This window comes from Mesorhizobium sp. USDA 4775 (assembly GCF_054062655.1).
Genome location: NZ_JBSSFM010000001.1, coordinates 1,930,758 through 2,046,100, shown reverse-complemented (window position 1 = coordinate 2,046,100; position 115,343 = coordinate 1,930,758). Strand labels below are relative to the sequence as shown.

General features: G+C 62.6%; 94 protein-coding genes, 2 tRNA genes and 1 pseudogene (1 of these 97 only partly in view). 55 read left to right on the top strand and 42 right to left on the bottom strand.

The window, feature by feature from the left end:
• Positions 1–425: 425 nt before the first annotated feature.
• The 3 genes from ACVILI_RS09900 to ACVILI_RS09890 all read right to left on the bottom strand — a co-directional run bounded on the left by ACVILI_RS09900 (position 426) and on the right by ACVILI_RS09890 (position 2,621).
• Positions 426–1,673 (bottom strand): integrase, encoded by a 1,248-nt coding sequence (locus ACVILI_RS09900; protein ID WP_457102424.1) that lies wholly within the window; start codon positions 1,671–1,673, stop codon positions 426–428.
• A 57-nt stretch (positions 1,674–1,730) separates the two neighbouring features.
• A tRNA-His gene (locus ACVILI_RS09895) sits at positions 1,731–1,807 on the bottom strand.
• 355 nt (positions 1,808–2,162) lie between these two features.
• Positions 2,163–2,621 (bottom strand): phasin, encoded by a 459-nt coding sequence (locus tag ACVILI_RS09890; protein WP_019860319.1) that lies wholly within the window; start codon positions 2,619–2,621, stop codon positions 2,163–2,165.
• Between the two features lie 250 nt (positions 2,622–2,871).
• Here ACVILI_RS09890 and ACVILI_RS09885 point away from each other — a divergent pair, with 250 nt between their 5' ends.
• On the top strand, positions 2,872–6,870 hold the full coding sequence (locus ACVILI_RS09885) for a PAS domain S-box protein (protein WP_240565063.1): 3,999 nt from the start codon (positions 2,872–2,874) through the stop codon (positions 6,868–6,870).
• 373 nt (positions 6,871–7,243) lie between these two features.
• On the opposite strand, the gene ACVILI_RS09880 is transcribed toward ACVILI_RS09885, so the two are convergent.
• A complete protein-coding gene (locus ACVILI_RS09880; protein WP_457102423.1) occupies positions 7,244–9,208 on the bottom strand; it encodes an acetoacetate--CoA ligase in 1,965 nt (654 codons plus the stop codon).
• Between the two features lie 197 nt (positions 9,209–9,405).
• Between ACVILI_RS09880 and ACVILI_RS09875 the strand changes: the two genes are divergently transcribed.
• A complete protein-coding gene (locus ACVILI_RS09875) occupies positions 9,406–11,259 on the top strand; it encodes an AsmA family protein (protein ID WP_038644644.1) in 1,854 nt (617 codons plus the stop codon).
• Between the two features lie 139 nt (positions 11,260–11,398).
• Here ACVILI_RS09875 and ACVILI_RS09870 read toward each other — a convergent pair whose 3' ends face one another.
• The 6 genes from ACVILI_RS09870 to ACVILI_RS09845 all read right to left on the bottom strand — a co-directional run bounded on the left by ACVILI_RS09870 (position 11,399) and on the right by ACVILI_RS09845 (position 18,375).
• Complete coding sequence (locus ACVILI_RS09870; RefSeq protein ID WP_019860323.1) at positions 11,399–12,217, bottom strand: ABC transporter permease; 819 nt, start codon at positions 12,215–12,217, stop codon at positions 11,399–11,401.
• On the bottom strand, positions 12,214–13,179 hold the full coding sequence (locus ACVILI_RS09865) for an ABC transporter permease subunit (RefSeq protein WP_019860324.1): 966 nt from the start codon (positions 13,177–13,179) through the stop codon (positions 12,214–12,216). Before ACVILI_RS09865 ends, ACVILI_RS09870 begins: the two co-directional genes overlap by 4 nt.
• A 9-nt stretch (positions 13,180–13,188) precedes the next feature.
• Positions 13,189–14,331 carry an ABC transporter ATP-binding protein gene (locus ACVILI_RS09860; protein ID WP_019860325.1) on the bottom strand — a complete coding sequence of 381 codons (1,143 nt, stop codon included), beginning with the start codon at positions 14,329–14,331 and terminating at the stop codon, positions 13,189–13,191.
• An 81-nt stretch (positions 14,332–14,412) separates the two neighbouring features.
• Positions 14,413–15,510 (bottom strand): polyamine ABC transporter substrate-binding protein, encoded by a 1,098-nt coding sequence (locus tag ACVILI_RS09855; protein ID WP_019860326.1) that lies wholly within the window; start codon positions 15,508–15,510, stop codon positions 14,413–14,415.
• A gap of 326 nt (positions 15,511–15,836) precedes the next feature.
• Positions 15,837–16,790: a DMT family transporter gene (locus ACVILI_RS09850; RefSeq protein ID WP_038644642.1), complete on the bottom strand. Its 954-nt coding sequence runs from the start codon at positions 16,788–16,790 to the stop codon at positions 15,837–15,839.
• Positions 16,791–16,926: 136 nt separating this feature from the next.
• Positions 16,927–18,375, bottom strand: a complete 1,449-nt coding sequence (locus ACVILI_RS09845; RefSeq protein ID WP_027047235.1) for a helix-turn-helix domain-containing protein — start codon at positions 18,373–18,375, stop codon at positions 16,927–16,929.
• 237 nt (positions 18,376–18,612) lie between these two features.
• Here ACVILI_RS09845 and aceA point away from each other — a divergent pair, with 237 nt between their 5' ends.
• From aceA to ACVILI_RS09830, 3 genes are all read left to right on the top strand, one after another.
• Positions 18,613–19,902 carry an isocitrate lyase gene (gene aceA / locus ACVILI_RS09840; protein WP_038644640.1) on the top strand — a complete coding sequence of 430 codons (1,290 nt, stop codon included), beginning with the start codon at positions 18,613–18,615 and terminating at the stop codon, positions 19,900–19,902.
• Positions 19,903–19,958: 56 nt separating this feature from the next.
• Positions 19,959–20,201, top strand: a complete 243-nt coding sequence (locus tag ACVILI_RS09835) for an SMc00767 family acetate metabolism repressor (RefSeq protein ID WP_006202762.1) — start codon at positions 19,959–19,961, stop codon at positions 20,199–20,201.
• 240 nt (positions 20,202–20,441) lie between these two features.
• On the top strand, positions 20,442–20,885 hold the full coding sequence (locus tag ACVILI_RS09830) for an ANTAR domain-containing protein (protein ID WP_038644637.1): 444 nt from the start codon (positions 20,442–20,444) through the stop codon (positions 20,883–20,885).
• An 88-nt stretch (positions 20,886–20,973) separates the two neighbouring features.
• Here ACVILI_RS09830 and ACVILI_RS09825 read toward each other — a convergent pair whose 3' ends face one another.
• The gene (locus ACVILI_RS09825; RefSeq protein ID WP_038644635.1) at positions 20,974–21,690 is read right to left on the bottom strand and encodes an HAD family hydrolase; all 717 of its coding nucleotides are present in this window, start codon (positions 21,688–21,690) and stop codon (positions 20,974–20,976) included.
• A gap of 143 nt (positions 21,691–21,833) precedes the next feature.
• Here ACVILI_RS09825 and ACVILI_RS09820 point away from each other — a divergent pair, with 143 nt between their 5' ends.
• The 4 genes from ACVILI_RS09820 to ACVILI_RS09805 all read left to right on the top strand — a co-directional run bounded on the left by ACVILI_RS09820 (position 21,834) and on the right by ACVILI_RS09805 (position 26,321).
• The gene (locus ACVILI_RS09820; protein ID WP_019860333.1) at positions 21,834–23,270 is read left to right on the top strand and encodes a glutamine synthetase family protein; all 1,437 of its coding nucleotides are present in this window, start codon (positions 21,834–21,836) and stop codon (positions 23,268–23,270) included.
• Between the two features lie 47 nt (positions 23,271–23,317).
• Complete coding sequence (locus ACVILI_RS09815; protein WP_038644632.1) at positions 23,318–23,686, top strand: four helix bundle protein; 369 nt, start codon at positions 23,318–23,320, stop codon at positions 23,684–23,686.
• A 113-nt stretch (positions 23,687–23,799) separates the two neighbouring features.
• On the top strand, positions 23,800–25,086 hold the full coding sequence (locus ACVILI_RS09810) for an NAD(P)/FAD-dependent oxidoreductase (RefSeq protein WP_038644631.1): 1,287 nt from the start codon (positions 23,800–23,802) through the stop codon (positions 25,084–25,086).
• A gap of 359 nt (positions 25,087–25,445) precedes the next feature.
• Positions 25,446–26,321: an SH3 domain-containing protein gene (locus ACVILI_RS09805; protein WP_038652114.1), complete on the top strand. Its 876-nt coding sequence runs from the start codon at positions 25,446–25,448 to the stop codon at positions 26,319–26,321.
• A gap of 123 nt (positions 26,322–26,444) precedes the next feature.
• On the opposite strand, the gene ACVILI_RS09800 is transcribed toward ACVILI_RS09805, so the two are convergent.
• Positions 26,445–27,191, bottom strand: coding sequence for an SDR family oxidoreductase (locus tag ACVILI_RS09800; RefSeq protein WP_038644630.1), 747 nt, complete (start codon positions 27,189–27,191; stop codon positions 26,445–26,447).
• 309 nt (positions 27,192–27,500) lie between these two features.
• On the opposite strand from ACVILI_RS09800, the gene zwf reads away from it, so the two are divergent.
• The 3 genes from zwf to edd all read left to right on the top strand — a co-directional run bounded on the left by zwf (position 27,501) and on the right by edd (position 31,564).
• Positions 27,501–28,970 (top strand): glucose-6-phosphate dehydrogenase, encoded by a 1,470-nt coding sequence (zwf, locus tag ACVILI_RS09795; RefSeq protein WP_019860336.1) that lies wholly within the window; start codon positions 27,501–27,503, stop codon positions 28,968–28,970.
• Positions 28,952–29,668 (top strand): 6-phosphogluconolactonase, encoded by a 717-nt coding sequence (gene pgl / locus ACVILI_RS09790; protein ID WP_019860337.1) that lies wholly within the window; start codon positions 28,952–28,954, stop codon positions 29,666–29,668. The genes zwf and pgl overlap by 19 nt, the downstream gene beginning before the upstream one ends.
• A gap of 72 nt (positions 29,669–29,740) precedes the next feature.
• Complete coding sequence (gene edd, locus ACVILI_RS09785) at positions 29,741–31,564, top strand: phosphogluconate dehydratase (protein WP_038652111.1); 1,824 nt, start codon at positions 29,741–29,743, stop codon at positions 31,562–31,564.
• Positions 31,565–31,645: 81 nt separating this feature from the next.
• Here the strand turns inward: edd and ACVILI_RS09780 are convergent, their stop codons facing one another.
• The 4 genes from ACVILI_RS09780 to ACVILI_RS09765 form a co-directional block, all read right to left on the bottom strand.
• Positions 31,646–33,292 (bottom strand): vWA domain-containing protein, encoded by a 1,647-nt coding sequence (locus tag ACVILI_RS09780; RefSeq protein ID WP_457102422.1) that lies wholly within the window; start codon positions 33,290–33,292, stop codon positions 31,646–31,648.
• 171 nt (positions 33,293–33,463) lie between these two features.
• Complete coding sequence (locus ACVILI_RS09775; protein WP_032920700.1) at positions 33,464–34,462, bottom strand: GlxA family transcriptional regulator; 999 nt, start codon at positions 34,460–34,462, stop codon at positions 33,464–33,466.
• A gap of 28 nt (positions 34,463–34,490) precedes the next feature.
• Positions 34,491–35,390 (bottom strand): bifunctional methylenetetrahydrofolate dehydrogenase/methenyltetrahydrofolate cyclohydrolase FolD, encoded by a 900-nt coding sequence (gene folD, locus ACVILI_RS09770; RefSeq protein WP_038644621.1) that lies wholly within the window; start codon positions 35,388–35,390, stop codon positions 34,491–34,493.
• A 182-nt stretch (positions 35,391–35,572) separates the two neighbouring features.
• Entirely contained in the window at positions 35,573–38,116 is a 2,544-nt protein-coding gene (locus tag ACVILI_RS09765) for a GumC family protein (protein ID WP_457102421.1), read from the bottom strand.
• Positions 38,117–38,315: 199 nt separating this feature from the next.
• Between ACVILI_RS09765 and ACVILI_RS09760 the strand changes: the two genes are divergently transcribed.
• Positions 38,316–39,611: a lipopolysaccharide biosynthesis protein gene (locus ACVILI_RS09760; protein ID WP_038644617.1), complete on the top strand. Its 1,296-nt coding sequence runs from the start codon at positions 38,316–38,318 to the stop codon at positions 39,609–39,611.
• A 128-nt stretch (positions 39,612–39,739) separates the two neighbouring features.
• On the opposite strand, the gene ACVILI_RS09755 is transcribed toward ACVILI_RS09760, so the two are convergent.
• The 3 genes from ACVILI_RS09755 to ACVILI_RS09745 are packed head-to-tail and all read right to left on the bottom strand — an operon-like array spanning position 39,740 to position 42,623.
• Positions 39,740–40,663: a DUF6492 family protein gene (locus ACVILI_RS09755; protein WP_038644615.1), complete on the bottom strand. Its 924-nt coding sequence runs from the start codon at positions 40,661–40,663 to the stop codon at positions 39,740–39,742.
• The gene (locus tag ACVILI_RS09750) at positions 40,660–41,454 is read right to left on the bottom strand and encodes a WecB/TagA/CpsF family glycosyltransferase (protein ID WP_019860344.1); all 795 of its coding nucleotides are present in this window, start codon (positions 41,452–41,454) and stop codon (positions 40,660–40,662) included. Before ACVILI_RS09750 ends, ACVILI_RS09755 begins: the two co-directional genes overlap by 4 nt.
• Entirely contained in the window at positions 41,451–42,623 is a 1,173-nt protein-coding gene (locus ACVILI_RS09745) for a glycosyltransferase family 4 protein (protein ID WP_038644613.1), read from the bottom strand. Before ACVILI_RS09745 ends, ACVILI_RS09750 begins: the two co-directional genes overlap by 4 nt.
• A gap of 171 nt (positions 42,624–42,794) precedes the next feature.
• On the opposite strand from ACVILI_RS09745, the gene ACVILI_RS09740 reads away from it, so the two are divergent.
• The 3 genes and pseudogenes from ACVILI_RS09740 (at position 42,795) to proC (ending at position 45,986) form a co-directional block, all read left to right on the top strand.
• Positions 42,795–43,793 (top strand): glycosyltransferase family 2 protein, encoded by a 999-nt coding sequence (locus ACVILI_RS09740; RefSeq protein ID WP_038644611.1) that lies wholly within the window; start codon positions 42,795–42,797, stop codon positions 43,791–43,793.
• Positions 43,762–45,108 (top strand): O-antigen ligase family protein, encoded by a 1,347-nt coding sequence (locus tag ACVILI_RS09735; RefSeq protein ID WP_038644609.1) that lies wholly within the window; start codon positions 43,762–43,764, stop codon positions 45,106–45,108. The genes ACVILI_RS09740 and ACVILI_RS09735 overlap by 32 nt, the downstream gene beginning before the upstream one ends.
• 60 nt (positions 45,109–45,168) lie before the next feature.
• Positions 45,169–45,986, top strand: a pseudogene (gene proC, locus ACVILI_RS09730) (pyrroline-5-carboxylate reductase).
• Positions 45,987–45,990: 4 nt separating this feature from the next.
• Here proC and ACVILI_RS09725 read toward each other — a convergent pair.
• From ACVILI_RS09725 to ACVILI_RS09705, 5 genes are all read right to left on the bottom strand, one after another.
• Positions 45,991–47,307 carry an NAD(P)H-dependent oxidoreductase gene (locus ACVILI_RS09725; protein WP_038644607.1) on the bottom strand — a complete coding sequence of 439 codons (1,317 nt, stop codon included), beginning with the start codon at positions 47,305–47,307 and terminating at the stop codon, positions 45,991–45,993.
• A gap of 88 nt (positions 47,308–47,395) precedes the next feature.
• Positions 47,396–48,790, bottom strand: a complete 1,395-nt coding sequence (locus ACVILI_RS09720) for a multicopper oxidase family protein (RefSeq protein WP_038644605.1) — start codon at positions 48,788–48,790, stop codon at positions 47,396–47,398.
• Between the two features lie 139 nt (positions 48,791–48,929).
• The gene (locus tag ACVILI_RS09715; protein ID WP_038644603.1) at positions 48,930–50,558 is read right to left on the bottom strand and encodes a DUF882 domain-containing protein; all 1,629 of its coding nucleotides are present in this window, start codon (positions 50,556–50,558) and stop codon (positions 48,930–48,932) included.
• Between the two features lie 208 nt (positions 50,559–50,766).
• Positions 50,767–51,909, bottom strand: a complete 1,143-nt coding sequence (locus ACVILI_RS09710) for a hypothetical protein (RefSeq protein ID WP_038644601.1) — start codon at positions 51,907–51,909, stop codon at positions 50,767–50,769.
• A gap of 171 nt (positions 51,910–52,080) precedes the next feature.
• Positions 52,081–52,800 (bottom strand): methyltransferase family protein, encoded by a 720-nt coding sequence (locus ACVILI_RS09705; protein ID WP_240565064.1) that lies wholly within the window; start codon positions 52,798–52,800, stop codon positions 52,081–52,083.
• A gap of 171 nt (positions 52,801–52,971) precedes the next feature.
• Between ACVILI_RS09705 and ACVILI_RS09700 the strand changes: the two genes are divergently transcribed.
• The gene (locus ACVILI_RS09700; protein ID WP_038644599.1) at positions 52,972–53,808 is read left to right on the top strand and encodes a sterol desaturase family protein; all 837 of its coding nucleotides are present in this window, start codon (positions 52,972–52,974) and stop codon (positions 53,806–53,808) included.
• Between the two features lie 19 nt (positions 53,809–53,827).
• On the opposite strand, the gene ACVILI_RS09695 is transcribed toward ACVILI_RS09700, so the two are convergent.
• From ACVILI_RS09695 to ACVILI_RS09675, 5 genes are read right to left on the bottom strand one after another with little or no spacing between them, the layout of a single operon-like run.
• Positions 53,828–54,352 (bottom strand): prepilin peptidase, encoded by a 525-nt coding sequence (locus ACVILI_RS09695; RefSeq protein WP_038644597.1) that lies wholly within the window; start codon positions 54,350–54,352, stop codon positions 53,828–53,830.
• 1 nt (position 54,353) lies between these two features.
• Positions 54,354–54,911 carry a tetratricopeptide repeat protein gene (locus tag ACVILI_RS09690; RefSeq protein WP_051726717.1) on the bottom strand — a complete coding sequence of 186 codons (558 nt, stop codon included), beginning with the start codon at positions 54,909–54,911 and terminating at the stop codon, positions 54,354–54,356.
• Positions 54,912–54,963: 52 nt separating this feature from the next.
• Positions 54,964–55,920 carry a type II secretion system F family protein gene (locus tag ACVILI_RS09685; RefSeq protein WP_051726716.1) on the bottom strand — a complete coding sequence of 319 codons (957 nt, stop codon included), beginning with the start codon at positions 55,918–55,920 and terminating at the stop codon, positions 54,964–54,966.
• A gap of 8 nt (positions 55,921–55,928) precedes the next feature.
• The gene (locus ACVILI_RS09680) at positions 55,929–56,900 is read right to left on the bottom strand and encodes a type II secretion system F family protein (RefSeq protein ID WP_038644592.1); all 972 of its coding nucleotides are present in this window, start codon (positions 56,898–56,900) and stop codon (positions 55,929–55,931) included.
• Positions 56,900–58,285 carry a CpaF family protein gene (locus ACVILI_RS09675; protein ID WP_038644591.1) on the bottom strand — a complete coding sequence of 462 codons (1,386 nt, stop codon included), beginning with the start codon at positions 58,283–58,285 and terminating at the stop codon, positions 56,900–56,902. Before ACVILI_RS09675 ends, ACVILI_RS09680 begins: the two co-directional genes overlap by 1 nt.
• A gap of 540 nt (positions 58,286–58,825) precedes the next feature.
• Between ACVILI_RS09675 and ACVILI_RS09670 the strand changes: the two genes are divergently transcribed.
• The 12 genes from ACVILI_RS09670 (at position 58,826) to ACVILI_RS09615 (ending at position 67,463) form a co-directional block, all read left to right on the top strand.
• Complete coding sequence (locus ACVILI_RS09670) at positions 58,826–59,005, top strand: Flp family type IVb pilin (protein ID WP_038644589.1); 180 nt, start codon at positions 58,826–58,828, stop codon at positions 59,003–59,005.
• A 240-nt stretch (positions 59,006–59,245) separates the two neighbouring features.
• Complete coding sequence (locus ACVILI_RS09665; protein WP_051726902.1) at positions 59,246–59,428, top strand: Flp family type IVb pilin; 183 nt, start codon at positions 59,246–59,248, stop codon at positions 59,426–59,428.
• Between the two features lie 103 nt (positions 59,429–59,531).
• Positions 59,532–60,596, top strand: a complete 1,065-nt coding sequence (gene cpaB / locus ACVILI_RS09660; protein WP_457102420.1) for a Flp pilus assembly protein CpaB — start codon at positions 59,532–59,534, stop codon at positions 60,594–60,596.
• Between the two features lie 54 nt (positions 60,597–60,650).
• Positions 60,651–62,096, top strand: coding sequence for a type II and III secretion system protein family protein (locus ACVILI_RS09655; protein ID WP_038644587.1), 1,446 nt, complete (start codon positions 60,651–60,653; stop codon positions 62,094–62,096).
• On the top strand, positions 62,083–62,388 hold the full coding sequence (locus ACVILI_RS09650; protein ID WP_038644585.1) for a hypothetical protein: 306 nt from the start codon (positions 62,083–62,085) through the stop codon (positions 62,386–62,388). The genes ACVILI_RS09655 and ACVILI_RS09650 overlap by 14 nt, the downstream gene beginning before the upstream one ends.
• Before the next feature lie 79 nt (positions 62,389–62,467).
• Positions 62,468–63,970, top strand: a complete 1,503-nt coding sequence (locus ACVILI_RS09645; RefSeq protein WP_038644583.1) for a TadE/TadG family type IV pilus assembly protein — start codon at positions 62,468–62,470, stop codon at positions 63,968–63,970.
• 5 nt (positions 63,971–63,975) lie between these two features.
• Positions 63,976–64,518 carry a TadE/TadG family type IV pilus assembly protein gene (locus tag ACVILI_RS09640; RefSeq protein WP_223217872.1) on the top strand — a complete coding sequence of 181 codons (543 nt, stop codon included), beginning with the start codon at positions 63,976–63,978 and terminating at the stop codon, positions 64,516–64,518.
• Positions 64,519–64,520: 2 nt separating this feature from the next.
• The gene (locus tag ACVILI_RS09635; RefSeq protein ID WP_240565066.1) at positions 64,521–65,156 is read left to right on the top strand and encodes a TadE/TadG family type IV pilus assembly protein; all 636 of its coding nucleotides are present in this window, start codon (positions 64,521–64,523) and stop codon (positions 65,154–65,156) included.
• Entirely contained in the window at positions 65,153–65,437 is a 285-nt protein-coding gene (locus tag ACVILI_RS09630) for a hypothetical protein (protein WP_457102419.1), read from the top strand. Before ACVILI_RS09635 ends, ACVILI_RS09630 begins: the two co-directional genes overlap by 4 nt.
• A 22-nt stretch (positions 65,438–65,459) precedes the next feature.
• A complete protein-coding gene (locus ACVILI_RS09625) occupies positions 65,460–66,317 on the top strand; it encodes an AAA family ATPase (RefSeq protein WP_457102418.1) in 858 nt (285 codons plus the stop codon).
• Positions 66,301–66,891: a L,D-transpeptidase gene (locus tag ACVILI_RS09620; protein WP_038644578.1), complete on the top strand. Its 591-nt coding sequence runs from the start codon at positions 66,301–66,303 to the stop codon at positions 66,889–66,891. Before ACVILI_RS09625 ends, ACVILI_RS09620 begins: the two co-directional genes overlap by 17 nt.
• Complete coding sequence (locus ACVILI_RS09615; protein WP_038644576.1) at positions 66,888–67,463, top strand: hypothetical protein; 576 nt, start codon at positions 66,888–66,890, stop codon at positions 67,461–67,463. Before ACVILI_RS09620 ends, ACVILI_RS09615 begins: the two co-directional genes overlap by 4 nt.
• 88 nt (positions 67,464–67,551) lie before the next feature.
• Here the strand turns inward: ACVILI_RS09615 and ACVILI_RS09610 are convergent, their stop codons facing one another.
• Positions 67,552–68,088: a hypothetical protein gene (locus tag ACVILI_RS09610; RefSeq protein ID WP_038644574.1), complete on the bottom strand. Its 537-nt coding sequence runs from the start codon at positions 68,086–68,088 to the stop codon at positions 67,552–67,554.
• Between the two features lie 455 nt (positions 68,089–68,543).
• On the opposite strand from ACVILI_RS09610, the gene ACVILI_RS09605 reads away from it, so the two are divergent.
• Genes ACVILI_RS09605 through ACVILI_RS09590 form a run of 4 tightly spaced genes read left to right on the top strand, consistent with a single transcriptional unit; the run spans position 68,544 to position 74,131 of the window.
• The gene (locus ACVILI_RS09605) at positions 68,544–69,992 is read left to right on the top strand and encodes a TolC family protein (protein ID WP_081295854.1); all 1,449 of its coding nucleotides are present in this window, start codon (positions 68,544–68,546) and stop codon (positions 69,990–69,992) included.
• Between the two features lie 40 nt (positions 69,993–70,032).
• On the top strand, positions 70,033–72,165 hold the full coding sequence (locus tag ACVILI_RS09600) for a type I secretion system permease/ATPase (RefSeq protein WP_019860379.1): 2,133 nt from the start codon (positions 70,033–70,035) through the stop codon (positions 72,163–72,165).
• Positions 72,166–72,210: 45 nt separating this feature from the next.
• Complete coding sequence (locus tag ACVILI_RS09595) at positions 72,211–73,500, top strand: HlyD family type I secretion periplasmic adaptor subunit (RefSeq protein WP_038644570.1); 1,290 nt, start codon at positions 72,211–72,213, stop codon at positions 73,498–73,500.
• Positions 73,490–74,131 (top strand): ribbon-helix-helix domain-containing protein, encoded by a 642-nt coding sequence (locus tag ACVILI_RS09590; RefSeq protein WP_019860381.1) that lies wholly within the window; start codon positions 73,490–73,492, stop codon positions 74,129–74,131. The genes ACVILI_RS09595 and ACVILI_RS09590 overlap by 11 nt, the downstream gene beginning before the upstream one ends.
• A gap of 85 nt (positions 74,132–74,216) precedes the next feature.
• Here ACVILI_RS09590 and ACVILI_RS09585 read toward each other — a convergent pair whose 3' ends face one another.
• On the bottom strand, positions 74,217–75,161 hold the full coding sequence (locus ACVILI_RS09585; RefSeq protein ID WP_038644568.1) for a transglutaminase-like cysteine peptidase: 945 nt from the start codon (positions 75,159–75,161) through the stop codon (positions 74,217–74,219).
• Between the two features lie 322 nt (positions 75,162–75,483).
• Between ACVILI_RS09585 and ACVILI_RS09580 the strand changes: the two genes are divergently transcribed.
• From ACVILI_RS09580 to ACVILI_RS09540, 9 genes are all read left to right on the top strand, one after another.
• Positions 75,484–84,897 (top strand): VCBS domain-containing protein, encoded by a 9,414-nt coding sequence (locus ACVILI_RS09580; protein ID WP_457102417.1) that lies wholly within the window; start codon positions 75,484–75,486, stop codon positions 84,895–84,897.
• A gap of 72 nt (positions 84,898–84,969) precedes the next feature.
• Positions 84,970–85,338, top strand: coding sequence for a hypothetical protein (locus ACVILI_RS09575; RefSeq protein ID WP_027047245.1), 369 nt, complete (start codon positions 84,970–84,972; stop codon positions 85,336–85,338).
• 329 nt (positions 85,339–85,667) lie between these two features.
• The gene (locus tag ACVILI_RS09570) at positions 85,668–86,867 is read left to right on the top strand and encodes a type 1 periplasmic-binding domain-containing protein (RefSeq protein WP_038644559.1); all 1,200 of its coding nucleotides are present in this window, start codon (positions 85,668–85,670) and stop codon (positions 86,865–86,867) included.
• Positions 86,868–86,909: 42 nt separating this feature from the next.
• Entirely contained in the window at positions 86,910–87,608 is a 699-nt protein-coding gene (locus ACVILI_RS09565; RefSeq protein WP_038644557.1) for a thermonuclease family protein, read from the top strand.
• A 334-nt stretch (positions 87,609–87,942) separates the two neighbouring features.
• Positions 87,943–88,521, top strand: a complete 579-nt coding sequence (locus ACVILI_RS09560; protein ID WP_457102416.1) for a GGDEF domain-containing protein — start codon at positions 87,943–87,945, stop codon at positions 88,519–88,521.
• Positions 88,522–88,906: 385 nt separating this feature from the next.
• The gene (hsdR, locus tag ACVILI_RS09555; RefSeq protein WP_457102415.1) at positions 88,907–92,257 is read left to right on the top strand and encodes a type I restriction-modification system endonuclease; all 3,351 of its coding nucleotides are present in this window, start codon (positions 88,907–88,909) and stop codon (positions 92,255–92,257) included.
• On the top strand, positions 92,257–93,723 hold the full coding sequence (locus tag ACVILI_RS09550; protein ID WP_457102414.1) for an N-6 DNA methylase: 1,467 nt from the start codon (positions 92,257–92,259) through the stop codon (positions 93,721–93,723). Before hsdR ends, ACVILI_RS09550 begins: the two co-directional genes overlap by 1 nt.
• Positions 93,720–95,081: a restriction endonuclease subunit S gene (locus ACVILI_RS09545; RefSeq protein WP_457102413.1), complete on the top strand. Its 1,362-nt coding sequence runs from the start codon at positions 93,720–93,722 to the stop codon at positions 95,079–95,081. Before ACVILI_RS09550 ends, ACVILI_RS09545 begins: the two co-directional genes overlap by 4 nt.
• Before the next feature lie 39 nt (positions 95,082–95,120).
• Positions 95,121–95,486, top strand: coding sequence for a hypothetical protein (locus ACVILI_RS09540; protein ID WP_457102412.1), 366 nt, complete (start codon positions 95,121–95,123; stop codon positions 95,484–95,486).
• A gap of 122 nt (positions 95,487–95,608) precedes the next feature.
• On the opposite strand, the gene ACVILI_RS09535 is transcribed toward ACVILI_RS09540, so the two are convergent.
• From ACVILI_RS09535 to ACVILI_RS09505, 7 genes are all read right to left on the bottom strand, one after another.
• Entirely contained in the window at positions 95,609–96,145 is a 537-nt protein-coding gene (locus tag ACVILI_RS09535) for a helix-turn-helix domain-containing protein (protein WP_457102411.1), read from the bottom strand.
• Between the two features lie 264 nt (positions 96,146–96,409).
• The gene (istB, locus tag ACVILI_RS09530; RefSeq protein ID WP_284278837.1) at positions 96,410–97,225 is read right to left on the bottom strand and encodes an IS21-like element helper ATPase IstB; all 816 of its coding nucleotides are present in this window, start codon (positions 97,223–97,225) and stop codon (positions 96,410–96,412) included.
• Positions 97,222–98,736, bottom strand: a complete 1,515-nt coding sequence (gene istA / locus ACVILI_RS09525) for an IS21 family transposase (protein WP_457102398.1) — start codon at positions 98,734–98,736, stop codon at positions 97,222–97,224. Before istA ends, istB begins: the two co-directional genes overlap by 4 nt.
• Before the next feature lie 175 nt (positions 98,737–98,911).
• Entirely contained in the window at positions 98,912–100,180 is a 1,269-nt protein-coding gene (locus ACVILI_RS09520; RefSeq protein WP_457102410.1) for an IS256 family transposase, read from the bottom strand.
• A 39-nt stretch (positions 100,181–100,219) separates the two neighbouring features.
• The gene (locus tag ACVILI_RS09515) at positions 100,220–100,609 is read right to left on the bottom strand and encodes a hypothetical protein (RefSeq protein ID WP_457102409.1); all 390 of its coding nucleotides are present in this window, start codon (positions 100,607–100,609) and stop codon (positions 100,220–100,222) included.
• Positions 100,609–101,313: a hypothetical protein gene (locus tag ACVILI_RS09510; protein ID WP_457102408.1), complete on the bottom strand. Its 705-nt coding sequence runs from the start codon at positions 101,311–101,313 to the stop codon at positions 100,609–100,611. The genes ACVILI_RS09515 and ACVILI_RS09510 overlap by 1 nt, the downstream gene beginning before the upstream one ends.
• A gap of 105 nt (positions 101,314–101,418) precedes the next feature.
• A complete protein-coding gene (locus tag ACVILI_RS09505) occupies positions 101,419–102,057 on the bottom strand; it encodes a recombinase family protein (protein WP_457102407.1) in 639 nt (212 codons plus the stop codon).
• A 705-nt stretch (positions 102,058–102,762) separates the two neighbouring features.
• On the opposite strand from ACVILI_RS09505, the gene ACVILI_RS09500 reads away from it, so the two are divergent.
• From ACVILI_RS09500 to ACVILI_RS09485, 4 genes are all read left to right on the top strand, one after another.
• The gene (locus tag ACVILI_RS09500; RefSeq protein WP_457102406.1) at positions 102,763–103,353 is read left to right on the top strand and encodes a hypothetical protein; all 591 of its coding nucleotides are present in this window, start codon (positions 102,763–102,765) and stop codon (positions 103,351–103,353) included.
• Between the two features lie 34 nt (positions 103,354–103,387).
• On the top strand, positions 103,388–103,531 hold the full coding sequence (locus ACVILI_RS09495; protein ID WP_457102405.1) for a hypothetical protein: 144 nt from the start codon (positions 103,388–103,390) through the stop codon (positions 103,529–103,531).
• Positions 103,532–103,731: 200 nt separating this feature from the next.
• The gene (locus tag ACVILI_RS09490; RefSeq protein WP_457102404.1) at positions 103,732–104,364 is read left to right on the top strand and encodes a hypothetical protein; all 633 of its coding nucleotides are present in this window, start codon (positions 103,732–103,734) and stop codon (positions 104,362–104,364) included.
• Positions 104,364–105,035 (top strand): hypothetical protein, encoded by a 672-nt coding sequence (locus tag ACVILI_RS09485; RefSeq protein ID WP_457102403.1) that lies wholly within the window; start codon positions 104,364–104,366, stop codon positions 105,033–105,035. Before ACVILI_RS09490 ends, ACVILI_RS09485 begins: the two co-directional genes overlap by 1 nt.
• Positions 105,036–105,118: 83 nt before the next feature.
• On the opposite strand, the gene ACVILI_RS09480 is transcribed toward ACVILI_RS09485, so the two are convergent.
• Positions 105,119–106,771, bottom strand: coding sequence for a DUF6538 domain-containing protein (locus ACVILI_RS09480; RefSeq protein WP_457102402.1), 1,653 nt, complete (start codon positions 106,769–106,771; stop codon positions 105,119–105,121).
• Positions 106,772–106,850: 79 nt separating this feature from the next.
• Positions 106,851–106,925 (bottom strand) — tRNA-Thr (locus ACVILI_RS09475).
• Between the two features lie 163 nt (positions 106,926–107,088).
• Here ACVILI_RS09475 and ACVILI_RS09470 point away from each other — a divergent pair.
• From ACVILI_RS09470 to yacG, 9 genes are all read left to right on the top strand, one after another.
• Positions 107,089–107,265: a hypothetical protein gene (locus ACVILI_RS09470; RefSeq protein ID WP_084791397.1), complete on the top strand. Its 177-nt coding sequence runs from the start codon at positions 107,089–107,091 to the stop codon at positions 107,263–107,265.
• Between the two features lie 128 nt (positions 107,266–107,393).
• Positions 107,394–108,686, top strand: a complete 1,293-nt coding sequence (gene murA / locus ACVILI_RS09465; protein WP_010914066.1) for a UDP-N-acetylglucosamine 1-carboxyvinyltransferase — start codon at positions 107,394–107,396, stop codon at positions 108,684–108,686.
• 168 nt (positions 108,687–108,854) lie between these two features.
• On the top strand, positions 108,855–109,286 hold the full coding sequence (locus ACVILI_RS09460; RefSeq protein ID WP_019860404.1) for a DUF2948 family protein: 432 nt from the start codon (positions 108,855–108,857) through the stop codon (positions 109,284–109,286).
• A gap of 6 nt (positions 109,287–109,292) precedes the next feature.
• Positions 109,293–110,585, top strand: coding sequence for a histidinol dehydrogenase (gene hisD, locus ACVILI_RS09455; protein ID WP_038644550.1), 1,293 nt, complete (start codon positions 109,293–109,295; stop codon positions 110,583–110,585).
• Between the two features lie 6 nt (positions 110,586–110,591).
• Positions 110,592–111,077 carry a UPF0262 family protein gene (locus ACVILI_RS09450; protein ID WP_457102401.1) on the top strand — a complete coding sequence of 162 codons (486 nt, stop codon included), beginning with the start codon at positions 110,592–110,594 and terminating at the stop codon, positions 111,075–111,077.
• Complete coding sequence (locus ACVILI_RS09445) at positions 111,065–111,535, top strand: arsenate-mycothiol transferase ArsC (RefSeq protein WP_080643811.1); 471 nt, start codon at positions 111,065–111,067, stop codon at positions 111,533–111,535. The genes ACVILI_RS09450 and ACVILI_RS09445 overlap by 13 nt, the downstream gene beginning before the upstream one ends.
• Positions 111,536–111,622: 87 nt before the next feature.
• Complete coding sequence (infA, locus tag ACVILI_RS09440) at positions 111,623–111,841, top strand: translation initiation factor IF-1 (protein WP_006200926.1); 219 nt, start codon at positions 111,623–111,625, stop codon at positions 111,839–111,841.
• A gap of 22 nt (positions 111,842–111,863) precedes the next feature.
• A complete protein-coding gene (locus ACVILI_RS09435) occupies positions 111,864–112,490 on the top strand; it encodes a Maf-like protein (RefSeq protein ID WP_038644546.1) in 627 nt (208 codons plus the stop codon).
• Positions 112,487–112,684, top strand: coding sequence for a DNA gyrase inhibitor YacG (gene yacG, locus ACVILI_RS09430; RefSeq protein ID WP_019860409.1), 198 nt, complete (start codon positions 112,487–112,489; stop codon positions 112,682–112,684). The genes ACVILI_RS09435 and yacG overlap by 4 nt, the downstream gene beginning before the upstream one ends.
• A gap of 15 nt (positions 112,685–112,699) precedes the next feature.
• On the opposite strand, the gene melA is transcribed toward yacG, so the two are convergent.
• On the bottom strand, positions 112,700–114,070 hold the full coding sequence (melA, locus tag ACVILI_RS09425) for an alpha-glucosidase/alpha-galactosidase (protein ID WP_038644544.1): 1,371 nt from the start codon (positions 114,068–114,070) through the stop codon (positions 112,700–112,702).
• A gap of 19 nt (positions 114,071–114,089) precedes the next feature.
• Positions 114,090–115,343, bottom strand: partial view of an ABC transporter ATP-binding protein gene (locus ACVILI_RS09420; protein ID WP_038644542.1) — the 3' portion only. 414 nt of this gene lie beyond the right edge of the window; only the last 1,254 of its 1,668 coding nucleotides appear in the window; the start codon falls outside the window, past its right edge — the gene reads right to left on this strand; the stop codon is at positions 114,090–114,092.

Genomic DNA, 115,343 nt, shown 5'->3' with positions numbered 1-115,343 from the left:
CAACTTGCTGTCAGGTCGCACCCCGGCGATAGCAAAAGAGCGCCTCCTCAATAGTGGGTTTTGCGATGTAGCGGTCTCCCGCTACCAATCCCCGACGGGCAAAGAGTGTGTCCCATTTTCAGGTCGCAGCCGCAGATTACAGCCGGAGCCGAACGCGGGCCTTCACTGCACCAGGAAAGTTCGCCTACGCATAAGGCATGTTGCATTCAGGGCCTTGCAGAAAGGCGAAGCCGTGAGGCGATACTCGCCCACGCCTCGACCAGTCACAGCACAGCGGATAGAGCGAGCGCTCGACCGCGTCGCCGAGATCATCGTGGCGAGAGGCGACCATGGTGAGGCGTGGCTCCCGCTATTCGACCACTTGGAACGCGCCCTGCAGGATCATCGAGCGAAGGAGGAACGCCTCGCCGCAGTGCGCCAACGTGTCATACAATCCCAGGATCGAACGGCAAAACGATCTTCATAAGTTCCTCTTGCCACATCTTCATGTCGCCGCCCTCGCCGTATTTCGGACGGTCGATCGTGTGGCCCATGAGCATGCGCCGAAGCTCCTCGTCCAGCCTACCGTTCTTCATGCGGTCCTCGAATGAATGGCGAAGTGAATAGACGGTGTGATTGTTGGTTGGGAACAAATTGTAGCTCTTGAAGTGCTTGTTGAGCAGGGCTGACAGCGACGCCTCGCGATCCTTGTACCGTGGGAAGCCCTTAGGATGCTTCTTGAACACCTCAAGCGCCACGCCGACCAACGGCACCTTGCGCACCGACGAGGCGGTCTTGATCTCTCGTGGATCATCGGGATCGTCGCGCGGCTCGAGTGAAATGTGCGGCACCTCATGATCAACATGGATGACACCGGCATGCAGGTTCGCGAGTTCACTCGGTCGGGCTCCCGTCTCAGCGAAGGCAAGCACGATTCCCCGCGCCTCCTCATTGAGTGCTGCAAGCGCGCCAGGCGCAAATATCTTGTCGCGAATCCAGACGGTCGGGAACGGCGGCCGACTGCGCTTCGACCTATCCGTGAATGACAGATCGGCGAATGGGTTTTTCTGTTCGGGGAAACCGAGATGGCGAAAGTAGTCGGCGTAGAGGGTTCGAAGGTTGCCCATGTTTCGGTTGCCTGTCGATGCCGAACGGTCCGCTCGCCCTTTTTCGGGTGCAACTCGGTCCAGCCAATATTTGTGCACCGCTCGCGCGTCGTCGCGCGAGATCTCGCTCATCGGCTTATCGGCGATCAGACCAATGAAGACATCGACGCTCATTTCGCGCTTTGCCTTCCAGCGCTTCTTTTGGTCAGGGCTTTTGGTGCGGATATCGTCGCGAGCAATCTCGTTGAAATACAGCTTCAGCGCTTCCGATATCTTATCGTCAGGGCGGGCGACCGCGCCGCCGACGGCGTCGACAAATGGTGATTTGGCAGGCTCCACTATTGTGCTCTCGACCCGCTGCAGGATCGTATCGAGCGGCTCGGCGACCAGGATCTCGGCGAGTGGCCGATAGACGAATCCCAGCGACTCGGCTCGCTTGATGACTTGGCGGTATCGGACACGCGCCGCCTGTGGATTTTCACCCAGCATCAGCGAAGCCCACAAAGCATTGTCAGCAGCCTCGTGGAGATCTCGGGCGGTGCGGGCCTTTATGCGGTCAGTAGTGTCGAGGGCGCGACGCACGAACACGCCACGCTCGTCCAGATCCCTGACCTCTCTGGGCACCCGCCGGTAGTAGAGTGACGATGGTACCGTTGGCTGGGATCGAACCAGCGACCTCCGGATCCACAATCCGGCGCTCTAACCAGCTGAGCTACAACGGCACATTTGCCTGAGCAGAATCTCTTCGGGAACTCGTCCTAAGCGATCCGCTCTGTCGTTCGGCGATGCGTCCATACGGGCTTATGGATTTTAATTCAAGGCTTTTGCGAAGCAAAGACCACTTCCCCACATGTGCCGCAACGGCGGCGGTTTCGCAGGGCAAAGAAAAAGGCCGGCGGGAGGAGGTGCCGGCCTTTTCCTGTTACGAGCCAGCGGGAGGAGGTGCTGGCTGGTCACCCCGGGGAGCAGAGGGAGGAGGTTCCACTCGCCGGGTATTTCTTAATGGCTACCATCATACGCCTGATCGTTTTTAAGAAAATGCGACCTTTTGTTGCATCCTCAGATCATGCGCAAATATTAGGCAGCCTTGATGTCCTTGATCGCCTTCTCGAAGGCGGTCTTGATCGGCTTGGAGACGTCTTCCGCCGCCTTGGAGGCAACAGCCTGGAAGTCCTTGGCCTGCTCGACCGTCAACTCGACGCGCTTGCGCAGGAAGGCGGTCTGCAGCTCGACGACTTCCGACAGCGACTTGGCGCCGATCAGGGCTTCGAGATGCGAGAAGCCGGCTTCGGCGTTGGCGCGCAGCGCCGCGATGGTCTTGAGCGACAGGTCGCTGGAAACAGTCTTGGCGGTCTCGTAGGTCGACTCCAGAGCCTTCTGGGTCTCCTCGGCGCCGGTCTTGAGCTTGGCATAGGCCTCTTTCGACTGCTCAACGCCCTTTTCGGCGAAGGCGCGGATCTGGTCGGTGGCCTTGGAAGCGTCGAAGCTCGGGAATTCAACGTTTTCGATCGTCTCGGCAGTTTTGGTCCTGGACATTTTCCATCCTTTTCAGCGGCAGCGGCTTTGACGGAAAGCCGTCTCGTTCAGTTATGATGGCAATATAAAGGCAAATTTTGTGCATTGCAATATCTTTGTTGCAGTGCACCATAAATTTCTTTCCGGCCGTTAACCAAAAGCCCAGAAACCAGCCTTTGCACGTTCTGGCTTGTGGACCTTCGCGGCTGCGGCTTTTATTAACAAAGCGTTAACTGCAAATTTCGCCGCTCCGTGAGGGTTCGCCAAGCGCATGCCGTCCGAATATTCCTTCCTCGACGTGGCCGTGCTCGACGCGGTGCGCCAGCGTTTTGCCGCCGGCGACGCGATCGCGATCCTGTCGGTGGATCTGGAGCAGGTAATCTGGGCCAATGGGCCGGGCGCCGCCGTGTTCGGCTATCCCGACATCGAGGCGATCATCGGGGCCTCGGCACAGCTGCCGCTGATCGCCCGCCGCCAGATCATGGCGACCAGCGGCTTTCCCGAGATCGGCAGCGATCGCGGCATCACCGTCAGGTTGGCGACCGGCATGACCAGCAGGACCGTCGGCTTCCAGGCAAGTGCCGTGACGCTGCCCGACGGCGAGAAGGCGATCATGCTGGCGGTGCCGGCGGCGCAGACAGGCTCGCGCGGAGCCGCCGAAATCGCCAGCCGGGCGATCAGCGGCTTCACCGAAGACGGCCATTTCATCGCCTTCATCGACGCCGGGGGCAATGTCGAGGCCGCGTCGGACGGCTTTTCGAAGCTCGGCATTCAGCCCGCGACGCTGGCCGCCCTGGTCGCCGATGTGGCCGCCGAGGGCGAACGCATCGTCAAGCGCCTCGTTCCGGGCGGCAACACCTCCTACCCCGCCGGGCTCGCGCGGCTGACGCCGGAGCGGCATCTCCTGGTTGTGATCGATGAGGATCAGCTCGAGGACAATGCGTCTATCTCAGAGGCTTCGGCAGAAGCCGCCCATAAGGTAACGGAAAGCACCGCCGCACAACCCGATCCTCATAAGGACAATCAACCGACGGCGGATGTTTCGCAGGCGGAGGCCGTCGAACGGTCAACTGGCACTGCCGAGATCGAGCCCGCCCCTTCCAAGCCGGCCGCTGAAGATCGGCCGGAACGGGCAACGCAAGAGATTTCGGAGCCGACCGGGCCAACACCGGTTGCCGCCGACAACGATCAGCCGACAGCGGGCGGCACGCCGCCACAGCACGATCACTGGTACTTCAATGTCGGCGAGGATGACGCGCGACCCGCACCTGGCGCGCCAGAAGCGAATAATGCGGTCCAAGCGACCGGCGCCGAGGCTCCCGTGGACAGCGCGAAGGAGAGCAAGCCCGCCTCCCCGGCAGCCCAGACCATGCCCCCAGTTCGGACAATAGACCGCTCGGCAGCGCCGCTGCGCTTCGTCTGGCGCACCGACGCCGAAGGCAAGTTCAGCGCACTGTCGCCGGAATTCGCCGACATTGTCGGCAAGCCGGCGGCCGACGTGATTGGCCGGCGCTTCAGGGATGTCGCAGCGGCCTTCGGCCTTGACGCATCCGGCGAGATCGCCGGCCTGCTGGAGCGGCGCGATACATGGTCCGGCCGCTCCGTGCTGTGGCCTGTCGTCGGCACCGACCTGAAGATCCCCGTCGACCTGGCGGCTTTGCCTGTCTATGGCCGCAGCCGCGCCTTCGAAGGTTTTCGCGGCTTCGGCGTTGCCCGGACCGGCGATGCGATCGTCGATCCGGAAGCCATCGGCATGGCCCTGGTGCCCAATGGCGAGCAGCCGGCTACGCCGGAACCGGAAGCCGTCGAACCTCCCGCTGAAGAGCCGAAGGCGGACGAGTCGAAGGCCGAGGAACCAGATGCAGCGGACCCGTTCAAGGGCGAGGTGCCCGCGCTGACCATCGTGCCGAAACAGGAACGGCGCTTTGCCGACAAGGTCATCCGCCTGGCCGAACACCGGCAGCCGGCCAACGACAAGGGGCTGTCGACGCTGGAACGCAGCGCCTTCCGTGAGATCGGCGAGCGGCTGAAGAAGGACAGTGCGCCGGCCGAGCCGCCGGAAGCCGACAAGCCCGGCATCGAAAGCCCGCCGAAACCGGAGCCCGGCACACCGGCTGAGCCAGCGGCTGAAACAGCCGTGGAGGCCCCGGCCGCCAAGACGGAAACTCCGATCGAGGCGGTCTCCGATGTTGCGTCGACGCCAGACGCCGCCCCGGATCAGGCGCCGGCCGAGACCGGCGAAATCCCGGTGGCGGAACCGGAGAGCGACGCGGTACGGGCCGAGCCGTCCGAGACCGACGCCGAGGACGAGGCGGATCTCGCACGGCTCGACGGCGCTCATCCCGACGACGTGGTTCGCCAGGAGGATAGTGACACGCCGGCCGGCGCGACAGGCTCGCTGCTCAGCTATGCCGAGGCGAGCCCCGTCGCGGACAATGACGCGCCCACGGCCTCTGAACCGGTCCCCACAGAATCGGAAAGTGCCGAGCCCGCCGCAATCGACGATGAACCGGCAGTTGCAGAGGCCGGACATGTCGGGACCGACGACGATGACAGCATGACGTCAGCCGATTTTCGCGATGCCGAGGACAGTGAGGACTGGGTCGACGGCGCGAAAACCGCTGCCGCCGATGAGCAGGCCGCAACATTCGGCGGCGAAACCGCCAAAGCGGCCAACGCCGTCGGGAGCCCGGCCGAACGGCCGCGCCTGAAAGTGCCGCCGCTCAAGACCGAAGGGATCGTGCCGTCGGCCTTTTCCGTCGGTGACGAAGGCAAGACTCCAGACACTTCGCTGCTCGGCAAGCTGCCGGTGCCGCTGCTCATCCATTCGGGCGATCAGTTGCATTATGCCAACGAGGAGTTCCTCGACCTGACCGGTTACGACACGCTCGATGACCTCGAGGATGCCGGTGGCCTCGGTGCGCTGTTTGCCGATCCCTATGCCGATGACGGCACCTCCGACGGCAGCGACCGGGCACTGCGGCTGAAAACGCGCGATGGCCAGGAATTCCCGATCGACGCCATCCTGCGCTCCGTTCCCTGGCGCGACGGCAAGGCGCTGATGCTGGTCGTGCGCCGTACCGGTGATGATGACGCGCCCGCAGCCCTGCACTTGGTCGGCGAAGAGCCGACGCAACCCGACATTTCCGAGCTCAAGGCCCGCATCGCCGAGATGCGCACCATCATCGACACCGCCACCGACGGCGTCGTGCTGATCGGCAGCGACGGCACCATCCGCTCGATCAGCCGCCCGGCCGAAGCGCTGTTCGGTTTCGACAGCGACGAGGTGACCGGCAAGCCCTTCGCCTCGCTGTTTGCCATCGAAAGCCAGCGCGCGGCGCGCGACTATCTCACCGGGCTTTCCGAACCCGGCGTGGCGAGCGTCATGAATGACGGCCGCGAGGTGATCGGGCGCGAGGCGCAGGGGCGCTTCATCCCGCTGTTCATGACCATCGGCCGGCTGCCCAATGACAGCGGCTTTTGTGCCGTCGTGCGCGACATCACGCAGTGGAAGCGAGCCGAGGAAGACCTCACCCAGGCGCGCGCGGTGGCCGAACGGGCGTCCTCGCAGAAGACCGATTTCCTTGCACGCATCAGCCACGAGATCCGCACGCCGCTCAATGCCATCATCGGCTTTTCCGAATTGATGGTCGACGAGAAGTTCGGGCCGGTCGCCAATGACCGCTACCGCGACTATCTGCGCGACATCAATCGCTCGGGCAACCATGTGCTCGACCTGGTCAATGACCTGCTCGACATCTCGAAGATCGAGGCCGGCCAGCAGGAAATGGCCTATGAGGCGGTCTCGCTCAACGACACGCTGGCCGAGACCGTGGCGATGATGCAGCCGCAGGCCAACCGCGAACGCGTCATCATCCGCTCCAGCTTCGCCTCGCGGCTGCCGGAGGTGGTGGCCGACCTGCGCAGCGTGCGCCAGATCGCGCTCAACATCCTGTCCAACGCCATCCGCTACACCCAGGCCGGCGGCCAAGTGATCGTCTCGACCGCCTATGAGACTTCAGGCGACGTCGTCATGCGGGTGCGCGACACCGGCATCGGCATGAGCCAGGCCGAGATCGAACAGGCGCTCAAGCCGTTCAAGCAGATCAACGCGCTGAAGCGCGGCCGCGGCGACGGCACCGGCCTTGGCCTGCCGTTGACCAAGGCGATGGTGGAAGCAAACCGCGCCCGCTTCACCATCAATTCGACGCCCGGCGAAGGCACGCTGGTGGAAGTGGCTTTCCCCTCGACCCGGGTGCTGGCGGAGTAGAGCAATTCCAAGAAAAGTGTGAGCGGTTTTCCCGGGAGAAGCGCGTAGCGCTTTTCGCTTGGGAATTGCGTCAAAAAAATGAGTTAGAGCGGTTCGCCGTTTCCGTGAAATGGCGAACCGCTCTAACAAGCCCAAAAGAAAAGGCGCCCTGGAGGACGCCTTAAGAGATGGGATTGCTGTCACAACGGGGGCTTGAGCGAATTCAGATCCTCCGGGGGCTGAGGAACGGGATTTCTCCCTCAAGTTACATGCGACTATCGGGGCCGGGCCTTAACAAGTCCTTACCGGCTCGCCGAAAAATTTACGAATGTGTACCACTCGTGAAATCTAGGTAAATTCCCGCGACATGTTTCGTTAACCATGCCGGTCGGGATCATTCGGCAAGCTGCGGCAGGTTCCTGAACAGCTCCAGCGCTTCCGGGTTGGCGAGCGCTTCCTTGTTCTTGATGGCGCGGCCATGCACGACGTCGCGCACGGCGAGTTCGGTGATCTTGCCCGACTTGGTGCGCGGGATGTCGGTGACGGCGACGATCCTGGCCGGTACGTGACGCGGGCTCGCCCCGCTGCGGATCTTGGCGCGGATGCGTTTCTCCAGATCCTCGTCCAGTTCGGCGCCCGCGGCCAGCCGCACGAACAGCACGACACGCACGTCATTGTCGAAATCCTGGCCGATGCACAGCGCTTCGAGGATTTCCGGCATCTGTTCGACCTGGTTGTAGATCTCCGCCGTGCCGATGCGCACCCCGCCCGGATTGAGCGTGGCATCCGAGCGGCCATGGATGATCATGCCGCCATGCGCCGTCCATTCAGCGAAATCGCCATGGCACCAGACATTGTCGAAACGCTCGAAATAGGCAGCCTGGTATTTCTTGCCGTCGGGGTCGTTCCAGAAGCCGATCGGCATCGACGGAAACGCCTTGGTGCAGACCAGTTCGCCCTTCTCCTGCCGGATCGGCTTGCCGTCGTCGTCCCAGACATCGACGGCCAGGCCAAGGCCAGGTCCCTGGATCTCGCCGGTCCAGACAGCTTGCGTCGGCACGCCGAGCACGAAGCAGGAGACGATGTCGGTGCCCCCGGAAACCGAGGCGAGATGCACGTCCTTCTTGATGCCGTCATAGACGAAGCGGAAATCCTCGGGCGACAGCGGCGAACCGGTGGAGGAGATCGCCCGCACTGTCGACAGGTCATGGCTGCCGATCGGCTTGAGGCCGGCCTTGCGCACGGAATCGATGAACTTGGCCGAGGTTCCGAAGAAGGTCATCTTCTCGGCATCGGCGAAGTCGAACAGCACATTGCCGTCGGGGTAGAAGGGCGAGCCGTCATAGAGCAGCAGCGTCGCCCCGGAAGCCAGGCCCGACACCAGCCAGTTCCACATCATCCAGCCGCAAGTGGTGAAGTAGAAGAAGCGGTCGCCGTCGACGAGGCCGGCATGCAGCCGATGTTCCTTGACATGCTGGATCAGCGTCCCGCCGGCCGAATGGACGATGCATTTGGGGATGCCGGTGGTTCCTGATGAAAACAGGATGTAGAGCGGATGCGAGGGGGAAAACGGCAGAGGCTCGAAGCTGACTGGCTTGGCGGCGAAGGGCGACAGCGCCTCTTCCATCGCCACCGCCTTGTCGATGGTTGCTGCCACATCGGCCGAGGTGCCGAGATAATCGACAAGCAGCACCTTGCGGACACTGCCGAGCTTGGCCGCGACCGCGGCGACCTTGTCGGCGACCTCGATCGCCTTGCCATTGTACCAATAGCCGTCGGGCGCGATGAAGATGACGGGCTCGATCTGGCCGAACCGGTCGAGCACGCCCTGTTCGCCGAAATCGGGGGAGCAGGACGACCACACCGCGCCGATCGAGGCGGCGGCCAGCATGGCGGCGACGGTCTCGGGCATGTTGGGCATCATCGCCGCGATGCGGTCGCCCTTCTTGACCTTGAGCGACAGGAAAAGCTGCTGCAGGCGCGAGACCAGGCCATGCAGCTGGTTCCAGGACAGCCGCCGCTCCACCTTGTCCTCGCCGCGAAAGACGATCGCCTCGCCCGCGCCGGTTTTCTTCAACAGGTTCTCGGCGAAATTCAACGTCGCGTCGGGAAAGAAGGAGGCACCGGGCATCCTGTCGCCATCGGCCAGCAGGCGCTCGCCCTTTTCACCGACAATGCCGGAAAAGTCCCAGACCAGGCTCCAGAACCCTTCGCGATCCTCGACCGACCAGCGGTGAAGGTCGCCGTAGGACGCGAATGTGGCGCCGGCTTCCGCCTCCGCCGCCTTCAGGAAAGCAGTTAATGGCGAAGCGTCGATCCGGTCTTGCGTCGGGGTCCAGAGCGGTACTTCGGCAGCCATGATCGATCCTCCCACGGTCGTCATCGCTTATGCATATTGCAGCGCAGCAGAGCAAGATTTTGTTGGGCCGAAGCGCTCAGGTGTGCGCAAATGCCATCGCCGGGCCATAAAGACTTGAAATGCCTCAGTCCTAAGTCGTAGTGACGACTGGGGTTTTACGTCAGGCGATTAATCGGAACGGAAGCATATAGGGCGAGATGCCATCATCCTTGATCCGCCGCGGAGTATGGGCGATCGGCGCTGCCGTGATCGTCATCGCTCTGGTGGTCGCAGCCCTGCCGCTGATCGCCTCGACGCGCATCGTGCGCGATCGCATCGCCTGGGAAATGAGCGCCTGGAGCGGCTTCCGGGTCGCCATCGAAGGCTCGCCGCGCATCGAGGTCTGGCCGAAATTCCGGGCGATCCTGACCGATGTCACGCTTTCGAAATGGACGGACGCCGACGCGCCGCCGGTCGTCGAAGCCGAACGCGTCGAAATCGACCTATCGGCGATGGCGGCGTTGCAGGGCGATGTGGTGTTTTCCACGGCGCGGCTGGTGCGGCCGACGATCCGGGTCCAGCGGACCGCGGACGGCCTGTTCCTGCCCACCGCGCCGACCGGTGGGCGCATCGCGCGCTCCATCGACACGGCACGTGGCGTGGTCAGTGCCGACCCCGCCAAACCCAACCTGGACAAACTGCCGACAGATGCCTTCGGCACGGTTGAATTCAGGGACGGCCGCATGGTGGCTTCCGTCAACGGCAAGGACGTGGAGATCCTGAGCAGCCTTAGCGGCCAGGCGACCTGGGCGGCGATGAACAGCAATGCGACGCTGTCGGCAACCGGAATCTGGCGCGGCGAAAGCGTCGCCCTCGACGCTGCCTCACAGAAGCCGCTTGTGCTGTTTGCCGGCGGTGTGGCGCCGCTCACCCTGTCTTTCAAGGCAGCTCCCGCCACCTTCTCATTCGACGGCACGGCCAGCATGTCGGAGAACGCCTATTTCGACGGCCAGGTGAAGTTCGCGGCACCCTCATTGCGCCGTGTGCTGGAATGGTCGCAGGCCGGTATCGCGCCAAGTGCCGCGATCGGCTCGGTCAGCATTTCGAGCAAGGTCACGGCGTCGGCCGGACGCGTCAAGTTCGAGAACACCGCGCTGACGCTGGACAACAATCCGGGCATGGGCGCGCTCGACCTGTCGCTTGGCGACGCCCAACCCGTGATCTCGGGCACGCTCGCCTTCGACACGCTCGACCTCAGATCGTTTCTGTCCGCCTTTACCCCGCTCGGACCAGCGAGCGGGACCGGCCCAGGTGACGTGGAGGCAAGTTTCGCCGACCGGGTCAATCTGGATCTGAGGCTGTCGGCGGCGCACGCCACGGCCGGCACGATCCAGCTTGCCGATGTCGCCGCCACCGCCCAGGTCAAGGACGGTCTTTCCGTCTTCGATATCTCCGACGCCTCGGCCTTTGGCGGCAACATCCAGACCAGTCTTCGTTTCGACCGCAAGCCCGAGGGCACACAGGTAGAGATCCGGCTGCTTGCGTCCGATGTCGATGGCGGCGCGTTCGGCACGGCGGCCGGCATGACCGGGCTGGTGCCGGTCGGCACAGGCACCGTTTCTGTCATCCTCAAGGGACCGGGCAGGACCTGGGATTCGATCTTTGAAAACGCCGACGGCTCGGTCTCGGCGACCTTCGGTCCCGGCGCACTCAGCAAGTTCAACCTGCCGGCCTTTCTCAAGCATACCGAACAGGGCGGCTTCTTCGCGCTCGACGACGTCTCGGACGGCACGCTGCCGATCGACGGCGCCGAAGTGAAAGCGACCATTTCGCGCGGCGTGGCGAGGCTGGACAAGGCCGAGGCCAATTCGGCGAAATACAAGATCTGGCTTTCCGGCATCGCCTCCTATGCGGGGCGCGGGCTGGCGCTGTCCGGCGGCGTTATCCAGCCGGACCAGGCGGCGGCGCAGAAGACCGGCCAGCAAGGCCCCAACCAGTCGTCCTTCTTCGTCGGCGGAACCTGGAGCACGCCGTTCATTTCGCCGATAAGCCGTGGCGTTTCGGGCGAATAGAAGCGCGCTTACGTTTCGCTGGGCATCAAACAGGCTTCACCCTCGGGTCAGGCCCGAGGGCATGCTTTTCGGGATCATGCTTCCGTTCAGTTGAGCATGATCTTGTCCGAAAACCGGCTTCCACTTTTCGGGATCATGCTCAGCCGCGTTGCGCCGCCTGTTCGTCGAGCTGGCGCTGCACCTCACGACGCTTGTTGGCGATCGAAGCGATGATGACGCCGACCGCGACGACGGCGATCAGGATGGTGCAGGCGGCATTGATCTCCGGCGTCACGCCGAGACGGACCTGGCTGTAGATCTTCATCGGCAGCGTCGTGGCGCCCGGTCCCGAGGTGAAGGAGGCGATGACCAGATCGTCGAGCGACAGCGTGAAGGCCAGCATCCAGCCGGATACGATCGCCGGCAGGATGACCGGCAGCGTGATCTGGAAGAAGGTCTTGGCCGGCGTTGCGCCGAGATCCATCGCCGCCTCCTCCAGCGACCGGTCGAAGGAGACCAGGCGCGACTGCACGACGACCGCCACGAAGCACATCGTCAGCGTGATGTGGGCGAGCGTCACCGTGAAGAAGCCGCGGTCGAGGCCGACGGCAACGAAAAGCAGCAGCAGCGACAGGCCGGTGATGACTTCCGGCATGACGAGCGGTGCGAAGACCATGCCGGAAAACAGCACCCTGCCGCGGAACCGCGTGTAGCGCGTCAGGGTGAGCGCCGCCAGCGTGCCCAGCACGGTCGCCACGGTGGCCGAAATGACGCCGACACGCGCCGTCACCCAGGTGGCGTCCATCAAGCCCTGATTGTGGAACAGCGACACGTACCATTTGGTCGAGAAGCCGCCCCAGACGGTGACGAGCTTGGATTCGTTGAAGGAGAAGACGATGAGCAGCACGATCGGCAGGTACAGGAAGGCAAAGCCAAGCACGATCGAGGTGACGTTGAAGCGGCTCCAGGTCGCGTTCATTTGCCCTGCTCCTGGGCACGCGCCTGTGCCTGCTGGAAAAGCATGATCGGCACGGTGAGCAGCAGAAGCAGGATGACGGCGACGGCCGACGAGACCGGCCAGTCACGGTTGGCGAAGAACTCGTTCCACAGCGTCTTGCCGATCATCAGCGTCTGCGATCCGCCGAGCAGGTCGGGAATGACGAACTCGCCGACGGCAGGGATGAACACCAACAGGCAGCCGGCTATGACGCCCGGCAGCGACAGCGGGAAGGTGATCTTCCAGAAAGCCGCGGTCGGCGGGCAGCCCAGATCCTTGGCCGCCTCGATCAGCGAGTAATCCATCTTTTCCAGTGACGAATAGAGCGGCAGCACCATGAAGGGCAGGTAGGAATAGACGATGCCGATGAATATCGCCGTATAGGTGTTGAGGATGACCAGCGGCTGGTTGATGATGTGCAGCGACAAGAGCAGCTGATTGAGCAGGCCCTCAGGCTTCAGAATGCCGATCCAGGCATAGACCCGGATCAGGAACGACGTCCAGAACGGCAGGATGACCAGCATCAGCAAGGTCGGGCGGATGGTCGCCGGCGCGCGTGACATGCCATAGGCGATGGGGTAGCCGACGATCAGCGTCAGCACGGTCGAGATCGCGGCAATGATGACGCTCGTCACATAGGCCTTGAAATAGAGCGCGTCCTGCGTCAGCCAGACATAGTTGTCGAAGTTGAGGTCGCGAAACCCGGCAAAGAAGCCGGAGACGCCGTCGCTGAAGTCGAGCACCGGCGTGTAGGGCGGCATGGCGATCGCCGTCTGCGACAATGAAATCTTGAAGACGATGACGAAGGGGATAAGGAAGAAGAACAGCAGCCACAGGTAGGGGACGATGATGACGAGCCGATTGACGAAACCGGCACCCAGCCGCGTCAGGAAAGGCTTGGCAGTCGATGGCGCGGCGGCATCGGCGACAGCGATGTTGGACATATCAGCCCCCTACCGCGCCAGCACGACGCCGGCATCGGGCCGGAATGACACCCAGGCGCGATCGTTCCAGGTCAGCGGATCCTCGGTCACGCGCGCCGCGTTCAAGGCGCTTGCCCGCACGATCTGCCCATCGTCGAGCCTGATGTGGTAGACGGTCATGTCGCCGAGATAGGCAACGTCATAGACCTCGCCTTCCATCGCGTTGACGGCATCGGCCGGCTTCTTCGACGAGACCTTGATCTTCTCCGGCCTGATGGCGAAGACGATATCGGCATTGGGCGCGGCCACGGCACCGCCATTCTCGACGACGATCTGGGCTCCGCTCGCTCCGGTTATGCGGGTGGTATTGGCCGACCGCTCGGCGACCTTGCCCTCGAACATGTTCACATTGCCGACGAAATGGGCGACGAAGCGCGAGGCCGGGGCTTCGTAGACTTCCGCAGGCGTCGCCACCTGCATGACCTCGCCCTTGTCCATGATGGCGATGCGATCTGCCATGGTCATCGCTTCTTCCTGGTCGTGGGTGACGACGACGAAGGTGAGACCAAGCTCCTGCTGCAGGTCCATCAGTTCGAACTGGGTCTCCTCGCGCAGCTTCTTGTCGAGCGCGCCGAGCGGCTCGTCGAGCAGCAGCACCTTCGGCCGCTTGGCGACCGAGCGGGCGAGAGCGACGCGCTGGCGCTGGCCGCCGGAGAGTTGGTGCGGCTTGCGCTTGGCGAACTGCTCGAGCTTGACCAGCTTCAGCATCTCGGCGACGCGCTTTTCGATATCGGGCTTGGGCATGCCTTCCTGCTTGAGGCCGAAGGCGATGTTGTTCTCCACCGTCATATGCGGGAACAGCGCATAGGACTGGAACATCATGTTGACCGGCCGGCGATAGGGCGGGATGCCGCGCAGATCCTGGCCATCGAGCAGGATGCGGCCGGCCGTCGGTTCCTCGAAACCGGCGAGCATCCGCAGCAGCGTCGACTTTCCGCAACCCGAGGCGCCGAGCAGGGCGAAGAACTCGCGCTCGAAGATGGTCAGCGACAGATTGTTGACGGCGGTGAAGTCACCGAACTTCTTGGTGACGTTGTCGAACTGGATGTATGGCTTGGCGTTCGGGTCGTTCCATGGCGCGAAATCCCTGCGGATGCTGCCAAGCGATTTCATATCCCCACTCCGTTCTGTTTCTTGCTTCGTGCCCCAAAAAACGCGACCCCGGCAGCTGTCCGCCGAGGTCGCTTCAGATGCTTATTGGCCGGTGACGATCTTGGTCCAGGTACGCGTGATGACGCGCTGGGCCTTGGGATCGTACGGCTGGACCGTATAGAGCTTCTGCACCGTCGCTTCGTCCGGATAGATTGACGGATCGTCCAGGATCGCCTTGTCGACGAACTGCTGCGAAGCCTTGTTGCCGTTGGCGTAGAGCACGAAGTTTGAAGACTTGGCGATGACTTCGGGCTTCATCATGTAGTTGATGAATTCATGCGCCTCGGCGACATGCGGCGCATCAGCGGGGATCGCCATCTGGTCGAACCATATCTGGGCGCCTTCCTTCGGCACGGAATAGCCGATCTCGACACCCTGCTTGGCCTCCTGGGCGCGGTTGCGGGCCTGGAAGACGTCCCCAGAGAAGCCGATAGCCAGGCAGATGTCGCCGTTGGCCAAGGCGTTGATATATTCGGACGAGTGGAATTTCCTGATAAAGGGGCGGACCTTCATCAGGGCTTCCTCGGCCTTGGCGATATCGTCGGGCGAGGTGCTGTTCGGGTCGAGGCCGACATATTTCAGCGCCGCCGGAATGATGTCGGCCGGCGAATCCAGCACATAGACGCCGCAATCCTTCAGCTTGGCGAGACTTTCGGGATTGAAGAACACATCCCAGCTGTCGATCTTGTCGGTGCCGAGCGCGGCCTGCACTTTCTTGACGTTATAGCCGATGCCGACGGTGCCCCACATGTAGTTGACCGAGTATTCGTTGCCGGGATCGTACTTGGCGGTGCGTTCCGAAATGACGTCCCACATGTTGGAGATGTTCGGCAGCTTCGACTTGTCGAGCTTCTGGAAGACGCCGGCCTGGATCTGGCGGGCAAGGAAATTGCCGCTGGGTACGACGACGTCGTAGCCGCTACCGCCGGCAAGCAGCTTCGTTTCCAGGATCTCGTTGGAATCGAAGGTGTCGTAGACGACCTTGATGCCGGTCTGCTTGGTGAAGTCCTCGATGACGGAGCTGTCGATGTAATCCGACCAGTTAAAGACGTTGACGACACGGTCCTCGGCATGGCCGGCAGGTGTGAACAATGTCAGAAATACCGAGGTCGCCGAAAGCCAGAGCGCTTTGCGGATCATGCTATTCTCCTTTGGTGAGTGTTCCATCGCCGGCTCGTCGCGACATGTGCGCGACCGGGCATTTGTTTCAGACTTTTGAGCTTTCCAGGGGACAACAAGCGCCGATTGGCGCGACGGCCGCGGCCGCGCAATCGTCCGAGGCTGGAAGGAATCGCGGTGCCGTCAGAAGCTTTCGCCGCCGCGCGGACAGAAATATAGAAATATGGAGCGGTCTCGATCGGGCCGCCGGGGAGACTTGGCAAGATACGCCTGTCTTGTTGTTGCTGTGGACCCAGCCTGCCCGGGCGGCAGCAACATTGTCAATGGCAAAGCTTCAGCGGCCCGCATCAATTCGGCGACGGCACTCCGGTGACCCCTGCCCGCCGCGGCCGTGCCTGGCGCTTGAATTCGAGCCCGATATGGACGAGCAGCGCCGTGACCACCACGGCGCCGCCGATGATGGTGCGGCCGGACGGCACCTCGGAATGGATGAGCCAGACCCATATCGGCCCAAGGATCGGCTCGAAGGTGCCGAGCAGTGCCGCGACGGCGGCCGGGATCAGCCGCGCGCCAGTTGCGAAGAAGGCGAGACCGATGCCGAGATTGACCACGCCGAAAGCGAAGAGAAAACCCATGTTGCCCGCTGAAACCGCGAAGGTCGACGCCTGCGAGGCGGCAAAGCCCGCGGCCAGGAACGTGCCGAGACAGGTCGCCGGCGTCATCCGCACACTGGCGAACCGCCTTGTGATGACGGTCGCGATCGAGAACATGAACGCGATCAGCAGCGCCAGCCCGTCGCCTATGGGCGAGACGGCGCCATTGAGTGATTCCGACACCATGATGGCAACGCCGGCAATGACGGCGGCAATCGCCACCCAAGTCACGGCACTGACCCGTTCGCGAAACAAGGCCCAGGCCAACAGCGCCGCCAGAAGCGGCACACCGGCTTGCATCAAAAGGATATTGGCGACGGTGGTGTAGGCGAGCGCCACGACGAAGGCGGTCGATGCGATGGCGAAACAGAAGCCGACGGCAAGGCCAGGCAGGCCCATGTCACGAAACGATTTCAGCATGCCGCGCCAGCCGTCACGCCAGGTCATGAACAGGAGCAGGAAGGCGGCGGCCCAGACGGAGCGCCAGAAAATAACCGTCCAGCTGTCGCCAACGGTGATGAAGCGGGCGATGGTGCCGCCGAAACTCCACATCAGCGCCGACAGGAAGACCAGAAGCATGCCGACACGTTCCTCGCGCGGCGAGGAGGTCGATGCAACAAGGCCCGGCGATGATGCTGCGTCTGTCATGGGCGCGAGTGTCGAGCTTTTGTGGACGGGACGATGCGCAAGGGACGACAAAAAACTGCTCTGTTCGCGTAACGCAAAGACTAAAGCCGCGGGTGATCCAGACACCGGCGACGATTGTGGCACGTTTGTTCTCGCATTACTGGAAGTCGAAAGCGCTCAGGCCCGTCACCATCTCGTCGAGGCCAAGCGGACGCGTCACCGGCGGTTCGGCCCGCGCCAGGCAGCCGACGCGCTCGCAAAGCCGGCAGGCGGGTCCGACCGGCGTCGCCGCGACGGCGCCTTGTCCAGCCCTAGCACCGACCACGGCGCCGGGCAGCGCCGCGCCATAGACGATGTCGTCGCGAAAGCCGATGTCGCAACCAAGCAGCAGCGCCGTGCGGCGTGGGCGCTCCGCGAACGCGCCCTGCGGCCCTTCCAGCGTGCGGGCGATGCACAGGAACTCGGCGCCGTCAGGCATTTCCACCGCTTCGACGAAAACCTGACCCGGCTGGGTGAAGGCGGCATGCACGGGCAGCTTGGGGCAACCGCCACCAAAGCGGCTGTGCGGAAAGCCCTGGCTGCCGGCCCTGCGAAAACGGTTCCCCGCATTGTCGACCTCCAGCATGAAGAACGGCACGCCCGGTGCGCCCTGCCGCTGCAGCATGGTCAGCCGGTTCGCGGCCTGCTCGAAAGAGACGCCGAAGCGCGAGCGCAGGACATCGATGTCGTAGCGGGCGCGGATGGCGGCGGCATGAAAGGCCTGGTAGGGCATCATCAGCGCATGCGCGGCATAGCGGCCGAGCTCGAAACGTGCGAGGCGGCGGGCTTCGTCGGTGGTCAGCTTGAGCGCCTGGATCTCGCCGGCGACCGCGACCGTCATGCGGATCAGGCAGGCCTCCATCGCCACTTCGCGTAGCTGGTCGAACGGCGACAGCCTCTCGGACAGGAACAGGCGCTGCGAATGGCGGTCGTAGCGACGGCGCCAGTTCGGCATGGTGGCGACCGGCAGCACTTTGACCACGATGCCGTATTCGCGCTTCAGCCATGCCTTCAACGCACCGAACAGATCGTCGCCGGGATCGAGCACCGCGGTGAACGCCTCGGCCTCTTCCTCAAGTGCCGTAAAATGGTTCGGCCGCCGCTCGAAGGTCTCATGCACCTCGTCGATTGGCAGGCGAGCGCCGGATAGCGCGGTCGCCCGCCCTTCGCGCGCCAGGAGTTCATTGAGGTCTGACAGTCGCTCGGCCTGCTCGCGATAGGCGCGAAACAGTTTTATCACCGCCGCGGACGCATTGGGCGCTGCCTCGGCAAGTTCGATCAACTCCTGGTCTCCCGGCAATTCGCCAACCAGCAGCGGATCGGTGAACACTTCCTTCAAGGCCGCGACCGACCCCCTCGCCTCGCCCTGCAGCTCATGCGGGTCGACCTTGTAGACTGAGGCCAGTTTCAGGATCAGCTGCACCGTCAGCGGCCGCTGGTTGCGCTCGATCAGGTTGAGGTAGGACGGCGAGATGCCGAGCCCTTCCGCCATCGCCGTCTGGGTTAGGCCCTTGGCGTTGCGAATGCGGCGGATGCGCGGCCCGGCGAAAATCTTCTGCTCAGCCATCAACTGCTCTTGACAGGAATTTACACGACATTCGCGGCATCCCATTGCCAGTGAGTTTTACAACTATGACAAATTTACAGCAAGCCTCTGTCAAACACAACACAGGTTTTCCCTAATCTTCGGCCGTATCGGCTGATTTTTCTGGCTAATTTTGCGCCGCAATGTAAATTCAGTCACATCCCGATGCGCCAAAAGATTGGCGCGCGGACAAAATCCAGCAATCCTTCGGAGTGACTCATGACCGATTTTTACAATCTCGTTCCCTCGGCACCGGAAGGCCGCTTCGACGGCATCGAACGTCCCTATTCGCCAGAGGATGTGAAGCGGCTGCGCGGCTCGGTGCAGATCCGTCAGAGTCTCGCCGAAATGGGTGCCAACCGGCTGTGGAAGCTCATCCACGAGGAGGATTTCGTCAACGCGCTCGGCGCCATGTCCGGCAATCAGGCTATGCAGCAGGTGCGCGCCGGACTGAAGGCGATCTATTTGTCGGGCTGGCAGGTCGCCGCCGACGCCAACACCGCCTCGGCGATGTACCCCGACCAGTCGCTTTATCCGGCCAATGCCGCGCCGGAGCTGGTCAAGCGCATCAACCGGACGCTGCAGCGCGCCGACCAGATCGAGACCTCCGAGGGCAACGGGCTTTCGGTCGAGACCTGGTTCGCGCCGATTGTCGCCGACGCCGAAGCCGGCTTCGGCGGGCCGCTCAACGCCTTCGAGATCATGAAGGCGTTCATCGAAGCGGGCGCCGCCGGCGTTCACTACGAGGACCAGTTGGCGTCGGAAAAGAAGTGCGGCCATCTCGGCGGCAAGGTGCTGATCCCGACCGCCGCGCATATCCGCAACCTCAACGCCGCGCGCCTGGCAGCGGATGTGATGGGCACGCCGACCCTGGTCGTGGCACGCACCGACGCCGAAGCCGCGAAGCTTCTGACATCCGACATCGACGAGCGCGACCAGCCCTTCGTCGACTACGATGCCGGACGCACGGTGGAAGGCTTCTACCAGGTCAGGAACGGCATCGAGCCCTGCATCGCGCGGGCCATCGCCTACGCCCCCCACGCGGACCTGATCTGGTGCGAGACCTCGAAGCCGGACCTCGCACAGGCCAAAAAATTCGCCGAGGGCGTGCGCAAGCACCATCCGGGCAAGCTGCTCGCCTACAATTGCTCGCCCTCCTTCAACTGGAAGAAGAATCTTGACGACGCGACGATCGCCAAGTTCCAGAGGGAACTCGGCGCCATGGGCTACAAGTTCCAGTTCATCACGCTCGCCGGCTTCCACCAGCTCAACTACGGCATGTTCGAACTGGCGCGTGGTTACAAGGAACGGCAGATGGCGGCCTATTCCGAATTGCAGGAGGCCGAATTCGCGGCGGAAGCCAATGGCTACACCGCGACCAAGCACCAGCGCGAGGTCGGCACCGGCTATTTCGATGCCGTGTCGATGGCAATCACCGGCGGCAAGTCGTCGACCACCGCCATGCATGAATCGACCGAGCACGCACAGTTCAGGCCGGCCGCCGAATAGCGGATCAGAAACACCGAGGAAACGCCCAACAGGGCTTCACACACAGGAGAAGACCAATGGCATCGATAAGCCGCGTCAAGGAACGGGCAGAAGAACAATCGACCACGATGAGCGTCGACCAGCAGGCGACGATCCGCATGCTGGCCAACGATCTGCACAGGCTCAACCAGTCGGTGATGAAGGCGGTCGAGGCCGGCGTCTCGGTGGAGCTGGTGCGCTCGGCGAGGCACCATGGCGGCGACGGCAATTGGGGCGACCTTCTGATCCCGGTGATCGTCACACAACAGAGCCATGGCTGACCGGAAATCGTTGCAACCTGCCCTTCACCTGCGCAGCGTATGCGCAGGTGAATTTTATTTTTACGCAACCAATCCGTGGACAGGGCAGTACAGTACTGTTGCTTGACTCCACTATCGCAGGAGCGTTTTCGGAAGGCTTTTATTTCAACTTGACATGGGCTGCTATCTCACGCCAATTGTCGCCCAGATTCAACTCTGCATTGAAATAGGGGCGAGCTTCTTGGCCGACTTGGGTGCCCAGTGAGAAACGAGGGCGAGACCGCAAAACATCCGAATCTGGTGACCCAGGATTCAAGCACCGAGACGATACGCAGTCCCTCGCAAGTGCTTGTTGTCGGGAAATCGCCGATCAATCGCGTGGTGGTGTCGAAGATCGTCGAGCGATCCGGGCTCAAGCCAATCTCGGAATCGCCCGACATGGCGGCGAAGACCTTGCGGACACTCGTGCCAGGCGTGATCGTGCTGGATGGCGGCGCGGACAACAAGGACTGCGACATCCTGATGTCCGGCATCGAAACATTGCGACGGGCTTCGGGAAAATCGTTTCCTCCCGTGATCCTGCTTTCGACCAAGACCGGTACGCCGGAGAGCCTGGGCCTGTCGAACGTGATTGACGTCGTCGTCGCCAAGCCGATCACGCCCGAGCGGCTGCAACCGGTGATCGATCGCCTGATAAGCCGCTAAGCGCGTCACCTAGCGCGCTTCAGTCGTTGTTCCATGCATATCGTTCTCCCCAAACCGAGGTTACTTTTGGGCGACGTGCAGAGCGCGATCAACTCCCTCTGGCGATCGTTTGGACCAGTTCGGGCAATTGCCCGAGGTTGGATATCTGGCGAAACCGCGGCTCGGCGAGCGGCGCCTCGACATGCTCGAGCACCCAGGTGAGTTCGTGCGGCACATGAACGCCCCAACCGCCGGCCTCGATGGCCGGCACCACGTCAGACTTCAGCGAATTGCCGACCATCATGCTCTTTGCGGGGCCGTCACCGTGGCGACTGAAAAGGCGGGAATAGGTCGCGGCATTCTTGTCGCTGACGATCTCGACCGCGTCGAACAGGTCGCCGAGGCCGGACCCGGCCAGCTTGCGCTCCTGGTCGAAGAGGTCGCCCTTGGTGATCAGCACGAGGCGGTAGGCGCCGGCAAGTTTCTCCACTGTGTCGCGCACATGCGGCAAGACCTCGATCGGGTGGCTCAGCATCTCGCGGCCAGCCTCGAGGATCTCCGCTATGACCGAAGCCGGTACACGCCCGTCGGTGACCTCGATCGCCGTTTCGATCATCGACAGGGTGAACCCCTTGATGCCGAAGCCATAGACGGCAAGGTTGCGCCGCTCGGCCTCGAGCAATCGCGCCGAAATCTGTTTCTCCTCGCCATGATCGGCAAGCATGGTGGCGAAACGCTTCTCCGTCATGCGGAAGAACTGTTCGTTCTGCCAAAGCGTGTCGTCGGCGTCGAAGCCAATGGTCGTCAGTTCGTTGTTGTTTCGCATCGATGCCTTCCGGGCTGGGAGCCGTACGAACCTAGGCCGACCGACGTGATTTTCAACCGGAACGAGGAATGCCGGCGGCACCTCCCCTTCCCTTACACAGTGGGGCACGGCTATACTCGCAAATCCGCAACCCAATCTGGTGAATGATGCCGCCTGCAAAAAAGGAAGTCCGTCCGTCGAGCCGCGGAGGACGAGCGCGTACGCCTGCCTTCGTGAAAAACCTGCGCGGTGTGAAGAACTGGAAGGAAGTCAGCGACTGGCTGGAATGGCGCGGCATCGAGGACATCGAATGCATCACCCCTGATCAGGCGGGCGTGGCGCGCGGCAAGATGATGCCGTCGAAGAAATTCACCTCCAACACCTCGCTGGCGCTGCCTTCGGCCGTCTTCATGACGACGATTTCCGGAGGCTATCCCGAAGACGGCAACGGCTTCCACTATCCGGAAGACGACGGCGACCTCAAGCTGATGCCGGACCTGTCGACGCTGACAGTCGTGCCCTGGGAAGAAGACCCAACGGCCGCCGTCATCTGCGACCTCGTTCACCAGGACGGCCGCTCGGTCGAATTCACGCCGCGCAATGTGTTGAAGCGCGTGCTTGCCGCCTATGACAAGCTCGGGCTGAGGCCGGTGGTGGCGCCCGAGATCGAGTTCTACCTGGTGCGCAAGAACCCGGACCCGGACTATCCGCTCACCCCGCCCGTCGGTCGCTCGGGCCGTGCAATCGGCGGCGGCGCCGGCTATTCGATCGCCGGCGTCAACGAGTTCGACGAACTGATCGACGACATCTACCACTTCTCCGAAAGCCAGGGCCTCGAGATCGACACGCTCATCCATGAAGAGGGCGCCGGCCAGCTTGAGATCAATCTGCGCCACGGCGACCCGATCGAGCTCGCCGACCAGGTGTTCATGTTCAAGCGCACCATCCGCGAAGCCGCGCTCAAGCACGAGATCTACGCCACCTTCATGGCCAAGCCGATCCAGGGCCAGCCGGGTTCTGCCATGCATATCCACCAGTCGATCATCGACAAGAAGACTGGCAAGAACATCTTCTCGGCCGAGGACGGCTCGGAGACCGAGGCGTTCTTCCATTTCATCGGCGGCATGCAGAAACACGTGCCGAACGCGCTGGTGATGTTCGCGCCCTATGTCAATTCCTACCGGCGGCTGACGCAGGCGGCCTCGGCTCCGGTCAACAACAAATGGGGCTATGACAACCGCACCACGGCGTTCCGCGTGCCGCGTTCGGATCCGGCGGCGCGGCGTGTCGAAAACCGCATCCCGTCCTCCGATGCCAATCCCTACCTGGCGCTGGCGGCTTCGCTTGCCTGCGGGCTGATCGGCATCACCAGGAAGATCAAGGCCGAGCCGCCGGTGCTGACGACCGCCAATGCGGACGAGATCGACCTGCCGCGCAGTCTGCTCGAAGCCGTCGACCTGTTCGAGGGCGACGAGGAACTCTGCGCGCTGCTGGGCAAATCCTTCGCCGCCACCTATGCGGCGATCAAGCGGGCGGAATTCGAGACCTTCATGGAAGTGATCAGCCCGTGGGAGCGGGAGTATCTTCTGCTGAATGTTTAGGGGAATAGGGGAGTAAGGCAGTAGGGCAGTAGGGCAGTAGGGCAAGGATGGCGGCCAAGATTGAATCGTACAGAGATTTGATTGTCTGGCAGCAAGCTATGGATCTGGCGGTTTCGATCTACGAAACAGCCAGAGCCTGGCCAAAGGATGAGCGCTACGGGCTGACGGCTCAGGTACGTCGTGCAGCTACCTCCGTTCCCGCCAACATTGCCGAGGGTTGTGGGCGAGAAAGCCGAGCTTCATATCAGCAGTTTCTCAGAATTGCACAGGGATCTCTCAAAGAGTTGGAGACCCATCTGCTGATCGCGCAGCGCGTCGGAATCACCTCCCATCAGGCAACCGAACCATTGATGAACCGAAGTGAGAGCGTGGGAACGCTCTTGCGGCCTCTCATCCGCAAATTGTCCCCTGAATAGTTCTACCTACTGCCCTACTGCCCTACTGCCCTACTGCCCTACTGCCCTACTGCCCTACTGCCCTACTGCCCTACTGCCCTACTGCCCTACTGCCCTACTGCCCAGTGAGCACCATGCCTTACCAATCCCCCATTTCTCCCGGCCGCTCGTGGTATGAGGACACGGCCGGACCTAGACCAGAATATCCGGCACTCGATGGCGACCGGAGTTGCGATGTCGTCATCATCGGCGGCGGCTTTACCGGGCTGTCGGCGGCGGTCCATCTAGCCGAGGCGGGGACCAATGTCGTCTTGATCGAAGCCTATCGCTTCGGTGACGGCGCATCGGGTCGCAATGGCGGCCAGCTCGGCACCGGCCAGCGCGCCTGGGCAGAAGATCTGGAGGCCGAATACGGTCTGTCCCGCGCCAAGGCGCTGTTCGATCTCGCCGAAGAGGCGAAGGCGCATCTCATCGAATTCGCCGCCGCCAACCAGATCGATATCGACTACATGCCGGGTCAGCTCTCGGTGGCGCACAAGCCGCGCTATGTCGACGACTATAAGGCGCATGCCGAGATCATGGCCAGCCGTTTCTCCTATCCGCATATTTCCTTCATGGATAAGACCGAGACGGCGGAGCGGCTGGGTTCGACCGCCTATTTCGGCGGCACCCGCGACACCGGCACGGGCCATATCCATCCGATGAAGCTGGTGATCGGCACGGCGCGGGTGGCGGCGCATGCCGGCGCGCAGTTGTTCGAAGGGACGCCATCGACCGGCATCGTTTCCGCCGGCGGCAAGGTCAGGGTTTCCACGCCGAGAGGTACTGTGACGGCGCAGAAATGCCTGATCGCGGTCAACGCCTATGGCGGCACGCTCGAGCCGGTGAGTGCCGCGCACATCATGCCGATCGGCTCCTTCATCGGTGCGACCGTGCCTTTGGGGGCAGATTCGAAAGTGCTGCCCGGCGGCGAGTCCGTCGACGATTCCCGCTTTGTGGTGCGCTATTTCCGCAAATCGCGGGACGGCCGGTTGCTGTTCGGCGGACGCGAGGTCTACGGCGTCAACGACCCGAAGGACATCCACATCCATATCCGCCGCCAGATCGTGGAGCTCTATCCGGCGCTGAAAGACATCGAGATCACCCATGGCTGGGGCGGCTATGTCGGCATCACCGTGCCGAGGAAACCATTCGTGCGCGAAGTGATGCCCAATGTGATCTCGGCCGGGGGCTATTCCGGCCACGGTGTCATGCTGTCGAACTTCTTCGGCAAGCTCTATGCCGAAACCGTTGCCGGCAATCGCGACCGGCTGAAACTGATCGAGGATTTGAAAATTCCGCCATTTCCCGGCGGCCGCCGTTTCCGCACACCGTTGCTTTTCCTGGCGCTCAACTGGTTCGCGCTACGCGACCGGATCTAGGGGCATATTGGCCAGAAATGCCCCCCGGTTAGGGGAAACTATATAGGCCTGAAGTGAGTCGCATGAACCCGTTTCGACGCGACGCGCCTCGTGCTGGATCCAATCGCCATCACGATCTGATGTAATATTGTAATATTCATTGCCCTTGCGACACATTGCGGAAATGGCGGCAAAGGCGCAGAATCGCTTATAATGGCGTACTGATGCCACAATCGGGGGCGAAAGGTTCGCGCTTCTGGGCGACTATTCGGGGATTGCTGCGGGCTTGCCCGTGTTGATTTTTGGGACCGATGCCGATTAGACGCCGGACTTCCGGCAACGATCGAAAGAACATCGGCCCGCGTATGGAGGTGGCGAGAGTGAGAGAGCCCTTCAGTTTCGGTGTTCCGGAACGTCGGCGCTTTGCCATGCAGTTTGGATACGACATGCGGCCGTCCTTCTGGCAGGGAGTCCGTTCGAACTCGCATCTGGTGATTGCCGCGGTCGGCACCGCCGCACTGCTCGGCGTGGCCGCGGTGGCGCTCTGGCTGGCATTGCCGACGAGCGAGCGGCAAGCAGCCGCCAGCCAGGAACAGAGCATTCCGACCATTCCGGTGAAAACGACGAAGATCGTCCCAGCCGGAACCACGGTGGCCGCGGCGACCGTGCCACAGCCCGCCCGCAAGTCCGACCAGGTCTCACCGACGATGGCGGCGGCGAAAGCAACCATACAAACGCTAGCGGCCAATGATCCCCGCTGGACTGGAGCGCAGCCGAAGGCCGCTTCGGCGGCACCCGATCAGGCGGCTGCCCCCAGCCAGGCGGCCAATCAGGCTAAGCCGACGCCAGACAAGCCGGCCGCCGCGGCGGCATTCGCGCCATCGGCGACCGATACCGATGCCGCCAGCGAACTTGCCAAGGTTGCCGCGCCGGCACCAGCGGCAAGCAGCAATCCGGATGGAGCCAAGACCGCCGCGATCCCTGAAGTGCAGCCACAAGCGCCCGAACAGCAGCCGACGGCGAGTGATGATGGCAGCAAGGCCAAGGCCAAGCCACGCAAGGTGGCGGCGGCCGGCAACGGGCGCATCCTGAGACCGGTGACCATGCGCAGCGGCCCGAAGAAGAACGCAACCGCCATCGGCACTGTGCCGGCAAGAACCTCGGTGCAGGTGATGAACTGCAAGCAATGGTGCCAGATCGTCTACAACGGCAAGACCGGCTGGGTCTACAAGAGTTACATCAAGACCGGCGGCTGATGTACCGGCGCATTTGCGGCTGAGGCCGGACTCGCCACCGCACGATTTGCGCCCTGCCGCTACAAGTCAAACTTGAAGTCACAGGCTCGGTCGAACCGACCTGCGCCACAATGACGATGCGCTTCAGATGCAGCGGCCGCCATCGACCTCCAGCGCCACGCCGGTGATGAAGGCAGCTTCGTCCGACGCCAGCCAGAGTGCGGCATTGGCGATGTCGAGCGGCGTCGAAAGCCGGCCGAGCGGGATCGAGGCGCGGAAAGTCTCGCGAATCTGCGGCGTGTCGGCGCCCATGAATTTCTCCAGCATGCCGGTTTCGCCGGCGACCGGGCAGAGGCAATTGACGCGAATGTTCTTCGGCGCGAGTTCCACCGCCATCGACTTGGTGGCGGTGATCGCCCAACCTTTCGAGGCATTGTACCAGGTGAGGCCGGGCCGAGGCCTGAGGCCAGCGGTGGAGGCCGTGGTCAGGATGACGCCGCCACCTTGCCGCTCCATGATCGGCACCACGGCAAGGGCCGCGTGATAGATCGCCTTCATATTGACAGCGGTGATCAGGTCGAAGGTTTCCTCGTCGACCTTCAGCATGTCGCCGTTGCGGTGCGTGTAACCGGCATTGTTGACCATGATGTCGATGCGGCCGAAGGCGCTTTTGGCGGTATAGACCATCTCGTCGAATTCGGAGCGCAGCGAGACATCGGTCTGCGTCCAGATCGCCGCCTCGCCGATCTCGCCGGCGACGCGCTCCGCACCCTTGGCGTTAAGGTCGGCCACAACGACCCTGGCGCCTTCCTGCGCGAAGCGCTTGGCCATGCCTTCGCCGAAGCCTGATGCCGCGCCGGTGATGATGGCGACCTTGTTTTCCAGACGCATGCTTTTCCCGCTCATCGATGTCTTCCTGGAACCAATAGAGCGGCTGACCGGCGCGGCCGATGCCGCGACAGACAAGGCGCTATTTCTCCCTTAGCTTTCGTCACATTCACGTTCTATGCTGCAACTGCGAAAGCTTCCGGAGTCTTCGTTCACCGACAAGCCTCCGGTAAGCGCCAGTGTCAAGCGCACATGTGGATCCAATCAATATCCAGCGATTGGTCCTCGATGTGACACCATGGCACTGGAAAATTTAAATCGATTAGAATATATCAGCCGCGTACTCGCGACCGGCGTCAAAGCGGACAGACCATGACCAGCCAGATCATTCCCGTCGACCCTTTCGACTTCATCATTTTCGGCGGCACCGGCGACCTGTCGGAACGCAAGCTTCTGCCGTCGCTCTATTATCGCCAGCGCGACCACCAATTCTCCGAGCCGACACGCATCATCGGCACATCGCGCTCGAAAATGAGCGACGAGGAATTCCGGGCCTTCGCCAGCCAGGCGATCTCCGACCACGTCAAGCCGGCCGATATCGACGCCAAGGAGTTGAAGACCTTTCTGGCGCGGCTTTCCTATGTCTCGGCCGATGCGACGAGCGGCGCCGGCTTCGACAAGCTTAAGAAAGCGATCGGCGAGAGCGAGAGCATCCGCGCCTTCTATCTGGCGGTAGCGCCGGCGCTGTTCGGCGATATCTCGCACAAGCTCAAAGAGCACAAGCTGATCACGCCGAACTCGCGCATCGTGCTGGAGAAGCCGATCGGCCGCGACCTTGCCTCGGCGCAGGCGCTCAACGATCTGGTCGGCGACGACTTCCACGAAAGCCAGATCTTCCGCATCGACCACTATCTCGGCAAGGAGACGGTGCAGAACCTGATGGCGCTGCGCTTTGCCAACGCGCTTTACGAGCCGCTGTGGAATTCCGCGCATATCGACCACGTACAGATCACCGTCGCCGAGACCGTCGGCCTGGAAGACCGCGTCACCTACTACGACAAGGCCGGCGCGCTGCGCGACATGGTGCAGAACCACATGCTGCAGCTGCTCTGCCTCGTCGCCATGGAGGCGCCGTCGTCGATGGACGCCGACGCCGTGCGCGACGAGAAGCTCAAGGTGCTGCGGGCGCTGAAGCGCATCAACGGCAACGAGGCGCCGAAGCACACGGTGCGCGGCCAGTATCGCGCCGGTGCATCGGCCGGCGGGCCGGTAAAGGGCTATGTCGAGGAGCTCGGCAAGGACAGCAACACCGAAACCTTCGTGGCCATCAAGGCCGAGATCGGCACCTGGCGCTGGGCTGGCGTTCCGTTCTACCTCAGGACCGGCAAGCGGCTGGCGACCCGGGTTTCGGAAATCGTTATCGAGTTCAAGCCGATCCCGCATTCGATCTTCGGCGACAGCGCCGGGCCGATCTTCGCCAACCAACTGGTCATCCGGCTGCAGCCCGACGAGGGCGTCAAGCAGTTCATCATGATCAAGGATCCAGGCCCAGGCGGCATGCGGCTGCGCCAGATCTCGCTCGACATGAGCTTCGCGCAGTCCTTCGACGGCCGCGCGCCCGATGCCTATGAACGGCTGATCATGGACGTCATCCGCGGCAACCAGACGCTGTTCATGCGCCGCGACGAGGTCGAGGCGGCGTGGAAATGGATCGACCCGATCCAGAATGCCTGGGAAGGCGCCAAGCAGGAGGCGCAGGGCTATACGGCAGGCACATGGGGGCCGTCGGCCTCGATAGCGCTGATCGAACGTGACGGGCGGACATGGCACGAGAGCAATTGAACGGCGCCAGCTACAACTGGAACGCTTTCCCCGACCGTCCGCAACTGGCAGCGGCGCTGGCCGGCCGCGTGGCCGACCGGCTAACCAAGGCGATCGCCGTGCGCGGCACGGCCGTGCTGGCCGTCTCCGGCGGCACGACGCCGGCAAAATTCTTCGCCGCCCTCTCGGCGATGCCGATCGCCTGGGACAAGGTGATCGTGACGCTGGTCGACGAGCGTTTCGTGCCCGCCTCCTCGCCGCGCTCCAATGCCGGGCTGGTGGCCGCCAATCTCTTGCAGAACGCGGCCAAGGCGGCGCGCTTCGTGCCCCTCTACCATGAGGCATCGGGCATCGAGGATGCAGCGGCATCCGACGATGCGGCGCTGCGCTCCCTGCCCTGGCCGCTCGATGTCGTGGTGCTCGGCATGGGGCCGGACGGCCACACCGCCTCGTTCTTTCCCGATGCCGACGATCTGGCCAAGCTGCTCGACCCGGCCTCGGACCGGATCATCCTGCCGGTCCACGCGGCCAGTGCGGGCGAGCCGCGGCTCACCTTGACGCTGGCGCGCATCATCGATGCCGGCTTCATCGCGCTGCACATAGAGGGCGAGGACAAGCGCGCCGCCTTCGACGGCGCGGTCGCGCCCGGGCCGCGAAAGCCGATCCGCGCCGTGCTCGACGCCGCGCCCAGGCCCGTAGAGGTTTTCTGGGCGCCTTGATTTCTTATATTTAGTGGTCCCGGCAACGGCGGGAGGATGTTTCCGGGACCTCGCCTGAAAGGACCGACCGCCATGACCGCAAGACGCGACATCGAAGCCATCACGGAGCGCATCCGCCAACGTTCGAAGGCGGGCCGCGAGCGCTATCTCGGCCGTATCGCCGAAGCGTCGAACCAGACCGCCAACCGGTCGGTTCTATCCTGCGGCAACCTCGCCCACGGCTTTGCGGTGTGCAGCCCCTCGGAGAAGCTGGCGCTCGGCGCCGACAAGGTGCCCAATCTCGGCATCATCACCTCCTACAACGACATGCTGTCGGCGCATCAGCCCTTCGAAACCTTCCCTGCCCTGATCAAGGAGGCCGCGCGCGAGGCCGGCGGCATCGCCCAGGTGGCCGGTGGCGTGCCGGCGATGTGCGACGGCGTCACGCAGGGCCAGCCCGGCATGGAATTGTCGCTGTTCTCGCGCGACGTGATCGCCATGTCGGCGGCGGTCGGCCTGTCGCACAACATGTTCGACGCCGCCGTCTTTCTCGGCGTCTGCGACAAGATCGTACCGGGATTGGTGATCGCGGCGCTGACCTTCGGCCATCTGCCGGCGGTGTTCATCCCGGCCGGACCGATGACGACCGGGCTTCCCAACGACGAGAAGGCCAAGGTCCGCCAGCTTTATGCCGAGGGCAAGGCGGGGCGCGCCGAACTGCTGGAAGCCGAGTCCAAATCCTACCACGGGCCGGGCACCTGCACCTTCTACGGCACGGCGAACTCCAACCAGATGCTGATGGAGATCATGGGCCTGCACACGCCCGGCGCCTCCTTCGTCAATCCCGGCACGCCGTTGCGTGATGCGCTAACCCGCGAAGCGACGAAGCGGGCCCTCGCCATCACCGCGCTCGGCAATGCCTATACGCCGGTCGGGCGGATGATCGACGAGCGGTCCATCGTCAACGGCGTCGTCGGCCTGCATGCCACCGGCGGCTCGACCAATCATACCATCCACCTGATCGCCATGGCGGCGGCAGCCGGCATCGCACTGACCTGGCAGGATATTTCCGACCTCTCGGAAGCGGTGCCGCTTCTGGCCCGCGTCTATCCGAACGGGCTTGCCGACGTGAACCATTTCCATGCCGCCGGCGGGCTCGGCTTCCTGATCCGCGAACTGCTTGACGAAGGCGTGTTGCACGAGGATGTGCAGACGGTGTGGGGCGAAGGCCTGCGGCCCTATGCGGTCGAGGCAAAGCTCGGTGCCGACGGCTCTGTGGTGCGCGAGGCCTCGCCGCAGGCCAGCGGCGACGAAAAGGTGCTGGCGCCGTTCAGCAAGGCGTTCCAGCCGACAGGCGGCCTGAAAGTGCTGGCGGGTAATCTCGGCCATGCCGTCATCAAGACCTCCGCCGTCAAGCCGGAACGACGCCTCATCGAGGCGCCGGCCAAGGTGTTCGACAGCCAGCAGGGCCTGAACGATGCGTTCAAGGCCGGCACGCTCACCGGCGACTTCATCGCCGTCATCCGCTTCCAGGGTCCGAAGGCCAATGGCATGCCGGAACTGCACAAGCTGACCACCGTGCTCGGCATCCTGCAGGACCGAGGCCAGCGCGTCGCGCTGGTGACAGACGGGCGCATGTCGGGCGCTTCCGGCAAGGTCCCAGCGGCGATCCATGTGACGCCGGAAGCCGTCGAGGACGGGCCGATCGCCCGGATCCATGACGGCGACATCATCCGCCTCGACGCCGATGCCGGAACGCTGGAGGTGCTGGTGCCGGGAAACGAGTTCGCGATGCGCCGCACCGCCGAAGCCGACCTCATCGGCAACGAGTTCGGCTTCGGCCGCGAGCTTTTCGCCGGCTTCCGGCAGCTGGTGGGCCGTGCCGACCATGGCGCCAGCGCCTTCGGAACCGCCTGATATTCCTGGCTTCCAAAAGAAAAGGGCGGCCTTGAGCCGCCCTTTTTTGTTTGTCCTGCCGGATGCTACTCGACTTTGAGTTCACTCCGCTCGCCGGCCTTGACCGTGAAGGGCGTCTCCTTGTCGGCCTTGTCTGTGGTGAAGTTGGTCACGAGCACGTAGTCGCCCGCCGCCAGCGTGGACTGCATCTTTTCGCCATAGGCGTAGGTCACCTGCTTGCGTTCGCCCTGGATGTTCTTCTTGGCCTCGTAGATCTTGAAGCCATCCGCGCCTGGCGCGTCGACGGCCAGGACGCCCGCGTTCAGCGTCACGTTGACATCGGTCATCTGCCCGACCGTCACGCTGAAAGGCCTGTTCCGTGGACACGGCCTGCACGTCGACACCGATCACATAGTCGCCCGGAGGCAGATCGAACTGGCTGTCGGGGCCGTAGGCGTAAGTCACCTGATCGCGGCTGCCATCAAGCTTCTTGGCCGCCTTGTACACCTTCCAACCCACATCGGTTTCGGCCTTCTCGCCGCCCTTTGTGTAGAAGGCGTTTGCCTTGGCCTTGCCGACGCCGACGATCATGTCCTTGTCGACGACCTGGCCGGCGGCAAGCTGCATGGTTTCGCTTGCCTCGCCGGCTCCCAGCTTCACGGTGACCTTGGTCTCGCCGGCCGGAACGACGAACTTGACCTCGCCATAGTTGCTGTCCGACGTGCCGCCGGGATAGGCGATGCTGATCTGCGCATTGCGGTCGACATCGGCGCCTGGCGCCGGCCGGGCGTGGATGGAGAGCTCGGCGGCGTTTAGATTGAGCGAAAGCTCTGTTGCCTTGTCCGCCGTCAGCGTGACCTTCTGCTCGGCCTTGGCGCCGCCGCTCGAGGCGACGACGATGTAGTTGCCAGCGGGAACGTGGAATTTGACAGCATTGTAGCCGTCATTGACATGGTCTCCACCGACACCTTTGGCATCGTCCGGAAAGACTTCATAGTAGACGTCGATCTTCGGCACCTCGCCGCCCTCTTTCAAGAACGCTTGCGGGATGAGGTTGTAGTCGACCTCGGCGGCTTTCGGCGCAGGCGCCGGTGCGGGAGCCGGTTCAGGCGCGGGTGCCGGCGCCGGGGCAGCGACGGTTTCGACCAAGGCTTCCTGCAACGCCTTCTCATCGGAGGCCTGGATGTATTTGCCGCCGGTGTTTTCAGCCAGGCACGCGATCTGCTTGCCCTCGTCGGCTGTCAATCCGAAGCCGACGACATCGGCGGTGAAGTCGACGCCGGATGCCTTGAGTTCCTTGCCCAGTGCACAGGGGTCGCCGCCGCAGGTTTCGAGCCCATCGGTGATCAGGACGACGGTTGCCTTGTCCTCGGTGTATTTCAGCGCTTCCGCCGCCTGCTTGACGGCCGCCGTCAACGGCGTCTTGCCAAGGAATTTCAGACTGTCGGCGGCATCCGTGATGGCGCTTGCCGAGCCTGCCTGAGGCGGCACGATCAGCTGAATGTCCTCGCAGCTGCCTTTTTCGCGATGGCCGTAGGCCATGAAGCCGATCTCGTCGTCGGCGGGAACCGATTGAAGCACGGTCCTCAGAGATTCCCTGGCGATTTCGAGCTTGGGCTTGCCGTCGATCTGCGCCCACATCGAGCCGGAAGCATCAAGAATGATGATGACCTTGTTTGCGGCAAAGCCGAACGTCGTCATCGACAAAAGGAGGATCGCCGCAGCGAAGCTCCGCGCAAATACCGCCATCGAAATCTCCTGAGTTAGCCCCCTAATCCGCACAGGGAAGCTATTTGAGGCGGCGTTAGGACACAAGCCCGGCGCGGCCGTGTCGCTCAGGCCTCTGGGCGGGGAAAAAAGCGTTCATGCGGCAGGATCGCCCGAGCAGCAGGCGTCTTGGAGCCAGACCGAAGCCCCGGCTCAGTAGGTGGTGCGGCGCTCTTCCGAAGGCGGCCTGCCGAACTGCAGCCGGTAGCTCTGGGCGAAATAGGAGTGCGAGGTGAAGCCGGTCGCGATCGCCACGTCGAGGATCGGCATGTTGGTCTGGCGCAGCAATTCGCGCGCCCGCTCCAGCCGCAACCGCATGTAGTAGCGGCCCGGCGTGACGTTGAGGTGGCGCAGGAACAGACGCTCGACCTGGCGCACCGAAAGGCCGGCCGATTTGGCGAGTTGCACCGCCGAGAGCGGCTCGTCGAGATGGTCGGCCATCAGCTCGACGATGCGCCTCAGCTTCTCCGACTTGCCGGTCAGATCGCGTTCCGGCCCGACGCGCTGGCGGTCGCCGGCCGAGCGGATGCGCTCGTGCTGGAACTGGTTGGCGACGCCATTGGCGAGGTTCGAGCCGAAATCGCCGCGCACGATCTCCAGCATCAAATCGATCGAGGTCGTGCCGCCGGCGCAGGTGTAGCGCTTGCGGTCGATCTCGAAGACATTGCCGGTGCAGTTGATGTCGGGGAAGCGCTCCATGAAGCCGGCGCGGTTTTCCCAATGGATGGTGCAGCGGTAACCGTCGAGCTGGCCGGCCTCGGCCAATAGGTAGGACCCGACCGACAGTGCTCCGAGCGCGTTGCCGCGCCGGCCCCAGCTGCGCAACGCCGCCAGAACCTTGCTCTTGCCGGGAAATTCGGTTGTCAGCCCTACCGAAACGAAGAGGATGTCGACCGGCGGCAGGTCGGCGACGGCATAGTCGATCTTGAGAGGCAGGCCGTTGGACGCCATCACCGGATCGCCATCGGCCGACACCGTGGTCCAGCCATAGAAATCGCGGCCGAGCAGACGGTTCGCCGACCGGAACGTGTCGATCGCCGCGGCCAACGAGAACATGGAAAACTTGTCGACCAGCAGGAAGGCGAACTGCCGGCCACCTTGAACGGGATCAGTCGTGACCGGCCGTTCCGGGGAAATGGTGGGGTTCGGCAAAACTGGCGCTTTCAGGGTCAACCCGGGCTCAGAAAGAGGGCCGCTTCAATCCGGCCGCAAGGTAGGCAGAAGCTAACGTATTGGCCATCAGCATGGCAATGGTCATCGGCCCGACACCGCCGGGCACCGGCGTGATGGCGCCGGCTTGCTTGGCCGCCTCGGCATAGGCGACATCGCCGACGAGGCGCGACTTGCCCTCGCCCTTCTCCGGCGCGGGAATGCGGTTGATACCGACATCGATGACGGTGGCGCCCGGCTTCACCCAATCCCCCTTGATCATTTCCGGCCGGCCGACGGCGGCGACCAGGATGTCTGCCGTGCGGGCAAGCGCCGGCAGGTCCTTGGTGCGGCTGTGGGCGATGGTGACGGTGCAGTTGGCGGCAAGCAGCAGATTGGCCATCGGCTTGCCGACAATGTTGGAGCGGCCGACGACGACGGCGTTGAGGCCGGACAGGTCCTTGCCGCGCACGCGCTCGATCAGAAGCATAGAGCCGGCCGGCGTGCAGGGAACGAAGGCCGTGTCGAGCTCGCCCGTGCCGAGCTTGCCGACATTGATGAAATGGAAGCCGTCGACATCCTTCTGAGGCGCAATCGCCTGGATGATCTTGCCGGCGTCGATATGGGCGGGCAGCGGCAGCTGCACCAGGATGCCGTTGATGGCCGGATCGGCGTTGAGGTCAGCGATGATCTTGAGCAACGCCTCTTGGGAAGTCTCGGCCGGCAGCGTGTGCTGGAGCGAATGAAAGCCGCATTCCTTGGCCGTGCGCGACTTGGAAGCGACATAGACCTGGCTGGCCGGATCCTCGCCGACGATGACCACGGCCAGACCAGGCTTGGCGTTGCCCTTGGCGACCAGCTCGGCGGTCAACGCCTTGACCGTCCGCACCACATCCTCGGCAACGCTCTTTCCGTCAATCACTTCGGCCATGAACCATCCTCAACCCTGTTTCGCGCAACGCCGCTTTCGAGACGCGATGTCCCGGCGCCGGCAACATGCAGTGCGGCATTGTCACGAAAATTCCGGCACGCAATCCCGTCAAAGCGCCGTCCAATGCCGTTTACGCGAAAACCGGGAGGGTTTTATTCGGCCTCGGTGATGTATCTTGTGGCTCAGAAGTAGCGGCGGCGGGCGCGGCTCTCGGTGAGTTCGCGGACCGCCTCGCGGAATTCGCGCAGGCTGGCACGAATTTCCTCGATCGGCGCCTGTTCGGCGCCTTCCTCAACCGGCGAAGGCTCCACCGATGGCTGCGGTGGATAGGCCGGTGGCTGCGGCGGCGCGGGCTGCGGCGGATACGGCATGTGCCCGGCATAGGGCGCCATGGCTTGGGTATAGGGGTAACCTGCAGGCGGCGGCGCCTGCCAGGGCTGCATCGAGCCGGCCTGTAATGCAGGGGGCGGCGGAGCCGGATAGATCGGCAGTGGCGGCATCAGGGGCGACCGTGACGGCGGTCCCATCGGCTGGGAATAGGTGGCATCGAAGCCTGGCGGGAAAGGCGGCCGCGAGTAGTCCGACGACCGCGGCATGAAGGCGGCATCCGGATTCGGGAAGCCGGAGGGCATAGCAGCATCCGCCGGCCGCGCCTTGTCGCCAAAGGCGGCGAATCCGCTGTCATCGTCCGCCTCAGTGGATGGCTTGCGGGACAGAGCATTGCGCAATTTCGCCATGAGCGCGGCGACCCGCCCGGGCCGCTTGGCGGGAGCGGCTTCGGCCTGTGCCAAGGGCGGTGGCGGTGCTGGTGGCGGGGGTGGCACCGGCGGCACGGGCGCTGCCGGCATTGGCGACGCGGGCGGCGGTGCTGCCCGGAATGCCTGGTCTTCGACAGGCGCCTTGCGGTCGCGGCACGAGCGCGATGTGGCGGTCTTGCGCAGGCTTTCATAGGCGCCGCGCATGGCACCGAGACCAACACCGGAGGCAAAGCCCAGGAACAGGCCGGCAAGCGCCATCACGACCCGCGATGGACCGTTCGGCTCGAGCGGAATGGAGGGCGGCGAGATGACGGTCATATTGGCGGTATTGATACCCTTCTGCTCGCCAATCTCCTTGGCGCGCAGAAGATATTGTTCATAGACCGAGCGCTTGGCCGCGGCGTCGCGTTCCAGTTCGCGCATCGAGACCAGGTCGCTGTTGACGTCGCCGCTTCGGACCTTCATCTGCGCCAGTTGGGACGAAAGGTCCTGTTGGACCTGGATCGAGCGTTTCAGGTCAACCTGCAGCGACGAGGCGATGCGGCTGAGTTCCGCGGCAATGCGATCGCGTGCGCCGGCCAGCTGCGCGTTGAGCGCCTGGAGTTCGGGATGGCGCGGACCCAGCCGGACCGCGGCACGATCGGCCTCCTGCTTGAGCGTGGCATATTGCGCGCGCAGATCGCTCATCGTGTTGGAATTGATTTCTTCCGGCAAAGTACCGCCAAGCACCGAATTGACATTGATCGAGCGGGCGGAGGCAGCGCGGGCGTTCAGTTCCGCCGTACGCGCGCGAGCAACCGACAGTTGCTCGTTGACCTTGAGCATCTGATCATCGCTGATCAGGTGGCCCTGCGCGTCGACAAGGTCGTGCGTGGCCCTGAAATCCTCGACCTTGCGCTCGGCCGCCTCGACGCTTTTGCGCATCTCCTCGAGTTTTGCCGTCAATTCGTTGTTGGCCCGGCCGGCGGTGAGGGATTGAAATTCACCCGAGGTCTGCAGAAAGACATCCGTCATCGTTTCCGCGATGCGCGCCGATTTCTGGGCGTTCTGGGTGGTGACGCCGATCATGATCGTGGAGGTCTTGCCCGCGCGCTCGACCGAAAGGCTTTCAGCCAGATTGCCGACGGCAAGGGACAGGCGACGCGGTTCATCGGCACCGCCTGGTCCGTCGTGGCGCAACAGGATCGAGCGGATCAGTGACATGGCGCCCAGGCCGCCCGAGCCTTGGCCATTGAACTCCGGATCGTCGGCGAGATTGAGCTTGTTGACGACCTTGCCCAGCACCGTGCCCGAGGTCAGCAACCTGATCTGGTTTTCGACATTGACGAGTGTCGCGTCAGGAACAACCGCCATCTGGGTGAGGTCACGGTCCGAAAGTTTCAGGTCGCGCGGATCGACGACCAATTCGGTCATCGATTCGTATTTCTTCGGTGTCGACAGCGCGATCGCGATGCCGAGCCCGGCACCGATCAGGGTGGTGGTGATGATCAGCAGTTTCGACCTGGCAATGCCACGCACGACCTGCATCGGATCGATCAGCGGCTTCCACTGTTGATCGTCCCTGCGATCGTCAAAGGATGCATTGGCCTCGCCTGCCTGGCGGGATCCGGCCGTGTCATGCGAGCGAGTGCTGCCGGAAGGTTCTTCAGCGGACTGCCTTGAATCCGGCATGGCCGGCTGCAGATTGTCGGCGTCCTCTTGCGAGCGCCAGGCGTCGTCTTGTGCAGCCGCTTCCCGCTCTGGCCGCAAGCGTTCTGTTCCGGCGGCGGCGGACGGCGTTGGGTTCGTCCGCGCTTCGCGCCGTGAACGGGCAAGGCGATGGCGCGTGGCGGCATCCTCGCGCCATGCCGAATCCGCGCGATCGCCTATCGAGACCAGGGATGCGTCGTCCTCACCGCGCATGGCCTGGCCGAGCGCCAGCAACGAACGCTCGCGCCTCCAGTCTTCACGGTTTTCCCTGTCGACCATTGTCTTGGAGCTTCACTCTTTGGCCGCTGGGCAGCGGCGGTCGGCTATTCGTTAAGCCACGCTAAACAAGCATAGGAAACAAAAGGTTAATTTCGGCAGGCCGGCGTGTAAGCTTTCCATAACCTCAAGTGCCGGAATTTCAGCGCCTTCGGGCCTCAGAACGGCACGTTAAGCTTTCCCGCCTATGGCTTCCCGGCACATGACCGAAGCTCGCGGCATACCGCAAAGGCGCACTTTCGCCCGGATCGGCACTTTCGTGGCCGAGCGACGGGGGCTGGTGCGCGACTATTTTTCGGCGATCAGCGGCGCCGGCGGGCGACTGGTGTTTTCGCTGGCCTATTTCATCGCCCTTGCCAACACTTTGTCGATCTCCGAATTCGGTATGTTCGCCACCGCTTCGGCGGCCGGCGTGATGCTGTCGCGGATCCTGGCCTTCGGTTTCATCTCGGCGCTCTACCGCACCGCCACCATCCGCCCCAATCTGATCGGCACCTTCACGGCCGGCTTCCTGCTGCTCGGCGTCGTTTCGCTGCCGCTCCTGACGCTGGCCTCGTTCGGGGTCTACCTGATCTTCTTCGCCGGCACCGTGCCGCTGTCGGTGTTTTCGGCGATCGTGTTTGCCGAAGCGCTGTTGTGGCGGCCGGTCGAGGTGGCGCTGATCGTCAACAACGGGTTGGGCAAGTTCGGCCGCGCTGCGATCCTGGCGATCATGGCGACGGCACTGCGGGCGCTTGGCGCGGTGCTGTTCATGGTCTCGGCGCAACACAGCATCTGGGCTTGGTCGTGGTTCTATATCGGCGCCAACGCCGCCTCGCTGGTTCTGGCTTTCGGCTGGTTCTATCCGCGCCAAAGACTGCGGCTGCGCATCGAGCTCTATCTCAGGCGGCTTGCCGATTCCATCTACGTCGCCGGCGCGGAAGTGTTGTTCTACCTGCAATCGGAATTCGACAAGCTGCTGGTGCTGGCGATCGGCGGCCCGCATCTGGCCGGCATCTATGCCATCATCATGCGGCTGGTCGACCTGACCGCGATCCCGATCCGCACCTTCTCGATGATGCTGGTACAACGCATGATGCGCGCGCCGGACCTGTTGTCGCGGCTGGCGGTCAAGAGCGGCATAGAAGGCGGCGTGTTCCTGGTTTCGACGCTGGCGCTGCTGGCGCTCGGCATCGTGCTGCATTTCTTCCCCAACGCCCTCGGCAGGAACGTCTCCGAGGCCGCGCCGCTGGTGGCGCTGGCAATCTGCGTTCCGGGATTGCGCAATCTGGTCGAATACCAGGCGGAGCTTCTGTTCGCGCGCGGCCAGACGGCGGTGCGGGCGCTCAATCTCGGCTTGTTAGCCGCCCTGAAGGCGCTGCTTTTGACCTATGTGCTAACCACCATCACCGATACGTCAACGCTGGTGCTGTCGCTCAACATCGTCTTCCTGCTGCTCTATCTCGCCTCGATGCTGCTGACCTATTCGGCGCTGCGCAGGCCGGCGAAAGCGATCTGAATTCAGGTGAGGCCGGCCTGCAAACAGCGGCTCCCTGCGCTTCCGGTGCTCACGTACAGTAGTACGCTCCGCTCCGGTTCTCGGAAGCCACTGTTTTCGGCTCGTCCTGACCTGAATTCCTGCTCAGCCTAACCCAGCCCGATCAGACGACGGATGCGGCCGATATCGGTGCCGATGAAGGATTGCATGCCGATCGCCACCTGCTGCGGCGCCATGCCGGCAACGAAGCGGCGAAACTCGTCGTCCGATAAGGCCTCTCCCGTCCAGTGGACGCGGCAGAATTCCTCAGAACCGTGGAAGTGGCCGGCACCGTCCTGCAGATCGTCGACATAGCGACCATAGATCATGCATTCGGAGAATCTGCGCGCCGAGCCGACCACCTCGACCCAGGCGCGGCCATGGGCCTCCTCGATCTGGCCGCACATGGCAAGCACGGTGTCGCGGCGCCAGGCGATCAGCGTCGAGATATAGTCGTGGGCCGACGCGCGCGACGGGTCGATGCCGAGCGCGGAACCCGCATTGCGCGACCAGATGCGATGCTCGTCGTGACCGTCATCGGCAAGCACGCCGTCGCGGCGGAACAGCCGCGCCTTGCCGTCGCGCCAGAAGGCGCCGCAGTCGAAGGCCTTCAGGAAAGCGACGTCGGAATCGCAGAAGACCAGAACGTCTTCCCGGGCATGCGCCGCGATGGCAATGCGGCGCAGCTGCTGCACGTGCCAGCCACGCAGCGGCTGCGTCTTCAGGCTGAACCAGACACGCCGGCGGAACAGGCTAAGCGGATCGTCGAAAGCGCGCAGCCAGCGCGGCAGCAGGTCACGCTCGTCGACAACTGTGCGCCGGTTGGTCTCCAGCTGCCGGAAAAGCGCGACGTCGCGGTGTTCGACCAGGATGTAGTGGTGCGCGGCGCCGGAAACATGCCGGTCAAGCGTTTCGCACAACATGCGGCAGCGCTCGAAATCCGGCGCGTAGCTCGCCGTCACCACCGCCGCCGTCGGCGTCTCCGGCAACAGGCCCGGGCCGACGAGAGCGTCTGGAACGAACCTTTTGTTCAACGGAGCTCTCCGGCCGTTTCGGCGCCGCGCGACCATCTCTGCTTGACGACCCGCCACAGGAACACCGGATTGCCGACGACGTAGCGGCGCCAGAGCCGGCCCGGCTCGACCGCCAGCCGGAACAGCCATTCCAGGCGCATGCGGCGCATCCACAGCGGCGCGCGGGGCACCGAGCCACTCAGGAAATCGAGCAGTGCGCCGACCGCGACCGGCATCGTGCAGTGGCGTTCGTCGATGTGGCGGGCGATCCACAGTTCCTGGCGGGGCACGCCCATGGCGACCAGCAGCATATCGGGCCGCAGCGCCGCGATCCGGCCAATGATCTCCGGCTCCTGCGCGGCGGAGAAATAGCCGTCATGAATGACCACGAAATTGTGCTGCACGGCAAGGGCCGCGAGCTTGACCGACGCCGCCTCGGCGTTGACACGCGTCGCGCCAAGCAGGCCGACGGTCAGCGGCCGCGTCGAGGCCTGCAGGAAGGCCGGCACGAAATCGGTGCCGTTAAGATTGTCCGGAAAGGGCGCGCCATAGAGAAGCTGCGCGGCGAGATCGACGCCGATGCCGTCCGGCAGGATGAGGAAATCGTCGAGCGCCTCGGCGAAGACCGGGTCTGAATAGGCGATGTTGGCATTGTGGGCGTTGAGGAAACTGACCTTGGTGAAGCGCCGCTCGGCAATCAGGCGGGCAAGCAGGGCGATGGCATCGTCCCAGCGGATGGCGAGCACGGAGATGCCGAGGATCCTCTTCAAGCTGTCGAGCCCGAAGGCCGCGCGGGCGGTGTGCATATTCATGCAAACACCTCCTGCCTGACGGCCCCGAGTTTTTCCAAGCCATGCCGGATGGCGACATCCAGCGCCTTGACCTGCCGATGACGGAACGCGCCGCCATCGACGTCCCTGATATCGGCGGCCGCGGCCTCCAGGGCCCTGGCGAAGCCGGCCGGATCGTCGGTGACGACGCAATTGTCGGGGCGATGGTCGATGCCGCGCAATGAGCGGCTGGTGGCGACCGAAGGCAGGCCGAGTTCGAAGGTCTCGATGGTCTTCAGCTGCACGCCGCTGCCGGCGGTGCTGATCAGCGGGACGACGGCCGCGCCGCACACGAACGCCCTGGCATCCGGGACACGGCCGACAAACTCGACGCCCGGATGCGCCGAGGTGACGCCCGAAGGCACGTGGCCGGCGATGCGGATGCGGAAATCGGGCCGCAGTTGCGGCACCACCTTGCCCAGGAACCAGTCAAGGCCAATGCGGTTCGGCTGCCAGGTCCAGGTGCCTATGAGGGCAGCGTCGCATTCAATCCGGCGCGGGCCGTTCCGGGTTGGCGCCTCGGCGCCGGTCACCAGCGGCAGCACCGCCGATCGGTCGGCGGCGGCGACACCGAGTGCCGCCCGGTCTTCCTCGGCCAGCGTGAAGACATAGCGTGCGCGGCGGCAGAGACGCTCTTCCACGACCTTGAGCAGCCTTGCCTCGCGGCGGAACAGCAGGCGCTGGAAGGGGCCGGCGGCAGCAGCCGCGTTCTCCCGCGCCGAGAGATGCTCGACATTGTGGGCGACGAAGATCGAAGGCTTGTCTTCAAAGAGCTTTTCGAAGGCGCCGGCGAACTGGACGGAATTCAGCACATAGCCATCGAACGGCCCGGCCTGTTCGAGAGCGGCCTGCACTTCGTGCTCGGATACCGCACGCAGCTTGACCGAGGCGAAGGTAAGGCCCGACAGCATCGCCTTGCCGACCCAAGCGAGCTTTTGCGGCGCCGAGGCGCTTTCCGTGCGCACGTCGATCGCACCCAGCACAACGGTGTTTTCCGGGTCGGCCGCGGCCTTCCCGGGCCAGGTGAAACCGATGACCGTGACGCGCGCGCCGGCCCGCCGCAACGCAGCGATGATCGCAGCATTGGCGATCTCGTAGCCCGAGGCGAGAGCGCCGTCGGGCACGATCGATGTGGCGAACAGCAGATGCATCTCACCTATCCTGTGGTGTAGCCGGTAGCAAAGCGCGGTGAACCCTTGATTAAGCGAGCACAATCAACGGCCGAAAGCCCCTGCCCGACGGGCCTCTCCGTGCAAGGTGATTAACGAAACCTTATCACCGTGGTGCTACCAGAACGCGACTCACCATGTGGCTGGACACGGATGATCCCTTTGCCATCGGATGGTTCGGTATCGATCGCTGGACGGTCTCCCCGGCTTAACGTCGAGGCTGTCGAAGCGGTCGTCACCTTGCCTACCTTCAAGCGGCCCGAACAGGTGCTGGAAACGCTGGTTTCGCTGCGCGCGCAGCGGACCGGCAGGCGCTTTGCCGTCATCGTCATGGAGAACGAAGCCGAGGCGCGGGAAGGCGCCAAGGCGGTGCTGCCGCTGTTCGAGCGTGGCGGGATGCCGGGCATGGTCATCATCGCGCATGAGCGCGGCAATTGCAGCGCCTACAATGCCGGCTGGCAGACGGCGATGCTGCACTTTCCGAACTTCAGGCATCTGCTGGTCATCGACGATGACGAGATCGCCGATCCGCACTGGCTGGAACGCATGTGCACGGCTGCCGAGACGCTCGGCGCCGATATTGTCGGCGGCCCGCAAGTGCCTGTCTTCGCAGACGCTGTCCATGCGAGATGGGCGGAGCATCCGGTGTTCGCGCCGCCCTACCGGGAAACCGGGCGCGTGCCGGCGCTCTATTCGTCCGGCAATCTTCTGGTCGGGCGCAACATGCTGATCGCCATGGGGCCGCCCTTCCTCGATCTCAGATTCAACTTCATGGGCGGCGGCGATTCCGACTTTCTCAGCCGTGCGGCGCAGAAGGGCTTTGTGCTCGGCTGGTGTGCCGAGGCCAAGGTTCGCGAGACCGTCCCGGCGCGGCGCGTCGAGCCCGACTGGATCCGGGCCCGCAGCCTGCGCAACGGCGTGATCTCGACGCTGGTCGAGAAGAAGAAGCGCGCCGGCACGCCGCTGGCCGGCGCCAGGGTGCTGGCGAAAAGCCTGGCGCTGCTGGCCGCCGCGCCGTTTCGCGGCCTGGTCCGGCTGGCGCGCACAGGATCGCCGGCGATCGCCATCTACCCCGTCCATGTGGCGCTCGGCCGCGTGCTGGCCGAATTCGGATATGCCAATGAGCAGTATCGCCAGCCCGAGAAAAACTGAGCGCGCCCCGCTCAGCGACGCGTTCACGCGCGACGGCGTGGCGACGGCCGTCGCCGCACTGCTGTTCACCGTCATCATGGTGTCCTTCCGCCCGTTCCAGCCGGCCGGCGCCGAGCTGACCGGCGACGGCGGCGACATCGTCAACCAGCTCGGCTTCGGCTCGCTCGGCGCCGTTTCGATCTTCTCGTTGATGGCCTTTGCCGATCCGCGCATCGTGCGCTCGCTGCTCAGCCCGTCCTGGGCGCTGATGCTGGGCTTCTTCTTCCTGTCGGTGGTGCTGGCGACCGACCCGCCCTCGGCGATGCGCGCCGCGTCCTTCACCATGATCGGCATCCTGACCATGGCAACGATCCTGGCGCTGCCGCGCGATGCCGAGTCCTTCTCGAAAGTCATCATATTCACCGCCGTGGTGGTGATGGGCCTCTCCTATGTCGGCCTGATCGTCTTTCCGCACGAAGCGCTGCACACGGCCGATTCCCAGGAGCCCGAACATGCGGGCCTGTGGCGCGGCGTGTTCACCCACAAGAACATCGCAGGCCCGATCATGGCCTGCTTTAGTTTCGCCGGCCTCTACCTCTACCGGCGCGGGCAACGCTGGTGGGGCGCGGGTATCTTCTGCGCCGCGATGATCTTCATGCTGCACACCGGCTCCAAGACCACCGCCGGCCTGGTGCCGTTCTCAATCCTGATCGTCGTTCTGCCGAGCCTGATGGGCATGCGGCTCGGCACGCCGATCCTGTTTACGCTGGCGATCATCGCCACCGCGGTCGGCACGCTGGGCATCGTCTTCCTGCCGCCGGTGAAGCATCTGGCGGCGATCTATTTTCCCGACATGACCTATACCGGCCGCACGACGCTGTGGGAGTTCGCCGGCTCGATGCTGGCGAAGAAACCATGGACCGGCTACGGCTATGAAAGCTTCTGGGGCACGCCGCTGCTGCTCAACCAGGACCAGCCCTTCGACCGGCCATGGGATATCAGGACCATCGTGCACGGCCATGACGGCTATCTCGACATCGCCGTGTTGATGGGCATCCCCGCCCTTTGCGTGGCGGTCTATACTTTCCTGATCGCGCCGCTGCGCGACTACATGCGCATTCCGCTGCGCAAGGAAAACATCTATCTCGGCGACTTCTTCATGATGGTGGTGCTGTTCACCGCGCTCAACGCTTTCCTCGAAAGCTTCTTCTTCCATCGCGGCGACCCGGTCTGGCTGTTCTTCGTGCTCGGCGTGCTTGGCCTGAGACAGGTGTCGCTACGGCCGATCCCAGTGCGTAGCTCCAACCGTAACGTGCGATCGCCCGGTCCGTCCTGACGGGGCTTCCCCCCTGAACCGTGAGCGTCTATGTCAAAGCCTTCCTTCGGAGGGCTTTCGATGACGATCAGGCTTGTTCTCGCCGGCTGCGGCAATATGGGTTACGCCATGCTTTCGGGCTGGCTGAAATCCGGCAAGCTTGCACCCTCGGCGGTTTTCGTGGTCGAACCCAATTCCGAGCTGCGCCAGCGCGCCGCAACGCTTGGCTGCGCCACATCAGCGGATGCCAGTGAGATTCCAGGCGACGCCGTGCCCGACCTTGTCGTCATCGCGGTAAAACCCCAGGTGATCCGCGATGTCACCGCCGCCCTACAAGCGTTTCGGCGACGGACGCACCACATTCGTCAGCATCGCCGCCGGCACGCCGGTCGCCACCTTCGAGGACATCCTCGGCGGCCGCGCGCCTGTCGTGCGCTGCATGCCCAACACGCCCGCCTCCATCGGCAAGGGCATGATGGTGGTGTTTTCCAACCCGCTCGTCTCGGATGATACCAAGCGCTTTGTCGCCGACCTGCTGTCGGCCAGCGGCGAAGTGGCCACCATCGACGACGAGGGTCTGATGGATGCGGTGACCGCCGTGTCGGGATCCGGGCCGGCCTACATCTTCCACTTCATCGAAGCGCTGACCGTGGCCGCCGAGAAGGCGGGCCTGCCGAAGGCAACCGCCAGGCTGCTCGCCATGCAGACGGTCTATGGGGCCGCCTCGCTGGCCGCCGAAAGCCAGGAGGAACCGGGCGTGCTGCGCCAGCAGGTGACCAGCCCGAACGGCACGACGGCTGCGGCGCTTGGCGTGCTGATGGGCGAAGACCGGCTGACCCAACCTGCTGACGCAGGCCGTGGAAGCGGCGCGGCTGCGATCGATCGAGTTGGGGAAGTAAGCGCTTAGTACGCCCCGTACAGCATCTCGTCCTGCAGCCGGCGCAAGGCGAACAGCCTCGTCGTCTGGTCGGGCGCGGCGTTGTCGGCGGTCAGCAGTTCGCCCTTCCTGACCGGTTTCAGCACCTTGCCGCCCTCGAGCAGGCCGACCGGCACGGCGCGTTGGGCTCGGGCTTCGCCGACGGTCATCGTCCAGGAACGGTAGCAGGTCTCGCCGATCGCATCGAAGGTCTCGCCGGCCGCCAGGTCCCGCTTGGCGACCGCGCAGACCTCGGCGACCGGCCTTGGCAGCGGCACCATGTCGGGCTTGCCGGAAAGCACGATGCGGGCAGCGGTGAGCGGCACTTCCAGCGATGTCAGATGATAGGGCCGGAACAGGCTGTAGTAGGGACCATGGCCGATATGCAGATCGTCCATGCGCTCGATGATGCGCGGATGTGTGGCCTCGACGATGACGAAGACACCGGGCGCCACACCCTTGCCGATCGTGTAGTCGACGACGCCCTTTTTCAACAACAGTCCGCCATCCTCGCGCGGGATGAGCACCTTGACGAGATCGTCGCGGTCGGCCTTCGGGCCATGCATGCCGGGCACATCGGGCACCAGCCCGGTGGCGTTGGCGATGGCGCACATCTCGACCATAGTTTTGGAGCCGTCGACGAACTCGACCAGCATGCGCGGGTTCATGTTGCGGCGGATCGCTTCCTCGCGATAGTCGTCGGGCATGGCGTCGTGGTTGAGCGGGTTGTTCTTGCCCTTGCCGGCCGAGACGATGGTCAGGCCGAGGGCGGACGCGAACTCGATCAGTTCCATGCAGCTCGACGGCTCGTCGCCGGCGCCAACCGAATAGACGACGCCAAGCCGGTCGGCCTGCTGCTTCAGATAGCACCCGATGGTGACGTCGGCCTCGACATTCATCATCACCAGATGCTTGCCATGCTCCATCGCCATCAGGTCGAAATCGGCGGCGACGCCCGGTTTTCCCGTGGCGTCGATGACGACGTCGATCAGTGGATTGGTGACCAGCAGCTCGTTCGAGGTGACGGCGATCTTTCCTGCCTCGATGGCCGCGGTGACTTTCGACGCCGCGTCTGCCTCGACTGCCATCGCCTCGTCGCCATAGGCGATGCGGATGGCATCACGCGCGGTGTGCGGGCGCCGGGTGGAGACGGCGCAGACCGAAATGCCTGGCATCAGCATGCCTTGCGTGACGAGGTCTGTTCCCATCTCGCCCGAACCGATAACACCGATGCGCACCGGACGACCGTCGGCGGCACGGCTGGCGAGATCGCGGGCAAGTCCGGTCAAGGCGACATTGGTCATGCGTGAGATGTCCACAGTTTCTTGATTTTGGATGCGGCAATAGCAGGGAACCACCCGCTTTTGCCAACGAAACCGTTCGAACCTGGCTTCAGACCACCCTGACGTAACTCGTCATGCCCGATTTCTGGTGCTCGATGATGTGGCAGTGCAGCAGCCAGTCGCCGGGATTGTCGGCGACGAAGCCGAGCTGAACCTTCTCGTTGGGCTGGATAAGATAGGTGTCGGAAATCAGCGGCTGCACCGGCCGCGTCGAGGACGACAGCACCTTGAAGCTCATGCCGTGCAGATGCATCGGATGCGATTGCGGCGTCAGGTTCTCCATGTCGATGACATAGCTCTTGCCAAGCTTCAGTTCGGCCAGCGGCGCGGTCGGATCGGATGTATCGCCTGGCCACGGCACCTTGTTGATGGCCCAGAAACTGTAGCCTAGCGAACCGCAGATGCCGTCGCTCGGGACGTTTTCCGCCGTGGCGCTGAGCGCCAGGGAAATGTGCTGGGCGGCGGCGAGATCGACCTCCGCCACCGGATTGACCTCCAGCGGCGCAACGTCGCGAAAATCCCGCTTGAGCGAACTGCCCGTCGCCCGCACGGTCGCCAGGATTTTGGGCCTGGTGCCCCTGACATCGCGCAGGCTCACCACCGCGCCTTCCTGGTCTGGCATGCGGATCGCGAGCTCCATGCGCTGTCCCGGCCCAAGCAGCAAGGCATCGGGTGAAAAACGCTCGGGCACCGGATTGCCGTCCAGCGCCATCACGATCGCCTCGGCGCCGTCGACGCGAAAGGCATAGATGCGGGTGACATCGGTGATGGCCACGCGCAGCCGCACCAGGCCTCCGGCCGGCGCGTCATATTGCGGCTGGTCAAGCCAGTTGGCGGTGCGCACGGTGCCGTAGGTGCCGGTTTTCGCGGCGTCGCGCGGCCGGAACTGGTCGATGAACTGGCCGTCGTCGCCCAGGCGCCAGTCACGCAGATTGAGGACGAACTCGGCTTCGAATTTCGGATCGTTCGGGTTTTCGACAACGATCACGCCGGTCAGGCCGTGGCCCATCTGCTCCAGCGTGTTGCAATGCGGGTGATACCAGAAGGTGCCGGCGTCGGGCGGCGTGAAGGCGTAGTCGAAATGGTCGCCGGTGTAGACGTAAGGCTGCACCAGGAAGGGCACTCCATCCATCTTGTTGGGCAGGCGAATGCCGTGCCAATGGATGGTCGTGGGATCATCGATGGCGTTGACCAGGCGCGCCGCGAAGGGTTCGCCCTTCCTCATCCTCAGCACTGGCGGCATTCCGGCATTGCCATAGGTCAGCACATTGTTGGTCGGGCCGATATCCATCAGCCTGGCCTGGATTTTGGCCGTCTGCAGCACCACCGGTTCCGGGCTGGCGGCGGCGAGGCTGCCAAGCCTGCCGATGGCCGAGAGCCCCACTCCGGTTGCGCCAGCGATGGCGGCCGTTTTCAAGAGCCCGCGGCGTGTCCATCCGGTCATTCAGCGCTCCAAATGCAAAGCCTGGATTTATCGTCGCCTTGGATCACGGGCGAGCCACCAGTGCAAATGCCGATATTGGCACACGGCGTCTGGCCAATGCCATGGCGACGGGTGGCATCCGCTCGGAAGCCTTCGCCCCCTATTTGAAACTGGCGATGGGCAGGAATTTCACGGCGGAACCTGTGAAGCGGCGGTGATCCGACGTCTGTCCCCGCGGCTGGAATCCGTCGAGATAGACCTGCTGCGGGGCCGTGCGGATGAAATTGGCTGCAATGACGGGCGCCGCTGCCGCGCCGGTTCCCCCGGAAATGCCGCGCTCCGCCACGGGCACAATCACGGCGGTGGCCTCGGGATCGAGGCGTGGCTGGACACGATCGGCCTTGGGGCTGGTCCTGACACGATCCTCGGATTTCGGTGCCGGAACGGCAACCCGCTGAGCGGCCGATCCATCAAGGACGACATCGGGATGGTGCATGGCCAGCAAGGCAGCGACGGCATCGGCGGATTTGACCGCTTCCGGCTGACGCGCCAGGCTTGCCTCAGTCTGCGGCCGCCATGTCGGCAAGGGGACGTTGAGCGCCACCACGTCCGGCGCGCTCGCGGCAGCGGCTTCCGTCTTGTCCAAGGGCATTTCGGCATTGGCCACCACCGGCTTGGTCACGGAGGGTTCGGCCTGCGCCGTGGACGCGCGAGCCATCGCGAACGGCGCGGTTTGCGGGGCCGGAATGCTGGCCGTGGCAACGGCGCGCGGGGCGAAGGCGGGCAACGGCACCGCGCTGGGCGCCATGGCCATGACGATCGCTTCCGGCGTCTTGCCCTTCTGCTCAGCGAGCGGTTCTTCGGCCGCACCGGCGGAAGCCATCTGGATGTCCGCCCGCTGGGCTGCCTGCGGCGGCACGACGGCGATGCCCTGCCCCGCGGTCTTGGGTTCAACGGACTTGGCCGGTTTGCGTGGCGCGGGTGCGGCTTCGACGATATCCCCGGACTCGTCGGCGCCGCGACCGCCCAGAAGCGTCGCCAGCAGGCCGCGCGACTTGCGCTGACCGCCGTCGGCGGTTGCCAGCTCGATGTTGGGCGTGCCGGCGGTCTTGCGCGATTTGTAGGCGGCAAGCGCTTGGTCGTAGCCGGGCAGCGGCCTGCCGTCGCTCGGCACATGCAGCGTGTTGCCGTTCGGGAAGACCCTGGCAAGTTCCTGGCGGCTGATGCCCGGCCAATGCCGCACATTGCCGACGTCCATGTGAATGAAAGGCGAGCCGGAGGTCGGGTAGTAACCAACACCGCCGCCCTGCATCCTGAGGCCGATGTCGCGCAGTTTCTTCAGCGGCACATCCGGCAGGAAGAAATCCATGGCGCGGCCGACCATGTGCTGGCTTTCCCGGGCCACGCCCTTCGAGCGGCTGCGCAGCATGGCGTTGGTCGCCGGCGAGCGATAGGCGCTGACGACATGGATATAGCCGCTCGAGCCGCTGGCGCGATAGGCCTGCCAGACGAGGTCGAGCAGGCGCGGATCCATCCTGGTCGGCTCGTTGCGGCGCCAGTCGCGCAGCATGAAATTGATCTTCTTCAATCCCGCCTGATCGTAGCGCCCGTTGCGCTTGAAGACGATCTCGGCCTTCTCGCCGGTATGGAGATGCTGGATCTTCAAGGCGCGCGTCTCGGCGAACGCACTGGTGACGCACAGGCAAAGCAACGCGACGACAATGGCCGGCAGCCATGTCCAACGATGGGAGGCGCCGGGCGCGTTCTGTTCGCTTTCAGTCACGTTCATGCCTTGCACATTGTTCTTGTTTCGGGCGATTTGACGACTTCGCCGGAAGCGGAGCCTTCCTTTCGAACCCTGGACACGCAGTCTTCGCCAGCCGGGCGGGCATCCGTCCTACGAACTCGTCCTGTCGATGAACAGCATCTTGGTTAACGAATCGTGTTCGCGCCGGGAATGGGCCTTCCCTGCCCGGGAATGACTTCAACCGACCGCTTCAGCGGAACAGATATTTCGAGACTTCCGGATTGCCGCGCCGCCACATCACATTGTCCAGGAAGTAGTGGTGCACGTTGATGAATATCCACGCGATGAAGAGGAAAAGCGACGAGCCGAGCACCGCCTTGTTGTAGGGAACCATGGCCGTCAGCGCCATTGGCACCAGCCAGAAACCGAGCGCCCCAAGAATTCCGCCGAAGACCACGAACGCCAGCACGCGCAGCCTGTATAGCGGTCCAAGAACGGACAGGGCCTTCAATGCCGGCCTCTCGACGGCATCCGCACGGTCGCGCTCGACATTGGTCTGGTAGCGCCAGACCACGGCCAGGTACTGCAACGAATGCATCGCCGGCACGACGAGCAGCCAGAGCGGGTTCAGCGTCACGAACAGGATCCAGGCATAGAGGGACACGACGTAGGCGACGACGCCATTATAGGGCAGCGCCCCACCATGTTTGCGCCAGCGGTTGATGAACATCACCGCGGTTGCCGCAGAGGAGGCGGCGGCGATCGACATGGCGATGGTGATGAGCCATGGCGGGACCGCGAAGGTGTAATAGTCCAGGCCCCAGAACTGCCTTTGGGTGATCACCACGTTCGTCTGAAGCCAGGCGAACAGCCAGACGGCGTAGCCGTTGAACAGCAACACCTTCTTGTCCTGATCGCTGAAGAATTTGCGCTTCAGCACGGCATCCACCATCAGCATGCCGTAGCCTTGCTTGACGTAATGCCAGCCGACGAAAAAGCCCATCGCGTTTGTCGCATTGCCCAGCAGGCGGGCGTTGCCCGTCAGCGCGCCGTAGGCAAAGAAGGCAATCATCGCCAGCGGGACGACGATGCCCGCGAGAATATAGCGGATCTGGAGGCTCCGGCCGTAGCCCTCGCCGCGCACCTTGCGCGCGAAATTGCGATAGAAGATCTGGTACGAATGACCGAAATGCGGCTGGTTTATCAGGTGCGAGAGCAAGAACATCGTCAGCGTCACGGTGGCTTCATACCGCAGCGGCAGGAAATACAGGACCGGCAGGATGAGAAGCGCGCTTCCGCCAAGCATGAAGAAGTCGATGAACGGGCCAAAGAGATATTTTTGCGGGGCGGTCGCGACTGAAGCCGGGGTATCCGCCGAAAGGTGAAGTGCCATGATGCCTTCTCCCCCTTGTGGTGGTCTATTTAGCCATCGACCCGCTTGTCCGGCAAGGTGTCGGCGCAGCTATCACGATCGTGACATCATCGAGCGTTCTGGTGCGGAACCATTTCACCAAAATGATCGCTGGGGCTTGCCTCTCATTGTTCTGGAAGCGTGGCGGTCTTATCACTGGCCAGGTGCTGGCACTTCCGAACGACGAAAACGCGGCAGAAGCATCGGAACGCGCCGAGCATATTCATCATATTCGGAGAACGTCTGCCGAAGGATACCTTCCTCGTTCCGTGCACGTCGATACTGCAGAAGAAATTGGACCGCGCCTAACGCCACCATCAACACCGACAAGTGCGAAAGGATCATCCCAAGAATGAACGTCGCCTCGCAGATGTAAAGCGGATGGCGAACAATGGAATATGGGCCAGAGGTAACCAACTGCCGGGCCGTAGCCATAATGGAGAACGAGCGGCCGAGCCAGTAGAGGCAAAACACGGAGCCCACCATGCCGACGAAAATCAAGCACAGCGCGACCATTTGCGCTGCCTCGCTTTCCAGTGCTGGGGTCACAAACATTGCAACGATGATCAGGAAAGTTCCGGCTACAGAAGTGACCCTTGGCTCGATTCCCTGCGCGGTTCCTTTTGGCGGGAGGCGACCGACCGTCAGGAAAACCTGCAGGGCGGATATAACAGTCGCCAAGACTTGATTGACGACGGCCAGCGAATTTGCCGATCCGTTCTGATGAAAATAGGCGAGCAGAGGAATCGCGCTGAGAACCGCCAGGACCGTCATGATACAGACGATCGCGATCCGGCCGAGAAAATCTTCATTCAACATTTTGGCCCCCTGCAAAGCAGCACTGAAGCATTCCTTGCGTGCGCCGACAAGCAAATGGTTTCCAAAGCGTTAACGGCCAAACTCGCTACCAATCGAGATGTGTCATCGAGGTCATCAAAGCGTCCCGGCTAGAAGGTCAGCGCGCACCGGTTAACTGTTTGGAAACCATTGCCTTGTGTGAGGGAGCATGAAGTGGTTCACTCCTCTGGTAAATGACATTGAGAGATGGAGCCGATGGACCTCTTTGGTCTGAAAACGCTGCTCATTTGTGCCCTGATCTTCGTACCGCTGGAGCACCTCCTCGCCCTGCGGACGCAACAGAAGATATTCCGCAAGGGTCTTGCCACCGATGTGATCTACGCAATGGTCAACGGGGCTTTCCTCAAGATCTGCATTTTCGTTATGGCGGCAGGGGCAATGGGTGTCTCGGCATCTTTGGTACCTGAGAAGGTAACGATGACAGTGAGTGGTCAGGCGACATGGCTCCAGGTCACAGAGATCATCATCCTGGCCGATCTGGGTGTCTACGCCTCCCACCGGGCGTTTCACGCCATCCCGGCGCTCTGGAGATTTCACGCCATCCATCACGGCATCGAGGAGTTGGACTGGATGGTTGCTTTCCGGGCGCATCCGGTGGACCAGATCATCACCAAGGCTGTCTCGCTTCTGCCTATATTCTTTCTGGGATTTTCGTCAGAGGCCATCACCGTATACTTCATCATCGCTACCGGGCACGCGTTGCTTCTACATGCCAATGTCAGGATGAACTTCGGGCCGCTCAAATGGGTGATCGCAAGCCCCCAATTCCACCATTGGCATCACGCCGATCAACGCGACGCCTATGACAAGAACTTCGCCAGTCACTTGGCCATCATCGACGCGCTGTTTGGGACGTTTCATATTCCAGGCTCCAGAATGCCCGAGAAATACGGTGTCGATGAGCCGATCCCGACGGATTATATCGGCCAACACGGCTACCCGTTCGTGCGCGGTACTCAACAGGGCCGGAGTACAGAGGATGCCGTCGTCAAGCCGACGCCCGAAGAAGCAGCGCGCGGGTAGCCCAGCGCCCGATAATTGTTCACATCGATAGAGAGCCAGGGACCACAAAGCCGTATCCGACCTGCAAGGCAATTATGCAAATCGACGCCACGGAGATAGGTACGCCAAACGGGACGACACCTTTGCGATCGAGGTGTTGCACGTAGACGCGGAAGGCGCCTTGTGGGAGCAAGAATGGATTCTTCACAACCATGGCCGTGGCGAGGGCGAACAGCAGCAGCAAGATGGAAAACCCGACCAGATCATTTCCACCGACCAGAAACGGCACGACTGCCATCAGCTTGACATCGCCTGCGCCGACCTTTCGCAGAACCCAGAACGGAAAAAGCCCCACGAACAGCACAAGCGCGGCGATAGCGCTCAGCCCCATGTCCCACCACGATCCGGTCTGAAGCGACAAAAGCAGCAGCGATCCCGCCCCCAGGCAGAGCAGCAGCAGAGCGTCGCGATTGGCTATCTTCTGTGTCGTGAAGTCCAGCCACGCAATCCTTGCGAGCAGGGGTATGGCCAGTGCCTTCAGCAGCAGCACTTCGACGAGCAACATGCTAGCGCTCGATGTTCTGCACGCTCGACGACAGCAGCTTCAGATTGTTGGCCACGGTCGGGTCGTTTGGCGCCAGTTCATAGGCCTTCAGGAAACTGCTGCGGGCGTCCTGCAGCTTGCCGCGCAACAGGTAGGAATAACCGATATTGTTGTAGTATTCGGGTGAAGCGCCAACCAGCTTGAAGGCTCGGCCATACGCCCGATCGGCGAGATCGAAGCGGTGGATGCGGTCGCACGAAGCGGCCAGCCCCATCCAGGCACCGCCGTCATTCGGCGCCAGCTGCGTCGCCTTGAAGAACAAGGCACCAGCATTGCCATAATTTTCGGCGCGGAACTGGTTCGTGGCTTCGGCCACGGCCTGGTCCGAGGCGTAATATTCGACATTGCCGACTGTCTTCAGCCCGTCGAAGGCATCGCCAAAGGCCGTCACGTCGCCTTTCGACGGCTCGTTGGTGCGCACGACACCATCGGTGCTGTCCGCACCATTCGTTTGGCAACCGGCAAGCGCAATCAAAAGACTGGCTGCGGCTACGGCTGCGAGGCGCATTGGCCTTGTCATCTTGTCTCCCAAGAGTCCCCGACTCCGTTTTAGAACCAAAGCATATAAACATTTAGAAGAAAATGCCCTTCATGCGGATGAGCACAGGCAACATGACGACCATCATCACGACCGGAAAGATGCAGAGACCCAGCGGGATCATCATCTTGACCGGCAAGGCGTTGGCACGTTCTTCAGCGCTCATGATTCTCTGGTTGCGCATTTCGTCGCTGTAAATGCGCAGCGCGTCCGTAAGACTGGTGCCCAGCTCTTCCGATTGGCGAAACAGAACGGCCAAGGCGCGCGCCTCGTCAAGCCCGATGCGGTCGGCAAGTTCACGCAATGCCTCGCGCAAGGGTTTGCCCGCACGCAACTGCAGGGTCACGATCGAAAGCTGGATGCCCAGCCATTTGTGGGTGCCGGCCAATTCGGCGCCGACGCGCTCCACGGCCGCCTCGAGGCTCATCCCGGCATCGGCGCAGGTGATCATCATGTCCATGAAATCGGGAAAGCCGCGCCGATAGACCTGCTTTTGCCGGCTCTCGAAGCGGTCGAGAGCAATGCTGGGAATAACCAGGCAACCAAGCCCGATCAAGGCTGACCCTGCAAATGCCACGAACCCCGGCAATTGCGGCGGCAACACCCGCGATAGAAGGGCATAACAGGCCAGGAAGCCGATACAGACGGCGCCCAGGCGAGAGAGCGTGTAAATTACCGGCGCGCTTGACTGATAGAATCCCGCCCGGAACAGTTTCGCTTCCAGGGCATTCGGCTCGCCGCGTTCCTTTTCCAAGGAGCGGAAATAGGCATCGACCGGCCGCTGCGCGGAAATCCTGTTGAGCTCCTGCTGAGCATGGAGCGAGCGGCGATTGGTGATCCCCTCGGCCATGAGGGTTTGTGTGACCAGCTTCCTCGTCTGGAAGACCGGGATGAGGATAAAGGCGGCCAGTAAGAAAAAGGCTACCGCCGCCAGGAAGATAGCGAGAGAGAGCAGCGTGGCCGAATTCCCTAGATTGCTAAACACGTCCATGCCCACCACTAGAAATCGAAGTTGACCATTCTGTACATTATGAAGTCACCCAATAATGCCCACGATCCAAATATCACAAACACCGGCATGATGATCGGACTGCCCCAGACGTCACCGTAAAAGCTCGGAGCGACGATCGACAACACGCCAAGCATCAGAAGAGGAAATAGCGAGATTAGCCACGCCGACATGCGACCTTCGGCAGAAAGCGCCCTGATCTTCAGGCGCAATTTCCGCCGCTCACGCAATACTGTCGAAAGGTTCGAAAGTATCTCGGTGAGATTGCCGCCGGTCTTGGCCTGGATGGAGAGCGACACCGACAGCAGATGCAGGCCTTCGAAACCGACCCGCTCCGACAATTTTCGGACAGCCTGCTCCAGACTGAGGCCAAAGCTGATTTCGTCGGAAACGATGCCGAATTCCGTGCCGAGAGGATCGGGCATTTCACGCGCGACGAGCCCGATCGCGACGGTGGTGGGGTGGCCGGCGCGCAGAGAACGTACGATCATATCGAGTGCATCGGGAAGCTGGAGCGCAAATTTATTGATGCGCTTGGTCCGTGCTCTTCGCAAAACGAGAATCGGGAGAACAAATCCGACAATCAAGAAGACGATGACGGCGACAATGACGGAAAAGTGCAGTAGCAACGCAAAAAGGAGCGCCAATACGAGGCCGGCGAGCAGGAAAACTGCCAGGAAGGCCAGTGGATTGCCGGTGATGCCGGATTGCGTATAGAGGCGGTTGAGCGCGATTGCGCCGAAAATGAAGTCCCCCGACGCCGTCAGCCCGCGTTCCTGCAGGAGCCCCTGCAAACTCTGCTCGGCCGGCTTTTCTTCTCCCAGGCGCTGCAAGCGTCGATTTATGATGCTTGCCCGCGCTCGGCGCCCGGCGATTGAGAGAAAAAAGGACTCGGCGGCGAGAATGACCGACGCCGCCGCCAGCACATAGATGAAGTAGAGGAGGGTCTGACCGGTCGGCATCAGAGTGGAACCTGCGGATTGAACGCATCTTTTGCGAAATGATACCCCATCGCCGCGGCTTCGGTGGCAAAACGCGGCCGTACACCGGTAGCGCGAAATTCACCGACAATCGCACCATCGGCGCGGACATCGCGGCGAACGAAGTGATAGATTTCCTGAAGCTGGACAACGTTGCCTTCCATGCCGGTCAGTTCCGATATGGAAGTGACGCGCCTGCCGCCGTCGGAGAGCCGTTGTGTCTGCACGATGATATCGATGGCCGAGGCGATTTGCGCACGGATGGAATCATTGGTCATCGGCATGCCGGCCATGCCGACCATCTGCTCCAGCCGTGAGATCGCATCGCGCGGCGTGTTGGCGTGGATGGTAGTCATCGAGCCTTCATGGCCGGTGTTCATCGCCTGCAGCATGTCGAAGGCCTCCTCGCCGCGCACCTCGCCGACGATGATGCGGTCCGGTCGCATGCGCAGTGCGTTCTTGAGCAGCTCGCGCTGGCGGACCTCGCCTTTGCCCTCGACATTGGGCGGGCGCGTCTCCAGCCGTCCGACATGCGGTTGCTGCAGTTGTAGCTCCGCCGCATCCTCGATGGTGATCAGGCGTTCCCTCGACGGGATGTAGCTCGACAGCGCATTGAGCAAGGTGGTCTTGCCGCTGCCGGTGCCGCCGGAAACCAGGATCGATTTGCGCGACTGTACCGCGATGCGCAGCAGATCGACCATCGGCTGTCGGATCGAGTTGAACGCCATCAGACGCTCTAGAGAATAAGGGTTCTTGGAAAATTTACGGATGGAGACCAGCGGGCCGTCCACCGAGATCGGCCGCACGGCGATGTTAACGCGTGAGCCGTCTGCCAGCCGGGCATCGACCATCGGTGCTGATTCGTCGACACGCCGGCCGATCGCCGAGACGATCTTGTTGATGACGCGCAACAGATGCGCCTCGTCGCGGAAGCGAATCGCGGTTTCCTCGATCACGCCATATCGCTCGATGAAGACACGCTTGTGGGTGTTGATCAGAATGTCGGCAATCGAATCGTCTTTCAACAATGGCTCGATCGGCCCCAGGCCAAGCATTTCGTCGGCCGTGTCGCTGGTCAGTTGATCGAGTTCGCGCGCGTTCAGCGGAACGGTGCGACCGCGCACGAACTCGCGCACGATGGGGCGGATTTCGTTCAGGATCTCATCCTTCGACGCAGTTTCGAGTGACGCGAGGTTGAACCGGTCAATCAGATGTCGATGCAGATCGACTTTCAGCGCCAGGAACTCGTCGCCATGCGGTTCGAGATCCGCGACAGGCGAGGCGCCGCTGGCAACTTGGAGAACCGCCGTCGACTCCAGCTTTGGCTCGATCCGCGTCTCGCCACCCTTGATGAACCGCCCCAGCATAACCCCTTATACCCCTCCAGCGCATATTAGCGGAAACTAAACGTTAACCAACCGCCGCACAAGCGCCAGGACGGCTCACGCCCAGGCAATACTTTCAACATAGTTAAGAAGCGGCGCTAGAAAATATCGTTTTTGTATCCGGTCTCCACGCCGTCAGTCATAAGTGAAGCACCAAGCCTCGTAGCGCCGAGTCCCTTGCCAGCTCAAACACCGATCGCCATCCCATAATTGGCTATAACCCCTTAGATATAAAGGAATATGCCATGTTGCTAAAATAGGGATAGCTCAATTAGCACGGAGACATAATTGTGAACGAATGGTTAAGAGCGCTTGAAAAATTAGACAAATCAATGTGTTGCTGAAATTTAAGGCCGCTCTCAACTCGAAGGTTCATGTATTGGGAAGTTAAGGAACCGTTAATCCCGTTTGACTCCGCAATTTTTCGAGACCTAGGATCGAGATGACGGGGGATGCTTGGGTATGGGGTTCATCCTTGGCTCTGTCTCGTCGGGTTCAAACCTCCAAAAGGGAGAAATTGACATGAAGAAGCTCATGACGATGACCCGGCAGTTCCGCGACGACGAAAACGGCGCTGCCATGGTCGAATATACGATCTTGCTCGGTATCATCACGGTAGCGGTCATCGGCACCGTGATTACGGTCGGCACCTGGGTCGGCGGCAGATGGACCACGCTCGCTGGCACACTTCCGGGGGCGTAATTTTCTGGCCGGCCCAAGCCGAAAGGCCTGGGCCAGCCGCTCTCACCAGAAGGTCGATCGGCCTCCGGGTGTAACCGTAGTCGGTTGGCAGGCAGCATACTGGCAATATCGGCATAGTAATCGTTCTCGCTGTTTTGTTTAGCGTGTTGGCTGTCGACTTGAGAGTGACGGGTGATGCTTGAGTGTGAATTTCATCCTCAGTTCGTCTCGTCTGGCTCAACCTCCAAAGGAGAAATCGGCGTGAAGAAGTTCATGACTATGACTCGGCAGTTCCGCGACGATGACAACGGCGCTGCCATGGTCGAATATACAATCTTGCTCGGCATCATCACGGTAGCCGTGATCGGCACCGTGATCACGGTCGGCGGATGGGTTGGCACCCAGTGGACCACGCTTAACACGGCACTTGCTGGAGCTGCCTAGCGATCTCTGGCAGGCCTGGGCGCAAAATGCTTGGGCCTGCCTCTTTTCAACCAGAGACAGGCGACCCTTGGGGGGCACGTAGTCGATTGAGTGGGTTGGGGTTATGCGCGCAAATACCGTCATCATGATCCTCCTCGCCGGCGTGTTCGGCGTGCTTGCAGTGGTGCTCGCCAATATCTGGCTGGCCAATCAGCGCAGCGCGCTGGCGCAGACGAACGATATCCAGCGCGATACTGTCGTGGTAGCGGCTGTTGCGCTGAAGTTCGGCGACACCCTGTCCGCCGACAAATTGCGTGAAGTCGCGTGGCCTGCAGGCGCGGTTCCGGCCGGCGCATTCAGGACGGCAGAGGAACTTCTCACCAAGGACCTTCCGGCTGGCGGCGGCTCCAAGCAGGCGTTGCAGTCGATCGGTGTCAACGAACCGGTCCTTGCCACCAAGATAACCGGCCCGGGCCAGCGCGCCACGCTTTCGGCGGTGCTTGCCGAAGGCATGAAGGCAGTTTCCATCCGCGTCAACGACGTGCTTGGTGTCGCCGGCTTCGTCTTCCCGGGAGACCGGGTCGATGTGCTGCTGACGCGCACCGTGCGTGACAGTGACGGCACGGACCAGAGTTTTGTCGACGTGCTGCTGCAGGGCATGAAGGTGCTCGCCGTCGACCAGGTGGCCGACGAAAGCAAGGACAGCCCGACCGTCGTCAAATCGGTCACGCTCGAGGCCAGCACCAAGGACGCGCAGAAGCTGACGCTCGCGGCAGGCGCCGGCCAATTGTCGCTTGCGCTTCGCCAGGCCGCCGCCAGCAAGGGCGAAACGACCGAGCGGGTGACGCTTTCCGACCTGACCGGCGAAATGCCGGCCGACGTCGCCAAAAAGCAAGCCGAACTGGCCAGGCAGGCAGCGGCCGACGCTGCTGCGGCAGCCGAACGTCAGCGCGCGGAAGATGCACAGAAGCGCGCCGACGACAAGATTGCAGGATTGGCACAGGCCGTGGACCGGGTGGGCAGCAAGCTCGACGAGTTGGGCAAGGTCAAGCCGACTCCGGCCGTGGCCTCCGCGCCGGAAGCCCGGGAAGTTGTCAAATATGTCACACCTGAGCCGCCCTCTCGTGCCACCGTGGGTGTTTTCCGGGGTGTGAAGCTCGAGACATATGACGTGCCGCGACAACCGTGATAAGCTGCAGCTAATAAAATGGGGTTGCCATAGGCAGCAATCGGGGAGACGGGGATGCAGGGGTTTTGGGTAAGGATGGCGGCGGTCGCGCTGTCCTGTTTCGCGACGCTGCCGACGTGGAGTCTCGTGGCCGAGGCCGCAGACCGCTTCATTGATGTGTCGAATCCCAGCGTCCATCGTGTTTTCCTGCCGATGTCGCAGTCGGTGACGATCGCGGTGAACGCCACACTTGGCGATATCGTCGTCGGTGACGAAAAAATCGCCGACGCGCAGCCGATGACCGACCGCACGCTCTATGTCATCGGCAAGGGGGCCGGCACCACCACGGTCAATCTGTTTTCAACGGATAAGCGTTCACTCGGCGTCATCCAGATCGAGGTCGGCGTCGACGTCAGCGACATGGCGCAGGCGATCCGCCAGGTGGCGCCGAGGTCGCGCATCGAAGTCGCCTCGGTCAACGGCAGGGTCAGGCTTGGCGGTCATGTCAAGGACGGCGCCACGCTGGCGGCGATCATGGCGGTTGCGCAGCAATATGGTCCCGACGCCATCATCAACTCCGTGATCGTCGACGACAGCCAGCAGGTCAATCTGGAAGTGCGCGTGCTGGAGGCCAAGCGCAATGCTGGCCGCGACCTGGGCGTGTCGATCAGGAGCACAAACAGCCGGGGTACGACTCAAGTCGGAACCGGTATTACCGCCGTCGACAAGGACAATGTGGTGCTGGGCACCGGCGGTTTTCTCAGCGACCTCCTGTCCACCTCTACTCCCTTCGGAGCGCTGCTCACCCGCGTCATCGACAGCAACATCAAGGTCGATCTGTACATCGAGGCGCTTGAGGCCAAGGGCGCGGTGCGCACGCTTGCCAATCCCAATCTCACCACGCTCTCCGGCGAGCAAGCAAGCTTCAACGCCGGTGGCGAAGTTCCTATCCGAACTCTCGACAAGAACGGCGAGATCAGCATCGTCTACAAGCAATTCGGCGTCAATCTTCTGTTCACGCCGGTCGTGCTCGACGACGGCAAGATCCACATGAACCTGGCGCCGGAAGTCAGCGACCTGAACGGCTTCACCACCGCCGGCGACCCGATTTTCACCAACCGCAAACTGTCCACCGTCGTCGAATTGCGCGACGGCCAGAGCTTCGCGGTCGGCGGGCTTTTGTCCAGCAGGACCACCAAGCTGCAGAACCAGGTGCCATGGCTCGGTCAGGTGCCGGTGATCGGAACGCTGTTCCGCAATTCGAGCAACCAGAAGGAAGAGACGGAACTGGTCGTCATCGTCACGCCGCACATCGTGCGGCCGGTGAAGCCCGGCGAACAGCTGGCAACGCCTTTCGACAAGACGCGGCCCGCCAACGACCCGGAATTCTTCGTGCTCGGTCAGCTCGAAGTGAACAAGGACATGATCCGGAAATATGAAACGGGCGACGGCGTCACCGGCCCCTATGGCCACATGCTCAACTTCAAATCGAAGGACAAGATGCTCTATGTCAAAAAATAGCGCCTTGATCCTCGTCCTGAGCGCCGGTCTGCTGACGGGCTGTGCGGCGGACTATTTGAATCACTACGATTCAGTGACCTTGGCCGCGGGCGACTCGCAGAAGTACAATTCGCTTCTGCAGACGGTCGATCCGTTCAACCCGGCCTCCAGGAATACACACATAGGAGGCGATGGTGCGCGCGCAGCCGCTGTTGCCAACAACTACAAATTTCCACCACCACCGCCGCCACCGCCTGCCATCACGGTCAATGTCGGCGGGGCGGGGTCGGGTGTGACGACGACGACGCCGTAAACTGAAACGGAAGGATGCGGTTTCAGCGCGCCAGGCCATACGAGGAAACCTGGCGTCAGGGGAGCAAAGAGTAAGAGCCATGCTGCGAACCATTCGCGCGTTCTGGCACGATCAGAGGGGAATAGCGCTGCTCCTCGTCAGCGTTACGCTGCCGGCGATCATCGGCTTTTCGCTGTTGGCGATCGACATGAGCCGGGTCAACAATTTGCATAACGACCTGCAGAAGGGCGCCGATGCCTTTGCGTTGGCCGGAGCCGCCGAGCTCGATGGCTTGCCCGGCTCATGGGCTAGGGCCGAACGCGCCATGGCGACATTGGTTGCCAACCAGGCCGCATTCTCGACCGTTGGCGCCAATGGTCGGTTCACTTTGACGTCCGGGCAACCGGGCGGCACCGCACAGTGCAACAGCGCCGGCAACATTTCGTGGTGTTTCCTCAAGAGCTTACCCGCAACAGACGGAGCCCCGGTCACCAGCGCAAATTATGCCAATGCAACGCAATCCATCGGCGAAGATGAAACTGCTTTCATTGAAGTGAAGGTGGCGCCGACCGGTTTCGCCGCAATATTCCCGGCGTCGTTTCTGACGGGCAATTCGGCCAGTAACGGTTTCAACGTTGCAGCCCGGGCGACTGCCGGGTTCACGTCGGGCGTCTGCGATTACACGCCCGTTTTCATGTGCAATCCGTATGAGGACACATCCATCACCGGCGGCGTCACGCTCGAACAGGCGGCACAATCCAGGCAATACCGTCGCCGTCAGATCGTGCTGCGCGGCGACGGATCTTACTTTCCCGGCAACTTCGCTTTCCTGGCTTCACCATTTGGCAATGGCGCCAATCAGCTCGAAAAGATGCTCGCCGACTCCAAGCCGCAGAATTGTTATTCGCGCGACGGCGTCAATACCGAGCCTGGACAGAATGCCGGGCCTGTAGAGAATGGCATCAACTCGCGCTTCGGCATCGATTCGTCAAACTATTCGGACGGACCTGGAGTCAATGTGCGCAAGGGTGCCAAGAACGGCAGCCAGTTCGTCAAGAGCAACAAGGTCGACTACGAAACAGACCCGACAAAGGGTGTCGGGCTTGAGCGTGACTCGTGCCAGATCGCCGGCAACTGCACCTTGATGGGCGGCCGCATGGGCGACGGTAACTGGAATTTCGCGCGCTACTGGGCCGCCAATCATCCCACACGTGCCGTGCCATCGGCTCTATCCGGAACCGGCGCCAATCTCCCGACACGTTATGAGGTCTATCGCTACGAGATCGACAACAATATCTCTCAGGACGCCGCAGTCGGTGGCGAAACGGGTGTCCCGCCTGCGGCGGCAGGCACCCCGATCTCGATCCCAGACCGCCGGTTGCTGTACGGCGCAATCCTCGACTGCAATGCGCTTCAGGCTTCGGGCACGAATTTCAGCGGCCGCCAGACGGGGATTCCCGTGAGGAGGTTCGGTAGCTTCTTCATCACCGAGCCTATCAAGGACGGGAAGAATATCTACGTCGAGTTGGTCGACATCACCGGCAAAGGCGGCAACGGTACGCTCGACAACTATCTGCGCGACGAAGCGCAGCTCTATCGGTGACCGCGATGTTCAAGATGCTGTCCCGATATCTCAGTCGATTTCGTCGCGATCAACGCGGCGCGGTGATTGTCGAGATGACACTGATCACGCCGCTGATGCTGGTCTTGTCGGCGGGAGTGTTCGAGTTCGGCAACCTGATCCATGACAAGCTGCTGATGGAGGCCGGGCTTACAGACGCCGCTCGCTATGCCGCGCGCTGCAACAGTCAGTTGTATACCGACTCCGGGCTGGCGGCGATCAACTGTACCACCATTGCCGCCAACATCGCCGTCTACGGCAAGCCATCTGTAACCGTTGTCAACGGCGTCGTGACCGACACTCCGCGCGTCAGCGGCTGGCAGACATCTAATGTCACCGTGACCACCAACAACTCCTGCCAGGATACCGTGGTGGGCGGCGTTACCCAATATCGCTCCACCACGGCACAAGTCTGCACCGTGCGCGCATCCGGTACCTACCCGTACACCGGTGTCGGGATGCTTGCGTTCATCGGCATCGGGCCGATCACGCTTCAGGGCTCCCACGACGAGCGGTTGATCCGGTTCTGACCATGATCCAGCGTTTCGCAAAATCAGAAGACGGCGCGGCGATGGTGGAAATGACCATCGTATCGACGCTGCTGTTCTCGCTTGTCCTGGGCTTCGTCGATTTCGGCTATGCGTTCTACCAGTGGAACGCGGCCACCAAGGCGGTGCAGGTCGGCGCCCGGCTGGCGGCGATATCGGATGCGGTGGCAACCAACCTCGCGACCGCGGGTCCGATCTCGTCTCCCGGCGCCCCGATTGTCGCCGGCGCCTATGGTCCCTTCGTCTGCACCTACACCGCCGGCACGGGCGGCTGCAGCAACGGCGGCGGCTTCAGCGCCGCCAATTTCAGTCGCATCTTTCGTGGCGACACCCTAAACACCAATGATGACGCCTGTCCCAATCTGGCCACAAACCAGCGGCCGGGCATGTGTCACTTCTTCCCGGGCTTGCTGCGCAGCAACGTCGTCGTCACTTACTCGGCCACCGGCCTTGGCTATCAGACCCGGTTAAGCGGTCCGGTGCCGACAATCACCGTCAGCCTGCAGAACAGAACCTTCCAGTTCTTCTTCCTCCAGGGACTGATGGGTTTCGGCAACATCAACATGCCCTCCATGCTGAGCACGGTTACGGGCGAAGACATCAAGAGCACCTGGCCATGAATGCCATCAACACCAAGGTTACACCGACCAAGCGCAAGCAGGTGGCGCTGTTTTCGTCGGATCCGAATTTCAAGCGCGACGTGGCGACGCGGCTCGATGCGCTGGCGATCTATGACGTCAGGGTTTCCGAGACGGACGATTTTCTCAAAGGTCCGCCGGCCGATACGCGTCCCGGCATCGTCATCCTCGATCTCGGCGGTGGAGAGTTGCTGGGCAAGGCCGGCATCGTCGAGGCGCGCGCGCTGTGGACGACGGTGCCGCTGATCGCGGGTTTCCGATGAGCTGACGTCGGAACAGACGCGCGTGCTGGTGCGCATGAACGCCTCGGACTGGCTGCACAAGCCGCTAGACGGCAAGGAACTGCTCAATGCGGTGACCTTCCACGATACCGGCAACCAGGGCACGAAAAGCCGGATCATCACCTTCATCAGCGCCAGCGGTGGCGCCGGTGCCACGACGCTCGCTTTGTCGGCGGCCGAATTCCTGGCCTCGAAATCGGCCGAGCGCGCGGCCTCGACCTGCCTGGTCGATCTCGACTTCCAGAGCGCCAATTGCGGCGCCTATCTCAATCTGTTCAACCAGTTCGACCTTGCGGGCATTATCAATCAGCCGGAAAGGCTCGATGTCGAGCTGATGGATGTCATCAAGCTCACGCGCCCGTCCGGTCTCACCCTCTATGCGTTCGAGAGGCCGCAACTGCCCTTCGAGCCGCACGGCAGCGATTTCGTCTTCCGGCTTCTGGACCTCGTCGCCTACCGCTTCGACGACATCGTCATCGACCTGCCCAATATCGAAACGCCCTGGCACAATTCGGTGCTGTCGACCAGCGACGAGATCTTCATCGTCTTCGAACTCAACGTCGCTTCGCTGCGGCAAGGCAAGCGGCTCTACAAGAAGATCCGCGAACTGCGCGGCAATGCGGTCAGCATCACGCTGGTCGCCAACAAGCACAAGCGCAAATGGTTCGGGAACCATTTTTCGCGCAGCGAGCTCGAGAAGATATTCAAGGCGCCGCACATCAAATCGGTCGCGCTGGACAACGCCCTTCTGACCGATGCCTTGAACCGGGCGATCCTACCCTCCGAAGTGGACGGCAGGGCGCGCTTCAACAAGGATCTGAAGAAGATGTTCAAAGAGCGGCTCGATGACGCTGCCCGGTAGAGATGGCCTCGTCTCCAGGCTGGCCGGCACCTGCCTGCTCGGCCTGGTGCTGGCGATGTCCGCCCAGGGCTTCGCCGAGGCGCGGTCGGGGCTCTCGGATCGGCCGCCGCTGCCGGCGATGGGCCCCAGCCTGCGCAAGGCGGTTGCCTTTGCGACCACCGAGCAGCCGGGAACGATCATCATCCGCAAGAGCGAGAAGGCACTTTACCTGGTGACCCGCCAGGGCCAGGCATTGCGCTACCAGATCAGCGTCGGGCGTGACGGATTTGGCTGGACCGGGGTGGTGAAGGTCGGCGCCAAGACGGAATGGCCGCAGTGGCGCCCGCCCCGGGAAATGCGCGCCCGCCAACCGGAACTGCCGGAGTTGGTGCCTTCGGGTCCCTATAACCCCTTGGGCGCGCGGGCGCTGTATCTGCTGCGGGACGGACACGACACGCTCTATCGCATCCATGGCACCAACGATCCCTCAGGCGTGGGATTCGATGGCACGTCGGGCTGCTTTCGCCTTACCAACACGGATGTGATCGATCTTTTCAAGCGCGTGCCAGTTGGCACCAAGGTGGTGGTTCAATGACGACGATCAGCGACCCGCATGTACCGACTGTCTCGGCCGAGCCGATTGAACCGCAACTGCTCGGCAAGGATGCGAGCCGGTCGCGGCTGGCCGTCGTCGTCGGCGTTGGATTGACCCTGTTTGCCGTGCTGAACGCAACCGCCGCCATCTACCTCTATCGAGGCATCAACGACCTGCGTACCGTGGAGGGACGGCTCGAGGAACTCGGTGCGTTCGAGCAGCGGATCGTTGCCCGGCTCGATACGGTCAACAACGGTTTTCAAAGCCGATTTGAACGGCTGGACAGCCAACTGCAGGGCAATTTCAACGAAATCAACGGCAGCATATCCAGGTTGGCACAAAACCCACCCTCGGCGCGCGACGACAGCAGCATCGGCGCGGCTGAACCCGTCGTCGTCACCAGCACCGTGGCGGACGCTTCTTCCGACAACAGCGATGTCGCGGCCGAACCCGCGGCTGTCGAGACGCCACGGCCAATCAAGCGCAGGAGTGCCGCACCCCCTGGCCCGAACCCCGCCTACCAGCGAACGGAGACGCCGGACGGCAAGGTCTATTATCGCAAGATCAACTGAGGCGTATCGGGGTTCCGGTGAAGCCGGACTGAAGTGAGCCTCATGCAGTTGCCGACGTCCGGACGTTTTCGAAACGCCCCATGCCAGACTAAAGATCCCGTCCCAAAGTCATGAGCCGCAGGGCCAGACACTCACCGCGCAGTCGCGTCTCGCGAAGGAACGCGACATGACAGTACGCGCAGGCCGCGAAGCCCAGAACGAGCACCAGGCTGTTCTGCCAAGTAAAATCGATCTTCAGGGCGAATTGGAGGCCGTTGGACATCGGAAATGCCGCGACCGTGCTCGCCGTCTCCGAATGACTGCTGGAAGCGATCATCAGTCCGGCAAAGAGCAGCGCGACGTGGTTGGCCAGGAAGAAGGCGGCCGCCGGTCTCACCCGGCAAGCGCTCCAGAACACCAGTGCCGCGGCAACCAGGATGACGGCATCCAGGGCCATCGAACCATAGAGATACGGGTCGATCTGTTGCCAGAACATCGCCGACAAGGGGCGCAGTTCAAGCCAGATCCTCCACATTGCGGGGCTTGCGGGATAGCTCCCGAGCAGCATGGTCGCTATTCGCTCGCAGGCCAAAACGACCAGGATGAAAGCCGGAAAAGCGAAGAGTAGTATCGGCCTGCGCTTCATTTTGACCTCGACAATCTGGCATCAGCATAGATTGCAGAGATTGAGCGAGGCTTAACGCAAGGGCGCCACTATGCCCGTGCTTGGCAGTTCATTCGGGCAGCCCTCAATCCAGTATCGGCCCTTGATGCCGTGGTCGCATGGTCTTGGCCGAACGCCGTCCAATTTCCACGGCTGCCTTCCGGCCATGCAGGCGTCATACGATTCTGCCGGCATTGAGCCGTATCTGCGTCTGGACTTTTTCCACGCCAGGCGGCGTTTGGCTGAAGCCGCGGCCAACCCATTTTGTGCCATTTTTGCTACATTTCCCAACCTTGTGGATCAGGTGCGTGATTTAGGCTCCCCTAAATTAATAATAACTCACATATTTTCTTGAAATTGTTGGATAGTTGCCTGAGACAGGCTCAGGCTTGGGTCAGCGCCCGCAAGGGCGCAGGGGAAACGTTGGGGCGGGTTAGATGAATACGAGAAGCATCTCGACTGTGGGCAAGCGCCTAGGTCTTTTGATGGCGGCTACGATGCTGACATGCGCAAGTGCGAGTGCGCTTACGCTCAAGGAAGCGATGGCGGTTGCGGTCGAATCCAATCCTGAAATCGGCCAGGCCATAGAAAATCGCGAAGCAATCGAGTTCGAGCTGCGTCAGGCCAAGGGCCTCTATCTTCCCAGCGTCGACGTGGAAGCGTCGGCCGGGGCTCGCCGTCTCGACAATTCCTCCCGACGCGCGCTCTCGATAGAGGATGACGCACTTTATCCGGCGGAAACCGATCTGACGGTTTCGCAGACGCTCTATGACAGCGGCGCAAGGCGGGCCGAATTGAACCGCCAGGCCTCGCGCGTCGACGGCGCGTCGTTTCGTGTGCTGGAGCGGTCTGAATTCATCGGACTCTCGGTTGTCCAGGACTACCTCGAATACATGCTTCAGGCTTCGATCGTGGCAGAGGCAAAGAAGAACCTGGGCTTTCACCAAGCAATCCTCCACGACATCCAGGAAGGCATTGCTGGCGGTGGCTTGAACGAGGCCGACCGGCAACAGGCCGAAGAGCGCCTGTTTGCGGCCAAGGCCCGCATGCAGGAAGCCTCGGAGGAGCTGGAGGCCTCGAGGATCCGGTTCTTCAAGACCGTCGGGAAGCCGTTGACCAATGCATCGAGGCCGGCCGATGTTTCCGGCACGCTGCCAAGGTCGCTGGACGATGCGATTGGCCTTGCGCGGGAGAGCAATCCGCGCGTCCATATGGCCAACAGCGATATCGCCGCCGCGGCCTCGCTGGTGGATGCGGCTCGCGCGAAATACGGCCCCTCGATCGTCGCCGAAGGCGTCGCCCGGGCTGGGTATGACATCGACGGTGACAATGGCGACACATCCGATCTGCAGGCACGCCTGGTGCTGCGGTGGAACTTGTATCGGGGCGGCATCGACAAGGCCAATGAGCAGGAGCAGATCCGTCGCACCAGCGAGCAGCGGCTTGCGCAGCACCAGGTGCTGCGGGAAATCGAAGAAGCCGTTCGCACATCGTGGGATCGCCGCTTCCGGCAAGCCGACCTGGCAAAGACGCTGAAGCTGCAGGCCGCTTCCAACGAGAAGCTGGTCGCGTCCTATCGCGAGCAATTCAAGGTCGGGCAGCGCTCGTTGCTCGATGTGCTGGATGCGCAGAATACGCGTTTCAACACGGCGACACTGGCCGACACCGCATCCTACGCCTCTCTCTTTGCCCAATACCGGCTTCTCGCGGCCACCGGGCAGTTGCTGAAAACGATGGACATCCGCCCGCCAAAACAGGCCGCGGCCTATGCGCGGACCGAGTTCGGCGCACCGGAAACGGCCGACACGGAAACCTATGCGCGCACGCCGTCGGAACAGAAGAACGACCTGCCATTCGATATCCTGGCACCGGTCAGGAAAAAGTAAGCGGATGTAAGGACCGATCGAAAGTCCCTAAGGGCAGATCGTGAATCAGCAACCCAACATCCTCTCCCCGAAGGAGGCGTTCAAGGCCTGCTTCTCGGCCATTGCCGGGTATCTCGGCAGGCCGAGCGCGCAAACGGTGCTGTTCGCCGGCGTGCCGCTGTCGGACACGCGTATCGACATCGAAGCCATCCGGCATATTGCCGAGCGCATCGGCCTCGAAATCACCGAATTCAGCCATCGCGAGTTTCTTCGGGGACGCATCGACCTCCCCGCCATCGTGTTTCGCGTCAGTCAATTGCCGGTTGCCCTGCTGGCCGAAACGGAGGACGGCGCATTCACGACCGCTCCCCAGGAAGACGGCCGCGTAACCATCACGAAATCCGAATTGGCCGCCAGCTACATCAGTGGCGGCGTTTCCTTCTCGATAACATATGCCAACACTGCCGAAGGGATGAATGTCGGTTCGGCGCCGAAGATCGAGCGGCGACATTGGCTGACGGGAACGATGGGTCCGTTCTGGCGCACCTATTCGAAGGTTATCCTGGCGGCAATCTTCATCAACATGCTGGCCATCGCCTCGCCGATCTTCACCATGAACGTCTATGACAGGATCTTGCCGAACAAGGCGATATCGACGCTATGGGTGCTGTCGATCGGCATCGCCGCGGTCATCCTGTTCGACCTGCTTCTGAAGACCGCCAGAGCGTCCCTCATCGACTATGCCGGGCGCAAGGCGGATCTGCGCATTTCCTATTTGCTGTTCGAGAAAGTGCTGAACTCGTCCCTGTCGGCGCGGCCAGGCTCGACAGGCGAATATGCAAATCGGGTGACGCAGTATGAATTCGTGCGCGAATTCTTCACGTCCAACACCATCAGCGTGTTTATCGACACCGCCTTCGTGTTCGTCTTTCTCCTGGTCATCTATGCGATCGGCGGATGGCTGGTCATCATACCGGCGCTGGCCTTTGTGGCTTCCGTGATCGTCGGGCTGATCACGCAACAGCGCATCGGCAAGCGTGTCGCGGCCTCCATGAACGAGGCCTCGCAACGGCAGGCCCTGCTGGTCGAATCCATCTCCACGCTGGAGACGATCAAGTCGCTGCGGGCCGAGGCGTATCTGTTGCGAAAATGGGGAGAGCATTCCAAGAACGCGTCCAACACATCCGAGAAGATCAAGCAGCTTTCGGCCGCCGCTGGCAACATAACGCAAGCCATCCAGCAGATGGTCACCGTCGCCCTGATCGTGGCCGGCGCCTACGCCTTCTCGGAAGGACACGTCTCCACCGGAGCCATTATCGGCACCGTGATGCTGGCCAGCCGGGCGGTGTCTCCACTCGGCCAGATCGCCATCACCTTGTCCAGGCTTCGCCAGGCCATGCTCTCCCTGCGCATGGTGAACTCGATCATGGCGCAGCCGGAGGATCGCCCGGATACGGTGGGTTTCGTCAACCGGCCCATTCGCAACGGCGCCATGGTGTTCAGAAATGTCGGCTTTGTCTATCCGGGCTCCGAGAACGAGGTCCTGACCGGTCTGAATTTCTCGGTGAAGCCAGGTGAGCGCATCGGCATCATCGGCCGCATAGGTTCGGGAAAGACAACGATGGGCCGGCTGATCGGCAGGCTCTTCCTGCCGACATCAGGCGAGCTGCTGTTGGACGGGATCGACATCCGCCAATACCACCCTTCGGAGGTTCGCGCCGCGGTCGGGATCGTCGCGCAGGCCAACGATCTGTTTTCGGGCACCATCAAGGAAAACCTCCTGATGGCATGTCCGGAGGCGACCGATGAGCAGATCGTCGAAGCGGCAAAGGCTGCCGGCGTCGACGATTTCGTCTCCCGTCACCCGCGTGGCTACGACATGAATGTCGGCGAGCGCGGCACCAATCTCTCGGGCGGCCAGAGGCAGACGATGGCGATTGCCCGTCTGTTGCTGACCAAACCGAAAATCGTCTTCCTGGACGAGCCGTCGGGTTCGATGGACCTGGCTTCCGAGCGGCAGCTGATCAAGCAGCTCAAAGTGGCTTTCGACCGGAACACGACGCTGATCGTTTCAACGCATCGCTTCAGCATGCTCGAACTGGCCGACCGTCTTATCGTCATCGAGCAAGGCAGGATCGTTGCCGATGGACCAAAGGACCAAGTGATACAGGCGCTGCAGAAAACAAGCACCTGAAAAACAGACTTATTGAACGCATTCAATGCGTTGGGGTTGTAGGACATGCTTGCAAGGGAAGACCGGCCGCCGCTTTTCGCGTCGGCGTCCTTGTTCATCATAGGGGCACTGTTTGTGTCTTCCGTCGCCTGGGCGTCCTTTGCCGAGGTCGACGAAATCGCGCGCGGCGAAGGCAAGGTCATACCGGCTTCCAAGACCCAGATCATCCAGGCCAGCGAGCCGGGCGTCGTTCAGGAAATTGCCGTGAAGATCGGGCAGATCGTCAAGAAGAACGATCTCATCATCCGCCTCGACAACACGATGAACACGTCCAGCCTCGGCGAGCAGCAGGCCAAGGCAAGGGCGCTCCGGACGCGCATTGCACGGCTGAAATTCGAGCAGACCGGCAATATCGACGGTCCATTTCCCTGTCCGGCCGAAATTCAGAAGGTCGCGCCGGAAATCTGCGACAACGAGCAGAAACTGCTCGTTGCGCGCCGTGACAACTTCCAGGTCAAGCTGTCGGTCCTCAAGTCGCGTCTCGGTCAGCGCCTGAACGAATTGGACGAAGCCAACGCCAATCTCGATCGCCTCACCAAGAATCTCGAAGTCAGCGACCGGGAAACGGCGCTGGTCGAATCCATGGTCAAGAAGGGGCTGATGGCCAGGACCGAGCAGATCCGCGTCGAGCGGGAGCAGACCGAACTGCATGGGCAGCTGAACCTCGCCGGTGAATCCATCAAGAAAGCCAAGGCGGCCATCACCGAAGCCCAGCTTCAAGTCAACGAGCTCGGCCTGCAGCTGCAACAGGAGGCGCTGAGCGACCTGACCCAGGCGCTGGCCGATCTTTCGGTCGTCGATGAGACCATACGCGGCGCCACCGACAAGGTGGCTCGCACGGACATCCGCTCGCCTGTCGACGGTATCGTCAACACGCTTGACATCAACACGGTCGGCGCCTTCGTGCAGCCCGGCGCGGTCGTGGCCGGCATCGTGCCCACATCCGAGACGCTGCTGGTCGAAGCGCGGGTTTCACCGCGCGATGTTGCCTTCATCCGGCCGGACCAGGACGCGCTGATCAAGATTACCGCCTATGATTTCTCGATCTTCGGCGGTATCGAGGGCAAGGTCTCCAACATCACCGCCGACAGCCTGGTCGACCAGAAGACGGGCGAGCCCTACTACCAGGTGCGCGTCGCAACCGAGAGGTCGACGCTGACGCGAGATGGCAAGACCTATTCGATCATCCCCGGCATGATCTGTTCGGTCGATATCAAGACCGGACGCAAAACCATCCTCACCTATCTGCTGAAGCCGATCAACAAGGCACGCGAGGAGGCAATGAGTGAACGATAGCGTCACGTCTCCCGCCGCCGATCGCGAGCAGCTGCTGCCGCCCATGGCGACTGAGGATTTCGGGCTGGAATTCCGGGTCGTGGCACGTGGCGGCACGCGACGCGGCATTCGTCTGGAGCGGGCGTTCTGGACCGCGCTGAAGCAGATGGCCGAAAGCCGCAAATGCACGATCGGCATGCTGATCGACGAGATCGCCGACAGCCATGCCCACACCGGAAACCTGACATCGGCAATCCGGGTGGCCTGCATGCGCGGACTGGCCGACGAAAACCAGACCTTGCGAAGGCTTGCGTCGATCAAGACGATCAACGCCATTCTGGTCGCCTGCCCGTCACCGGCTTTTGCGCTCTCATCGTCGAAGAGGATCCTGACCTTCAACGCGCCGTTCCAGCAGCTGGTCAGGCGCCAATTGCCGGTCGCGCCAAGCGAAGATGCGCGCCACGACCTGAAGCTTGCCCTGGATCTCAATGTCGCGGACATATTCGCGCGGCTCGACGCCAATGGCGAAACGCCGGTCGCCACCGGTTTCGTCATCGGCGCGGGCGACCGCCGCTACCGGGGGCAATTGAATGCGGCGCGGGCGCCGGTGCTCGAGCCGGAGCTGCTGATGGCCTTCGTCTTCGGCGGCTAGTGCATATCGCCCGAAAGTGACCCCAGTTCTGGGGAGAAGACATGAGAGCGAAGGCGTGCCGAACCGGGTGCTTCGCTTGGCTATGCTATGGCTGCAGGCCCTCGCCAGGTGCGACCGTCGCAAGTCCGCCCTTGATATCGGCGACTTGGGCCGCGCCGGGCCTGGTGCCGTGGATCCACGCTCGGTCGGTGCTGAACGAGTACAATGGCACGTAGTCTGGAAGATCGCTGTCCCGCGAGACGACGTTGCTCAGGCTGTCCAGAATGAAGACGCCGCTGCCGGTGCTGACAGACAGCACGGCATGAAAGAAACCGCGCTTGCGATCTTGCAAGACGACGAGCGACATGCTCTGCGCCGGAATGCCGGCACGCAGCAGCGCCGCCATCTTGAGAATGGCGAAATCCTCGCAGTCGCCCGCCCGCCGCTCGAGAATTTCGGAAGGTTTGGCCCAGTAGTCGAGCTTGCCGTAAACCACGCTGTCCTTCTTGTAGGCGATCGCGTGATTTATGCTTGAGTTGATGAAGGACAGCTTGTCGACAAACCGCTTGTCCTTGGCGGCGTTGACGATCGCGGTGAAGATGCTGTTCTTGCCGTCGCACGCAGTGCCCGCGGAACAGTCGACGATTGCCTTGTAGACCGGTGCCCAACGCGCGGAAACCGGAAAATTATGCATGGACAGCGCAACCGATCCGAACACGCCGGGAATGATCGCCGCCGTCTGGATGGGATCGATCCCGGCGTTGCCTTGCGCCGTCGAAAGGCCGGTTTCCTGACCGCTGGTGGCCGGACCGTAGCTGCCGAGAACCATGCCTATTCTGTAGGCCGAGGCCGGCTGCCAGGGCTGCCGCCGCAGCAGCGAAATGCCCCCGAGGACAGGAGGCGTTTCGACGTTCGCCAGCAGCGAATCGACACGATCGGCGCCGGCTGGGACCGTGCTGGCGAACGATGGATGCGACAGGCCGAAAATGCCGATTGCCAGCAGCAGCGCTTTGAGCCCGGTTGCCCCCAGGGCAGATTTTTCTTTTGTCATAACGCCCACCTTTGACTGTGGACGCTACCAATCTCGTCTCAAATTATTGGAAAAGAAGGTGGATAAATTTCCTGTACTTCATGACAGTTGTTTTGTGTAAAATTTTACACAAATTTATACTTCCATTTGCCAAGCAACCGAGGCCGGACCCCGCCAAGCGGATTGCACATCGGCCAATGTATATCAGGTTATATGTTTCGAGTTTACCACGCATAAAAAATGCCGAGGCCCGCATATCATAATATATGAAACAGATTGCGGGATAGTTGCAAAGTAGAAGTGGCCCATGTCTCTTTCCGGGAAATACCGAAGGGGTTTGGCTATGACCACCAGTAACGATTTGGACACCGTCTCTCATTCCTGGGACGAGCACTCTGAACATAACGGCCTGCCGTCGCAGGCGCAGGTCGCGGAGGCCAACCCGGCGCAAAAGGCGGCTCCGGCCGCCGCTGAACCGGTTCCCGTCGATGTCGGCAACGGCACGCCCGTCAAACCGGAAGCACCCGCGGAAGCCAAGGCCCCGGCGGCAGCCGCGCCGCACGAATATGTGGCCGACGCCAACCATGTGGTGAAGCTTCCGGCCAACGTCTCGATCGACAACATCAAGGTCGATGGCCATAACCTCGTGCTCGAGCAGGCGGACGGTTCGGTGATCGTCATCAAGGACGGCGCCCTCAACGTGCCGACCTTCATCATCGGCGATGTCGAAGTGCCGCGCGTTGCCTTGATCGCGGCGTTGGAAGCAAGTCATGTCGACGTCGCCTTCGGCGCCGACGGATCGATATCGGCAGGCGCCGGCGGTTCACCCTCGAGTGCCGGCGGAGACTTCTCGGTTCCCCCTGGCGGTATCGGTGACGGGTTCGGCCTGTCGGCGCTGTTGCCGCCGACGGATCTTGCGTTCGGCCAGCCGGAACATCGCGAACTGTTCCCGAGCCTGCTGCCCAATTCCACGCCGACGATCCTCGACCTGAACCCTGAGACCAGCGGCGGCGACACGATCGTGTATGAACACGGCCTGACGTCGGTTGCCGACACCAGCGAGATCAACACCGGAACCTTCGCCATTTCCTCGCCCGACGGAATCGGTTCGCTGACCGTCAACGGCCAGGTGATTTCGGGCGCCGCGCTTGCCAACAGCGCATCGGCGCCGATCAACATCACTACGCCGCTCGGCAACACGCTGACCATCAACGGCTACGACGCCGCGACCGGCAAGGTGAGCTACAGCTACACGCTTGAGCATAGCGAGCAGCATCCGGCAGGCGCCGACAACAATTCCATCTTCGACAACATGACGGTGACGGTCACCGACACGGACGGCGACGTCTCGGCTCCCGGCACACTGTCGGTTCAGATCGTCGATGACGTGCCGGTTGCGCACAATGCGAATGCCGGCGCGCTGACCGAGGACGGCGCCGCGACCACCGTCGGCGGCAACGTCACGACCGACTACAACAACACGTTCGGCGCCGATGGCCCGGCGGCAGCGAGCCCAGTGAACTGGGGCACGGCGACCGCCATGCTGAACGGTGGCGCTGTCAACCTGACCGACTACGGCACGCTGACGCAGAACGCCAACGGCACCTGGAGCTTCGTGCTGGACAACAGCAAGCCCGCGACGCAGGCGCTGGAGACCGGCGATACCATCAACGTGTCGCTCGGCTATACGCTAACCGATCACGACAGCGACGCCGACAGCAAGACCATCACCTTCGAGATCAATGGCGCCCACGACAGCTCGACCGTCACGGTCACGCCGAGCGACGACGCCAATGCCGGTGGCGCTTCCAATGTCGTTTACGAACACGGCCTGACCTCGGTTGCCGACACCAGCGAGACCGACACCGGCACGTTCAAGGTCACCGCCACCGACGGCATCAAGGACGTGACCATCGGCACCGAGACCCACACGCTGTCCGACTGGCTCGGCAAGACCATCAACACGGGTGAAGGCACGCTGACGATCACCGGCGTGACGCCGGCGGGAGCCGGCACGGAAGCCACCTTCGCCTACAGCTACACGCTCAATGCCGCGCAGGCCCACCCTGCCGGCAACGGCAACAACACGCTGCCCGACAGCGTTGCCGTCGCGGTTGACGGCATCGGCGGGACCCACGGCGACGGCACCATCAGCATCGTCATCGTCGACGACGTGCCGGTTGCGCACAATGCGAATGCCGGCGCGCTGACCGAGGACGGCGCCGCGACCACCGTCGGCGGCAACGTCACGACCGACTACAACAACACGTTCGGCGCCGATGGCCCGGCAGCAGCGAGCCCAGTGAACTGGGGCACGGCGACCGCCATGCTGAACGGTGGCGCTGTCAACCTGACCGACTACGGCACGCTGACGCAGAACGCCAACGGCACCTGGAGCTTCGTGCTGGACAACAGCAAGCCCGCGACGCAGGCGCTGGAGACCGGCGATACCATCAACGTGTCGCTCGGCTATACGCTAACCGATCACGACAGCGACGCCGACAGCAAGACCATCACCTTCGAGATCAATGGCGCCCACGACAGCTCGACCGTCACGGTCACGCCGAGCGACGACGCCAATGCCGGTGGCGCTTCCAATGTCGTTTACGAACACGGCCTGACCTCGGTTGCCGACACCAGCGAGACCGACACCGGCACGTTCAAGGTCACCGCCACCGACGGCATCAAGGACGTGACCATCGGCACCGAGACCCACACGCTGTCCGACTGGCTCGGCAAGACCATCAACACGGGTGAAGGCACGCTGACGATCACCGGCGTGACGCCGGCGGGAGCCGGCACGGAAGCCACCTTCGCCTACAGCTACACGCTCAATGCCGCGCAGGCCCACCCTGCCGGCAACGGCAACAACACGCTGCCCGACAGCGTTGCCGTCGCGGTTGACGGCATCGGCGGGACCCACGGCGACGGCACCATCAGCATCGTCATCGTCGACGACGTGCCGGTTGCGCACAATGCGAATGCCGGCGCGCTGACCGAGGACGGCGCCGCGACCACCGTCGGCGGCAACGTCACGACCGACTACAACAACACGTTCGGCGCCGATGGCCCGGCAGCAGCGAGCCCAGTGAACTGGGGCACGGCGACCGCCATGCTGAACGGTGGCGCTGTCAACCTGACCGACTACGGCACGCTGACGCAGAACGCCAACGGCACCTGGAGCTTCGTGCTGGACAACAGCAAGCCCGCGACGCAGGCGCTGGAGACCGGCGATACCATCAACGTGTCGCTCGGCTATACGCTAACCGATCACGACAGCGACGCCGACAGCAAGACCATCACCTTCGAGATCAATGGCGCCCACGACAGCTCGACCGTCACGGTCACGCCGAGCGACGACGCCAATGCCGGTGGCGCTTCCAATGTCGTTTACGAACACGGCCTGACCTCGGTTGCCGACACCAGCGAGACCGACACCGGCACGTTCAAGGTCACCGCCACCGACGGCATCAAGGACGTGACCATCGGCACCGAGACCCACACGCTGTCCGACTGGCTCGGCAAGACCATCAACACGGGTGAAGGCACGCTGACGATCACCGGCGTGACGCCGGCGGGAGCCGGCACGGAAGCCACCTTCGCCTACAGCTACACGCTCAATGCCGCGCAGGCCCACCCTGCCGGCAACGGCAACAACACGCTGCCCGACAGCGTTGCCGTCGCGGTTGACGGCATCGGCGGGACCCACGGCGACGGCACCATCAGCATCGTCATCGTCGACGACGTGCCGGTTGCGCACAATGCGAATGCCGGCGCGCTGACCGAGGACGGCGCCGCGACCACCGTCGGCGGCAACGTCACGACCGACTACAACAACACATTCGGCGCCGATGGTCCGGCGGCAGCGAGCCCAGTGAACTGGGGCACGGCGACCGCCATGCTGAACGGTGGCGCTGTCAACCTGACCGACTACGGCACGCTGACGCAGAACGCCAACGGCACCTGGAGCTTCGTGCTGGACAACAGCAAGCCCGCGACGCAGGCGCTGGAGACCGGCGATACCATCAACGTGTCGCTCGGCTATACGCTAACCGATCACGACAGCGACGCCGACAGCAAGACCATCACCTTCGAGATCAATGGCGCCCACGACAGCTCGACCGTCACGGTCACGCCGAGCGACGACGCCAATGCCGGTGGCGCTTCCAATGTCGTTTACGAACACGGCCTGACCTCGGTTGCCGACACCAGCGAGACCGACACCGGCACGTTCAAGGTCACCGCCACCGACGGCATCAAGGACGTGACCATCGGCACCGAGACCCACACGCTGTCCGACTGGCTCGGCAAGACCATCAACACGGGTGAAGGCACGCTGACGATCACCGGCGTGACGCCGGCGGGAGCCGGCACGGAAGCCACCTTCGCCTACAGCTACACGCTCAATGCCGCGCAGGCCCACCCTGCCGGCAACGGCAACAACACGCTGCCCGACAGCGTTGCCGTCGCGGTTGACGGCATCGGCGGGACCCACGGCGACGGCACCATCAGCATCGTCATCGTCGACGACGTGCCGGTTGCGCACAATGCGAATGCCGGCGCGCTGACCGAGGACGGCGCCGCGACCACCGTCGGCGGCAACGTCACGACCGACTACAACAACACGTTCGGCGCCGATGGCCCGGCAGCAGCGAGCCCAGTGAACTGGGGCACGGCGACCGCCATGCTGAACGGTGGCGCTGTCAACCTGACCGACTACGGCACGCTGACGCAGAACGCCAACGGCACCTGGAGCTTCGTGCTGGACAACAGCAAGCCCGCGACGCAGGCGCTGGAGACCGGCGATACCATCAACGTGTCGCTCGGCTATACGCTAACCGATCACGACAGCGACGCCGACAGCAAGACCATCACCTTCGAGATCAATGGCGCCCACGACAGCTCGACCGTCACGGTCACGCCGAGCGACGACGCCAATGCCGGTGGCGCTTCCAATGTCGTTTACGAACACGGCCTGACCTCGGTTGCCGACACCAGCGAGACCGACACCGGCACGTTCAAGGTCACCGCCACCGACGGCATCAAGGACGTGACCATCGGCACCGAGACCCACACGCTGTCCGACTGGCTCGGCAAGACCATCAACACGGGTGAAGGCACGCTGACGATCACCGGCGTGACGCCGGCGGGAGCCGGCACGGAAGCCACCTTCGCCTACAGCTACACGCTCAATGCCGCGCAGGCCCACCCTGCCGGCAACGGCAACAACACGCTGCCCGACAGCGTTGCCGTCGCGGTTGACGGCATCGGCGGGACCCACGGCGACGGCACCATCAGCATCGTCATCGTCGACGACGTGCCGGTTGCGCACAATGCGAATGCCGGCGCGCTGACCGAGGACGGCGCCGCGACCACCGTCGGCGGCAACGTCACGACCGACTACAACAACACGTTCGGCGCCGATGGCCCGGCGGCAGCGAGCCCAGTGAACTGGGGCACGGCGACCGCCATGCTGAACGGTGGCGCTGTCAACCTGACCGACTACGGCACGCTGACGCAGAACGCCAACGGCACCTGGAGCTTCGTGCTGGACAACAGCAAGCCCGCGACGCAGGCGCTGGAGACCGGCGATACCATCAACGTGTCGCTCGGCTATACGCTAACCGATCACGACAGCGACGCCGACAGCAAGACCATCACCTTCGAGATCAATGGCGCCCACGACAGCTCGACCGTCACGGTCACGCCGAGCGACGACGCCAATGCCGGTGGCGCTTCCAATGTCGTTTACGAACACGGCCTGACCTCGGTTGCCGACACCAGCGAGACCGACACCGGCACGTTCAAGGTCACCGCCACCGACGGCATCAAGGACGTGACCATCGGCACCGAGACCCACACGCTGTCCGACTGGCTCGGCAAGACCATCAACACGGGTGAAGGCACGCTGACGATCACCGGCGTGACGCCGGCGGGAGCCGGCACGGAAGCCACCTTCGCCTACAGCTACACGCTCAATGCCGCGCAGGCCCACCCTGCCGGCAACGGCAACAACACGCTGCCCGACAGCGTTGCCGTCGCGGTTGACGGCATCGGCGGGACCCACGGCGACGGCACCATCAGCATCGTCATCGTCGACGACGTGCCGGTTGCGCACAATGCGAATGCCGGCGCGCTGACCGAGGACGGCGCCGCGACCACCGTCGGCGGCAACGTCACGACCGACTACAACAACACGTTCGGCGCCGATGGCCCGGCAGCAGCGAGCCCAGTGAACTGGGGCACGGCGACCGCCATGCTGAACGGTGGCGCTGTCAACCTGACCGACTACGGCACGCTGACGCAGAACGCCAACGGCACCTGGAGCTTCGTGCTGGACAACAGCAAGCCCGCGACGCAGGCGCTGGAGACCGGCGATACCATCAACGTGTCGCTCGGCTATACGCTAACCGATCACGACAGCGACGCCGACAGCAAGACCATCACCTTCGAGATCAATGGCGCCCACGACAGCTCGACCGTCACGGTCACGCCGAGCGACGACGCCAATGCCGGTGGCGCTTCCAATGTCGTTTACGAACACGGCCTGACCTCGGTTGCCGACACCAGCGAGACCGACACCGGCACGTTCAAGGTCACCGCCACCGACGGCATCAAGGACGTGACCATCGGCACCGAGACCCACACGCTGTCCGACTGGCTCGGCAAGACCATCAACACGGGTGAAGGCACGCTGACGATCACCGGCGTGACGCCGGCGGGAGCCGGCACGGAAGCCACCTTCGCCTACAGCTACACGCTCAATGCCGCGCAGGCCCACCCTGCCGGCAACGGCAACAACACGCTGCCCGACAGCGTTGCCGTCGCGGTTGACGGCATCGGCGGGACCCACGGCGACGGCACCATCAGCATCGTCATCGTCGACGACGTGCCGGTTGCGCACAATGCGAATGCCGGCGCGCTGACCGAGGACGGCGCCGCGACCACCGTCGGCGGCAACGTCACGACCGACTACAACAACACGTTCGGCGCCGATGGCCCGGCAGCAGCGAGCCCAGTGAACTGGGGCACGGCGACCGCCATGCTGAACGGTGGCGCTGTCAACCTGACCGACTACGGCACGCTGACGCAGAACGCCAACGGCACCTGGAGCTTCGTGCTGGACAACAGCAAGCCCGCGACGCAGGCGCTGGAGACCGGCGATACCATCAACGTGTCGCTCGGCTATACGCTAACCGATCACGACAGCGACGCCGACAGCAAGACCATCACCTTCGAGATCAATGGCGCCCACGACAGCTCGACCGTCACGGTCACGCCGAGCGACGACGCCAATGCCGGTGGCGCTTCCAATGTCGTTTACGAACACGGCCTGACCTCGGTTGCCGACACCAGCGAGACCGACACCGGCACGTTCAAGGTCACCGCCACCGACGGCATCAAGGACGTGACCATCGGCACCGAGACCCACACGCTGTCCGACTGGCTCGGCAAGACCATCAACACGGGTGAAGGCACGCTGACGATCACCGGCGTGACGCCGGCGGGAGCCGGCACGGAAGCCACCTTCGCCTACAGCTACACGCTCAATGCCGCGCAGGCCCACCCTGCCGGCAACGGCAACAACACGCTGCCCGACAGCGTTGCCGTCGCGGTTGACGGCATCGGCGGGACCCACGGCGACGGCACCATCAGCATCGTCATCGTCGACGACGTGCCGGTTGCGCATGCCGACACCAACAGCGTAACGGAAGGCGCATTGCTGAGTGTCAACGCAGCAGCCGGCGTGCTGGCCAACGACGTGGCCGGTGCGGACGGCTTTGCCGCCGGCGGCGCGGTGACCGGCGTGGCCACCGGCTCGAACGTCTTGAATCCGGTGAGCGGCGGCATCGGCGTCGGCATCGCAGGCCAGTACGGCACGCTGGTGCTGAACGCCAACGGCTCCTACGCCTACAAGGCCAATCCCGACGCGGTCACCGCCAACGCGGTCGACCACTTTGTCTACACCATCACCGACGGCGACGGCGACACCTCGACCGTAACGCTCGACATCACCGTCAACAACGTGACGCTGACCCCCGTCAATCAGACCGGCCAGGTCAACGAAGCCGCGCTCGACACCACCACCACGGGTTCCGACCTGACGCATGGTTCGGTGACGGGTTCCAATCCAACGAGCCCGCTGGAGACGGTCACAGGCCAACTCGCCGTCACCGGCACCGGCATCACCTACACGCCGATCAGCACCACGACCGCGCATGGCGTGTTCGAGCTGCAGGCCAACGGCGCCTGGACCTACACGCTGACATCGCCGTTCAACAGCGGTGCGGTGCAGGGCGCCAACACGCTGACCGGCGCGGAGAGCTTCACCTACACGGCGAAGGACACCAACGGCAACACGGTGACCGGAACGGTGAAGGTCGATGTCGTCGATGATGTACCTAAGATCGCCTCTATCGAGAGCCAGATCGTTGCCAACGCTGCTGGCGCGCATGCCGGCGACTGGACATATACGTCTGGTGCCGACGGACTGTCGACGATTGCGATTTCGCTGGCCAATCAGGCGAGCATATCACAAATCGACCATTCAACATCGACCTACGACGCTGCGACCGGCACGGCCAAATACACGGCGTTCTTCGACGCCGCGGGTACGCAACCTTACTTCACGGTCACGATGAAGGCGGATGGCACCTACAACTTCGAGGTGATCAATCCTGTACCCACGATAGTGGTAACAGATACGACAGCACTCAACGCCGGGAGCTTTGGCGGCAATAATTACGGCCTGTATCTTGAGCAAATAGCCGTAAAGAATAATATACCAACCCCCCTCCACACTGATATATTATTCACTGGTAATTCAGGATGGACTTCAGGCCTAAACCTTGGCAGTCAGGCCACCATAAACTCGAACAACCATGGTTTGGGCATAGGTTCTGGTCAAACCCTGGACAATAAAGAGTCGATAACGCTAAAATTTCTTCAGGGAGATGGCGACAAAAACTCTTCAACTCATCCAACGACCGCAGTTGGCATGGACCATGTCACGATCAATTTCCTGCAGGGATCCAACGGCGATGCAATGACAGGCAGCTACGCTGTTCGTGTAGTCACTTATGATCAGAACGGAGTTGCCCACGATCAGGGTAGCATGAACATTGTCAACGGCGTTCTGGACATCAGCTCGGCCAGCCTGATGTATGGTGTCTCAATTATCAATACCGGCAATACAGGACTGCTTGTTGGCGGTACCACCACCAGTGTGACAACCGCCACCGAGATACCGCATGACGTCGGGTTGCATTTCAACGTCGATGTCGTGGATGGCGACGGCGACAAGGCCAGCCATGGCTTCGACATCGTTGTCGACGCCAATGATGGGCACCAGGCCACGCTCACCGGTGACGCTGCCTATGATCCCAATATCCTGTCGGGCGGACCGGGCGACGACCTTCTCATCTCTGCTCCGGGCTACAACATACTGACCGGCGGCGCAGGCGCCGATACGTTCAAGCTCGACCATCTCGATATCAAGGATCTGGTCGCCGACTACCATGGCGGCGAGGGCGACAAGATCGACTTGAGCGCGCTGTTCGACACGGCGCCAGCCAATAGCATCAGCAACTACGTGCACTACAACAGCGCGACCAGTACTGTCAGCGTCGACACCAGCGGTTCCGGCAACGCGGCCAACTTCGTGGATGTTGCCGTTCTGCAAAACGCGCCTGCCGCCGGAACGATCAACATTCTCTACGACGACTCGAACCACGTGCAGCACACGGCCACGATTTAGCACTTATGCGTGGCCGAGCTGGCGTGCTATATATTAGCGAAGAATAAAATGGCGGTTTGGAGAGGGACTTAAATGAAGCGTTGTACAAAATTGCTGGCTTCGGCCGCGCTGCTGCTGCTGGCTGGAACGGCGAGCTTCGCCGCCGACATCATCGAAGGGCCAACAGGCGACTATTGCCGCGTCGTGGGGACGTCCAACCTCGTCCTGAACGACAACATCGTCGACCTCAAGCAGCAGGTGGTGAAGCTGATGGACGAATCGGTTGCCGTCGCCAACAGCTCGGAATGGATCAACTCATCCCGGCCTGCCTTCGTCTGGGCTTCGGAAGCCAAGGTCGCCTGCGGCATGGCCTATGGCTATCTGAAGACGAACTACAAGGACGAAGACACGCTCAACAAATGCGAGTGTTTCCACGATCGCATGGTCGAGTACATGCACTGACCGGATGAGCCGCGCCTGTTGGCCATCATGACATCAGACGGATCAATTCCATGGGCGATCGCCGCAACGATCGCCCTGTTCAGCCTTGATCTGTCTGCCGCGCAGGCCGGCGCCAACTGGCTGGGCCGATGCCGATTGCGTGCGCGGCGTGTTCGTACCCGGGCCACGACAGATGAAATGCTACCGACTATCGCGCCGCCAGGCGCGTCAAGGCGCCGACTCCCGGCTGTCGACGGTTGAATAACAGCAAGACGGCGCGGCAAGTCCGCCCTAACATGAGTTGAGGACCAGACCGGGAAATATCCGGCGGCAGACGGGGTGGACCAATCATGGAAGCTGTCCGACAGGGCCGCAGTCCGCAGATCTGGGCGATAGCCCTGGCGCTCGCCGTGCCGTTATCGGGCTGCCAGTCGAAGGGCGGCGTTTCCGAAGTGCTCTATCCGGCCGCGGTCGCCGCGCCTGCGGGACAGATTGGCGCCGCCAGCACCAGTCCGGCCCAGGCGAGCCAGTCGCTCGGCACCGGTTCGGCCAAGGTCACGATGCTGCTGCCCTTGTCCGCTTCCGGGACGTCGGGGGAAACCGGCAGGAAGATGCTCGACGGCGCCAAGCTGGCGATGACGGATATCGGCAATGGATTGCTGACGCTGACGATAGAGGACACGAAAGGCGACAGCGCGCAGGCCGGCAAATTGGCCGTGCAAGCCATAACGACGGGATCCAAGATCGTCATCGGCCCGACTGAACTGCCGGCAGCCCAGCATATTGCCACGCTGTCCGGCTCGACGCGCCCTCCGGTTCTGGCGCTTGCCGACAATTTCGCCGGCAGCGCCGGGGTTTATGCCGTGCGCCTCAGCGAAGCCGACAGCGCCGCGGCTGGTGCCGCGGGGCTCGCCGCGAAAGGCCGCAAGAAGTTCGTGTTGCTTGTCGCGGAAGGCTCGAACGCCAGCGCCGTGGAGAAGCGGGTGGCGAACGGCCTCAGCATCTATGGCGCGACGCTCGCGGTCACCTTGCCCTATTCGGCCGGCGACGGGGGCACCAAGGCTGTCGACCAGATGGGCTCACTCGTCGACGCTCCCGACGCGGTCATTGTTGCCAGCGGCGATGCCAGCCCCGCGCCCGTCCTTGCCGCCCTCAAATCAAAGGGCATTCCGGGGAAAGCGGTTTCAGTCGTCGGAACCGACCGTTGGCTGGAGCGCCCGATGGATCCACTGTTCGAGGGGGCATACATCGCCACGCTCGATCCAGGCGAAACCGGACCGATCGCCGACCGCTTCAGGACGACATACAACTACCCTGCCGACGTCAATGTGGCCTATGCCTATGATATGGTTGCCCTGACGGCAGGGATCGCCAGCGCGGTCGGACCCGACGGCTTCAGCAAACAGACCCTCGAAAACCCGAACGGGTTTCGCGGATCGACAGGTCTGTTCCGTTTTCGCGCTGACGGTTCCAGCCAAAGATCGATGCCATTCTATCGGATAGAAAAGGGTGCGCTCAAACTGGTTGCCAAATCGACGTCGGGTTTCTGACCGGCCGCCGGCGGGTCATCGCGCGAACGCCGCGCCGGCCTGATGGGTTGGCATGCCCGCCTGGTGATCGCGATCGGGGGCCTCGAGCTCGTGCTCGGAATTGTCCTGATCATGCGGGCCGGAGCCTTGCTTTCTCTCGACCGGCCCGTCCCTGCGCCATCCCTGGAAATTGCCGGCAAGCAAGCACCCCCGGCAGCCGCGGCCATTCCCGACCGACAGTTGCGGGAACCGGCGCGGCGGATTGCCGAGAGCCTTGTCGCCCCGCCACCGGTCGACCTGTCGGAAATCGAGCGGGTCGAAGCCCGGCCGCCGCTCGGCGAACTCGGCCTAGCAATCCGCCCCAAAACGCCCATGCCGCAAAACTGGCGCGAAACCCTGCTCTACCGTCCGATTGCAACGTCGTCGGCGACTTTCGAATCGATGGGATGGAAACTGGCGATCAGCGGAGCTCTGGACATCGGCGTGGACCAGACCTGTTCGTTTCGCGACGAGGTCTGGCCCTGCGGCCAGCGGGCCCGCGCGGCCTTCAATGCCTGGCTGCGGGGGCGCGCGCTGAACTGTTTCCTGCCGCCGGAAACCGAGCGTTTTGCCATCGCCGCACCGTGCCGGCTGGGCAAGCAGGATGTCGGCGCCTGGCTGGTGTCCAACGGCTGGGCGACGGCGCTGCCGGGCGGTATCTATGGCAAGGCGGAAGCAGTTGCCAGGAATGCCGGGATGGGCATCTTCGGGCCGCCGCAATAGGCAGCAGTTGACCGTCAAAACGCAGGGTTTTTCGCAAACCGGCTTCGTCCCGGTATGGAAAAACACCATTCGGCCTTTTTCCATCAAATTGTACAGTTCGGCGAAACCGAAATTACGGCAGGCAGGCCTTATACCAGCCGACCTGACAGGAGATTGCCAATGACGAGACCGATGGCGACCACCACTGCCCGGCCCTGGAAGCAGGTTGCGTGGCTGACGTTGCTGGGAACCGCCGGGAGCCTCGGCCTTTCCCTTGGCCTCAACTACCTGCTGCTGTTCAGCGATGCGCTGACGCCATTCGCCCGCAGCATGATCACGCGCGGGGCTGCTGCCGGTGATCATTGGCCTTCCGCTTTTCGCGCTGATCGGCTGGAATCGGGTCGAAATCCACCGCTACCGGCAGGAACTCAACAGATCCGGGACGTATGACAGGCTGACGGGCTGCCTGAACGGGCCGGTCTTCACGTCGATGGTCGAGCGACGGGCAGCCAGGCGATCGGGGCCAGGACCGCGCTCGGGCGCCTTCCTGATCATCCATCCCGAACATCTACGGTCCATCAACATGCGCTTCGGCCTTGAATGGGGCGACGAGGCCTTGCGGCTCATCGTCTCGACCATCCAGTCGTCGGTGCGCGAGGAGGACCTGATCGGACGCATCGGGGCCTCGATGTTCGGGGTTTTCCTCTCGGGCGCCACCGAAGCGGAGGCCAAGGAGATCGGCGAGCGCATCCGCACGCGTATCGCGCAAGTCTACTTCGCGCCAAAAGGCACCGAGGATGTCCTCACCATCAAGGTTGGCGGTGTGATGCTGGAGAGCGAAATGGAGTTCTCGGACATGTTCCGGTCCGCCGAACAGCACCTGTCCGACGCCCAGGATGACGCCGGGTTTGAACTGACGCACCTCCACAGCTGACGACAGCTGGGGCGCGCGAAAGCGAGTCAATTCGAGGAATCAGGGGAACTGGTGCTGCGAGAGAGGATTGAACTCGCCCAGAATGTCACCAACTAACTGAATTTAATAGCATTTTTTTGCGGCCAACTGCGGACTGTGTACCACCGGCGTGTCTTGCAAGCAACCCTTTTGCCCGACGTTTGATCTCTAAACTTGACGGCCCGTTAGGGAAAGTGTGCAACATTGCGTGGGGGAGCAATGAGCGGCACGTCCAACTTCATCTTTCTGGCGGCTCACGATCAGCGTCTTGTGGCGTTGGGCGGGCTTGCCGAGCGTTACTTCCGCGACGATCCCTCCACTGCCGTCGTCAAGCTGCGCCAGTTCGCCGAGCTGATGGCCAAGCTGATTGCCGCCCGTAGTGCCGCCCTATCGCGACGAGCGCGAAACGTTCGAGCAAACGCTCCAGCGCCTGTCATACGACCGGATCATTCCGAAGGAGGTCGCCGATCTATTTCACACGCTGCGCAAGGCGGGAAACACCGCCGTGCATGAAGCTGCGGGTGACCACGGCCATGCGCTGACCGCGTTGAAGAATGCCCGATCTCTCGGCGTCTGGTTCCACCGCACCTATGGCAGGCAGCCCGCCTTCAATCCCGGTGCGTTCGTTCCGCCATCCGAGCCTATCGATGCAACAGTGCCGCTGCAGGAAGAGATCGAGGCGCTGCGCCGCAAGATCGCCGAGAGCGAGGTCGCCGTGCAGGCAGCTCGTCGTGAGGCGGAGGAACAGGTCCACGTCCGTGGAACGCTGGAAGAGCGGCTAAAGCGCGAGGCCGAGGAACGGGCGACCTGGGAGCAGCTTGCGCAGGAGACCGAGGCCGAGAAATCGGCGCTTGCCGCCATGCTTGCCAGTCTCCAGGCCGAAGCCGTGACACCGCAACATCACGGGCTCAGCGAGGCACCTGCATCTTGGCAGGCATTCGACCCGGATGGCGAAGCCGAGAAGATCGAGATTGCCGCCAAGCTTGCCACTCTCCAACAGGAGGCTGAAGCCGAGCCCCGCGACACAATCATGAAGTTGATCGTGGGCGGTGAGGAAGCCGCAGCGAAGATCGAACTCGACGAGAGCCAGACCCGCGCGCTCATCGACCAACAGCTTCGTGGTCGTCGTTGGGAAGCCGACACAAAGGCACTGCGCCACAGTGCCGGCGTCCGCCCGGCCAAGGGCCGCAACGTGGCCATTGCCGAATGGCCGACCGCCAGTGGCCCGGCTGACTACGCTCTGTTCGTCGGCACGACCCTGGTCGGCGTGGTGGAGGCCAAGCGCCAACGAAAGAATGTGTCTGCGGCCATCGACCAGGCTGAACGCTACTCGGTCGGGATCAGCAACAGCGGCGACTTCGTCATGGCGGGCGGGCCATGGGGCGAGCATCGCGTGCCCTTTGTCTTCGCCGCGAATGGGCGCTCGTATCTGAAGCAGATCGAAACCGCGAGCGGCATCTGGTTCCGCGACACTCGACGTAACGCCAATCACCGCCGCGCGCTTGTGGACTGGCTTACGCCTGAGGGATTGGCCGGGCTTCTGGAGGTCGATCAGGATGCCGCCACCGCCGCCTTGAAGGCCGAACCATTCGAGTTCGGCTTCCCGCTCCGGCCCTATCAAGAAGGGGCCATCCGGGCCATTGAGACTGCCTTGGCAGCCGAGCAACGCACAATGCTGGTGGCGATGGCGACCGGCACCGGCAAGACCAAGCTCGCCATTGCGCTGCTCTACCGGCTGCTGTCCGCCAAGCGGTTTCGGCGTATCTGCTTTGTCGTCGACCGCAGCGCGCTCGGGCACCAGACCGAGGGCGAGTTCTCCACCACCAAGGTCGTCTCCGGCAAGACTTTCGCCGAAATCTTCGGTCTGAAGGGGTTGGATGATGTCGTGCCCGAGGTTGAAACCAAGGTTCACATCTGCACCATTCAGGGCCTCGTCAAGCGCGTGCTGTTCGCCGAGGCTTCCGAAGCCCCGCCGGTCGATCAGTACGATCTGATAGTCATCGACGAGTGCCATCGTGGCTACCTTCTGGACCGGGAGATGTCGGACGCGGAATTGAGCTTCCGGGGCCAGGACGACTACATCTCGAAGTACCGGCGCGTGCTGGAGTACTTCGACGCCGTCAAGATCGGGCTGACCGCCACGCCCGCGCTGCACACCACCGACATCTTCGGCGACCCGATCTTCCGTTACTCCTATCGCGACGCTGTCATCGACGGTTACCTGATCGACCACGAGCCGCCGGTCCGCATCGAGACGGCCCTGGCGCGGGCTGGGATCAAGTTCGAGAAGGATGAGCAGCTCGACCTCCTGAATACCCAGACCGGCGAGATCGACCTTGCTCACGCCCCCGACGAAATCCGCTTCGAGGTCGACCAGTTCAACAAGCAGGTGATCACGCCGGAGTTCAACCGCGTCGTTGCCGAGGAGCTGGCGAGGCACATCGACCCGGCGCTTCCCGGCAAGACGCTGATCTTCGCCGCCACCGACGCGCACGCCGACATCGTGGTGAGCGCGATCAAGAAGGCGTTTGCCGACGCCTATGGCGAGATCGACGACGCGGCCGTGAAGAAGATCACCGGCAGCGTGGACAGGGTGCAGAACCTGATCCGCTCGTTCCGCAACGATGCCAATCCGCAGATCGTGGTAACGGTCGACCTTCTCACCACCGGGATCGACGTGCCGAAGATCACCAATCTCGTCTTCCTGCGCCGGGTCAACAGCCGCATCCTCTACGAGCAGATGATCGGGCGGGCGACACGCCAATGCCCCGAGATCGGCAAGGAGGTGTTCCGCATCTTCGACGCCGTCGACCTGTATCCGCATCTCCAGGACCTTACCGACATGAAGCCGGTCGTGGTCAATCCCTCGATTACCTTCGAGCAGCTCGTGCGCGAACTGGTCGACGCGACCGAAGATGCCCACCGCAACACGGTACGCGAGCAGCTTGTCGTGAAGTTGCGCCGCCGCCTGAAGAAGCTGTCCGAGGAGGCCCGACAGCGGTTCGAGGCAGTTGCGGGCGAGACGCCGGAGGTGATGCTGAGGCGCCTGTTGGCCGACGATGCTCCGGCCTTGGCGGCATGGCTGAAGGATCGTTCCGCCGTTGGCCCGATCCTGGACTGGCAGGGCGATGGCGACAACCCGCGCTTCGTCCCGATCTCGCACCATGCCGATGAGGTCGTGGCCGTCACCCGTGGCTACGGTGAGGCGGCGAAGCCGCAAGACTTCCTCGACAGTTTCTCCGCCTTCGTTCGAGGCAACGTCAACACCATCGCCGCGCTGAAGCTGGTCGTGACGCGCCCGCGCGATCTGACCCGCGCCGACCTGAAGGAGCTTCGTCTCGCGCTCGACCGCAATGGCTATTCCGAGGCCAATTTGCGCCGGGCATGGGCGGACGCTACGAACGAGGAGATCGCCGCCTCGATCATTGGCTTTGTCCGTCAGGCCGCGATAGGCGACCCACTGAAGCCTTACGCTGACCGGGTGCGAGCCGCGATGCGGATCATAACGGCGAACCACCAATGGACAGAGCCGCAGAAGCGGTGGCTGAAGCGCATCGGCGAACAGATCGAGAAAGAGGTCGTCGTCGACCGCGAGGCCATCGACAAGGAGCCGTTTATCGCCGATGGAGGGTTCAATCGGCTCAACAAGGTGTTCGGCGGCGGGCTCGCAACCCTGCTCGCCGAGATCAACGAAGAAATGTGGAAGAAGACCGCCTGATGACCAGCACCACCGACATCGTCGCCAAGCTCTGGGGCCTCTGCAACGTCCTTCGCGACGATGGCGTCACCTACAACGAGTATGTCACGGAGCTGACCTATCTGCTGTTCCTGAAGATGCTGGAGGAAACCGGGCGAGAGAACCGTCTGCCGAACAACTATCGTTGGGGGCTGCTCGCCAAGCGGGAGGGAATGGAGCAGCTCGACTACTACAAGGCCATGCTCCTCGACCTCGGCAAGGCCAAGGATGGGCTTGTCCGTGCCATCTTCACCGACGCGCAGACACGCCTCCGCAAGCCGACCAATCTCAAGGCGCTCACCTCCAACATCGATCAGTTAGACTGGTTCTCGGCCCGCGAGGAGGGTCTGGGCAATCTCTATGAAGGACTGCTGGAGAAGAACGCCTCCGACAAGAAATCCGGTGCCGGGCAGTACTTCACGCCGCGCCCGCTGATCGACGCCATCGTGCGCCTCATGCAGCCCCAGCCGGGCGAGACAGTGCAGGACCCGGCAGCGGGCACGGCAGGTTTCCTTGTCGCGGCCGACCGATACATCAAGGATCACACGGACGACCTCTACAAGCTGCCGGAGGCGCAGGCTTTCTTCCAACGACATAACGCGTTCGTCGGCGCGGAACTGGTGCCCGACACGCATCGGCTCTGCATGATGAACCTCTTGCTTCACGGCATCGAAGGGGGCGTGGAGAACATCGACACGCTTTCACCGGACGGCGCGGTACTGCCCAGGGTGGACCTGATCCTGACTAATCCTCCGTTTGGCACCAAGAAGGGCGGCGGTCGCCCGACGCGCTCCGACTTCTCGGTAACGGCGGACACTTCGAACAAGCAGCTTGCCTTTGTCGAACACATCGTCCGTGCCCTGAACCCGGGCGGCCGTGCGGCCGTGGTCGTGCCAGATAACGTGCTGTTCGAGGACAACACGGGCCGGCGCCTTCGCACATGGCTGATGGACCTGTGCAGCCTGCACACCATCCTGCGGCTGCCGACCGGCATCTTCTACGCACAGGGTGTGAAGACCAACGTGCTGTTCTTCCAGCGCGGCAAGACCGACAAGGGCAATACGAGCGCCGTCTGGGTCTATGACATGCGAGCCAACATGCCTGCCTTCGGCAAGACCCGACCGCTGACGGTCGATGACTTCGCCGCTTTCGAGACCGCCTATGGCTCCGACCCGAATGGTGATGCAGAGCGCAAGGAGCACGGCGAGGAGGGCCGGTGGCGGAAGTTCACGCGGGAAGCGATCACCGCGCGCAATGACAATCTCGACATCGCATGGCTACGCGACACCGAGACCGAGGCCGAGGAGGCGCTGACCGAACCGGAGGACATTGCCGCCGCCATCATCGGACACCTCAAGGCCGCGCTGGAAGAGATCGAGGCGCTGTCCGAGGAGATTGAGCCGGATAGCGTCGAGGAAGCTGCTGCCGTGGCAGAGGCGGCGGAATGAAAGCGTCCCCGAAAGGATGGGCCGAAGACACGCTCGGCGGGCTTGGTGAGTGGCGTGGCGGCGGAACGCCGAACAAGTCTAATTCGAGCTTCTGGACGAATGGCGACATTCCATGGGTCTCCCCCAAGGACATGAAACAAACCTTCATCGACGGTGCGGAAGACCGCATCACCGCCGATGCAGTTAGGGAAAGCGCAACCCAGCTCATTTCAGAAGGTTCGGTGCTGATCGTCACGCGAAGTGGCATTCTTCGGCACACTTTGCCCGTGGGGATAACAACCCGCAAGGTGGCCATCAACCAAGACCTGAAGGCACTGACGCCATTTCCCGCCGTCGACCCGGTCTTTGCAGGCTATCAAATCCGCTCGTTAGGCCGAACCATCCTGTCGACGTGCGCGAAGTCAGGTACGACGGTCGACAGCATCGACTTCGAGCGGTTGAAAGGTGTCACATTTGCCGTCCCTCCGTTACACGAACAGAGGCGGATAGTGGCGAAGATCGACAGCCTCGCCGGCAAATCCAGACGCGCCCGCGATCACCTCGACCACATCCCGCGCCTCGTCGAGAAGTACAAGCAGGCCGTGCTGGCGGCGGCGTTCCGTGGGGATTTGACGGTCGGAGCGCGTGGCAAACATGCATCGTCAGGATGGACAAAGACTACATTGGCTGAGGTGTGCGACCGCCGGAGGCCCATAACCTACGGCGTCATCAAACTCGGCAGCGAGGTTCCGGGAGGCGTTCCCTGCCTCAGGACCAGCAACGTCAGATGGCTCTCCATTGAGGTCCAAGGCATAAAGAGCATTTCCAAGGTTCTTTCCGACGAATACCATCGGACCATTCTGTCCGGTGGTGAAGTCCTTGTGAATGTTCGCGGGACGCTTGGTGGCGTAGCCGTTGTACCTTCAACTATGTCAGGTTGGAATGTCTCCCGCGAAGTCGCTGTCGCCGCCGTTGATGCCAGGCATGTTCTGGCTGAGTATGCTGCCTACTGGATTGCGGCCACTTCGTCACAACGGTGGCTTAGTGGGGTCGAGAAGGGCGTGGCGTATACCGGGATCAACATAGAGGATTTGCGCAAGCTGCCCGTGGCCTACCCCAATCGGGACGAGCAGCGGGAAATCGTCCGTCGGATTGAAACTGCGTTCAATTGGATCGACCGCCTTGCTTCCGAGGCGACCAGCGCCCGCAGGCTGATCGACCACCTCGACCAGTCGGTCCTCGCGAAAGCCTTCCAGGGAGAACTGGTCCCCCAAGACCCGACCGATGAACCCGCCGACGTGCTGCTGCAGCGGATCAGGGCCGGGCGCGACAGAGCACAGAAGACGAGGCGCGGACGGCGAGGTCGACACCCGGCCTAATGACTGCCGACGCTTCGGGCTGGGAACGACTGGTCGACAATGCTCGCGATCAGAAGCAGCACGGCGGCGCGAGCGGCATCAGAAGTGCTGCTCATGGTCACCAGCATCACGCTGGGTCGCTATGAGTTCCTTCTTCTGGTTCCCGATACCTTGGAAGACACCCATTTCCCGGCGAGCAGAAGCGAGCCCACCGAGGGCTACGAGAGGAAGACCATCATGGCCTCTTACTGGAAGGTGGGTCCCATGATCCGACCTCTCCTTCACTTCAGATTGGCTCGCTCCGCTCGCTTTGTGATGGTCCTCCTCGTCATCCTGTCACCCTCGGCCAATCTTCACGGCATTTCACGTCGGCCTTCGATGCCCTCGTTCCGAGCTGTTCCGAAGGTTCCCGTGAAGATCCAATGAAGGGTGTAGCCGCCGATTGGAGGATGATGATCTGGACTGGTGGTCTTGCCCTTCCGAGGTCTTCCCGGCGTGGTGGAACCAGTACGTCGCCTTAAGGTGTGTATCTTAGCGAAGGCACCGATTTATTTGACATCTCCGTCCGTGCTGGCCGTCAGGGCCTTCACGTGATGCGACACGATTTGCCGGGACTTTCCGAGGCAGCGGGCAATCTCGGCCTGGGTTTTGCCTTCATCGAGAAGCCGCCGGACCTCTTCTCGGAGCGTTGATGGACGACCACGCTTTGCCCCCAGCGGCTCAACGGGCTTCGGCCAACGGGCATCGAGCCACGCCACCCCATCTGGAGAGAGGACATCGAACTCAATCCCTGCTCGGGATTTCATTCGTCTGCCGAACCCTGCCTGAACGGCCCACGTGGCGAGACGGACCGTGGTCCGATAGTCGGGCTTGGTGTCGCCTAACCAGTCGCCATCGCTCTCATCCGACGCACCCATGCAAGGGACCAAGCGCACCTCGATCTCCGGCTGGAGGAGATGAAGGCCGACCATCACCTCTCGCGCCTTCCGAGGACCCATGCCCTTCGACTGCGCATAGGCAGTGATCACCAGCCATTCATTCCCGACGGGATCGAGGTTGTCCGAGCCGCCGTTCAGAGCGTCCACGCGAGATGCTCCATCAAGCGAGGCTTGGGTCGCCCCGAAGTTGGAATAGAGTGCGCGCCTCGCCTTTCCCCGATAGACCCGGAGCTATGCTGGAATTTGGGTGACGAGGCTGATCAAGCGGCGCTCTGCGGCTTCTGTGGCGCGACAATTCTGATGAGAAGCGCGCGACAATCTGGATGAGAATCTGGTGTCGCGGCGGAGGTGATGATCGCGGCATTGATTGCCGCGCGCAAGAGGGTTTGTCGGTTTGATTGTCGCGGCGCGTCAATCAGCGACGCTGTTGGCGGGTGTGGCATAGGACGCGGGGCGTCCCGGGCCACGCTTTCGCTCCATGGCCTCGCGGCGCCTGTAGCTCTCGACATTCATCTCGAAGATGGTGGCGTGATGGACGAGGCGGTCGACCGCGGCGAGCGTCATGGCGGGGTCGGGGAAGACCTTGCCCCATTCGCCGAACGGCTGGTTGGCGGTGATGAGCATTGAGCGCCGCTCGTAGCGGGCGCTGATGAGCTCGAACAGCACGCTGGTCTCGGCCTGGTCCTTGGTGACGTAGGCGAGATCATCGAGGATCAGGAGATGGAACTTGTCGAGCTTGGCCAGAGCGCTCTCGAGCGCCAGGTCTCGCCGTGCCGTCTGAAGCTTCTGGACGAGGTCGGTTGTTCTGGTGAAGAGCACCCGCCAGCCATTCTCGATGAGCGCAAGGCCGATGGCTGAAGCGAGATGGCTTTTGCCGCCGCCGGGCGGGCCGAACAGAAGCAGGTTCGCCCCCTTCTCCAGCCAGCTGTCGCCGGCGGTGATCGCCATCACCTGGGCCTTGGAGATCATCGGCACGGCCTCGAACGCGAAGGTGTCGAGGGTCTTGCCCGGCAGGAGGCGGGCCTCGGCGAGGTGGCGTTCGATGCGGCGGCGGTCGCGTTCGGCCAGTTCATGCTCGGTGATCGCGGCGAGAAAGCGGGCGGCGGGCCAGCCTTCCTTGTCGGCCTGTTCGGCGAATTGCGGCCACATGAGCTTGATGGCCGGCAAGCGCAGTTCGTTGAGGAGCAGGCTGAGCTTGGCGGTATCGACAGTGGTGTTGGTCTTCATGCCGCGTCTCCCGTCAGGCTGGCGCCGAGCAGGGCTTCATAGGCATTGAGCGGCGCAAGGCGCACGACGACATTCGGCAGCCGGGAGGGATCGGGGGCGAAGCGTTCCCGCAAGGCGGCCATGTCGGGCAATCGGCGCGCCTGCAGCGCGGCATCCAGTTGGTCGGCCAGTTCGCTCTCGCAGGCGCGCTCGTGAGCCATGGCGAGAAGATCCACCATGATGCGGCAGGCCTGCCGCTCCGGCAGCCGCTCCATGAGCATGTCGAAGGTGTGCCGATACGCCTCGCGCGGAAAGAGCTGGTCGCGATAGACCAGGTTCAACAGCGCCATCGGCTTGCGACGCAGCGAATGGATGACATGCCGGTAATTGACGACCTGATCGTGTTTGCCCGATGGAGAGGCACGTCCGCGCGGCAGCGTCACGAGAAGGGTGCCGCCGATGAAGATGTCCAGTCGATCGTCGAAAAGGCGCACCCTGAGCCGGTGGCCGATCAGGCGCGAGGGCACGGTGTAGAACACCTTGCGCAGCGTGAAGCCGCCCGATGAGGTGACGCGCACGGTGACCTCCTCGTAGTCGGATGTGCGCCGGACGGGCAGTTCCTGGAGCTCGGCGCGCTCGATGTCGATGCGCTTGGAATTGCGGGCGTTCATGCGGCTGACGATCTCGTCGACGAAGCGGCGGTAGCAGACCAGATCGCCGAAATCGCTCGATCCTCTCATCAGAGCCGCGTCGTCGATCGCCCGCTTGAGATGGCCGTGCGGGCCTTCGATGGAGCCGTTCTCATGCGCGATGCCGCGATTGTTGCGGGAAGGGGTCATGCCGTAGTGGCCGCACAGTTCGTCGTAGCGGCGCGTCAGGTCCGCCCGGGCGTCCTTGTCCAGGTTGCGGAATGCCGGCGAGAGGCTGTCGCTGCGATGCTCGCGGGGAGCCCCGCCGAGCGACCACAGCGCGTTCTGCAGGCCTTCCGCCAGGGCGACGAAGCTCTCGCCGCCGAGCACGACATGAGCGTGCTCGAAGCCGGAATAGGCGAGCCGGAAATGATAGAGCCGGTGGTCGAGCGGCTGGCCGGCGATCGTGATGCCGGCTTTACCCATGTCGGTGAAATCCGACAGGCCGAGGCGGCCGGCCTCATGCACCTGTCGGAAGATGACCTCCTGCTCCACGCCGTGGACGGCGCGCCAGGAGCGGACGCGCCGCTCCAGCGTGCGGCGAACGCCGTTGCCCAGATCGGGGTGGCGGCGCAGCATCTCCTCGAAGATAGCTATCGCGCGAATGCCGGGCGCGGCTTGCAGCATCGGCACGACCTCGGTCTGAAAAATATCGGCAAGCGGGTCGGCACGGCGTCGTTCCCGCGGCGCCTTCTTCTGCGAGGGCAGCCTCGAATCCTTCTCGATGCGATAGGCCGTGGCCGTGCTGATCGACGCCTTTGCCGCCGCGACGGCTGTCGAATTGGTCTGACGGAACTTCATGTAGAGCCTCATCTGGTGATCGGTTACGTGGCGGCCGGGCACAAAGTGATTCCTCCAAATCGGAAAAACCACCGGCATACCCGGTCGACCGCGATCACCAGACAAACGCCCCCAAAAAGGCAGCGGCGCTGGCGGGTTGAAACTCCAGTCGGGCTACGCCCTCCCTGCGATCCAACCCGCCAGCATTCTCATCTTGATTGACGCAACGCTCGCACCTTCATTGTCGCGCCGCAGGCTTCAATTCGATGACCTCGATTCCATCTTGGAATCTGGCACCTGCGATGAGTTTCGGCAACTGATTTTGTCCTTTCAATCGTCGCCATGTCCTGGCGGCGGCCATGACCAGTTTGAAGACCATCAGCCTTGCGGTCTTCGATGATAGGGAGCCTTTCGTGCGCACCGTGCGATGGCGAACGGTGGCAAAAACGCTCTCGATGGGATTCGATGTCCGCAGATGATCCCAATGTTCGGCGGGGAAATCGTAGAACGCCAGCAAGGCATTCTGATCTTTGGTCAGGCAGTCGACCGCCTTGCCGTATTTCGCATCATATTTCTCGACAAAGACGGCAATCGCCGTCTCGGCTGAGGCTCGGTTCGGGGCGGAAAAGATTTCGCGCAGATCTGTCTTCATGCCGGCCTGCATTGAGTTCGGCACCTTGTTGAGCACGTTGGCTGTCTTGTGCACCCAGCACCGCTGGTGCTTGGTGCCGGGAAGGACCTCATCGAGCGCGCTCCAGAAGCCAAGCGCGCCGTCGCCGACGGCAAGATCGGGCGCGATTTGCAGGCCACGACGCTTCACGTCGACCAGCAGCTCGCGCCAGCTCTGCGCACTCTCACGAATCCCTGTCTGGAAGCCGACGAGTTCTTTTTTGCCCTCAGGCGTGGCGCCGATCAGCACCAGCATGCATTCGGCATGGTCTTCCATGCGCGCCTGGAGATAGACCCCGTCCGCCCACACATAGACATAATGGCGCGCCGAAAGATCGCGCTTTTGCCAACGCTCGTATTCGGTGGTCCACTCTGCCGTCAGCCGCGTGATCACCGAGGGTGAGAGGTTCGCTGCCTCCTTGCCGAGCAGGGCTGCCAGAGCTTCCTGAAAGTCGCCCGTCGAAACGCCGCGCAGGTAAAGAACGGGAAGCAGCGCGTCCAGACTTCGCGTCCGACGCGCCCATTTGGGTAGGATCGATGAGGAAAACCGGACCCGGTCCGCTTCGCCGGTCGCGCCGCGGTCCCGGACCTTCACCCGGCTGACGGGCACCGGCCCGATCCCCGTCTGGATGCTCCGCTCCGGGCCGCGACCGTGCCGGACCAGCCGCTCACGTCCGTCCGGCAGCTTCAGATCCCGCATCTCGGCAAGAAACGCTTCGGCCTCCATCTCGATCGCCTGCGCCAGCAATTTGCGCGCGCCGGTGCGGAGCACATCCGTCAGGGGATCATCGATCTCGTCGGGCTGACGAAGGCGAACAATGTTGATAGTCTCGTTCATGGCGTATCGCTCTCCTTGAGAGGTTCTGGCAGGCTTCAATCACCCGCCTCGATACGCCGCCCTTCTCAAACCGTCATCACCCATTTTCCGCCATAGCTCATAGACCCGCTGCACGATCTCCTTGAAGTCGATAGGCTTGCCGCCGACGAACCGCCGTCCCGCCATAAAGATAGACCAGTCTCGGTTCACTCCCAGCGATCCCGGCAGCAAGCGAGAGAAATAGCGGTCCATCGCCTCATGGTCTGGGGTGCGGCTCGGCTCCGCAGTTGCGGCCTCGGCGTCGATGCCCCTCCTGCGTCGCTGATTGGCGCAGAAGACGCACTCGCAGGTCATCCATTCATCGGACGATCTGGGCTCTGCCTGCGGGACGTCGGCCGTGCTGTTGGCCTCGTCGGCTGCCCTCACGTCCGCTTGTTCGTCTTCATTCATCAGTTCGACGATTGCTTGAACAGGTCCGAGCCCCGGTGCTCAACAAGAAGCTCGCAAGCATTCTCCAGCGCCTCGCCCATGTGCCTCAGGACCCTTCCACGCGGCCTCGGGTAGACGTGCAACTCGGTCGCCGCCGGCCCCTCGCCCCACCGCTTGTGCGTGCCAGAGGCCATGCGATGGACGAGCTTGGCGGCCTGCACCTGCTTGAACTCGGCCTTTCGCTCGGCCTGTGGGTCATCCCTGATGATCATCTCGACGGCGAGCCATGCGGCGACCACTCGACACGGGTCAACGCCGGCCTTGCGCAGCCTCGCCCAAGCGGCCTTCGCGCGCCCCTGCGGTGACAGCCCGCGCAACCGGAAGGCTTCCACATGCGGCCCTGCGGTCCGCAGAAGCGTCGCTATCCGGTCCACCGCATTAGTGACGTAGGTGTCGCTCTGGTTCGCCTCAAGCCATGCCAAGGCGGCAGCCCGGTAAGGGTTGATTTCCTGTGCCTTGTAGGACGGCCTGTAAGGGCTCCCGTGGCGCGAGTAGTGATCAGCATGGGGGCGGCAAAACCGCGTGTCCAGACCGTCTCCGGTGCCCGCACGGGCCGGCCTGCTGCAGCCGACTACTCGGCATCGGGTGAACATCGCGCTCGGCTCATTCGCCCGGCTCTTCACTTCGGCCTTCCGCTCTCGCTTGGCCGTCCAGTTCGTCGACATCACGTTCCTTCAAAATCGCCACCCCGCACCAGCGGCCGGGCATGCGTCTACAGCAGAGCAAACGACCAGGACAACGAGAATTGCCCCGCCCTCGGTTACTCAACGTCAGGGGCTGGTCGAGGGTTCGGGCGCAGGTGCAAGGCGCTTCGCCAGCTTCGCCAGCGTCGACCGTGAGCAGTTGGTGGCTCTAACGATGGTGTTCCAGCTCTGCTTGTTCCGCAGCATTTCCAAGATGGCCTCGTTACGCTCGGCGTCCTCGGGGCGACCCTTCATGCGCCCCTCGGCCTTCGCTTTGGCGATGCCCTGAGCCTGCCGGCGGCGGCGGTCGTCGTAGTCCTTGCGGGCAATGGCGGCGAGCATGTCGAGCAGCATCCCGTTGATGGCGTCGAACATCCGCCCGGTGAAGGCGTCCTCGGTCTTCAGCATCATGTGCGAGGTCGGCAAGTCCAGCGCCACGACCTTGACCTCTCGGTCTTTGATCTCGCGCTTGAGTTGGTCCCAATCTTTGTCCGACAGGCGGCTCAGGCGGTCGACCTGTTCCGTGAGCAGGATGTCGCCCGGCTTGCTGTCCCTGAGCAGCCGGAACAGCTCCGGCCTGTGCAGTGATGCCCCGCTCTCGTTCTCCTCGTAGGTGGCCGCGATGGTCAGCCCTCGCTCACGGCAGAACGCTTCAAGGTCACCCCGCGCCCGTCCTGCGTCCTGCTCCTTGGTCGAGGCCCTGAGGTAGGCTCGGATGAATGTCATGGATGCCCTCCAGTTCGATTTGGCTGGTTCGCTAATAGGCGGTTCGCTTTGAGTGGTCAAGAGGTATTTTTCGAACCATGCCGGACCCGGTTCGGAAAGAGCACACCCGGGCAGACCGAGATGGGGTCTTCCCCCTTTGATCCCCGAGAGCACGTCGAGGACAGATGAGCACATCGATAACCGGATCACGGGAGCACCGCCAATCGGCCATAACATACTGGTTTCACGAACTAATTTTTGAAACTTTGCGCCAAATCGCGCAATTCGTGGTTTCGTATAGGCACTCTATCCAGATTTTTCAGGGTATGATAGTTTCGATTTACCACATTCAACACAGCGGGATCGTGCGTAACGGCAGGTCGCCAGCGGTCGGGGCATGTGGCAGGTTGAAGCACGACATCGATAACCGGATCACGGGAGCACCGCCAATCGGCCATAACATGAAAGGATGATAGTTTCGATTTACCACATTCAACACAGCGGGATCGTGCGTAACGGCAGGTCGCCAGCGGTCGGGGCAAAAGCACTGAAAGGAGCTGACCATGGCAAACGCAAAACAGGCTGCCGCCAAGAAGTTGAACATGGCTGAGCGAGCCCAGCAGCAAATGGATGTGCACTTCCCTGTCTCATGATCAGCCTTCTCTTTGACCATGGCAAACGCAAAACAGGCTGCCGCCAGCGGTCGGGGCAGAAAGCACTGTGACCATGAACATGGCTGAGCGAGCCCAGCAGCAAATGGATGTGCACTTCCCGAACTTCCCGCCGGCCTTGCTTTGGCGTCGAAAGACCAATGACGGCTACACCACCGTACCGCGCACGTTGCCCATTGCCATGCAGGCAATCGACATGCAGTCAAAGGGGACGCCAGCGGGGCACACGTTGTTTTGTCTTTGGGCTCGTTCCCCCGATCACCCTTTCATCACGGTCGAGAACCCCGCCACGTTCGCTGCGGAGGCCGGCTTCTTCGGAGAACGGGCGGTGGATACCTGGCGCAAGCGGATGAAGCGCCTACGGGAACTCAATTTCATCGCCACAAAAGCAGGCCCGTCCGGTGAGTTCCACTACGTGTTGCTGACAAACCCCAACACCGCCGTGGAATGGATGAGGACGCAGGGTCAGGTCCAGGACGTGATCTACTCAAGGTTCTTAGACCGACTGAACGATGTCGGCGGGGGCAACGACATCAAGGCCTACTATGCCTATTGGCAGCAGGTCCAAGAAGCGAATGCATCAACGGCCTCCCAGCCGAAAGAAGGCGAAAGCAATGAACCGGCAGCACAAGCCTCCCTCGTCTAACATCGCTGGTTGGCTCAGGTCAGGATTAGGGCGATTGTCCATCGGCACCTCGATCACGCCGTTAGCAATCGTTCTAATGTTGATCGTCGCAGCAGCGGCGCACTACCGTCTGGAAATCACCTCCATTGGGCTTCGCTTTGAACCCCAGAGCCTCACTGCACTGCCGGACGGTCACTGATCCAAAGCAGCCGGCATCGCCTTGCATAAGACCCCACCCCACGGGGGGTTTGCGCGCGAACCGCTTATCCGATCCCCTGCTCAAAAGTTTGTACCAAACATTTTGACCCCTAAATCAGCCCTGCTCATAGGCTTGGGCTCCGCGTAGTTGATCGGCTGCATAAACTTGCTACTACTGTTGTTCTTTGGCGGGGGTGAAAGATGGCCAAGAAACTGACATTGCTTTGGGGTATCGCCTCGCTGTTATTCTGTGCGCCGGTTCACGCAGAGAACAACTGCTCCTGCCCGACCGTTACAGCGGATGGCCGAGGAGACAGCAGTTGTTCGGCCGCAGAGGCATCCGGCCAATGTACCATCGACTTCAACATCTTTCCGCCAGAGAGAGAACAGCGCGCGTTCGACCTCCTGAACTCAGCCGGCAAGGTTTCTGTGTCTCTGCCTCCTGCTGGAGAGAACAGCGTCGATGCTATGTATACAGCAAGCGCAAAAGGCCAAACCGTCGAAGTGGTGCTCGTATACCTCGCGATTGCCGCTGCGGACCAAGCGGAAGCGCACCCCGGAACCTTCGATCCACGAGCCCTCGGAGAAATAGCAGCTCAAGTGAGCGACGTGGGCAGGGACGCCGTCAATCAGGCGTTCAGCGCTGAGGCAGCCAAACAGTTCTCCGCAACCAAGCCACTGTCGCCGGGGGATAGTAAGAGCCTTTTCATTCTAAGCTTGGACGGTCTCATCGTTACGCCGGGTTGCGTTGAAGTGAAGCGGAACGGCCTCTGGGTTATGTTCAAGGCCAACTGGAGCCCTGCAGCGCTGGCTCCGGGCTGCGGTGCCAAGTGATGTCCCGCTCCCAGCAGTTCTGGCTAAGCCTGTTCGTCGCGGTCTGCTTTGTCGTGGTGGTTGTTGTTCTGGTCTACCGCATCTTTCCGGCCCCGCCGCCAAATGACGACCGGGTGGCGGCTTGCTATGCCCTGCTGCCGGCGGACCGAAGGGCTGGAGTGCACTTTGAGACTGGACCAAACAACACCGCCACGGTCACTGTTGAAGCCGAGGAGAAGAGCAGCAGTCCAACTAAGGAGCAGTTGGAGAGCTTCATCCAGTGCCTTCAGGTATTCATCAAGGACGTGCGGATGGCCACCGCAAGCCAGCCGGCAGCCCCTCTGGGCGAGGTTGCCGATCACTGGTCAGCCCCAGGGCAAGTCGGTCTGCAACTGGTGCTACTCCCGGGGAGCAACGACGAAGTCTTAAATAACCTTCGTTTCGGCCCTGCCAGCGGAAACAAATCTGAGATCGTTGCCGGGTGGTGCAAGGAAACTGCCGCGTGCGTCAAATGCGACCCGCCGGGACCAACCGCCCAAACACCCGAAGTGTTGGTACGCTTGCTGCCGGGCAGCCGCACCAAGAAGATCGCGATGAAGGGCTCGTGGGATGTGCCCAAGCAGGCAAAACCATGGCAGCTTGTGGATAAGAAGGGTACGAGGTTCCTCTACGAGTGTGAACCTGCGGGCTGACTTCTCGGTGAGCCCAATCAGTTGCAGGCGCGCCGACTTCCTTGAAGGATCGCGCTTCAAACTTTGCCAGATGGGCCGGTGTCTCAGCCTTCTTTCCCGGTCCTGGCACGCTGGGCCTGGGCGGGCACAAGTTCGGTCGAAGGTCTCCAACCTGTCTCCTCGACTTCGAAGCGCGGCAGTTTGTTGATCTCTCTCGCGAGCGCGCTCGGGGGCCAATCGCCGTACCCTTCGCGCGCGTCCTCGGCACCGCTGCCGAGCATGTAATCCCGGGCCTGTTTGTCCATGCCGTGGACGCGCGAAAGGGTTGTGAACAGGTGCCGCCAAGCGTGGTTGGGTTTGCCGCCTGGTGCAGGAATGCCCAGTTCCTCTGTGGTCCAATTTCCGACCCGGACGCCCGCCTCTTCCGACCGGCGCTTTCCGGTCAGCTTGGTGAGGTCGGTCCCATCGGGATAGGGGACATAAAAGGCGGGCCTCTCGCCCACCTCCTTGAACATGTCCAGCAAGCCCAATTCCACAAGGTGCGGATGAACAGCAGTCATCCAGGCCCTGCCGCTCTTTGTAGAACCGGCCTCAGGCGTGATGAGCAAATAGGGTATGTCACCATCCGCTCGGACATCCACGCCGCGAAGCTGGGTGATCTCTGTCACCCGTAGGCCGGTGTAAGCGCAAATCCACGGCACCCAGAAGAGCGCGCGCTTATGGGGCGCTGAGATGTCTTTGGAACTTCCGTTGAACGTGGCGCCGAGGATGGCCGTGGCTTCCTCTATGTCGTAGCCCTTCTTGCCCGGCGCGGGGCCGTCTCTTCGATCTCGAATGTCGCTGGCCACGTTTGCCGGCAGGCTGAACTCCCTGACTGCATGGGTGAGGACCGCGCTCAACGCCGCAAGGGCCTTGCCATTAATCTTCGACGGCGCCAGCCCCTCACCGATCAATTCGTCACGCCACTTACGAACGTCCACGCTCGTCACATCCTGAGCATTCCTGTGCCCGCTGCTCTTGACGAACTTGGCGAGATCTCGCGCATAGTCCCTCTTGGTCTTCTCACTGAGGCTTTGTGTCGCGAACTTATGGTCCAGCAGCGCGAATAGGTCCAAATCGCTCGCCGTCCGTGGCGCCGGCTTGTCCTCGCCGCGCTTGTTCTCCCAATTGGGGAACCGCTTCCGCGCCTCATCGGGTGAATAGTCGCCTCCTGCCTTTCTGAGATTAGTCTCAGCCGCAAGCTGGATTGCCTTGAAGGCCGCGTGGACGACGCGTGTACGACTGAGGGGGTCGGTATTGACGCCTTCCTCTGTGAACAGATCGTCGACCGTGGGACCGAACCAGCGGTCCAACTCCCCGCGCTCCTCCTTGCTTTTGTTCAACTGGAGGACCTGTTTCCAAATCCCCTCCTCGCCGGGCTCGCCATCCATCATCTCGACCAAACGGACGTAGAGGATGCCAGCAAGGGCCTGGACTTGCTTGTTGGACAGCGGCTGAGGGCCTTCCCTGAACCGCTGCCAGAACTCATGGAGTGCAGCGTCCGCCTCACGGTGACGCCTCTTGGCTTCCGCAGGGTCTTTCGTATCGAGGCTGACTTTGACGATTTCCCCCGCTTTGACCGTTCTTAGGGAGCCGCCAACGGGAATTGCCACCCTTCCATCCAGTGGTAAGTTCTTCAAATCGGAAGGTGCGCGTTGCCGAAGGTAATAGACGCCAGTCTTTTTATGCTGCCAAGGTCCAGGCATTCTCAAGCTCATGTGCACCACCCCTGTGTACCAGACAGGCGGCAAAAAGACCAAGAAAGTCAGATAGTTGTTCCCAATCAATGGGATAGGCTGGTGCTGCGAGAGAGGATTGAACTCTCGACCTCTCCCTTACCAAGGGAGTGCTCTACCACTGAGCTACCGCAGCCGCTGATGGCGGGGCTTCTGCCATATCGAACCGGTAAGCGCAAGGCCAAGAACAACGCTTCTGTGAAAGCCTTTGCCGGATAGCTTTCAATGACATGGCGGCGCCACAATGTTGGCTATCCCTGAACGGCAGGTTTGGCCGGGTCGTCGGCCGGGACGGGACGATGAGCGACACGACGATATCACCGAAAAAGGGCGGCACGGACCGCAAGGACCGGCTCGCCGAGCAATTGCGCGCCAATCTGCAGAAGCGCAAGGCGCAGTCGCGCTCGCGCCGCACGGGTGAAGCCGACCAGAGGCCGGACGGGCTCGGTGCGGCCCAGGAAATACGGAAAGATTAACTCAAATCGGCCACTCTTGGCCCGGATGCGTGGAAATCCTATTTCTTGAACCACACCGGCCAATGGTCTAGACGGGCCGATACTCAAACGATTGAACCGGCCTTTTTGGCCGAGAGGGACATTCTCCAATGGATCGCATCAGAATTGTCGGCGGCAACAAGCTTGCCGGGAGCATTCCGATCTCGGGCGCGAAAAACGCCGCTTTGCCGCTGATGATCGCCTCGCTGCTGACCGACGACACGCTGACGCTGGAAAACGTGCCGCATCTGGCCGATGTCGAGCAGCTGATCCGCATCCTCGGCAATCACGGCGTCGATTACTCGGTCAATGGCCGCCGCGAGAAGCAGAATGAAGGCTATTCGCGCACCATCAACTTCTCCGCACGCAACATCGTCGACACGACGGCGCCCTACGAGCTGGTGTCGAAGATGCGGGCTTCATTCTGGGTGATCGGCCCGCTGCTGGCCCGCATGGGCGAGGCCAAGGTGTCGCTGCCCGGCGGCTGCGCCATCGGCACGCGCCCGGTCGACCTGTTCCTCGAAGGCCTGCAGGCGCTTGGCGCCGATCTCGACGTCGACACCGGCTATGTCATCGCCAAGACCAAGAATGGCCGCCTGGTCGGCAACCGCTATGTCTTCCCCAAGGTCTCGGTCGGCGCCACCCATGTGCTGATGATGGCGGCTTCGCTGGCCAAGGGCGAGACAGTGCTGGAAAACGCCGCCTGCGAGCCTGAAATCGTTAACCTCGCCGAATGCCTCAACGCCATGGGCGCCAGGATTTCCGGCGCCGGCACACCGACCATCACCATCGACGGTGTCGAATCGCTGTCGGGCGCGCGCGTGCGCGTCATTCCCGACCGCATCGAGACCGGCACCTATGCCATGGCGGTCGCCATGACGGGCGGCGACGTCGTGCTCGAAGGCGCGCGGCCGGAACTGTTGCAGACCGCGCTGGACGTGATTTCGCAGACGGGTGCCGAGATCACCCAGACCAATTCCGGCATCCGCGTGAAGCGCAACGGCGCCGGCATTTCGCCGGTCGACGTGACGACGGCGCCCTTCCCGGCCTTCCCGACCGATCTGCAGGCGCAGTTCATGGGCCTGATGACCATGGCCAAGGGCAAGTCGCGCATCACCGAGACGATCTTCGAGAACCGCTTCATGCACGTCCAGGAACTGGCCCGGCTCGGCGCCCACATCACGCTTTCGGGCCAGACGGCGATCGTCGACGGCGTGGCGAAGCTGAAAGGTGCGCCGGTCATGGCCACCGACCTTCGCGCTTCCGTCTCGCTGGTCATCGCCGGCCTCGCCGCCGAAGGCGAGACCACGGTCAACCGCGTCTACCACCTCGACCGCGGCTTCGAGCGGCTGGAGGAAAAACTGTCCAATTGCGGCGCGGTGATCGAGCGCATTTCCGCCTGACGATCGAACGGCGGCAGCTTCGGACGGAGGCTGCCCGGGCGGCCTTCATCCCCCTGCCAGCACCGCAAAGCCGAGGCAATTGCCTCGGGCGGAAGTCGTGTCGCGGTTGCACCGGCCGGAAAGACCGCCTAACAGAGGGCTGAAACCAACCTTAGGTACAAATCCCGCATGGCCCTCAAGCTTATCGCGCTCGACGACCAGGATCTGAGCATCGTCTCGGCCCATGTCCAGGACGCCGTGATGAAGGTGTCGGACCTCGAATTCCTGCCTGCGGCCAAGCGTTTTGTGCTGACCATGAACCGTTTCGTCTGGGAGGCGAAGTCGGGTCTGTTCCGCCAGCACAATGAGCGGCGGCAGGCCGTGCTGCATTTCGACCGGGTGCTGGGCGCCAAAACCAATGGCATTGCCCGCGACAAGCCGGCCGAGGTGCTGTCCCTGCTGGCGATCAGCTTCATCGAGATCAGCAAGCCGGCCGGCATCGTCGAACTCATCTTTTCGGGCGGCGGCACCATCATGCTCGATGTCGAATGCATCGAGGCCCGCCTTGCCGACATAGGCGGCGCGTGGGAAGCCACGTCGCGCCCCATCCACAAGGCTTGAGCGCCCATGGCCATCACGCTTCGCCAGTCCGACGCCGATTTCGAGCAGCGCTTCGCCGCTTTCCTGACGACCAAGCGGGAAGTGTCCGAGGACGTCGACGCAGGGGTTCGCCAGATCATCGCGCGTGTGCGCGCCGAAGGTGACGCGGCACTGATCGACTATACGCAACGATACGATCGGGCCGATTTGAAGAGCCTCGGCATTGCCGTGTCGAAGCAAGACATTGCGGCCGCTTACGAGACGGCCGATCCAAAGGCGATCGAAGCGCTCGAATTCGCGCGCGATCGCATCCGCTCCCACCACGAGCGGCAGCGGCCGAAGGACGATCGCTACACGGATGCCGCCGGCGTCGAGCTCGGCTGGCGCTGGACAGCGATCGAGGCGGTTGGGCTCTATGTGCCGGGCGGCACGGCGAGCTATCCAAGCTCGGTGCTGATGAACGCCGTGCCGGCCCGGGTGGCCGGCGTCGAGCGCGTTGTCATGGTGGTGCCGGCGCCGGGTGGCATCATCAATCCGCTGGTGCTGGTGGCGGCCGACATATCAGGCGTGACCGAAATCTACCGCGTCGGCGGCGCGCATGCGATCGCTGCCCTTGCCTATGGCACAGAGACCATAAAGCCGGTTGCCAAGATCGTCGGACCGGGCAATGCCTATGTCGCGGCGGCCAAACGCCAGGTGTTCGGCACGGTCGGCATCGACATGATCGCCGGCCCCTCGGAAGTGCTCGTGGTGGCCGACGGCAGCAACAATCCCGACTGGATCGCCGCCGATCTGCTCGCCCAGGCCGAACACGATGTGTCGGCGCAATCGATCCTGATCACCGACGATCCGGCCTTCGGCAAGGCGGTCGAACAGGCGGTCGAACGGCAATTGCAGACCCTGCCGCGCGGTGAAACGGCAGCGGCGAGCTGGCGCGATTTCGGCGCGGTGATCGAGGTCGCGACCATCGAGGCCGCGCTGCCGCTGGTCGACCGCATCGCCGCCGAACATGTCGAACTGGCCATCGACGATGCCGAAGGTTTCCTGTCGCGGATGCGCAATGCCGGCGCCGTCTTTCTCGGGCGCCACACGCCGGAAGCCATCGGCGACTATGTCGGCGGCTCCAACCACGTGCTGCCGACGGCACGCTCGGCGCGCTTCTCGTCAGGCCTGTCCGTGCTCGATTTCGTCAAGCGCACCTCGATCTTGAAACTCGGGCCGGAGCAATTGCGCGTGCTCGCGCCAGCGGCGATCGCGCTCGCCAAGGCGGAAGGGCTCGACGCGCATGGCCGCTCCGTCGCCATCCGGCTGAACATGTAGGCCGAGATGACGGGCTCCGATCAAACCCGCGCAAAACTGATCGACGTCGAACTCGATGAATCGATCGGCCGTTCGACGCCCGATGTCGAGCATGAGCGGGCAGTGGCGATCTTCGACCTGATCGAGGAGAACAGTTTTCAGCCCGTCAACGACAGCAGGGCCGGCCCCTACCGGCTGAAACTGTCGCTGGCCGAGCAGCGTCTGGTCTTTGCCGTTACCCGCGAGGACGGTACCCCGGTGGTCACCCACATCCTGTCGCTGACGCCGCTCAGGCGCATCGTCAAGGATTACTACATGATCTGCGAAAGCTACTACGACGCCATCCGCTCCTCGACGCCGAGCCATATCGAGGCGATCGACATGGGCCGGCGCGGCTTGCACAATGAAGGTTCGCAGACGCTGATGGACCGGCTGTCCGGCAAGATCGACATCGACTTCGACACGGCGCGCCGGCTGTTCACGCTGGTCTGCGTGCTGCACTGGCGGGGCTAGCCCTGGCACCCGGCGCCCTGCCCCGCTCGATCCTGTTCGTGTGCGGCATGAATGCCGTGCGCTCGCCAATGGCCGAGCAACTGGCGCGCCGGATGCTGCCCGCCACTATCTTCGTCGCTTCGGCCGGCGTGCGCGCCGGCGAGCGCGACCCATTCGTCGATGCCGTGCTGGCGGAGGAGGGCCTGTCGCTGGGCGAGCGTCATCCCAGAACGCTGGACGATCTCGAGGACGACTATTTCGACCTGATCGTGACGCTGGCGCCGGAAGCGCACCATGCCGCGCTGGAACTCACCCGCTCGCTCGCCGTCGAGGTCGAATACTGGCCGACACAGGACCCGACTGGCGCCAGCGGCACGCGCGAACAGATCATGGCGGCCTACCGCGAGGTGCGCGAGCGGCTGAAGTTGCGCATAAGCCGACGTTTCTTGGCTTCAGAGGCAAAAAACGCGACGGATTAAGCGTGTTCACAAGCGGACGATTATCATATAGGTTCCGCCGAAATTCCAGCCGGGGCGCTGGAACTGCCATCCAAGCAAAGGTATCGAATGCCGAAGGAAGAAGTCCTCGAGTTTCCGGGTGTCGTGACGGAATTGTTGCCGAACGCGATGTTCCGGGTGAAGCTCGAAAACGAACACGAGATCATCGCCCATACGGCCGGCCGCATGCGCAAGAACCGCATCCGCGTGCTGACCGGCGACAAGGTTCTGGTCGAGATGACGCCATACGACCTGACCAAGGGCCGCATCACCTACCGCTTCAAGTAAGATCAAGCCTGACTGGTCCGCGATGAGCATTTTGCAGAAGCTGGTGCTTGCTTCGGGTTCGCCGCGCCGCATCGAACTGTTGCAGCAGGCCGGCATCGAGCCGGACCGTATCCTGCCAGCCGATATCGACGAAACGCCGCTGCGTGCGGAGCATCCGCGCTCGCTGGCCAAGCGGCTATCGACGGAAAAAGCCGAGAAGGCGTTCGCCTCGCTGAAGACCGAGACGGACTATGCGCCAAGCTTCGTTCTGGCCGCCGACACGGTGGTCGCGGTCGGGCGGCGCATCCTGCCCAAGGCCGAAACGCTGGACGATGCCGCCAACTGCCTCGGGCTGCTGTCCGGCCGCTCTCACCGGGTCTATTCCGGCATCTGCCTGATCACACCGGGCGGCAAGCTGCGCCAGCGGCTGGTCGAGACGCGGGTGCGTTTCAAGCGGCTGCCGCGCGAGGAGATCGAAGCCTATGTCGCCTCGGGCGAATGGCGCGGCAAGGCCGGCGGCTATGCCGTCCAGGGTCTCGCCGGCTCGTTCGTCGTCAAGCTGGTCGGCTCCTACACCAACATCGTCGGCCTGCCGCTCTATGAGACGGTGGCCCTGCTATCGGGCGAAGGCTTCAAGATCCATCAGAACTGGCTGACCGCACGGCCATGAATTCCGACTCCAAAGTCACGCCGCTGCGGCCAAAGCGCCCCTGCCCCGAATGCGGCAAGCCGTCGGCGCGCGACACCTTTCCGTTCTGCTCGGCCCGCTGCAAGGACATCGACCTCAACCGCTGGCTGAAGGGCGCCTATGTCATCAAGGCCCGCGACGACGAGGAAGAACCCGACGCCGACGAGCCCAAGTAAGACCGAGATCGCCCGTCAGGCAGCCTCGGTCTTGCGGCTCACGCGCGCCCAGGCCGGCAGCCAGTCGCCGTGAGCGGCCAGGAGATCGTCGACCAGTGACCAGATCTGGTCGAGGTCGAGTTCGGCCGCCGTGTGCGGATCCATCATCGCCGCATGATAGATGTGGTCGCGATTCTCGCTCATCAGCGCCCGCACCGTCAGTTCCTGGACGTTGATGTTGGTGCGGATCAGCGCCGTCAGCTGCGGCGGGAGATCGCCTATATAGGTCGGCTGGATGCCGGAAGCATCGACCAGGCAGGGCACTTCGGCAGCGCAGTCGCGGGGCAGCGAGGTGATGCAGCCATTGTTGCGGACATTGCCGTAGATAACCGATGGTTCGCCGGTCCAGACCGAGTTCATGATCGAGGAGGCATACTCCCTGGACTCCTCGACCTCGATGCGCTGCGCCGAGCGGTAAGCCTGTGCCTGGTCTTTCCAGCGCTCGATCTGCTCGATGCAGCGCTTGGGGTATTCGTCGAGCGGAATGCCGTATTTCTCGATCAGATCGGGGCGACCCTCCTTGATGAAATAGGGCGTGTATTCGGCGAAATGCTCCGAGCTTTCGGTGACGAAATAGCCAAGCCTGGTCAGCATCTCATAGCGCACCTTGTTGGGGCAGCGCGGATTCCAACCCGGCTTGGGCGCGCGACCTTCGCGATAGGCGCGCACGAGATCCGGATAGAGGTCGCGGTAGGAGCCGTCGGGCTGGCGGTGCTCGAATTTCAGGTAGAAGGCCATGTGGTTGATGCCGGCCGAGCGGTAGCGGATGTCTTCATAGGGAAGGCCGAGATCATGCGCCAGTTCCATCGCCGTGCCCTGCACCGAGTGACAGAGCCCGACCTGCTTGATGGCGGGGTATTTCTCTGAGATCGCCCAGGTGTTGATCGCCATCGGGTTCACATATTGCAGCATGATCGCTTCGGGGCAGACGGCGAGCATGTCCTCGCAGATCTTCCACAGATGCGGCACGGTCCTCAGGCCGCGCATGATGCCGCCGACACCGAGCGTGTCGGCGATCGTCTGGCGCAGGCCATATTTCTTCGGCACTTCGAAATCGGTGACGGTGCAGGGCTCGTAGCCGCCGATCTGGAAGGCGACTACGACGAAATCGGCGCCGGCAAGTGCCTTGCGCTGGTCGGAATAGGTCTCGGCCTTCGCCTTCACGCCGAGCGTCGCGATCAGCTTGTTGACGACGATGGCGCTCTCTTCCAGCCGCTGCGGATTGATGTCCATCAGCGCGATCGTCGCGCCCGAGAGTGCTGGCCGCTGCAGCACGTCGCCGACAATGTTCTTCATGAACACGGTCGAGCCGGCGCCGATGAAAGTGATCCTGGGATGTCTTGCCATACTAACCTCCGGCATATGTTCAAGCCACGTCGAAAGCGGCTCGGACGAGCCGTTCGGTGTAGGCGGTCTTGGGATTGGTGAGGACCTCGTCGACAGGTCCCTGCTCGACGATCTTGCCGTGCTGCATGACGATGACGCGGTGGCACAGCGCGCGCACCACCTTGAGATCGTGCGAGATGAAGAGGTAGCTGAGGCCGCGCTCGTCCTGCAGCTTGCGCAGCAGGTCGATGATCTGCGCCTGGACGGAGAGGTCGAGCGCGGATGTCGGCTCGTCGAGCAGAATGAATTCGGGCTCAAGCGCGATGGCGCGGGCGATCGCGACGCGCTGGCGCTGCCCGCCAGAGAATTCGTGCGGGAACCGCGACAGGATATCGCCCGGCATGCCGGCGCTGACCAGCGCCTCACGCACCCGGTCCACCCGCTCCGCCCGCGTCGCGCCGATGCTGTTGACGACCAGCCCTTCCTCGATGATCTGGCCGATCGTCATGCGCGGATTGAGCGACGAGAACGGATCCTGGAAAACGATCTGCATGCGCGAGCGCAGCGGCCGCATCTCGTTGCGCGACAGGCCCTGGATCGGTTGGCCGTCGAAACGGATTTCGCCGCGCCTGGTGTCGATCAATCTCAGCAGCGCCTGGCCGAAGGTGGTCTTGCCGGAACCGGATTCACCGACCAGCCCCAGCGTCTCATGGCGGCAAAGCTTGAGGCCGAGATCGTCGACGGCGACCAGCTCGCGCCAGTCCGGCTTCAGGAAACCGCCGTGGCGCAGCATGAAGCAGACGCGCACATCATTCGCCTCGAGGATGGCGCCGCTGCCCTCAGGAAGCGGTTGCGGACGCCCGCGCGGCTCCGCGGCGAGCAGCCGCTGCGTGTAGGGATGCTGCGGGTCCGCAAACAGCCGTTCGGTGACGTTGTGCTCGCACATCGCGCCATGCTGCATGACATAGACATAGTCGGAGAATTTGCGCACCACTGTGAGATCGTGGGTGATCAGGATCACCGCCATCCGCAGCTCTTTCTGCAGATTGCGGATCAGGTTGAGGATTTGCGCCTGGACGGTGACGTCGAGCGCGGTGGTCGGCTCATCGGCGATCAACACGTCAGGATTGTTGGCCAGCGCCATGGCGATCATCACGCGCTGCCGCTGACCGCCCGAAAGCTGGTGCGGATATTGCTTGAGCCGTGCTTCCGGCTCGGGGATCTGGACGTGCCGCAGCAGCTCGAGCGCCCGTGCCCAGGCTTGCCGGCGGCTCACCTTACGGTGCACCCGGAT

What these genes read in the sequence shown, in the direction of transcription:
- ACVILI_RS09890 (WP_019860319.1), bottom strand. Translation starts at nt 2,621, where the DNA reads ATGTCCAGGACCAAAACTGCCGAGACGATCGAAAACGTTGAATTCCCG.
- ACVILI_RS09885 (WP_240565063.1), top strand. Translation starts at nt 2,872, where the DNA reads ATGCCGTCCGAATATTCCTTCCTCGACGTGGCCGTGCTCGACGCGGTG.
- ACVILI_RS09880 (WP_457102423.1), bottom strand. Translation starts at nt 9,208, where the DNA reads ATGGCTGCCGAAGTACCGCTCTGGACCCCGACGCAAGACCGGATCGAC.
- ACVILI_RS09875 (WP_038644644.1), top strand. Translation starts at nt 9,406, where the DNA reads ATGCCATCATCCTTGATCCGCCGCGGAGTATGGGCGATCGGCGCTGCC.
- ACVILI_RS09870 (WP_019860323.1), bottom strand. Translation starts at nt 12,217, where the DNA reads ATGAACGCGACCTGGAGCCGCTTCAACGTCACCTCGATCGTGCTTGGC.
- ACVILI_RS09865 (WP_019860324.1), bottom strand. Translation starts at nt 13,179, where the DNA reads ATGTCCAACATCGCTGTCGCCGATGCCGCCGCGCCATCGACTGCCAAG.
- ACVILI_RS09860 (WP_019860325.1), bottom strand. Translation starts at nt 14,331, where the DNA reads ATGAAATCGCTTGGCAGCATCCGCAGGGATTTCGCGCCATGGAACGAC.
- ACVILI_RS09855 (WP_019860326.1), bottom strand. Translation starts at nt 15,510, where the DNA reads ATGATCCGCAAAGCGCTCTGGCTTTCGGCGACCTCGGTATTTCTGACA.
- ACVILI_RS09850 (WP_038644642.1), bottom strand. Translation starts at nt 16,790, where the DNA reads ATGACAGACGCAGCATCATCGCCGGGCCTTGTTGCATCGACCTCCTCG.
- ACVILI_RS09845 (WP_027047235.1), bottom strand. Translation starts at nt 18,375, where the DNA reads ATGGCTGAGCAGAAGATTTTCGCCGGGCCGCGCATCCGCCGCATTCGC.
- aceA (WP_038644640.1), top strand. Translation starts at nt 18,613, where the DNA reads ATGACCGATTTTTACAATCTCGTTCCCTCGGCACCGGAAGGCCGCTTC.
- ACVILI_RS09835 (WP_006202762.1), top strand. Translation starts at nt 19,959, where the DNA reads ATGGCATCGATAAGCCGCGTCAAGGAACGGGCAGAAGAACAATCGACC.
- ACVILI_RS09825 (WP_038644635.1), bottom strand. Translation starts at nt 21,690, where the DNA reads ATGCGAAACAACAACGAACTGACGACCATTGGCTTCGACGCCGACGAC.
- ACVILI_RS09820 (WP_019860333.1), top strand. Translation starts at nt 21,834, where the DNA reads ATGATGCCGCCTGCAAAAAAGGAAGTCCGTCCGTCGAGCCGCGGAGGA.
- ACVILI_RS09815 (WP_038644632.1), top strand. Translation starts at nt 23,318, where the DNA reads ATGGCGGCCAAGATTGAATCGTACAGAGATTTGATTGTCTGGCAGCAA.
- ACVILI_RS09810 (WP_038644631.1), top strand. Translation starts at nt 23,800, where the DNA reads ATGCCTTACCAATCCCCCATTTCTCCCGGCCGCTCGTGGTATGAGGAC.
- ACVILI_RS09800 (WP_038644630.1), bottom strand. Translation starts at nt 27,191, where the DNA reads ATGCGTCTGGAAAACAAGGTCGCCATCATCACCGGCGCGGCATCAGGC.
- zwf (WP_019860336.1), top strand. Translation starts at nt 27,501, where the DNA reads ATGACCAGCCAGATCATTCCCGTCGACCCTTTCGACTTCATCATTTTC.
- pgl (WP_019860337.1), top strand. Translation starts at nt 28,952, where the DNA reads ATGGCACGAGAGCAATTGAACGGCGCCAGCTACAACTGGAACGCTTTC.
- edd (WP_038652111.1), top strand. Translation starts at nt 29,741, where the DNA reads ATGACCGCAAGACGCGACATCGAAGCCATCACGGAGCGCATCCGCCAA.
- ACVILI_RS09780 (WP_457102422.1), bottom strand. Translation starts at nt 33,292, where the DNA reads ATGGCGGTATTTGCGCGGAGCTTCGCTGCGGCGATCCTCCTTTTGTCG.
- folD (WP_038644621.1), bottom strand. Translation starts at nt 35,390, where the DNA reads ATGGCCGAAGTGATTGACGGAAAGAGCGTTGCCGAGGATGTGGTGCGG.
- ACVILI_RS09765 (WP_457102421.1), bottom strand. Translation starts at nt 38,116, where the DNA reads ATGGTCGACAGGGAAAACCGTGAAGACTGGAGGCGCGAGCGTTCGTTG.
- ACVILI_RS09760 (WP_038644617.1), top strand. Translation starts at nt 38,316, where the DNA reads ATGACCGAAGCTCGCGGCATACCGCAAAGGCGCACTTTCGCCCGGATC.
- ACVILI_RS09750 (WP_019860344.1), bottom strand. Translation starts at nt 41,454, where the DNA reads ATGAATATGCACACCGCCCGCGCGGCCTTCGGGCTCGACAGCTTGAAG.
- ACVILI_RS09745 (WP_038644613.1), bottom strand. Translation starts at nt 42,623, where the DNA reads ATGCATCTGCTGTTCGCCACATCGATCGTGCCCGACGGCGCTCTCGCC.
- ACVILI_RS09740 (WP_038644611.1), top strand. Translation starts at nt 42,795, where the DNA reads ATGATCCCTTTGCCATCGGATGGTTCGGTATCGATCGCTGGACGGTCT.
- ACVILI_RS09735 (WP_038644609.1), top strand. Translation starts at nt 43,762, where the DNA reads ATGAGCAGTATCGCCAGCCCGAGAAAAACTGAGCGCGCCCCGCTCAGC.
- ACVILI_RS09725 (WP_038644607.1), bottom strand. Translation starts at nt 47,307, where the DNA reads ATGACCAATGTCGCCTTGACCGGACTTGCCCGCGATCTCGCCAGCCGT.
- ACVILI_RS09720 (WP_038644605.1), bottom strand. Translation starts at nt 48,790, where the DNA reads ATGACCGGATGGACACGCCGCGGGCTCTTGAAAACGGCCGCCATCGCT.
- ACVILI_RS09715 (WP_038644603.1), bottom strand. Translation starts at nt 50,558, where the DNA reads ATGAACGTGACTGAAAGCGAACAGAACGCGCCCGGCGCCTCCCATCGT.
- ACVILI_RS09710 (WP_038644601.1), bottom strand. Translation starts at nt 51,909, where the DNA reads ATGGCACTTCACCTTTCGGCGGATACCCCGGCTTCAGTCGCGACCGCC.
- ACVILI_RS09700 (WP_038644599.1), top strand. Translation starts at nt 52,972, where the DNA reads ATGGAGCCGATGGACCTCTTTGGTCTGAAAACGCTGCTCATTTGTGCC.
- ACVILI_RS09695 (WP_038644597.1), bottom strand. Translation starts at nt 54,352, where the DNA reads ATGTTGCTCGTCGAAGTGCTGCTGCTGAAGGCACTGGCCATACCCCTG.
- ACVILI_RS09690 (WP_051726717.1), bottom strand. Translation starts at nt 54,911, where the DNA reads ATGACAAGGCCAATGCGCCTCGCAGCCGTAGCCGCAGCCAGTCTTTTG.
- ACVILI_RS09685 (WP_051726716.1), bottom strand. Translation starts at nt 55,920, where the DNA reads ATGGACGTGTTTAGCAATCTAGGGAATTCGGCCACGCTGCTCTCTCTC.
- ACVILI_RS09680 (WP_038644592.1), bottom strand. Translation starts at nt 56,900, where the DNA reads ATGCCGACCGGTCAGACCCTCCTCTACTTCATCTATGTGCTGGCGGCG.
- ACVILI_RS09675 (WP_038644591.1), bottom strand. Translation starts at nt 58,285, where the DNA reads ATGCTGGGGCGGTTCATCAAGGGTGGCGAGACGCGGATCGAGCCAAAG.
- ACVILI_RS09670 (WP_038644589.1), top strand. Translation starts at nt 58,826, where the DNA reads ATGAAGAAGCTCATGACGATGACCCGGCAGTTCCGCGACGACGAAAAC.
- cpaB (WP_457102420.1), top strand. Translation starts at nt 59,532, where the DNA reads ATGCGCGCAAATACCGTCATCATGATCCTCCTCGCCGGCGTGTTCGGC.
- ACVILI_RS09655 (WP_038644587.1), top strand. Translation starts at nt 60,651, where the DNA reads ATGCAGGGGTTTTGGGTAAGGATGGCGGCGGTCGCGCTGTCCTGTTTC.
- ACVILI_RS09650 (WP_038644585.1), top strand. Translation starts at nt 62,083, where the DNA reads ATGTCAAAAAATAGCGCCTTGATCCTCGTCCTGAGCGCCGGTCTGCTG.
- ACVILI_RS09645 (WP_038644583.1), top strand. Translation starts at nt 62,468, where the DNA reads ATGCTGCGAACCATTCGCGCGTTCTGGCACGATCAGAGGGGAATAGCG.
- ACVILI_RS09640 (WP_223217872.1), top strand. Translation starts at nt 63,976, where the DNA reads ATGTTCAAGATGCTGTCCCGATATCTCAGTCGATTTCGTCGCGATCAA.
- ACVILI_RS09635 (WP_240565066.1), top strand. Translation starts at nt 64,521, where the DNA reads ATGATCCAGCGTTTCGCAAAATCAGAAGACGGCGCGGCGATGGTGGAA.
- ACVILI_RS09630 (WP_457102419.1), top strand. Translation starts at nt 65,153, where the DNA reads ATGAATGCCATCAACACCAAGGTTACACCGACCAAGCGCAAGCAGGTG.
- ACVILI_RS09620 (WP_038644578.1), top strand. Translation starts at nt 66,301, where the DNA reads ATGACGCTGCCCGGTAGAGATGGCCTCGTCTCCAGGCTGGCCGGCACC.
- ACVILI_RS09615 (WP_038644576.1), top strand. Translation starts at nt 66,888, where the DNA reads ATGACGACGATCAGCGACCCGCATGTACCGACTGTCTCGGCCGAGCCG.
- ACVILI_RS09610 (WP_038644574.1), bottom strand. Translation starts at nt 68,088, where the DNA reads ATGAAGCGCAGGCCGATACTACTCTTCGCTTTTCCGGCTTTCATCCTG.
- ACVILI_RS09605 (WP_081295854.1), top strand. Translation starts at nt 68,544, where the DNA reads ATGAATACGAGAAGCATCTCGACTGTGGGCAAGCGCCTAGGTCTTTTG.
- ACVILI_RS09595 (WP_038644570.1), top strand. Translation starts at nt 72,211, where the DNA reads ATGCTTGCAAGGGAAGACCGGCCGCCGCTTTTCGCGTCGGCGTCCTTG.
- ACVILI_RS09585 (WP_038644568.1), bottom strand. Translation starts at nt 75,161, where the DNA reads ATGACAAAAGAAAAATCTGCCCTGGGGGCAACCGGGCTCAAAGCGCTG.
- ACVILI_RS09580 (WP_457102417.1), top strand. Translation starts at nt 75,484, where the DNA reads ATGACCACCAGTAACGATTTGGACACCGTCTCTCATTCCTGGGACGAG.
- ACVILI_RS09575 (WP_027047245.1), top strand. Translation starts at nt 84,970, where the DNA reads ATGAAGCGTTGTACAAAATTGCTGGCTTCGGCCGCGCTGCTGCTGCTG.
- ACVILI_RS09570 (WP_038644559.1), top strand. Translation starts at nt 85,668, where the DNA reads ATGGAAGCTGTCCGACAGGGCCGCAGTCCGCAGATCTGGGCGATAGCC.
- ACVILI_RS09565 (WP_038644557.1), top strand. Translation starts at nt 86,910, where the DNA reads ATGGGTTGGCATGCCCGCCTGGTGATCGCGATCGGGGGCCTCGAGCTC.
- ACVILI_RS09550 (WP_457102414.1), top strand. Translation starts at nt 92,257, where the DNA reads ATGACCAGCACCACCGACATCGTCGCCAAGCTCTGGGGCCTCTGCAAC.
- ACVILI_RS09545 (WP_457102413.1), top strand. Translation starts at nt 93,720, where the DNA reads ATGAAAGCGTCCCCGAAAGGATGGGCCGAAGACACGCTCGGCGGGCTT.
- ACVILI_RS09540 (WP_457102412.1), top strand. Translation starts at nt 95,121, where the DNA reads ATGCTCGCGATCAGAAGCAGCACGGCGGCGCGAGCGGCATCAGAAGTG.
- istB (WP_284278837.1), bottom strand. Translation starts at nt 97,225, where the DNA reads ATGAAGACCAACACCACTGTCGATACCGCCAAGCTCAGCCTGCTCCTC.
- ACVILI_RS09520 (WP_457102410.1), bottom strand. Translation starts at nt 100,180, where the DNA reads ATGAACGAGACTATCAACATTGTTCGCCTTCGTCAGCCCGACGAGATC.
- ACVILI_RS09515 (WP_457102409.1), bottom strand. Translation starts at nt 100,609, where the DNA reads ATGAATGAAGACGAACAAGCGGACGTGAGGGCAGCCGACGAGGCCAAC.
- ACVILI_RS09510 (WP_457102408.1), bottom strand. Translation starts at nt 101,313, where the DNA reads ATGTCGACGAACTGGACGGCCAAGCGAGAGCGGAAGGCCGAAGTGAAG.
- ACVILI_RS09505 (WP_457102407.1), bottom strand. Translation starts at nt 102,057, where the DNA reads ATGACATTCATCCGAGCCTACCTCAGGGCCTCGACCAAGGAGCAGGAC.
- ACVILI_RS09500 (WP_457102406.1), top strand. Translation starts at nt 102,763, where the DNA reads ATGAACATGGCTGAGCGAGCCCAGCAGCAAATGGATGTGCACTTCCCG.
- ACVILI_RS09490 (WP_457102404.1), top strand. Translation starts at nt 103,732, where the DNA reads ATGGCCAAGAAACTGACATTGCTTTGGGGTATCGCCTCGCTGTTATTC.
- ACVILI_RS09485 (WP_457102403.1), top strand. Translation starts at nt 104,364, where the DNA reads ATGTCCCGCTCCCAGCAGTTCTGGCTAAGCCTGTTCGTCGCGGTCTGC.
- ACVILI_RS09480 (WP_457102402.1), bottom strand. Translation starts at nt 106,771, where the DNA reads ATGAGCTTGAGAATGCCTGGACCTTGGCAGCATAAAAAGACTGGCGTC.
- ACVILI_RS09470 (WP_084791397.1), top strand. Translation starts at nt 107,089, where the DNA reads ATGAGCGACACGACGATATCACCGAAAAAGGGCGGCACGGACCGCAAG.
- murA (WP_010914066.1), top strand. Translation starts at nt 107,394, where the DNA reads ATGGATCGCATCAGAATTGTCGGCGGCAACAAGCTTGCCGGGAGCATT.
- ACVILI_RS09460 (WP_019860404.1), top strand. Translation starts at nt 108,855, where the DNA reads ATGGCCCTCAAGCTTATCGCGCTCGACGACCAGGATCTGAGCATCGTC.
- hisD (WP_038644550.1), top strand. Translation starts at nt 109,293, where the DNA reads ATGGCCATCACGCTTCGCCAGTCCGACGCCGATTTCGAGCAGCGCTTC.
- ACVILI_RS09450 (WP_457102401.1), top strand. Translation starts at nt 110,592, where the DNA reads ATGACGGGCTCCGATCAAACCCGCGCAAAACTGATCGACGTCGAACTC.
- infA (WP_006200926.1), top strand. Translation starts at nt 111,623, where the DNA reads ATGCCGAAGGAAGAAGTCCTCGAGTTTCCGGGTGTCGTGACGGAATTG.
- ACVILI_RS09435 (WP_038644546.1), top strand. Translation starts at nt 111,864, where the DNA reads ATGAGCATTTTGCAGAAGCTGGTGCTTGCTTCGGGTTCGCCGCGCCGC.
- yacG (WP_019860409.1), top strand. Translation starts at nt 112,487, where the DNA reads ATGAATTCCGACTCCAAAGTCACGCCGCTGCGGCCAAAGCGCCCCTGC.
- melA (WP_038644544.1), bottom strand. Translation starts at nt 114,070, where the DNA reads ATGGCAAGACATCCCAGGATCACTTTCATCGGCGCCGGCTCGACCGTG.